At 70.8% G+C, this 112,930-nt stretch carries 103 protein-coding genes, 5 pseudogenes and 1 riboswitch (2 of these 109 running past the window's edge); of the genes and pseudogenes, 57 read left to right on the top strand and 51 right to left on the bottom strand.

Annotated features, from left to right (window positions below; genetic code table 11):
• The 3 genes in view from ACYUED_RS10660 to ACYUED_RS10650 are tightly spaced (at most 6 nt apart) and all read left to right on the top strand, a layout consistent with a single transcriptional unit that may run on beyond the window.
• Positions 1-693: the 3' portion of an ABC transporter substrate-binding protein gene (locus tag ACYUED_RS10660; protein WP_491292032.1), read on the top strand. The gene continues 630 nt to the left of window position 1, outside the view; only the last 693 of its 1,323 coding nucleotides appear in the window; its start codon lies beyond the left edge, outside the window; it ends in the stop codon at positions 691-693.
• A 6-nt stretch (positions 694-699) separates the two neighbouring features.
• On the top strand, positions 700-2,061 hold the full coding sequence (locus tag ACYUED_RS10655) for an ABC transporter permease (protein ID WP_491292031.1): 1,362 nt from the start codon (positions 700-702) through the stop codon (positions 2,059-2,061).
• The gene (locus ACYUED_RS10650) at positions 2,058-2,897 is read left to right on the top strand and encodes a carbohydrate ABC transporter permease (RefSeq protein WP_266512208.1); all 840 of its coding nucleotides are present in this window, start codon (positions 2,058-2,060) and stop codon (positions 2,895-2,897) included. The genes ACYUED_RS10655 and ACYUED_RS10650 overlap by 4 nt, the downstream gene beginning before the upstream one ends.
• A gap of 139 nt (positions 2,898-3,036) precedes the next feature.
• Here the strand turns inward: ACYUED_RS10650 and pgl are convergent, their stop codons facing one another.
• Genes pgl through tkt form a run of 5 tightly spaced genes read right to left on the bottom strand, consistent with a single transcriptional unit; the run spans position 3,037 to position 9,779 of the window.
• Positions 3,037-3,819 carry a 6-phosphogluconolactonase gene (gene pgl, locus ACYUED_RS10645; protein ID WP_491292030.1) on the bottom strand — a complete coding sequence of 261 codons (783 nt, stop codon included), beginning with the start codon at positions 3,817-3,819 and terminating at the stop codon, positions 3,037-3,039.
• Positions 3,816-4,943: a glucose-6-phosphate dehydrogenase assembly protein OpcA gene (gene opcA, locus ACYUED_RS10640; RefSeq protein WP_491292029.1), complete on the bottom strand. Its 1,128-nt coding sequence runs from the start codon at positions 4,941-4,943 to the stop codon at positions 3,816-3,818. Before opcA ends, pgl begins: the two co-directional genes overlap by 4 nt.
• A complete protein-coding gene (gene zwf, locus ACYUED_RS10635) occupies positions 4,940-6,478 on the bottom strand; it encodes a glucose-6-phosphate dehydrogenase (protein WP_491292028.1) in 1,539 nt (512 codons plus the stop codon). The genes opcA and zwf overlap by 4 nt, the downstream gene beginning before the upstream one ends.
• A 4-nt stretch (positions 6,479-6,482) precedes the next feature.
• Positions 6,483-7,625, bottom strand: coding sequence for a transaldolase (tal, locus tag ACYUED_RS10630; RefSeq protein WP_491292027.1), 1,143 nt, complete (start codon positions 7,623-7,625; stop codon positions 6,483-6,485).
• Between the two features lie 33 nt (positions 7,626-7,658).
• A complete protein-coding gene (tkt, locus tag ACYUED_RS10625) occupies positions 7,659-9,779 on the bottom strand; it encodes a transketolase (RefSeq protein ID WP_491292026.1) in 2,121 nt (706 codons plus the stop codon).
• 357 nt (positions 9,780-10,136) lie between these two features.
• Here tkt and ACYUED_RS10620 point away from each other — a divergent pair, with 357 nt between their 5' ends.
• The 3 genes from ACYUED_RS10620 to ACYUED_RS10610 all read left to right on the top strand — a co-directional run bounded on the left by ACYUED_RS10620 (position 10,137) and on the right by ACYUED_RS10610 (position 12,752).
• Positions 10,137-11,090: a heme o synthase gene (locus ACYUED_RS10620; RefSeq protein ID WP_491292025.1), complete on the top strand. Its 954-nt coding sequence runs from the start codon at positions 10,137-10,139 to the stop codon at positions 11,088-11,090.
• A gap of 116 nt (positions 11,091-11,206) precedes the next feature.
• A complete protein-coding gene (locus tag ACYUED_RS10615; RefSeq protein WP_491292024.1) occupies positions 11,207-11,539 on the top strand; it encodes a hypothetical protein in 333 nt (110 codons plus the stop codon).
• Positions 11,540-11,645: 106 nt separating this feature from the next.
• Entirely contained in the window at positions 11,646-12,752 is a 1,107-nt protein-coding gene (locus ACYUED_RS10610; protein ID WP_491292023.1) for an amidohydrolase family protein, read from the top strand.
• A gap of 38 nt (positions 12,753-12,790) precedes the next feature.
• On the opposite strand, the gene ACYUED_RS10605 is transcribed toward ACYUED_RS10610, so the two are convergent.
• The 4 genes from ACYUED_RS10605 to ACYUED_RS10590 are packed head-to-tail and all read right to left on the bottom strand — an operon-like array spanning position 12,791 to position 16,425.
• Positions 12,791-13,801: a COX15/CtaA family protein gene (locus tag ACYUED_RS10605; RefSeq protein WP_491292022.1), complete on the bottom strand. Its 1,011-nt coding sequence runs from the start codon at positions 13,799-13,801 to the stop codon at positions 12,791-12,793.
• A gap of 46 nt (positions 13,802-13,847) precedes the next feature.
• Positions 13,848-14,564, bottom strand: a complete 717-nt coding sequence (locus tag ACYUED_RS10600) for an ABC transporter permease (protein ID WP_491294201.1) — start codon at positions 14,562-14,564, stop codon at positions 13,848-13,850.
• A 53-nt stretch (positions 14,565-14,617) separates the two neighbouring features.
• Positions 14,618-15,541, bottom strand: coding sequence for an ABC transporter ATP-binding protein (locus tag ACYUED_RS10595; protein WP_491292021.1), 924 nt, complete (start codon positions 15,539-15,541; stop codon positions 14,618-14,620).
• 11 nt (positions 15,542-15,552) lie between these two features.
• Positions 15,553-16,425, bottom strand: coding sequence for an AAC(3) family N-acetyltransferase (locus ACYUED_RS10590; RefSeq protein WP_491292020.1), 873 nt, complete (start codon positions 16,423-16,425; stop codon positions 15,553-15,555).
• A gap of 172 nt (positions 16,426-16,597) precedes the next feature.
• On the opposite strand from ACYUED_RS10590, the gene ACYUED_RS10585 reads away from it, so the two are divergent.
• From ACYUED_RS10585 to ACYUED_RS10545, 9 genes are read left to right on the top strand one after another with little or no spacing between them, the layout of a single operon-like run.
• A complete protein-coding gene (locus ACYUED_RS10585) occupies positions 16,598-17,350 on the top strand; it encodes a helix-turn-helix transcriptional regulator (protein ID WP_491292019.1) in 753 nt (250 codons plus the stop codon).
• Positions 17,347-18,771 (top strand): Fe-S cluster assembly protein SufB, encoded by a 1,425-nt coding sequence (sufB, locus tag ACYUED_RS10580; RefSeq protein WP_266512169.1) that lies wholly within the window; start codon positions 17,347-17,349, stop codon positions 18,769-18,771. Before ACYUED_RS10585 ends, sufB begins: the two co-directional genes overlap by 4 nt.
• A 54-nt stretch (positions 18,772-18,825) precedes the next feature.
• The gene (gene sufD, locus ACYUED_RS10575) at positions 18,826-20,007 is read left to right on the top strand and encodes a Fe-S cluster assembly protein SufD (RefSeq protein ID WP_491292018.1); all 1,182 of its coding nucleotides are present in this window, start codon (positions 18,826-18,828) and stop codon (positions 20,005-20,007) included.
• Positions 20,007-20,324, top strand: coding sequence for a non-heme iron oxygenase ferredoxin subunit (locus ACYUED_RS10570; protein ID WP_491292017.1), 318 nt, complete (start codon positions 20,007-20,009; stop codon positions 20,322-20,324). Before sufD ends, ACYUED_RS10570 begins: the two co-directional genes overlap by 1 nt.
• 7 nt (positions 20,325-20,331) lie before the next feature.
• Positions 20,332-21,096, top strand: a complete 765-nt coding sequence (gene sufC, locus ACYUED_RS10565; protein ID WP_491292016.1) for a Fe-S cluster assembly ATPase SufC — start codon at positions 20,332-20,334, stop codon at positions 21,094-21,096.
• Complete coding sequence (locus ACYUED_RS10560; RefSeq protein ID WP_491292014.1) at positions 21,093-22,349, top strand: cysteine desulfurase; 1,257 nt, start codon at positions 21,093-21,095, stop codon at positions 22,347-22,349. The genes sufC and ACYUED_RS10560 overlap by 4 nt, the downstream gene beginning before the upstream one ends.
• 34 nt (positions 22,350-22,383) lie before the next feature.
• On the top strand, positions 22,384-22,854 hold the full coding sequence (gene sufU, locus ACYUED_RS10555; protein WP_491292013.1) for a Fe-S cluster assembly sulfur transfer protein SufU: 471 nt from the start codon (positions 22,384-22,386) through the stop codon (positions 22,852-22,854).
• A complete protein-coding gene (locus tag ACYUED_RS10550; RefSeq protein ID WP_102911749.1) occupies positions 22,851-23,183 on the top strand; it encodes a metal-sulfur cluster assembly factor in 333 nt (110 codons plus the stop codon). The genes sufU and ACYUED_RS10550 overlap by 4 nt, the downstream gene beginning before the upstream one ends.
• 52 nt (positions 23,184-23,235) lie before the next feature.
• Positions 23,236-23,613, top strand: coding sequence for a VOC family protein (locus ACYUED_RS10545; RefSeq protein WP_491292012.1), 378 nt, complete (start codon positions 23,236-23,238; stop codon positions 23,611-23,613).
• 11 nt (positions 23,614-23,624) lie between these two features.
• Here ACYUED_RS10545 and ACYUED_RS10540 read toward each other — a convergent pair whose 3' ends face one another.
• A complete protein-coding gene (locus ACYUED_RS10540) occupies positions 23,625-24,449 on the bottom strand; it encodes an AbfB domain-containing protein (protein ID WP_491292011.1) in 825 nt (274 codons plus the stop codon).
• 123 nt (positions 24,450-24,572) lie between these two features.
• On the opposite strand from ACYUED_RS10540, the pseudogene ACYUED_RS10535 reads away from it, so the two are divergent.
• The 5 genes and pseudogenes from ACYUED_RS10535 (at position 24,573) to dapD (ending at position 29,680) form a co-directional block, all read left to right on the top strand.
• Positions 24,573-25,158, top strand: a pseudogene (locus ACYUED_RS10535) (IS607 family transposase).
• Positions 25,151-26,797 (top strand): nuclease/transposase family protein, encoded by a 1,647-nt coding sequence (locus tag ACYUED_RS10530; RefSeq protein ID WP_491292010.1) that lies wholly within the window; start codon positions 25,151-25,153, stop codon positions 26,795-26,797. The pseudogene ACYUED_RS10535 and the gene ACYUED_RS10530 overlap by 8 nt, the downstream one beginning before the upstream one ends.
• Before the next feature lie 903 nt (positions 26,798-27,700).
• Entirely contained in the window at positions 27,701-28,021 is a 321-nt protein-coding gene (locus tag ACYUED_RS10525; protein WP_491292009.1) for a DMT family transporter, read from the top strand.
• A complete protein-coding gene (locus ACYUED_RS10520; RefSeq protein WP_491292008.1) occupies positions 28,021-28,584 on the top strand; it encodes a TetR/AcrR family transcriptional regulator in 564 nt (187 codons plus the stop codon). Before ACYUED_RS10525 ends, ACYUED_RS10520 begins: the two co-directional genes overlap by 1 nt.
• Before the next feature lie 106 nt (positions 28,585-28,690).
• Entirely contained in the window at positions 28,691-29,680 is a 990-nt protein-coding gene (gene dapD, locus ACYUED_RS10515) for a 2,3,4,5-tetrahydropyridine-2,6-dicarboxylate N-succinyltransferase (protein WP_491292007.1), read from the top strand.
• Positions 29,681-29,732: 52 nt separating this feature from the next.
• Here dapD and ACYUED_RS10510 read toward each other — a convergent pair whose 3' ends face one another.
• Positions 29,733-30,236 (bottom strand): hypothetical protein, encoded by a 504-nt coding sequence (locus ACYUED_RS10510; protein ID WP_491292006.1) that lies wholly within the window; start codon positions 30,234-30,236, stop codon positions 29,733-29,735.
• 140 nt (positions 30,237-30,376) lie between these two features.
• Between ACYUED_RS10510 and ACYUED_RS10505 the strand changes: the two genes are divergently transcribed.
• Both ACYUED_RS10505 and ACYUED_RS10500 read left to right on the top strand, forming a co-directional pair.
• On the top strand, positions 30,377-30,934 hold the full coding sequence (locus ACYUED_RS10505; protein WP_491292005.1) for a SigE family RNA polymerase sigma factor: 558 nt from the start codon (positions 30,377-30,379) through the stop codon (positions 30,932-30,934).
• Complete coding sequence (locus ACYUED_RS10500) at positions 30,931-32,148, top strand: WD40 repeat domain-containing protein (RefSeq protein ID WP_491292004.1); 1,218 nt, start codon at positions 30,931-30,933, stop codon at positions 32,146-32,148. The genes ACYUED_RS10505 and ACYUED_RS10500 overlap by 4 nt, the downstream gene beginning before the upstream one ends.
• 4 nt (positions 32,149-32,152) lie before the next feature.
• Here the strand turns inward: ACYUED_RS10500 and dapA are convergent, their stop codons facing one another.
• Positions 32,153-33,055 (bottom strand): 4-hydroxy-tetrahydrodipicolinate synthase, encoded by a 903-nt coding sequence (gene dapA, locus ACYUED_RS10495; protein WP_491292003.1) that lies wholly within the window; start codon positions 33,053-33,055, stop codon positions 32,153-32,155.
• Positions 33,056-33,218: 163 nt separating this feature from the next.
• Between dapA and ACYUED_RS10490 the strand changes: the two genes are divergently transcribed.
• The 6 genes from ACYUED_RS10490 to ACYUED_RS10465 all read left to right on the top strand — a co-directional run bounded on the left by ACYUED_RS10490 (position 33,219) and on the right by ACYUED_RS10465 (position 37,175).
• Entirely contained in the window at positions 33,219-33,371 is a 153-nt protein-coding gene (locus tag ACYUED_RS10490) for a hypothetical protein (protein WP_491292002.1), read from the top strand.
• Complete coding sequence (locus ACYUED_RS10485) at positions 33,368-34,081, top strand: hypothetical protein (protein WP_491292001.1); 714 nt, start codon at positions 33,368-33,370, stop codon at positions 34,079-34,081. Before ACYUED_RS10490 ends, ACYUED_RS10485 begins: the two co-directional genes overlap by 4 nt.
• Positions 34,082-34,476: 395 nt before the next feature.
• Positions 34,477-34,896: a phage holin family protein gene (locus ACYUED_RS10480; RefSeq protein ID WP_491292000.1), complete on the top strand. Its 420-nt coding sequence runs from the start codon at positions 34,477-34,479 to the stop codon at positions 34,894-34,896.
• Positions 34,893-35,516 carry a DUF3618 domain-containing protein gene (locus tag ACYUED_RS10475; protein ID WP_491291999.1) on the top strand — a complete coding sequence of 208 codons (624 nt, stop codon included), beginning with the start codon at positions 34,893-34,895 and terminating at the stop codon, positions 35,514-35,516. Before ACYUED_RS10480 ends, ACYUED_RS10475 begins: the two co-directional genes overlap by 4 nt.
• A gap of 324 nt (positions 35,517-35,840) precedes the next feature.
• Positions 35,841-36,437, top strand: coding sequence for an ArsR/SmtB family transcription factor (locus ACYUED_RS10470; RefSeq protein ID WP_491291998.1), 597 nt, complete (start codon positions 35,841-35,843; stop codon positions 36,435-36,437).
• A 3-nt stretch (positions 36,438-36,440) separates the two neighbouring features.
• Positions 36,441-37,175, top strand: coding sequence for an SRPBCC family protein (locus ACYUED_RS10465; protein ID WP_491291997.1), 735 nt, complete (start codon positions 36,441-36,443; stop codon positions 37,173-37,175).
• 76 nt (positions 37,176-37,251) lie between these two features.
• On the opposite strand, the gene ACYUED_RS10460 is transcribed toward ACYUED_RS10465, so the two are convergent.
• Positions 37,252-39,078, bottom strand: coding sequence for a DUF8508 domain-containing protein (locus tag ACYUED_RS10460; protein ID WP_491291996.1), 1,827 nt, complete (start codon positions 39,076-39,078; stop codon positions 37,252-37,254).
• Between the two features lie 279 nt (positions 39,079-39,357).
• Between ACYUED_RS10460 and ACYUED_RS10455 the strand changes: the two genes are divergently transcribed.
• The 4 genes from ACYUED_RS10455 to ACYUED_RS10440 all read left to right on the top strand — a co-directional run bounded on the left by ACYUED_RS10455 (position 39,358) and on the right by ACYUED_RS10440 (position 44,405).
• Positions 39,358-40,785: a hypothetical protein gene (locus tag ACYUED_RS10455; protein WP_491291995.1), complete on the top strand. Its 1,428-nt coding sequence runs from the start codon at positions 39,358-39,360 to the stop codon at positions 40,783-40,785.
• A gap of 386 nt (positions 40,786-41,171) precedes the next feature.
• Positions 41,172-42,632, top strand: coding sequence for an alkaline phosphatase PhoX (locus ACYUED_RS10450; protein ID WP_491291994.1), 1,461 nt, complete (start codon positions 41,172-41,174; stop codon positions 42,630-42,632).
• 82 nt (positions 42,633-42,714) lie between these two features.
• Positions 42,715-43,368, top strand: coding sequence for a GntR family transcriptional regulator (locus ACYUED_RS10445; protein ID WP_491291993.1), 654 nt, complete (start codon positions 42,715-42,717; stop codon positions 43,366-43,368).
• Between the two features lie 20 nt (positions 43,369-43,388).
• Positions 43,389-44,405 carry a 1-aminocyclopropane-1-carboxylate deaminase gene (locus ACYUED_RS10440; RefSeq protein ID WP_491291992.1) on the top strand — a complete coding sequence of 339 codons (1,017 nt, stop codon included), beginning with the start codon at positions 43,389-43,391 and terminating at the stop codon, positions 44,403-44,405.
• A 118-nt stretch (positions 44,406-44,523) separates the two neighbouring features.
• Here ACYUED_RS10440 and ACYUED_RS10435 read toward each other — a convergent pair whose 3' ends face one another.
• From ACYUED_RS10435 to ACYUED_RS10405, 7 genes are all read right to left on the bottom strand, one after another.
• Positions 44,524-45,696, bottom strand: coding sequence for a TerD family protein (locus ACYUED_RS10435; RefSeq protein WP_491291991.1), 1,173 nt, complete (start codon positions 45,694-45,696; stop codon positions 44,524-44,526).
• Between the two features lie 282 nt (positions 45,697-45,978).
• Positions 45,979-46,968, bottom strand: coding sequence for a zinc-dependent alcohol dehydrogenase family protein (locus tag ACYUED_RS10430; RefSeq protein WP_491291990.1), 990 nt, complete (start codon positions 46,966-46,968; stop codon positions 45,979-45,981).
• Positions 46,965-47,822, bottom strand: coding sequence for a carbohydrate ABC transporter permease (locus ACYUED_RS10425; protein WP_491291989.1), 858 nt, complete (start codon positions 47,820-47,822; stop codon positions 46,965-46,967). Before ACYUED_RS10425 ends, ACYUED_RS10430 begins: the two co-directional genes overlap by 4 nt.
• Positions 47,819-48,757: a carbohydrate ABC transporter permease gene (locus ACYUED_RS10420; RefSeq protein WP_491291988.1), complete on the bottom strand. Its 939-nt coding sequence runs from the start codon at positions 48,755-48,757 to the stop codon at positions 47,819-47,821. The genes ACYUED_RS10425 and ACYUED_RS10420 overlap by 4 nt, the downstream gene beginning before the upstream one ends.
• Positions 48,754-50,127 carry an ABC transporter substrate-binding protein gene (locus ACYUED_RS10415; protein WP_491291987.1) on the bottom strand — a complete coding sequence of 458 codons (1,374 nt, stop codon included), beginning with the start codon at positions 50,125-50,127 and terminating at the stop codon, positions 48,754-48,756. The genes ACYUED_RS10420 and ACYUED_RS10415 overlap by 4 nt, the downstream gene beginning before the upstream one ends.
• 79 nt (positions 50,128-50,206) lie before the next feature.
• Positions 50,207-50,986 carry a DeoR/GlpR family DNA-binding transcription regulator gene (locus tag ACYUED_RS10410; RefSeq protein ID WP_491291986.1) on the bottom strand — a complete coding sequence of 260 codons (780 nt, stop codon included), beginning with the start codon at positions 50,984-50,986 and terminating at the stop codon, positions 50,207-50,209.
• 286 nt (positions 50,987-51,272) lie between these two features.
• On the bottom strand, positions 51,273-52,097 hold the full coding sequence (locus ACYUED_RS10405; RefSeq protein ID WP_491291985.1) for an NAD-dependent epimerase/dehydratase family protein: 825 nt from the start codon (positions 52,095-52,097) through the stop codon (positions 51,273-51,275).
• Between the two features lie 231 nt (positions 52,098-52,328).
• Between ACYUED_RS10405 and ACYUED_RS10400 the strand changes: the two genes are divergently transcribed.
• A complete protein-coding gene (locus tag ACYUED_RS10400) occupies positions 52,329-53,270 on the top strand; it encodes a 5-dehydro-4-deoxyglucarate dehydratase (protein WP_491291984.1) in 942 nt (313 codons plus the stop codon).
• Positions 53,267-54,430, top strand: a complete 1,164-nt coding sequence (locus ACYUED_RS10395; protein ID WP_491291983.1) for a hypothetical protein — start codon at positions 53,267-53,269, stop codon at positions 54,428-54,430. The genes ACYUED_RS10400 and ACYUED_RS10395 overlap by 4 nt, the downstream gene beginning before the upstream one ends.
• On the opposite strand, the gene ACYUED_RS10390 is transcribed toward ACYUED_RS10395, so the two are convergent.
• A complete protein-coding gene (locus ACYUED_RS10390) occupies positions 54,367-55,602 on the bottom strand; it encodes an MFS transporter (protein ID WP_491291982.1) in 1,236 nt (411 codons plus the stop codon). The genes ACYUED_RS10395 and ACYUED_RS10390 overlap by 64 nt on opposite strands.
• A 152-nt stretch (positions 55,603-55,754) precedes the next feature.
• On the opposite strand from ACYUED_RS10390, the gene ACYUED_RS10385 reads away from it, so the two are divergent.
• The 5 genes and pseudogenes from ACYUED_RS10385 to ACYUED_RS10365 form a co-directional block, all read left to right on the top strand.
• Positions 55,755-56,357, top strand: a complete 603-nt coding sequence (locus ACYUED_RS10385; RefSeq protein WP_491291981.1) for a TIGR03086 family metal-binding protein — start codon at positions 55,755-55,757, stop codon at positions 56,355-56,357.
• Between the two features lie 124 nt (positions 56,358-56,481).
• Positions 56,482-56,736: pseudogene (locus ACYUED_RS10380) on the top strand (FCD domain-containing protein); the annotation flags it as partial.
• Positions 56,733-57,644 (top strand): dihydrodipicolinate synthase family protein, encoded by a 912-nt coding sequence (locus tag ACYUED_RS10375; RefSeq protein ID WP_491291980.1) that lies wholly within the window; start codon positions 56,733-56,735, stop codon positions 57,642-57,644. The pseudogene ACYUED_RS10380 and the gene ACYUED_RS10375, both read left to right, overlap by 4 nt.
• The gene (gene araD / locus ACYUED_RS10370) at positions 57,641-59,377 is read left to right on the top strand and encodes an L-arabinonate dehydratase (protein ID WP_491291979.1); all 1,737 of its coding nucleotides are present in this window, start codon (positions 57,641-57,643) and stop codon (positions 59,375-59,377) included. Before ACYUED_RS10375 ends, araD begins: the two co-directional genes overlap by 4 nt.
• Before the next feature lie 158 nt (positions 59,378-59,535).
• A pseudogene (locus ACYUED_RS10365) lies at positions 59,536-60,096 on the top strand (Gfo/Idh/MocA family protein); the annotation flags it as partial.
• Between the two features lie 5 nt (positions 60,097-60,101).
• Here the strand turns inward: ACYUED_RS10365 and ACYUED_RS10360 are convergent.
• Both ACYUED_RS10360 and ACYUED_RS10355 read right to left on the bottom strand, forming a co-directional pair.
• Complete coding sequence (locus ACYUED_RS10360) at positions 60,102-61,745, bottom strand: nuclease/transposase family protein (protein WP_491284496.1); 1,644 nt, start codon at positions 61,743-61,745, stop codon at positions 60,102-60,104.
• Positions 61,738-62,316, bottom strand: coding sequence for an IS607 family transposase (locus tag ACYUED_RS10355; protein ID WP_491291978.1), 579 nt, complete (start codon positions 62,314-62,316; stop codon positions 61,738-61,740). Before ACYUED_RS10355 ends, ACYUED_RS10360 begins: the two co-directional genes overlap by 8 nt.
• Positions 62,317-62,386: 70 nt before the next feature.
• On the opposite strand from ACYUED_RS10355, the pseudogene ACYUED_RS10350 reads away from it, so the two are divergent.
• A pseudogene (locus tag ACYUED_RS10350) lies at positions 62,387-62,968 on the top strand (Gfo/Idh/MocA family oxidoreductase); the annotation flags it as partial.
• 98 nt (positions 62,969-63,066) lie between these two features.
• A complete protein-coding gene (locus tag ACYUED_RS10345) occupies positions 63,067-63,864 on the top strand; it encodes an HAD family acid phosphatase (RefSeq protein ID WP_491291977.1) in 798 nt (265 codons plus the stop codon).
• Here ACYUED_RS10345 and ACYUED_RS10340 read toward each other — a convergent pair.
• The 3 genes from ACYUED_RS10340 to ACYUED_RS10330 all read right to left on the bottom strand — a co-directional run bounded on the left by ACYUED_RS10340 (position 63,857) and on the right by ACYUED_RS10330 (position 67,948).
• Positions 63,857-66,031 carry a glycoside hydrolase family 43 protein gene (locus ACYUED_RS10340; protein WP_491291976.1) on the bottom strand — a complete coding sequence of 725 codons (2,175 nt, stop codon included), beginning with the start codon at positions 66,029-66,031 and terminating at the stop codon, positions 63,857-63,859. The two genes, ACYUED_RS10345 and ACYUED_RS10340, sit on opposite strands and share 8 nt — an antisense overlap.
• A 502-nt stretch (positions 66,032-66,533) precedes the next feature.
• Positions 66,534-67,385: a hypothetical protein gene (locus tag ACYUED_RS10335; RefSeq protein ID WP_491291975.1), complete on the bottom strand. Its 852-nt coding sequence runs from the start codon at positions 67,383-67,385 to the stop codon at positions 66,534-66,536.
• Positions 67,382-67,948, bottom strand: a complete 567-nt coding sequence (locus ACYUED_RS10330; protein ID WP_491291974.1) for a SigE family RNA polymerase sigma factor — start codon at positions 67,946-67,948, stop codon at positions 67,382-67,384. The genes ACYUED_RS10335 and ACYUED_RS10330 overlap by 4 nt, the downstream gene beginning before the upstream one ends.
• 233 nt (positions 67,949-68,181) lie before the next feature.
• Here ACYUED_RS10330 and ACYUED_RS10325 point away from each other — a divergent pair, with 233 nt between their 5' ends.
• Entirely contained in the window at positions 68,182-69,633 is a 1,452-nt protein-coding gene (locus ACYUED_RS10325) for an NCS2 family permease (protein ID WP_491291973.1), read from the top strand.
• A gap of 10 nt (positions 69,634-69,643) precedes the next feature.
• On the opposite strand, the gene ACYUED_RS10320 is transcribed toward ACYUED_RS10325, so the two are convergent.
• The 4 genes and pseudogenes from ACYUED_RS10320 to ACYUED_RS10305 all read right to left on the bottom strand — a co-directional run bounded on the left by ACYUED_RS10320 (position 69,644) and on the right by ACYUED_RS10305 (position 72,849).
• Positions 69,644-71,095 carry a peptidoglycan D,D-transpeptidase FtsI family protein gene (locus ACYUED_RS10320; protein ID WP_491291972.1) on the bottom strand — a complete coding sequence of 484 codons (1,452 nt, stop codon included), beginning with the start codon at positions 71,093-71,095 and terminating at the stop codon, positions 69,644-69,646.
• Between the two features lie 55 nt (positions 71,096-71,150).
• A pseudogene (locus ACYUED_RS10315) lies at positions 71,151-71,528 on the bottom strand (response regulator transcription factor); the annotation flags it as partial.
• Between the two features lie 44 nt (positions 71,529-71,572).
• The gene (locus ACYUED_RS10310) at positions 71,573-72,043 is read right to left on the bottom strand and encodes a GNAT family N-acetyltransferase (RefSeq protein WP_491291971.1); all 471 of its coding nucleotides are present in this window, start codon (positions 72,041-72,043) and stop codon (positions 71,573-71,575) included.
• A gap of 32 nt (positions 72,044-72,075) precedes the next feature.
• Positions 72,076-72,849: an IclR family transcriptional regulator gene (locus tag ACYUED_RS10305; protein WP_266512039.1), complete on the bottom strand. Its 774-nt coding sequence runs from the start codon at positions 72,847-72,849 to the stop codon at positions 72,076-72,078.
• Between the two features lie 121 nt (positions 72,850-72,970).
• On the opposite strand from ACYUED_RS10305, the gene ACYUED_RS10300 reads away from it, so the two are divergent.
• Complete coding sequence (locus tag ACYUED_RS10300; protein WP_491291970.1) at positions 72,971-74,500, top strand: aldehyde dehydrogenase (NADP(+)); 1,530 nt, start codon at positions 72,971-72,973, stop codon at positions 74,498-74,500.
• A gap of 68 nt (positions 74,501-74,568) precedes the next feature.
• Complete coding sequence (locus tag ACYUED_RS10295; RefSeq protein ID WP_491291969.1) at positions 74,569-75,177, top strand: DUF1349 domain-containing protein; 609 nt, start codon at positions 74,569-74,571, stop codon at positions 75,175-75,177.
• A 146-nt stretch (positions 75,178-75,323) separates the two neighbouring features.
• Here the strand turns inward: ACYUED_RS10295 and ACYUED_RS10290 are convergent, their stop codons facing one another.
• Complete coding sequence (locus ACYUED_RS10290; RefSeq protein WP_491291968.1) at positions 75,324-76,691, bottom strand: MFS transporter; 1,368 nt, start codon at positions 76,689-76,691, stop codon at positions 75,324-75,326.
• A gap of 70 nt (positions 76,692-76,761) precedes the next feature.
• On the opposite strand from ACYUED_RS10290, the gene ACYUED_RS10285 reads away from it, so the two are divergent.
• From ACYUED_RS10285 to ACYUED_RS10270, 4 genes are all read left to right on the top strand, one after another.
• Entirely contained in the window at positions 76,762-77,757 is a 996-nt protein-coding gene (locus ACYUED_RS10285; RefSeq protein WP_491291967.1) for a GlxA family transcriptional regulator, read from the top strand.
• Complete coding sequence (locus ACYUED_RS10280) at positions 77,754-78,260, top strand: GNAT family N-acetyltransferase (RefSeq protein ID WP_491291966.1); 507 nt, start codon at positions 77,754-77,756, stop codon at positions 78,258-78,260. Before ACYUED_RS10285 ends, ACYUED_RS10280 begins: the two co-directional genes overlap by 4 nt.
• 68 nt (positions 78,261-78,328) lie before the next feature.
• Positions 78,329-79,054: a DsbA family oxidoreductase gene (locus ACYUED_RS10275; RefSeq protein ID WP_491291965.1), complete on the top strand. Its 726-nt coding sequence runs from the start codon at positions 78,329-78,331 to the stop codon at positions 79,052-79,054.
• Between the two features lie 60 nt (positions 79,055-79,114).
• A complete protein-coding gene (locus ACYUED_RS10270) occupies positions 79,115-80,203 on the top strand; it encodes an aminotransferase class V-fold PLP-dependent enzyme (RefSeq protein WP_491291964.1) in 1,089 nt (362 codons plus the stop codon).
• Positions 80,204-80,516: 313 nt separating this feature from the next.
• Here ACYUED_RS10270 and thpD read toward each other — a convergent pair whose 3' ends face one another.
• The 5 genes from thpD to ACYUED_RS10245 all read right to left on the bottom strand — a co-directional run bounded on the left by thpD (position 80,517) and on the right by ACYUED_RS10245 (position 85,201).
• Positions 80,517-81,407, bottom strand: coding sequence for an ectoine hydroxylase (thpD, locus tag ACYUED_RS10265; RefSeq protein WP_491291963.1), 891 nt, complete (start codon positions 81,405-81,407; stop codon positions 80,517-80,519).
• A gap of 7 nt (positions 81,408-81,414) precedes the next feature.
• The gene (locus ACYUED_RS10260; RefSeq protein WP_266512001.1) at positions 81,415-81,825 is read right to left on the bottom strand and encodes an ectoine synthase; all 411 of its coding nucleotides are present in this window, start codon (positions 81,823-81,825) and stop codon (positions 81,415-81,417) included.
• Positions 81,826-81,847: 22 nt separating this feature from the next.
• The gene (ectB, locus tag ACYUED_RS10255; RefSeq protein ID WP_491291962.1) at positions 81,848-83,119 is read right to left on the bottom strand and encodes a diaminobutyrate--2-oxoglutarate transaminase; all 1,272 of its coding nucleotides are present in this window, start codon (positions 83,117-83,119) and stop codon (positions 81,848-81,850) included.
• A 130-nt stretch (positions 83,120-83,249) separates the two neighbouring features.
• Complete coding sequence (gene ectA / locus ACYUED_RS10250) at positions 83,250-83,756, bottom strand: diaminobutyrate acetyltransferase (protein WP_266678732.1); 507 nt, start codon at positions 83,754-83,756, stop codon at positions 83,250-83,252.
• Positions 83,757-84,127: 371 nt separating this feature from the next.
• Positions 84,128-85,201, bottom strand: coding sequence for a pyridoxal-phosphate-dependent aminotransferase family protein (locus ACYUED_RS10245; RefSeq protein WP_491291961.1), 1,074 nt, complete (start codon positions 85,199-85,201; stop codon positions 84,128-84,130).
• Positions 85,202-85,368: 167 nt separating this feature from the next.
• Between ACYUED_RS10245 and ACYUED_RS10240 the strand changes: the two genes are divergently transcribed.
• The 6 genes from ACYUED_RS10240 (at position 85,369) to ACYUED_RS10215 (ending at position 90,455) form a co-directional block, all read left to right on the top strand.
• The gene (locus ACYUED_RS10240; protein ID WP_491291960.1) at positions 85,369-86,238 is read left to right on the top strand and encodes a transporter substrate-binding domain-containing protein; all 870 of its coding nucleotides are present in this window, start codon (positions 85,369-85,371) and stop codon (positions 86,236-86,238) included.
• A 3-nt stretch (positions 86,239-86,241) separates the two neighbouring features.
• Positions 86,242-87,075, top strand: coding sequence for an amino acid ABC transporter permease (locus tag ACYUED_RS10235; RefSeq protein WP_491291959.1), 834 nt, complete (start codon positions 86,242-86,244; stop codon positions 87,073-87,075).
• Complete coding sequence (locus ACYUED_RS10230) at positions 87,072-87,863, top strand: amino acid ABC transporter ATP-binding protein (RefSeq protein ID WP_491291958.1); 792 nt, start codon at positions 87,072-87,074, stop codon at positions 87,861-87,863. Before ACYUED_RS10235 ends, ACYUED_RS10230 begins: the two co-directional genes overlap by 4 nt.
• 181 nt (positions 87,864-88,044) lie before the next feature.
• Entirely contained in the window at positions 88,045-89,145 is a 1,101-nt protein-coding gene (locus tag ACYUED_RS10225) for an amidohydrolase family protein (RefSeq protein WP_491291956.1), read from the top strand.
• Between the two features lie 211 nt (positions 89,146-89,356).
• Positions 89,357-90,262, top strand: a complete 906-nt coding sequence (locus ACYUED_RS10220; protein WP_491291955.1) for an SCO1860 family LAETG-anchored protein — start codon at positions 89,357-89,359, stop codon at positions 90,260-90,262.
• A complete protein-coding gene (locus tag ACYUED_RS10215; RefSeq protein ID WP_491291954.1) occupies positions 90,186-90,455 on the top strand; it encodes an LAETG motif-containing sortase-dependent surface protein in 270 nt (89 codons plus the stop codon). Before ACYUED_RS10220 ends, ACYUED_RS10215 begins: the two co-directional genes overlap by 77 nt.
• A 15-nt stretch (positions 90,456-90,470) precedes the next feature.
• Here the strand turns inward: ACYUED_RS10215 and cobC are convergent, their stop codons facing one another.
• The 5 genes from cobC to cobM all read right to left on the bottom strand — a co-directional run bounded on the left by cobC (position 90,471) and on the right by cobM (position 96,362).
• On the bottom strand, positions 90,471-91,544 hold the full coding sequence (cobC, locus tag ACYUED_RS10210) for an Rv2231c family histidinol phosphate aminotransferase CobC (RefSeq protein WP_491291953.1): 1,074 nt from the start codon (positions 91,542-91,544) through the stop codon (positions 90,471-90,473).
• Positions 91,534-92,460, bottom strand: coding sequence for a sirohydrochlorin chelatase (locus ACYUED_RS10205; protein WP_491291952.1), 927 nt, complete (start codon positions 92,458-92,460; stop codon positions 91,534-91,536). The genes cobC and ACYUED_RS10205 overlap by 11 nt, the downstream gene beginning before the upstream one ends.
• Before the next feature lie 115 nt (positions 92,461-92,575).
• Complete coding sequence (cobJ, locus tag ACYUED_RS10200; RefSeq protein WP_491291951.1) at positions 92,576-94,309, bottom strand: precorrin-3B C(17)-methyltransferase; 1,734 nt, start codon at positions 94,307-94,309, stop codon at positions 92,576-92,578.
• Positions 94,306-95,547 carry a precorrin-6y C5,15-methyltransferase (decarboxylating) subunit CbiE gene (cbiE, locus tag ACYUED_RS10195; protein ID WP_491291950.1) on the bottom strand — a complete coding sequence of 414 codons (1,242 nt, stop codon included), beginning with the start codon at positions 95,545-95,547 and terminating at the stop codon, positions 94,306-94,308. Before cbiE ends, cobJ begins: the two co-directional genes overlap by 4 nt.
• Positions 95,544-96,362 carry a precorrin-4 C(11)-methyltransferase gene (cobM, locus tag ACYUED_RS10190; RefSeq protein ID WP_491291949.1) on the bottom strand — a complete coding sequence of 273 codons (819 nt, stop codon included), beginning with the start codon at positions 96,360-96,362 and terminating at the stop codon, positions 95,544-95,546. The genes cbiE and cobM overlap by 4 nt, the downstream gene beginning before the upstream one ends.
• A 96-nt stretch (positions 96,363-96,458) precedes the next feature.
• Between cobM and ACYUED_RS10185 the strand changes: the two genes are divergently transcribed.
• The gene (locus ACYUED_RS10185) at positions 96,459-97,187 is read left to right on the top strand and encodes a ZIP family metal transporter (RefSeq protein ID WP_491291948.1); all 729 of its coding nucleotides are present in this window, start codon (positions 96,459-96,461) and stop codon (positions 97,185-97,187) included.
• A 20-nt stretch (positions 97,188-97,207) separates the two neighbouring features.
• On the opposite strand, the gene cobI is transcribed toward ACYUED_RS10185, so the two are convergent.
• The 10 genes from cobI to ACYUED_RS10135 form a co-directional block, all read right to left on the bottom strand.
• Entirely contained in the window at positions 97,208-97,972 is a 765-nt protein-coding gene (gene cobI, locus ACYUED_RS10180; protein ID WP_491291947.1) for a precorrin-2 C(20)-methyltransferase, read from the bottom strand.
• Positions 97,957-99,402, bottom strand: coding sequence for a cobyrinic acid a,c-diamide synthase CobB (locus ACYUED_RS10175; RefSeq protein ID WP_491291946.1), 1,446 nt, complete (start codon positions 99,400-99,402; stop codon positions 97,957-97,959). Before ACYUED_RS10175 ends, cobI begins: the two co-directional genes overlap by 16 nt.
• Positions 99,396-99,995: a cob(I)yrinic acid a,c-diamide adenosyltransferase gene (cobO, locus tag ACYUED_RS10170; RefSeq protein WP_491291945.1), complete on the bottom strand. Its 600-nt coding sequence runs from the start codon at positions 99,993-99,995 to the stop codon at positions 99,396-99,398. Before cobO ends, ACYUED_RS10175 begins: the two co-directional genes overlap by 7 nt.
• On the bottom strand, positions 99,995-102,001 hold the full coding sequence (locus tag ACYUED_RS10165) for a putative cobaltochelatase (protein ID WP_491291944.1): 2,007 nt from the start codon (positions 101,999-102,001) through the stop codon (positions 99,995-99,997). Before ACYUED_RS10165 ends, cobO begins: the two co-directional genes overlap by 1 nt.
• Positions 101,998-105,651, bottom strand: a complete 3,654-nt coding sequence (gene cobN / locus ACYUED_RS10160; protein WP_491291943.1) for a cobaltochelatase subunit CobN — start codon at positions 105,649-105,651, stop codon at positions 101,998-102,000. The genes ACYUED_RS10165 and cobN overlap by 4 nt, the downstream gene beginning before the upstream one ends.
• A complete protein-coding gene (locus ACYUED_RS10155; protein WP_491291942.1) occupies positions 105,648-107,198 on the bottom strand; it encodes a cobyric acid synthase in 1,551 nt (516 codons plus the stop codon). Before ACYUED_RS10155 ends, cobN begins: the two co-directional genes overlap by 4 nt.
• Positions 107,195-108,136 carry a cobalamin biosynthesis protein gene (locus ACYUED_RS10150; RefSeq protein ID WP_491291941.1) on the bottom strand — a complete coding sequence of 314 codons (942 nt, stop codon included), beginning with the start codon at positions 108,134-108,136 and terminating at the stop codon, positions 107,195-107,197. The genes ACYUED_RS10155 and ACYUED_RS10150 overlap by 4 nt, the downstream gene beginning before the upstream one ends.
• Positions 108,137-108,442: 306 nt before the next feature.
• A riboswitch (cobalamin riboswitch) is annotated at positions 108,443-108,582 on the bottom strand.
• Between the two features lie 127 nt (positions 108,583-108,709).
• Complete coding sequence (locus tag ACYUED_RS10145; protein ID WP_491291940.1) at positions 108,710-108,937, bottom strand: hypothetical protein; 228 nt, start codon at positions 108,935-108,937, stop codon at positions 108,710-108,712.
• Between the two features lie 34 nt (positions 108,938-108,971).
• Complete coding sequence (locus ACYUED_RS10140; RefSeq protein WP_491291939.1) at positions 108,972-110,225, bottom strand: inorganic phosphate transporter; 1,254 nt, start codon at positions 110,223-110,225, stop codon at positions 108,972-108,974.
• A 153-nt stretch (positions 110,226-110,378) separates the two neighbouring features.
• Entirely contained in the window at positions 110,379-111,128 is a 750-nt protein-coding gene (locus tag ACYUED_RS10135) for a lysozyme (RefSeq protein ID WP_491291938.1), read from the bottom strand.
• Positions 111,129-111,324: 196 nt separating this feature from the next.
• Between ACYUED_RS10135 and ACYUED_RS10130 the strand changes: the two genes are divergently transcribed.
• Entirely contained in the window at positions 111,325-112,056 is a 732-nt protein-coding gene (locus tag ACYUED_RS10130; RefSeq protein WP_491291937.1) for a class II aldolase/adducin family protein, read from the top strand.
• Positions 112,057-112,177: 121 nt separating this feature from the next.
• On the top strand, positions 112,178-112,930 hold the 5' portion of the coding sequence (locus tag ACYUED_RS10125) for an alpha/beta hydrolase family protein (RefSeq protein ID WP_491291936.1). The gene runs 366 nt beyond the window's last position; the window shows 753 of its 1,119 coding nt (coding positions 1-753); its start codon is at positions 112,178-112,180; the stop codon falls past the right edge of the window.

Here is a 112,930-nt window from a genome sequence, read left to right as displayed (position 1 = left end):
CTCTCGCAGGCCGGTCCCGAGAAGTACGACGCCCTGGCCGCCCACACGTTGAAGTGGACCGACGCCTCGGTGGTCAGGGCACTCGGCACGCTGGGCAAGCTCTTCAAGGACAAGCAGCTGATAGCCGGCGGCCAGAAGGGGGCCCTCAACACCGACTTCCCGGGCTCCGTGGAGAAGGTGTTCGGCCCCAAGCCCGAGGCGGGCATGGTGTACGAGGGCGACTTCGTCGCCGGAGTGGCCCACGACCAGTTCGGCAAGAGCATCGGCGCGGACGCGAACTTCTTCCCCTTCCCGGCGGTCGACGGGGGCAAGGCGCCCGTGGTCAGCGGCGGCGACGCGGCCGTGGTCCTGAAGGACGGCAAGAACACCAAGGCCGGCATGAAGCTCCTGGAGTACCTCGCGACCCCCGAAGCCGCGGCCGTGTGGGCGAAGGCCGGCGGCTTCCTGTCCCCGAACAGGAAGCTGACGCTCGACTCGTACGGCGACGATGTCACCCGCGCTACCGCCAAGTCCCTTGTCGGAGCCGGGGATTCGGTCCGTTTCGACATGTCCGACCAGGCGCCGGCGGCCTTCGGCGGGACGAAGGGGGCGGGGGAGTGGAAGCTGCTCCAGGACTTCCTGCGCGACCCGTCCGACCCGAAGGGCACCGCGGCGCAGCTGGAGACCGCGGCGGCCAAGGCCTACAAGGGCTGACGGGCCATGACCGCGACTCTGCTGAAAGAGACGAGTCCGCCTGGACTCGGGGCGGTTGAACGTGCTCGCCGCTCACGGCGGCGGGCGCGGTTCATCGCCGTGCTGTTCGCGTTGCCGGCACTGCTCCTGCTGGGCGCGCTCGTCGTCTACCCGGTGCTGTTCTCCGTCGGCCGCAGCTTCTTCGACGCGTCCGGCACGCGCTTCGTGGGCGGCGAGAACTACACCGAGATGTTCCGGGACCCGGCGACCCTCAAGGCCGTTCGCAACACGGCGATCTGGGTCGTCGTCGCCCCGGCGCTGCTGACCGGCCTCGGCCTGATCCTCGCCGTCCTGGTGGAGAAGGTCCGCTGGGCGACGGCCTTCAAACTGCTGCTGTTCATGCCCATGGCGGTGTCCTTCCTGGCCGCGGGCATCATCTTCCGGCTCGCCTACGACGAGGACCCGGACAAGGGCGTGCTGAACGCGGCCGTGGTCGGCGTGCACGACGCCTTCAAGAGCACCTCGGAGTATCCGGCCGCACGGGCTCGCGAGGGCCAGGGTCTGGCGGCGCGGCCGGACGGTTCGTACCGGACGAACGGCCGCGTGTCGCCGGGGGACTCGGTGGCGCTGGGGCTGGTCGGCGTCGCGCCGAAGGACCTGCCGGGCGATGCCGGGCCCGCGTACACGGCCGCGCACCGGGGGGCGGCGGCCGACGAACTGCGCGGGGTCGTCTACCTGGACTTCACGCCCGGCGGGGGAGGGAAGCAGGGGCAGGTCGACCGGCGGGAGAGCGGGCTGCCGCAGATGAGGGTCGAGGCGGTGCGGGACGACGGCACGACAGTCGCGCGCACGACCACCGGGTCCGACGGTTCCTTCCGCTTCACGGGTCTCAAGTCCGGCTCGTACGCGGTGCAGTTGCCGGCCTCGAACTTCGCTCAGCCGTACGACGGCATCTCCTGGCTCGGGCCGATGCTCGTCACGCCGGCCGTCATCGGCGCGTATCTGTGGATCTGGACGGGCTTCGCGATGGTGCTGATCGGCGCGGGGCTGGCCGCGCTGCCGCGGGACGCGCTGGAGGCGGCGCGGATGGACGGCGCGAACGAGTGGCAGATCTTCCGCCGGATCACGGTCCCGCTGCTCGCGCCCGTACTGACCGTGGTCTTCGTGACCCTCGTGATCAACGTGATGAAGGTCTTCGACCTCGTCTACATCATCGCGCCCGGCCCGGTGCAGGAGGACGCGACCGTGCTCGCCACGCAGATGTGGCTGGTGTCGTTCGGCGGCGGCAACAACCAGGGACTCGGCAGCGCGCTCGGGGTGCTGCTCCTGCTGCTGGTCGTGCCCGCCATGGTCCTCAACGTCCGTCGTTTCCGAAGGAGTCAGCGATGAACGCGGTGCGGCGCACTCTGAGCAGCGGAGTGGTGCAGGCCTTTCTCGTGCTGATCGGCCTGGTGTGGCTCACTCCGCTGGCGGGGCTGTTCCTGTCCTCGCTGCGGTCCACGCAGGACTCGGCGAGCAGTGGCTGGTGGACGGTGTTCACCAGTCCGGGCCAGCTGTCCTTCGACAACTACTCGGCGTTGCTGAAGAACGCCGGGATGACGCAGGCGTTCTGGAACACGGTGCTGATCTCGGTGCCGGCGACCGTGCTGGTCGTCGTCCTCGCGGCGCTGGCCGGATACGCCTTCGCCTGGCTGGACTTTCCCGGGCGGGAGGCCGTCTTCCTGGTCGTGGTGGCCCTGTTGGTGGTGCCGGTGCAGATCGGACTGCTGCCGGTGGCCAAACTCTTCGGAGAACTGGGGCTGTTCGGGACGATTCCGGGGGTCGTGCTCTTCCATGTGGCCTACGGCCTGCCGTTCGCCGTGTTCCTCCTGCGCAACTACTTCGCCGAGATGCCGAAGGAGATGCTGGAGGCGGCTCGCATGGACGGTGGCAGTGAGTGGCGGATCTTCACGCGGCTGGTCCTGCCCGTGGGGCGCCCGGCGATCGCCTCGCTGGCCATCTTCCAGTTCCTGTGGGTGTGGAACGACATGCTGGTGGCGCTGCTGTTCGCGGACAGTTCCTCGCAGCCGTTGACTGTTCAACTCCAGTCGCAGATACGGCAGTTCGGGAGCAACATCGATGTGCTGGCGCCGGGGGCGTTTCTGTCGCTGGTCGTACCGGTGGTCGTGTTCTTCGCGTTCCAGCGGCACTTTGTGCAGGGGGTCATGGCGGGGTCGGTGAAGTGAGGGGGCGAGAGCTCTCGCCCCCGCCGCCCCTACCCGCCCCAAGGGGCTCCGCCCCCGGACCTCCGCTCCTCAAGCGCCGGAGGGGCTGAATTTCCAGCCCCTCCGAAGCGGGGGTGCGGGGGCCGGAGCCCCAGGGGGCTTAGGCCGAAGCCGGCGGATACAGCGACCTCGGCAGCTGCGAAGCCGCAGCCGCGTCCAGCAGCCACAGTGTGCGGGAGCGGCCGCGCGCGCCCGCCGCCGGGGCCTGGACCTCGCCCGCCCCGGAGAGGGCGATCGCCGCGGCCTGCGCCTTGTCCTCACCGGCCGCCAGCAGCCAGACCTCGCGCGCCGCACGGATCGCCGGCAGGGTCAGGGTGACACGCGTCGGCGGCGGCTTGGGGGCGCCGTGCACGCCCACCACTGTCCGCTCCGTCTCCCGGACGGCGGGAAGCTCCGGGAACAGGGACGCCACGTGCGTGTCCGGACCGACGCCCAGCATCAGGACGTCGAACGAGGGCACGGCACCGTGGTTCTCGGGGCCGGCCGCACGGGCCAGCTCCTGGGCGTACCCCTCCGCCGCCGCCTCGACGTCCGGGCCGTACGGGCCGTCCGACGCCGGCATGGCGTGCACGCGCTCAGGGTCCAGCGCAACGGCGTCGAGCAGGGCCTCACGGGCCTGCGTGACATTGCGCTCGGGGTCGCCCTCGGGCAGGAAGCGCTCGTCCCCCCACCACAGGTCCAGCCGGCCCCAGTCGACCGCGTCCCGGGCCGGGGCGGCGGCCAGGGCGGCCAGCAGGCCGTTGCCGTTGCGGCCACCGGTGAGGACCACGGACGCGTAGCCCCGGGAGGCCTGCGCGTCCACGATCTTCGTGATGAGGCGGGCCGCGGCGGCCTGCGCCATCAGTTCCTTGTCGCGGTGCACGACCAGCTGCGGAGTGCTCACTTCGCCGCCGCCTTCTTCGCCTCGCCGGTCACCGCTGCCTCCGCCGCCGCTTCCTTCGCGGGAGCTTTCGCAGCGCCTTCGACGGGGGCTTCGGCAGGGGTTTCGACGCGGCCCGGTACTCCTTTGGCCGGATCCTCGGCCACGGGTTGTGCCGACGGCGCGGGCGCCGATGGCGCGGGCGCCGACGACGCGGGTGCCGACGGGTTCAGCCGCTCCACCCCGAACCGCAGCGCCGACGCATAGGTGTCGTCCGGATCCAGCCGCCGCAGCTCCTCCGCGATCAGCTCGGCCGTCTCGCGTCGCTTCAGCGCCACCGCACGGTCCGGCTGGCCCTGGATGGAGAGGGTGGCGAGCGAACCGTCCGCACGGTCCAGGACGACCTGGCCCGTGTCGGTGGCCATACGGACCGCCGTCAGACCCGGGCCGTTCGACAGCGACCGCTTCACCGGCACGTCCAGCCGGTCCGCCAGCCACATCGCGAGCAGCTCGCAGCTCGGGTTGAACTCCTCGCCCTCCACCTCGACGGCCTCCACCTTGCAGGTGACCTGGTCGAGGGCAGCGGCCAGCATCGAGCGCCAGGGCGTGATGCGGGTCCAGGAGAGGTCGGTGTCGCCGGGGGTGTAGGTGTCGGCGCGGGCCGTCAGCTCCCGTACCGGCTGTTCCGAGGCGTACGTGTCCGTGACGCGGCGCTGGGCGAGGGCGCCCAGGGGGTCGTTCGCCGGGTCGAGGGGCGCGTTCACCGGCCACCAGACGACGACGGGCGCGTCCGGCAGCAGCAAGGGGAGGACCACCGACTGCGCGTGGTGCACCACTTCGCCGTACAGACGCAGGACGACCGTCTCGCCCGACCCGGCGTCCGCGCCCACCCGGACCTCGGCGTCCAGGCGGGACTGCGTACGGTCGCGGGGCGTGCGGGAGACGCGCTTGATGACCACCAGGGTGCGCGAAGGGTGCTCGTGCGAGGCGTCGTTCGCCGCCCTCAGGGCGTCGTACGCGTTCTCCTCGTCCGTGACGATGACCAGCGTGAGCACCATGCCCACGGCAGGCGTGCCGATGGCCCGCCTGCCCTGCACCAGCGCCTTGTTTATCTTGCTGGCCGTGGTGTCCGTGAGGTCTATCTTCATGGCCGGCGCCAGCTCCGTCCGTCTCGCTCGAGCATTTCGTCCGCCTCGACGGGCCCCCAGGTGCCGGACTGGTACTGGGCGGGCTTGCCGTTCTGGTCCCAGTACTCCTCGATCGGGTCGAGGATCTTCCAGGACAGCTCGACCTCCTCGGTGCGCGGGAAGAGGTTCGAGTCGCCCAGCAGCACGTCCAGGATCAGACGCTCGTACGCCTCCGGAGAGGACTCGGTGAAGGACTCGCCGTAGGCGAAGTCCATCGACACGTCCCGGATCTCCATCGAGGTGCCCGGCACCTTCGAGCCGAAGCGGACCGTGACGCCCTCGTCCGGCTGGACGCGGATCACGATCGCGTTCTTGCCGAGCTCCTCCGTCGCCGTGTGGTCGAAGGGGGAGTGCGGCGCCCGCTGGAAGACGACGGCGATCTCGGTGACCCTGCGGCCCAGGCGCTTGCCCGTCCGCAGATAGAAGGGGACGCCCGCCCAACGGCGGTTGTCCACCTCCACCTTGATGGCCGCGTACGTGTCGGTCTTCGACTTGGGGTCGATGCCCTCCTCCTGGAGGTAGCCGACCGCCTTCTCGCCGCCCTGCCAGCCCGCCGCGTACTGGCCGCGCACGGTGTCGCGGCCCAGGTCCTTCGGCAGCCGTACGGCCCCGAGCACCTTGGTCTTCTCGGCGGCCAGCGCGTCCGCGTCGAAGGAGGCGGGCTCCTCCATGGCGGTGAGCGCCATCAGCTGGAGGAGGTGGTTCTGGATGACGTCGCGGGCGGCGCCGATGCCGTCGTAGTAGCCGGCCCGGCCGCCGATGCCGATGTCCTCGGCCATGGTGATCTGCACGTGGTCCACGAAGGACCGGTTCCAGATCGGCTCGAACATCGTGTTGGCGAAGCGCAGCGCCAGGATGTTCTGGACGGTCTCCTTGCCCAGGTAGTGGTCGATGCGGAAGACCTGGTCCGGGGCGAAGACCTCGTGGACGACCTTGTTGAGCTCCTCGGCCGACCTCAGGTCGTGGCCGAAGGGCTTCTCGATGACCGCGCGGCGCCAGGAGCCGCCGGTCTGCTCGGCCAGGTGGTGCTTCTTCAGCTGCTGGATGACCACGGGGAAGGAGCGCGGCGGCACCGACAGGTAGAAGGCGAAGTTGCCGCCCGTGCCCTGTGCCTTGTCGAGTTCCTCGATCGTGGCGCGCAGCCGCTCGAACGCGTCGTCGTCGTCGAAGGTGCCCTGCACGAAGCGCATCCCCTGGATGAGCTGCTGCCAGACCTCCTCACGGAACGGCGTACGGGCGTGCTCCTTGACGGCGTCGTGGACCTCGGCCGCGAAGTCCTCGTGCTTCCACTCGCGGCGCGCGAAGCCGACGAGGGAGAAGCCCGGCGGCAACAGACCCCGGTTGGCGAGGTCGTACACGGCGGGCATGAGCTTCTTTCGGGACAAATCGCCCGTGACGCCGAAGATGACCAGGCCCGACGGCCCCGCGATACGCGGGAGCCGTCGGTCCGCGGGGTCACGAAGCGGATTCGCTCCGGAACCGGAGAAAGGAGCCAAGAGATCAGCCCTCCGAGGGGGCGAGGCGTTCCAGCTCCGCCTCGGTCGACTTGAGCAGGTCGTTCCAGGACGCCGCGAACTTCTCGACGCCCTCGTCCTCCAGGACCTTGACCACGTCGTCGTACGAGATCCCGAGCTTCTCGACGGCGTCGAGGTCCGCGCGGGCCTGGCCGTACGTACCGGCGACCGCGTTGCCGGTGATCGAGCCGTGCTCCTCGGTGGCCTGCAGGGTGGCCTCCGGCATGGTGTTCACCGTGTTCGGCGCCACCAGGTCGTCGACGTACAGGGTCGGCTTGTACGCCGGGTCCTTGACGCCGGTGGAGGCCCACAGGGGACGCTGCGTGCGGGCGCCCGCGTTCTCCAGCTTGCTCCAGCGGTCCGAGGACTGTGTCGCATTGTCGGCAGAGCCGAACACCTCCTCGTACGCCTGGTACGCGAGACGGGCGTTGGCGACGGCGGACTTGCCGCGCAGAGCCTTGGCCTCGTCGGTGCCCAGGTCGTCCAGCCGCTTGTCGATCTCGGTGTCCACACGGGACACGAAGAAGGACGCCACCGAACGGATCAGCGACAGGTCGAGGCCGCGCTCCCTGGCCTTCTCCAGGCCGGAAAGGTAGGCGTCCATGACCTCGCGGTAGCGCTCCAGCGAGAAGATCAGCGTGACGTTGACGCTGATGCCGAGGCCGATGACCTCGGTGATCGCAGGCAGACCCGCCCTGGTGGCCGGGATCTTGATGAGCGTGTTGGGGCGGTCGACCAGCCAGGCGAGCTGCTTGGCCTCGGCGACCGTCGCCTTGGTGTTGTGGGCCAGGCGCGGGTCGACCTCGATCGACACGCGGCCGTCCTGGCCGTCGGTGGCGTCGAACACCGGGCGCAGGATGTCGGCGGCGTCGCGGACGTCCGCCGTGGTGATCATGCGTACGGCCTCTTCGACGGTGACCTTGCGGGCGGCGAGGTCCGTGAGCTGCTGCTCGTAACCGTCGCCGCTGCTGATCGCCTTCTGGAAGATCGTCGGGTTGGTGGTGACGCCCACGACGTGCTGCTGGTCGATCAGCTCGGCGAGGTTGCCGGACGTGATCCGCTTGCGCGACAGGTCGTCCAGCCAGATCGCGACGCCTTCTTCGGAGAGGCGCTGGAGTGCGTCTGTCATGGAATTACATCTCCTACGTGTCGTATGTGAGCGTCAGCGCTGGCCGGCGGCGATGTCGGTGGTTGCGTCCAGCGCGGCCCGCGCCTGGGCGGCCACGTTCTCCGCAGTGAAGCCGAACTCGCGGAAGAGCACCTTGCCGTCGGCCGAAGCACCGAAGTGCTCCAGGGAAACGATGCGACCGGCGTCCCCCACGTACTTGTGCCACGTGAGACCGATACCGGCCTCCACCGCGACCCGCGCCTGCACGTTCGGCGGCAGGACGCTGTCCCGGTACCCCTGGTCCTGCTCCTCGAACCACTCCACGCACGGCATGGACACGACCCGTGTCGGCACCCCGTCGGCCTGGAGCTGCTCGCGCGCCTCGACGGCGACGTGCACCTCGGAACCGGTGGCGATCAGGACGACCTGCGCGGCTGCGCTCTGCCCTTCGGGCCCTTCGGCCTCGAACAGGACGTAGCCGCCCTTGACCGCGTCCTCGTTGGGCTCGTACGTCGGCACGCCCTGACGGGTCAGCGCCAGGCCGTGCGGGGCGCCCTTGCCGTAGACCTTGGTGTAGCGCTTGAGGATCTCGCGCCAGGCGATCGCGGTCTCGTTGGCGTCGGCCGGGCGGACCACGTTCAGGCCCGGGATGGCGCGCAGCGAGGCCAGGTGCTCGATGGGCTGGTGGGTGGGGCCGTCCTCGCCCAGACCGATGGAGTCGTGCGTCCACACGTACGTCACCGGCAGGTGCATCAGCGCCGACAGGCGCACGGCGTTGCGCATGTAGTCGGAGAAGACCAGGAACGTACCGCCGTAGACACGCGTGTTGCCGTGCAGGGTGATGCCGTTCATCTCCGCGGCCATGGAGTGCTCGCGGATGCCGAAGTGGATCGTGCGGCCGTACGGGTCCGCCTCCGGCAGAGGGTTGTCCGCCGGCAGGAACGAGGAGTTCTTGTCGATCGTCGTGTTGTTGGAGCCGGCCAGGTCGGCCGAACCGCCCCACAGCTCGGGGATGACCGCGCCCAGCGCCTGCAGCACCTTGCCGGACGCGGCGCGGGTCGCGATGCCCTTGCCGGGCTCGAAGACCGGGACCTTCTCCTCCCAGCCGGTGGGCAGCTCGCCCGCGTGGATGCGGTCGAAGTCGGCCGCGCGCTCCGGGTTGTTCTGGCGCCACAGCTGGAACGACTTGTCCCACGCCGCCTGCGCCTCGCGGCCGCGCTCCAGCGCCTGCCGGGTGTGCTTGAGGACCTCGCCCGCGACGTCGAAGCTCTTGTCCGGGTCGAAGCCGAGGACGCGCTTGGTGGCCGCGACCTCGTCGTCGCCGAGCGCCGAGCCGTGCGCGGCCTCGGTGTTCTGCGCGTTCGGGGCGGGCCAGGCGATGATCGAGCGCATCGCGATGAAGGACGGCCTGTCGGTGACCTTCTTCGCGGCCTCGATCGCGTTGTACACGGCGTGCGGGTCGATGTCGCCGTCCGGCTTCGGGGCGACACGCTGGACATGCCAGCCGTAGGCCTCGTAGCGCTTGACGGTGTCCTCGGAGACGGCCGTCTCCGTGTCGCCCTCGATCGAGATGTGGTTGTCGTCCCACAACAGCACCAGGTTGCCCAGCTGCTGGTGGCCCGCCAGCGAGGACGCCTCCGCGGAGATGCCCTCCTGCAGGCAGCCGTCACCGGCGATCGCGTAGATGAAGTGGTCGAAGGGAGACTCGCCCTGCGGTGCGTCCGGGTCGAACAGCCCGCGCTCGTAGCGGGCGGCCATGGCCATGCCCACCGCGTTGGCCACACCCTGCCCCAGCGGACCGGTCGTTGTCTCCACACCCTTGGTGTGGCCGTACTCCGGGTGGCCGGGGGTCTTCGAACCCCAGGTCCTGAAGGCCTTCAGATCGTCCAGCTCCAGGCCGAATCCGGCCAGGTAGAGCTGCGTGTACAGGGTCAGTGACGAGTGGCCGGCGGACAGCACGAAGCGGTCGCGCCCGACCCAGTCCGGGTCGGCCGGGTCGTGGCGCATCACCTTCTGGAAGAGGGTGTACGCGGCAGGCGCCAGGCTCATGGCCGTACCAGGATGGCCGTTACCGACCTTCTGTACGGCGTCGGCGGCCAGGACGCGGGCGGTGTCCACGGCCCGCTGGTCCAACTCGGTCCACTCGAGGTCTGTGGTGGTCGGCTTGGTGCTCACCCTGAGTCAGGGCTCCTCTCCACATGTCACGCATGTCGAATGCCGGCGCACTGGACGCCCACCGGCCGTTGTCGAGCCTACCCCCGTAAGTACGTGCATCTTTTCGAGTCATTCCAGACTGCCGGGAGTCGCGGGGATCTGCCTCCCGACCGGGCTGGACAGCCATGTGGCAACTGGATACGCAGGCGCTCGTCCGAGTGCTCAACCGAGTGGCGGCGGGCTCGTGTGGCGGCCCCCTCCAACACGACCCGACCCCCGCGAAGGCCGGGGTATGGGCAACGTCTAAAGTGGCGTGGTACGCGCGAGCCTTTACCGGGACTTCACACGGGTCGGGCTTGCTGGGATGTCTCTGTAGGGGTGTGCGTGACGGCCGTCGAATCCCGTCCAGCGGGGGTACTCGGTGCGAGCGAGAGCCCGCGTCACCGGCCGTTCGGGGCCCGTGTCAAGGCGTTCGTGGCGCTGACCAAGCCGCGGATCATCGAGCTCCTGCTCATCACCACCGTTCCGGTGATGTTCCTCGCCCAGCAGGGTGTGCCGGACCTGACGCTGGTGCTGCTCACCTGCGTCGGCGGCTACCTCTCGGCGGGCGGCGCCAACGCGCTGAACATGTACATCGACCGCGACATCGACGCGCTGATGGACCGCACCTCGCAGCGCCCCCTGGTCACCGGCATGGTCAGCCCGCGCGAGTGCCTCGCCTTCGGCATCACCCTCGCGGTGGTCTCCACGCTCCTGTTCGGCCTCACCGTCAACTGGCTGTCGGCGTGGCTGTCACTCGGCGCGCTGCTCTTCTACGTCGTCGTCTACACGATGATCCTCAAGCGCCGTACCTCGCAGAACATCGTGTGGGGCGGCATCGCCGGCTGCCTTCCGGTGCTCATCGGCTGGTCGGCCGTCACGAACTCCGTGTCGTGGGCGCCGGTCATCCTCTTCCTCGTCATGTTCTTCTGGACACCGCCGCACTACTGGCCGCTGTCGATGAAGGTCAAGGACGACTACGCGCGCGTGGGCGTGCCGATGCTGCCGGTCGTCGCCTCCAACAAGGTCGTCGCCAAGCAGATCGTGATCTACAGCTGGGTGATGGTGGCGGTCTCGCTCCTTCTGACCCCCCTCGGCTACACGGGCTGGTTCTACACGCTCGTGGCGCTGCTCGCCGGCGGCTTCTGGCTGTGGGAGGCGCACGGGCTGCAGAACAGGGCCAAGGCGGAGGTGACGGGCGGGAAGCTGAAGGAGATGCGGCTGTTCCACTGGTCCATCACCTACGTGTCGATCCTGTTCGTCGCGGTCGCGGTGGACCCCTTCCTGCGCTGACGCGCCGACGCTCCGACACACCGACGCTCTGATGACGTCCGACGGGCGGGGTGCGTGGCCAAGGCCACGCACCCCGCCCGTCGCCGTTCGATCTACCCGTCGGTAGCATCCTGGCCATGGCAGAGACTGAGCAGGTTGACCCGAAGGCCGAGCGCAAGGTGGCGCGCCTCGCCAAGCAGATCAACGCCTTCTCCAAGGCGCACGGTGGGGCCGAGGGCCAGGTGGCCCACATCGGTGAGCGCGGCGCGCGCATCGTCCTCGTGGGTGAGGACGGCGGCTGGGGTGACCTGGTGGCGCCCTCGTACGAGCTGGCCGAGAAGGCGGTGGAGAAGTCCGGCATCACCGTCCACGAGGACTTCGACGGCGAGTTCGCGGCCAAGGTGAAGACGGGCCCGTACGAGTGGACGCGCATGGCGGGGATCCAGGTGGGCGGCCCGTCCAACACCTGACGGCCGCCGGCTTTTCGCACGGGGCGCGCGAGAGCAACACCTAGGACCCCGTTCACCCGTTAGGACCTGTAAGGCACCGCACGGTCCAGGTACACGGGGAGTCCGGATGATCGAAACGCCGTCCCTCGTGGACCAGTACTGCCACGGCGTACTGAGGACGGAGCTGGGCCTCGGCACCTTCGAGGCCCAGCTGGCGCGCACCGAGGGCCCGCCCGCGCCCGGCACCACGCTCTTCGACACACAGACCGGTTTCGCCGTACGCCGCTGGTGCCCCCCGCTGCTCGGTCTGGAACCGCACTGTCCCCCCGCCCGCTATCTCGCCCGGCGTCGTGAACTGGGCGTACCGGAGACGGGCCGCAGACTCCTGCGCGGCAGCGGCATCACGACGTATCTGGTCGACACGGGGTTGCCCGGCGACCTCACCGGACCCACCGAGCTGGCGTCCGCCGGGGACGCCGAGGCCCGCGAGATCGTCCGCCTCGAGTTACTGGCCGAGCAGGTCGCGGACACCTCCGGCACCGTCGAGTCCTTCCTCGCCAACCTCGCCGAGTCGGTGCACGGCGCCGCCGCAGGCGCCGTGGCCTTCACCTCCGTCGCGGGCGTACGGCACGGTCTGGCGCTCGCGCCCGAGCCGCCCGGGCCCGGGGAGGTGCGGGGTGCCGCCGGGCGATGGCTGGCCGGCCGCCGGGTGGGCGGCCAGCTGACGGACCCGGTTCTGCTACGGCACCTGCTGTGGATCGCCGTCGCCTCCGGGCTGCCGCTCCAGCTCCACGCGGGACTCGGCGAACCGGGCCGGCGCATCGACCGCACGGACCCGGTGCTGCTCACCGACTTCGTCCGTGCCACGGCCGGACTGGGCACGGACCTGGTCCTGCTGCACGGCTACCCCTACCACCGCCACGCCGCCCATCTCGCGGGCGTCTTCCCGCACGTGTACGCCGACTCGGGGGCCGCCCTGGTCCGCACCGGCGCCCGCGCCGCCACCGTCCTCGCCGAGATCCTGGAGCTGGCCCCCTTCGGGAAGATCCTCTTCTCCAGCGGGGCTCATGGGCTGCCCGAGCTGCATGTCGTGGGAGCGCGGTTGTTCCGGGAGGCCCTGGAGCGAGTGCTGGGCGGCTGGGTCGCCGAGGGGGCGTGGTCGCCGGCGGACGCGCAGCGGGTGGCGGGGATGGTGGCGGCGGGGAACGCGCGCAGGGTGTACGGACTGGAGTGAGCGCCTACGCGCGCGTGGTCGGCGTCCGGAGTGAGCGCCTACGCGCGCGTGCCCACCGTCACCTCGGCCGAAGGCCCCGGCAGGTCCGCCACCAGCTCGGACCGCTCCCGGATCGCCAGCAGGACCCGCAGCACCCCGATCCACACCAGGGCCGAGCCGAGCATGTGCAGGCCGACCAGGGCCTCGGGGAGGTTGGTGAAGTACTGGACGTAGCCGATGACGCCCTGGGACAGCAGGATCAGGAAGAGTTCGCGGGTGCGGTGCAGGGGGTCCTTGGGGGCGTCGACCGCCTTGAGGATGAACCACAGGGCGAAGGTCAGCGTGACCACGATCCAGGCCAGGACGGCGTGCAGCTTGCTGACCGTCTCCCAGTCCAGCGGCATCCGCTCGACCTCGCGGGAGTCGCCCGCGTGCGGACCGGCGCCGGTCACCACGGTGCCCACCGCGATCAGCAGCACGGAGGCGGCGACCAGGAACCACACCAACTGCTGCACGGGCCTGCCGACCAGCGGGCGGGGCGCCCCGTCGCCCTCGCGGGTGCGCTGCCACATCACGGTGGCGACCGCGATCAGCGCCGAGGCGAGCAGGAAGTGGGCCGCGACGGTGTACGGGTTGAGGCCGACCAGGACCACGATGCCGCCGAGCACCGCGTTGCTCATGACCAGCCAGAACTGCACCCAGCCGAGCCGGGTCAGGCTCCGCCGGTACGGCTTCTCCGAGCGCGCCGCGATGATCGCCCAGCCGATGGCGGCGCACAGCACGTACGTCAGCATGCGGTTGCCGAACTCGATGGCACTGTGGAAGTTCATCGCACCGGTGGGAGCGAGCGAGTCCGCGGTGCACTTGGGCCAGGTCGGGCAGCCGAGCCCGGAACCGGTCAGTCGCACCGCACCGCCGGTGACCACGATGACCACCGACATGACGAGCGCGGAAAGAGCCGCCCGCCGGACCGTCCCGGGTTTCGGGGTCCAGCGTGCGGCGATGAAGGAGAGCGGGTTGCGCAGAGCCGCCACGGCGTCGGCGTGGGTCACGTTTGGCACGCGCACCATCGTAGGCGTCCACTTGTGCACGCTTTCACGAGGGTCCGCCACGCCCCTACTCCCAGCGGAAGAACCTCCCGGCGGCCGCGAGCCCCACCACGGCCCACACCGCCAGAATCCCCAGGTCGCCCCAGGGCATGCCGGCCCCGTGCTGCAGCACGTCCCGCAGACCGTCGGAGAGGGCGGAGATCGGCAGGAGGCCCAGCACGTCCTGAGCGCCCTGCGGGAACTTGTCCATCGGCACGATCACGCCGCCGCCCACGAGCAGCAGCAGGAAGACCAGGTTCGCGGCAGCCAGGGTCGCCTCCGCCTTCAGCGTGCCGGCCATCAGCAGGCCCAGGCCCGAGAAGGCCGCCGTGCCCAGGATCAGCAGGAGCAGCACGGCCGCCGGGTTGCCCTCGGGCGACCAGCCCAGGGCGAAGGCGATCACCGTCAGGAGGATCACCTGGAGGACCTCCGTGACCAGGACCGACGCCGTCTTCGCGGTCATCAGGCCCCAGCGGGGGAGCGGCGAGGAGGCGAGGCGCTTCAGCACGCCGTAGCGCCGCTCGAAGCCCGTCGCGATGGCCTGGCCCGTGAAGGCGGTGGACATGACGGCGAGGGCCAGGATGCCGGGCGCGAGGAAGTCCACCGCCTTGCCCGCGCCGGTGTCGACGATGTCCACCGAGCTGAACAGCACCAGCAGCAGTGTCGGGATCACGACCGTCAGCAGAAGCTGCTCGCCGTTGCGCAGCAGCATCTTCGTCTCGAGCGCTGCCTGGGCCGCGATCATGCGCGGGAGGGGCGCCGCGCCGGGCTTCGGCGCGTACGTACCGGTTGCCGTCGTCACGAACGCAGCTCCTTGCCCGTCAATTCCAAGAACACGTCCTCAAGGGTGTGCCGTTCGACCGAGATCCGGTCCGGCATCACCCCGTGCTGCGCGCACCAGGACGCCACCGTCGCCAGCAGCTGTGGGTCGACCTTGCCGACGACCCGGTACGAGCCCGGCGTGAGCTCCGCCGCCGAGCAGTCCGCGGGCAGCGCCTTCAGCAGGGAGCCCACGTCCAGGCCGGGACGGCCCGTGAAGCGCAGTGTGTTCTCGGCGCCGCCGCGGCACAGCTCGTCCAGGGAACCCTGGGCGATGACCCGGCCGGCGTCGATGATCGCGACATCGTCCGCGAGCTGCTCGGCCTCGTCCATGTAGTGCGTGGTGAGGATGACCGAGACGCCGTCGGCGCGCAGGTCGCGGACGAGGTCCCAGGTCGCGTGCCGGGCCTGCGGGTCGAGGCCGGCGGTCGGCTCGTCGAGGAACACCAGCTCCGGACGCCCCACGACGGCCATCGCGAGCGCGAGGCGCTGCTGCTGGCCGCCGGAGAGACGGCGGTAGGTCGTACGGCCGCACGAGCCGAGGCCGAGTCGCTCGATGAGCGCGTCCACGTCCAGCGGGTTCGCGTGCAGTTTCGCCACGTGCCGCAGCATCTCGTCGGCCCGCGCGCCCGAGTAGACACCGCCGGACTGCAGCATCACGCCGATGCGCGGATGCAGCTGACGGGCCTGTCGCACCGGGTCGAGACCCAGGACGCGCACCGTGCCGGAGTCCGGCCTGCGGTACCCCTCACAGGTCTCGACGGTGCTGGTCTTGCCCGCGCCGTTCGGGCCGAGTACGGCGGTCACGCCCGCCTTGGCCACCAGGTCGAGGCCGTCCACAGCGGTTTTTGTGCCGTACCGCTTCACCAGGGCCTGAACCTGGACCACGGGCTCACTTCGCATGGGTCCAGAGTCTAGGTACGCCGTCGTCGGCCCGGACCGGGGGGTGCAGGATCTCCACTCGCCGAAGCCGTGCCGGTCGCCGTGGGGATCTCGTCCTCCCGCGACCGGTGCAGCGCCAGCCACCGCTCCGCGTACGCCACCGCGTCCGCGACGGGAAACAGCCGGGCGTCGGCGGCGCCCACTTTTCCGCGCACGACGGCACGGTCCCGCTCGAAGTCATGGCCCAGCTCGGCGAAGTTCTCCGAGGTGATCGACACCTCGGTCACCACCTCCCAGCCGCCGCCCGGAGCCGGCCGCCCGACCCGGACGAGCGGCGACGGTATCCGGTACTCGGCGAGATGGAAGCTCGTGCACGCCGCGTAGCCGACGCCGAGCAGCAGGACCCGGGCGCCCAGCCGCTCCAGCCGCGCCAGCGGGCTCCGCTCCCCGAGCCGGCAGTCGGGCGCGTGGCCGTCGACGATCTCCGCCGCGCGCGGGCCGAGTGCCGCGAAGGACGTCTGCGGGTGCGCGCTGCGCCGGGCGCCCGGCCAGCCGCGCACGGTCTCCGGGATCACGCCCACCCCGAGCGAGGGCGTGACCACGGGGTCGTACGCGGGCATCGTGGCCCGGATCCGGTCCCACCACTCCTCGGGGACCGGCGGGTTGCCCCACAGGGCCGGGTCCGAAAGGTCGGCGGTCTGGGTGGGGACGACCAGAGTGCCCTTTTGGCCGAGCGCGTCGAGCAGTCCCTGGACGACTGCGACGGCGCCTCCGCAGACCCAGCCGAGGCTGCTGAGGGAGGAGTGCACCAGAAGAATCTCGCCGGTCTCCACACCCAGCAGGCGCACCTGTGCGGCGACCGTGTCGCGGGTGACAAGAGGGCCGGTCGGAGGGGGTGTCGACATGGTTGAGGAGTGTCCAGGAAGGCGCCCGGCGACGCCACCGAATTGGCCGCCCCCTGATCGATCAAAGATCGTTTCCGCAGGTCAGGTTAGGTGTGCCTAAGTGACACAGGGCACCGTCCGGTGGCCGGGACGCGGGTTGCCCGCCCCTGAGGAATTACGCAACAATGGCGTTGTGAAAAACGTCGGCGAGGCTCTGGAGACCCCCATGGGGGCGCACCAGGAAGAGCACGCGAGCGGGGAGCGCTCCACGCGCAACCGGGTCGCGCGATCGATCCTGGACCACGGGCCGTCGACCGTCACCGAGCTGGCCGGGCGGCTGGGGCTCACCCCCGCGGCCGTAAGGCGTCATCTGGACGCGCTGGTCGCCGACGACGTCGTGGAGGCGCGCGAGCAGCGGGTGTACGGCGCGCGCACGCGCGGACGTCCCGCCAAGGTGTTCGCGCTGACCGACTGCGGCCGCGACGCCTTCGACCAGTCCTACGACAAGCTCGCCGCGGACGCCCTGCGCTGGATCCAGGAGCGGTTCGGCGGGGACGAGGCGGTCGTCGCCTTCGCGCGCGCGAGGATCGCCGAGCAGGCCGCCGCCTACCGCCGGGCGATCGAGGCCGCCGCGCCCGAACAGCGCACCGAAGCCCTGGCCAAGGCCCTGAGCGTGGACGGGTACGCTGCTACGGCTCGTAGCGCCCCCCTCCCGCAAAAAGGTGAGCAGCTCTGCCAGCACCACTGCCCGGTGGCCCACGTGGCGGAGAAGTTCCCGCAGCTGTGCGAGGCGGAGACCGAGATCTTCTCCCAGCTGCTGGGTACTCACGTCCAGCGGCTGGCGACCATCGCGCACGGCGACGGCGTCTGCACGACGTTCATCCCCAAGATTTCCCAGACCACTGACAACGCATCTGCAAGCACCGCCGGGAGGAACCCCGCATGACGCTCCCCATCGAGGAGACTGCCCACCCTGAGCTCGAGGGTCTGGGCAACTACGAATACGGCTGGGCCGACTCCGACGTGGCCGGTGCCTCTGCGAAGCGCGGCATCAACGAGGACGTCGTCCGGGACATCTCCGCGAAGAAGAACGAGCCGGAGTGGATGACCAAGCTCCGTCTCAAGGGCCTGCGCCTGTTCGACAAGAAGCCCATGCCCAACTGGGGCTCGGACCTGTCGGGCATCGACTTCGACAACATCAAGTACTTCGTGCGCTCCACGGAGAAGCAGGCGGAGTCCTGGGAGGACCTGCCAGAGGACATCAAGAACACGTACGACAAGCTCGGCATCCCCGAGGCGGAGAAGCAGCGCCTCGTCGCCGGTGTCGCCGCCCAGTACGAGTCCGAGGTCGTCTACCACCAGATCCGCGAGGACCTGGAGGAGCAGGGCGTCATCTTCCTGGACACCGACACCGCCCTGAAGGAGCACCCGGAGCTCTTCAAGGAGTACTTCGGCACGGTCATCCCGGTCGGCGACAACAAGTTCGCGTCGCTGAACACCGCCGTGTGGTCCGGCGGCTCCTTCATCTACGTGCCGAAGGGCGTGCACGTGGAGATCCCGCTCCAGGCCTACTTCCGTATCAACACGGAGAACATGGGCCAGTTCGAGCGGACGCTGATCATCGTCGACGAGGACGCCTACGTCCACTACGTCGAGGGTTGTACGGCCCCGATCTACAAGTCGGACTCCCTGCACTCCGCGGTCGTCGAGATCATCGTGAAGAAGGGCGCCCGCTGCCGCTACACGACCATCCAGAACTGGTCGAACAACGTCTACAACCTGGTCACCAAGCGCGCCGTGGCGTACGAGGGCGCGACCATGGAGTGGATCGACGGCAACATCGGCTCCAAGGTCACGATGAAGTACCCGGCCGTGTACCTGATGGGCGAGCACGCCAAGGGCGAGACCCTCTCCATCGCCTTCGCGGGCGAGGGGCAGCACCAGGACGCCGGCTCCAAGATGGTCCACATGGCGCCGAACACCTCCTCCAACATCGTCTCCAAGTCGGTGGCGCGCGGTGGTGGTCGTACCTCCTACCGCGGTCTGGTCGAGATCGGCGAGGGCGCCCACGGCTCCAAGTCGAACGTGCTGTGCGACGCGCTGCTCGTCGACACCATCTCCCGCTCCGACACATACCCCTATGTGGACGTCCGTGAGGACGACGTGTCCATGGGCCACGAGGCCACCGTCTCCAAGGTCTCCGAGGACCAGCTCTTCTACCTGATGAGCCGTGGTCTGAGCGAGTTCGAGGCGATGGCGATGATCGTGCGCGGCTTCGTCGAGCCCATCGCGAAGGAGCTGCCCATGGAGTACGCGCTGGAACTCAACCGGCTGATCGAGCTCCAGATGGAAGGCGCGGTCGGCTGACCGACGGCCGCCTCCATCAAGTCACTTACGTAGGAAGAGAGCAGACCGACAGCCATGGCTGAGGCTCAGAACATCCCCGTGGGGTCCACCACCGCGGGCCAGATCGCGGTCGCCGCCGAGTCGACCGTCGCGACGCGCATGAGCGCGCCCCCCTCCTTCGACGTGGCGGACTTCCCGGTCCCGCACGGCCGCGAGGAGGAGTGGCGGTTCACCCCGCTGGAGCGCCTGCGCGGGCTGCACGACGGCACCGCCGTCGCGACCGGCGAGGCCGTGAAGGTCGCCGTCGATGCCCCCGAGGGCGTCACCGTCGAACTCGTGGACCGCGACGACCCGCGCCTCGGCAGGGCCGGCACCCCGGTGGACCGCGTCGCCGCCCAGGCCTACTCGGCCTTCGAGAAGGCCGGCGTGGTCACCGTCCCCAAGGAGACGGTCCTGACCGAGCCGATCCGCATCGCCGTGCACGGCGAGGGCGGGGTCGCCTACGGCCACCAGGTCATCGAGCTGAAAGCCTTCGCCGAGGCCGTCGTCGTCATCGACCACACCGGTGACGCGGTGATCGCCGCCAACGTCGACTACATCCTGGGCGACGGCGCCAAGCTGACCGTCGTCTCCATTCAGGACTGGGACGACAAGGCCGTGCACGTCGCCCAGCACAACGCCCTCATCGGGCGCGACGCGAGCTTCAAGTCGGTCGTGGTGACCTTCGGCGGCGACGTCGTACGCCTTCACCCGCGCGTCACCTACGCCGGCACCGGCGGCGAGGCCGAGCTGTTCGGGCTGTACTTCACGGACGCCGGCCAGCACCAGGAGCACCGCCTCCTGGTCGACCACAACGTCCCGCACTGCAAGTCCAACGTCGTCTACAAGGGCGCGCTGCAGGGCGAGGCCGCCCACGCGGTGTGGATCGGCGACGTCCTCATCGAGGCCAAGGCCGAGGGCACGGACACCTACGAGATGAACCGGAACCTCGTCCTGACGGACGGCGCCCGGGTCGACTCGGTGCCGAACCTCGAGATCGAGACCGGTGAGATCGTCGGCGCCGGCCACGCCTCCGCGACCGGCCGCTTCGACGACGAGCAGCTCTTCTACCTGATGGCCCGCGGCATCCCGGCCGACGAGGCCCGTCGCCTGGTGGTCCGCGGCTTCTTCGCCGAGCTGGTCCAGCAGATCGGCGTCGACGACCTCGAGGCGCGGCTCCTCGAGAGGATCGAGACCGAGCTGGAGGCCACCGCCTGATGGCCTACGTACGCGCCTGCGGGCTGAGCGAGCTGGAGGAGGACACCCCGAAGCGGGTGGAACTCGACGGCACTCCGCTCTCGGTCGTCCGTACCGAGGGCGAGGTCTTCGCGATCCACGACATCTGCTCGCACGCGAACGTCTCGCTCTCCGAGGGCGAGGTGGAGGACTGCCAGATCGAGTGCTGGTTGCACGGGTCCAGCTTCGACCTCCGCACCGGCAAGCCGTCCGGCCTTCCCGCGACGCGCCCCGTCCCCGTATACCCCGTAAAGATCGAAGGGGACGACGTGCTCGTCTCCCTCAACCAGGAGTCCTGAGGCACCCATGGCAACGCTTGAAATCCACGACCTGCACGTCACCGTCGAGGCCGACAACGCCACGAAGGAGATCCTCAAGGGCGTCGACCTCACCGTGAAGCAGGGCGAGACGCACGCCATCATGGGCCCCAACGGCTCCGGCAAGTCGACCCTCGCCTACTCCCTCGCGGGCCACCCGAAGTACACGATCACCGGCGGCACCGTCACCCTCGACGGCGAGGACGTCCTGGAGATGTCCGTCGACGAGCGCGCCCGCGCGGGCCTGTTCCTGGCGATGCAGTACCCGGTCGAGGTCCCCGGCGTCTCGGTCTCCAACTTCCTCCGCACGTCCGCCACGGCCATCCGTGGCGAGGCCCCCAAGCTGCGCCTGTGGGTGAAGGAGGTCAAGGAGACCATGGAGCGCCTCTCCATGGACCCCTCCTTCGCCGAGCGCAACGTCAACGAGGGCTTCTCCGGCGGCGAGAAGAAGCGCCACGAGATCCTTCAGCTCGAACTGCTCAAGCCGAAGATCGCGATCCTCGACGAGACCGACTCCGGCCTCGATGTCGACGCCCTTCGCGTCGTCTCCGAGGGCGTCAACCGCGTCCGTGAGACCGGCGAGGTCGGCACGCTGCTGATCACGCACTACACGCGCATCCTGCGCTACATCAAGCCCGACCACGTGCACGTGTTCGCGAACGGCCGCATCGCCGAGTCCGGCGGCGCGGAGCTCGCCGACCAGCTCGAGGCCGAGGGCTACGACAAGTACGTGAAGGGTGGCGCATCTTCGTGACTCAGCTGCCGGGCCTCCTCGACGCTGAGGCGATCCGCAAGGACTTCCCCATCCTGGACCGTCAGGTCCACGACGGCCGGAAGCTCGTGTACCTGGACAACGCGGCGACCTCGCAGAAGCCGCGCCAGGTGCTCGACGCCCTGAACGAGTACTACGAGCGCTACAACGCCAACGTCCACCGCGGTGTGCATGTGCTCGCCGAGGAGGCCACGGCGCTGTACGAGGGCGCGCGTGACAAGGTCGCGTCGTTCATCAACGCGCCGAGCCGCGACGAGGTGATCTTCACCAAGAACGCCTCCGAGTCGCTCAACCTCGTGGCGAACATGCTCGGCTGGGCCGACGAGCCCTACCGCGTGGACCACGAGACCGAGATCGTCATCACGGAGATGGAGCACCACTCCAACATCGTCCCGTGGCAGCTGCTCGCGCAGCGCACGGGCGCGAAGCTGAAGTGGTTCGGCCTGACCGACGACGGCCGCCTCGACCTCTCCAACATCAACGAGATCATCACGGAGAAGACGAAGATCGTCTCCTTCGTGCTGGTGTCGAACATCCTCGGCACGCTCAACCCGGTCGAGGCGATAGTCCGCCGCGCCCAGGAGGTCGGTGCGCTGGTCTGCATCGACGCCTCGCAGGCCGCCCCGCACATGCCGCTGGACGTCCAGGCCCTGCAGGCCGACTTCGTGGCCTTCACCGGCCACAAGATGTGCGCCCCGACGGGTATCGGCGTGCTCTGGGGACGGCAGGAGCTCCTGGAGGACCTGCCTCCGTTCCTCGGTGGCGGCGAGATGATCGAGACGGTGTCGATGCACTCGTCGACATACGCTCCCGCCCCGCACAAGTTCGAGGCGGGCACCCCGCCGATCGCGCAGGCGGTCGGTCTGGGCGCGGCGATCGACTACCTGTCCTCGATCGGCATGGACAAGATCCTCGCCCATGAGCACGCGCTCACGGAGTACGCGGTCAAGCGCCTCGGGGACGTCCCCGACCTGCGGATCATCGGCCCGACCACGGCCGAGGACCGGGGCGCCGCGATCTCCTTCACGCTCGGCGACATCCACCCGCACGACGTGGGCCAGGTCCTCGACGAGCAGGGCATCGCGGTCCGGGTCGGCCACCACTGCGCGCGGCCGGTCTGCCTGCGCTACGGAATTCCTGCGACCACGCGAGCGTCGTTCTATCTGTACTCCACGCCGGCCGAGATCGACGCGTTGGTCGACGGCTTGGAGCACGTACGGAACTTCTTCGGCTGAAGGACGTGAGCTGAGAGATGCGAGGTTTGTCGGCGTGAAGCTGGACTCGATGTACCAGGAAGTCATCCTGGATCACTACAAGAACCCGCACGGGCGTGGTCTGAGGGATGGCGACGCCGAGGTGCACCACGTGAACCCGACGTGCGGCGACGAGATCACCCTGCGTGTGAAGTACGACGGCACGAAGATCGAGGACGTCTCGTACGAGGGTCAGGGCTGCTCGATCAGCCAGGCCAGCGCATCCGTCCTCAACGAACTGCTCGTCGGGAAGGATCTGGCGGACGCCCAGAAGGTCCAGGAGACCTTCCTGGAGCTGATGCAGTCCAAGGGCAGGATCGAGCCGGACGACGCGATGGAGGAAGTGCTGGAGGACGCGGTCGCGTTCGCCGGTGTCTCCAAGTACCCGGCCCGGGTGAAGTGCGCCCTCCTCAGCTGGATGGCATGGAAGGACGCGACGGCCCAGGCGCTGGGTGCCGACGCCGACGTCGAAAGGAAGACGGCATGAGCGAGACCGTTGAGATGAAGCCGGCCTCGGAGGAAGAGGTCCGCGAGGCGCTGTACGACGTCGTCGACCCCGAGCTGGGCATCGATGTCGTCAACCTCGGCCTGATCTACGGCATCCACATCGACGACGCGAACATCGCGACCCTCGACATGACCCTGACCTCGGCGGCCTGCCCGCTGACGGACGTCATCGAGGACCAGGCCAAGTCCGCGACGGACGGCCTCGTCAACGAGCTGCGCATCAACTGGGTCTGGATGCCCCCGTGGGGCCCCGACAAGATCACGGACGACGGGCGGGAGCAGCTGCGGGCGCTGGGCTTCAACGTCTGAGGCACCCGGAAAACATCTGCGGCACCTGTGAAACGGCCATACCTTCTCCGGTATGGCCGTTTCGCTGCATCACCTGGTCGTCGACGCGCACGACCTTCCCGGACTCGCCCGCTTCTGGTGCCGGGTCCTCGACTGGAAGGTGCTGTCCGAGAGAGAACGCGAAGTCGTCATCGGACCGGACGAGTTCGCGCCGACGGGGATCTGCTTCATGCCCGTCGAGGACCCGAAGCACGTCAAGAACCGGCTGCACTTCGACCTCGCCCCGGACGACCAGGGGGCCGAGGTCGAGCGCATCCTCGCGCTGGGCGCACGCAGGGTCGACATCGGGCAGGGCGACGAGGCCGGCTGGGTGGTGCTGGCCGACCCCGAGGGCAACGAGTTCTGCGTACTGCGGCCGAAGGCCTCGCTGATCGCCTTCCGTGACGCGTAGAGCGCTCCGGCTCAGGCCAGTGGGCCCACCAACCGGAACGCCGAGTCGGCCCGGTACGGATCGCTCTGCTGATACGGATCCAGTTCGAGCTGGAAGTTCTGGTGGCGCAGGAAGCGGCCCGGGTAGTTCACGGACTCCAGCATGACCGCGCCCGAGTACGACGAGGTCTGCGGGCAGAAGGTCGCGTCCTGTTCGAACAGGGATGATCCGTCGCTGCGTTCGGGGCGCAGGACGAAGTCGCGGTGGCGGAGGTAGGTGCCGTCCGACGTCGCGAAGGAGTAACAGGAGGTGTCCCACAGGCCCTTGACGAGCTTGAACGTGGCGTCGTGGCGGGCCGGGGCGGAGGCGATCGGGTCGAGCCTCACGAAGTCGCCGCTCACGTGCCAGTAGCGGTCGGGGAAGTTCACCGAGCGGACGGACCTGTAGGTGGCCGACGGTTTGGGGTGCCTGGTTGAACTCGCATGGGACGTGGGCGACTTGGACGTCTTGGAGCCGCCGTTGGCGGACTCGTGCGGGCCGGCTGCGGGGGACGCCTTCGTCCGGGTGGACGACAGGCCGTTCTCGCCGGAGGGCGTCGTGGCGTCGTCGGTGGACGGCGTGGCGTAGGAGATCAGACCGGGGACGGTTGCGGAGCCCGAGGGGGACAGGGAGGCCCGTACCGGATCGTCGGTTTCGTTGTCCATCACGGTGATCGCCGTCACGCACGCGACGATCGTGGCCAGGGCCAGCACGCCGGCCAGCCAGAGTCTTCGGGTTCCGGGGGCACGGGATGTGTCGGGGGCCCAGCCGTTCTCCCAGGGATTGTTCTGGGACGGCTCGGGGGTGGTGTCTGGCATGCGCTGTTCCTCCAGCGGCGCCCGAGGCGGCGGCCGGGGATGTGAGAGTGGGGTTGCCAACTGCTGGCAGCGGAGGGTTGTTGAGTGTGCGTAACCATGAGGGAGTGGTGGCGTTATCAGCATATGAACCTGACGGAGTGGGCGCGGGCGCAGGGGGTGAACCCGCATACGGCATATCGCTGGTTTCATGAGGGCGCCTTGCCGGTGCCCGCGCGCCGGGTGGGGCCGCGCACGATCCTGGTGAACATCGAAGCGAACACCTCACTCGGTGACCGGTGGTGTAGGTCTGTATGCCCGCGTTTCCTCGCACGATCGGAAGCCGGACCTGGAGCGGCAGACCGCTCGCCTGTCGGCATGGGCGGCGGAGGCGGGACAGAAGGTTGTGCGGATCGAGTCCGAGATCGCCTCGGGTATGAACGGCTGCCGCGCGAAGGTGAAGCGGCTGCTGGCCGATCCGGCGGTGACCACGGTCGTGGTCGAGCACAAGGACCGCCTCGGGCGGATGAACGTGGAGCTGATCGAGGCCGCCCTGTCCGCGACTGGCCGCCGACTGGTCGTCCTCGATGACGGCGAAGTCGAAGACAACGAAGACGACCTGGTCCGGGACATGGTGGAGGTACTGACGTCGTTCTGCGCCCGCCTGTACGGCCGTCGGTCGGCGAAGAACCGGGCGAGGAAGGCTCTCGAAGCGGCGGCCGGCGATGAGTGAGCCGAAGAAGAAGAAGCTCCGCACCATCGACGCACCGTTCGTCGCGCCCGGGCCGTCCGGGGTGGCGATACGCGACCGCCTCAAGCACCTCACCGACGTGGACGACAAGGTGTTGCGGCTGGTCGGTGAACACCTCGGACGCCTCGCCTCGCTGGACCTCAAGAACCGCTGCGCCGACGGCCTGGACCACGACAGCGACACGTGGGCCGCCCGCAAGCAGGGCCTGACGGCCGACTCCTCGTCCCGGTGGGCCGGTTCGATCACGAAGGCCACTCACGATCAGTGGGCGCTGTCCCGCCGCTGTCAGCTCGCCCACATCCAGGGGCTTGAGGCCGGTGTGCGGACGCTGATGCACCGACTGGCGCAGCCGATCGGGGAGAAAGGCACCAAGCGGGCACCCGGCGGATACCGCAGTCGGGGCGAGTGGTTCCACAAGTCCCGCCGTCTGGCGACCCTGGAACACCGCCTCGATGTCGCCCGCGTGGAGCGTGAGGCCGGTGTCGTGCACGTCGTGCGCGGCGGCCGGCGCCTGCTGGGCAACCGCAACAACCTCCAGGATGCGCAGCTCAGCGAGGCCCAGTGGCGCCGGCGCTGGGAAGCCGAACGCTGGTTCCTCGCTGCTGACGGCGAGTCCGGCAAGCGGTACGGGAACGAGACGATCCGCGTCACCCCCGATGGCGAGGTCTCCATCAAGCTGCCCGCACCACTGGCCCATCTGGCCAACGGCAAGTTCGGCCGGTACGTCCTCTCCTGCAGGGTCCAGTTCCAGCACCGGGGCGCGCAGTGGCGCGACCGCGTCGAAGCCAACCGTGCTGTCGCCTACCGTATCCACCTCGATGTGGAGCGCGGGCGCTGGTACATCACCGCCTCGTGGACGAAGCCCGTGGTGAAGACGGTCCCGTTGGAGACAGCCCGCGCCCAGGGCATGGTCGGCGTCGATACGAACGCTGACCACTTCGCCGCCTACCGGCTCGACCGCAACGGCAACCCGGTCGGCGACCCGAAGCGGTTCTTCTACGACCTGTCCGGCACCGCCGACCACCGCGACGCGCAGATCCGGCACGCCATCAGCCGGCTGCTGCACTGGGCCAACCGGTGCGGCGTCAAGGCGATCGGTATCGAGAACCTGGACTTCACCGCCGAGAAGACCCGCGAGAAGCACGGCCGCAAGAAGCGGTTCCGGCAGCTCATCTCCGGCATCCCCACCGGCAAGCTCAAGGCCCGGCTCGTGTCCATGGCGTCCGAACACGGCCTGTCGATCGTCGCGGTCGACCCGGCGTACACGTCGATGTGGGGCGACCAGCATTGGCGTAAGCCCCTGGCCGGCAAGACTCGCAAGATGTCCCGGCACGACGCCGCGAGCGTCGCGATCGGGCGACGCGCCCTCGGGCACCCGATCCGGCGACGGACGGCACCGCCCCCGCAGCACCAGAGCGATGCTGTGGGGCATCGGACCGCCCAGGCCGGACCAGGCGCACGAGGGCATGAGGGAACCCGCCCACCCGTCACGGAGCGTGCACACGATGCACGCAGCCGGACGGGGACACAGCGAACGCGGGAGACCAGCGCATCCAACACCGTTCGGGATGCGCGCAGTTCCAGGAGCTGGCAGCAAATGTCACTCCTGGACACTGTTTAGGAACGGTGAGTGAGCGGTGAAACCCTAGTGGAGCAGGGCGGACACGGAGAGTGGTTTCAGGGAGCGATTTCTATGAAGATGGGACTTCCTCAAGTGGAACCTCACCCCTCACATCTGCCCCTCAACGCCGCCCAGGCCCCGGCTCGTTGTCCGGCGACGGCCTGGCGCGGCGAGGGCGGCCGGGGAGGGCTCGACGCGCGGGCCGCGGAGGAAAGGGGCAGCGCTTGTGCGTGCTGGGCGTGGACGCGGAGCCGGGCGACCGCGCCGGCCCCGGCTCGTTGGCGGGCGACGGCCTGGCGCGGCGAGGGCGGCCGGGGAGGGCTCGACGCGCGGATCGCGGAGGAAAGGGGCAGCGCTTGTGCGTGCTGGGCGTGGACGCGGAGCCGGGCGACCGCGCCGGTCGAGCGCCGGCAGCCGACCTGACGCTGCTCCTTCGCCCATTCGTGCACCGCATCCGCGAGGCTGCGACCGCTTTCTTCGCTGCCGGGGGCGCGTGACGGTCCGGCTTCCATGAGGCCGTCGCCACCGAAGTGCAGGTGATGGGGTGATGGGCGCGATATGCAGACACGCGCGCGGGCTCGTTCCGGGAGGCTGCGGCCAACTGTGCCGCGAAGGCCTGTCGACCGACGCCGAGCCGCACCCGTGACCCCTGCGGCGGAACCCGCCCGCAAGAGCCGGCACTGGCGTATGTACGGCGCACCGGGCGTCCTGCGTGCGCGGGCGGCGTGGGGCTGTGGTCGCGGCGGCGACTGGCGCAGGGGCATGTCCGGTTGCGGGAGGCGGAGTCGGGTCGCCACCGACCGCTCGGCCGCAGCCGTGACACCGGTGGCGTGGCGGCCCGTGCCGGGCCGGGTCGGTGGTCGCCGGGCTGTCGTGTGAGCGCTGTTATGTACACTCGTACGCATGGCATTCCTCATGCTCCTCGCGGCCATTGCCGCCGAGGTGGGCGGTACCACCGCCATGAAGTTCAGCGACGGCTTCAGCCGGCTGTGGCCGTCGGTGCTGACGCTCGCCGGTTACGGCGTCTCCTTCGCGCTGCTCGCGCAGACGCTGAAGACCATGTCGGTCGGCGAGGCCTACGCGGTCTGGGCCGGCCTCGGCACCGCCGCCATCGTGGCCATCGGGATGCTGTTCCTCGGGGAGCAGCTGACCGTTCAGAAGGCCGCCGGAATCGCGCTGATCATCGTCGGGGTCGTGGTGCTCAACCTGGGAGGCGCGCACTGATGCCCCGCCGTTACGACCCCGACCGCCGCCAGCGGATCACCGACGCGGCGATCCGGGTCGTGGGGGAGAAGGGCCTGGCCGGCCTGAGCCACCGCTCGGTCGCCGCCGAGGCGGACGTACCGCTCGGCTCGACGACCTACCACTTCAAGACCCTCGACGAACTGATGGTCGCCGCGCTGCGGCAGGTGAACGAGGGCTTCGCCAAGGTCGTCGCCGCGCACGGCGCCCTGGAGGACACCGGGGGCGATCTGGCCACGGACCTCGCGCGGATCCTCGGCGAGTGGCTGTCCGGGGACCGCACGGGCGTCGAGCTGGAGTACGAGCTCTATCTCGCCGCCCTGCGCCGCCCCGCCCTGCGCCCCGTCGCCGCCGAGTGGGCCGAGGACCTGGCCTGCCGACTCGCCCGGCGCACCGACCCGGTCACCGTGCGGGCGCTGGTCGCCCTGATGGACGGCATCTGTCTGCAGGTCCTGCTGACGGGGGCGCCGTACGACGAGGGCTTCGCGCGCGAGATGCTGGCGCGGGTCATGTCGGGCGCCGCCGGTTGCGCGCCGACGCCGTGAACGCTGCGGACGTCGAGGCGACCCCCGCCCGGCGCGGTCGCCCGGTACCTGAGACATCGCCCCCGGCGGTTGGCCTCCGTGCCCTCCTGCCGGTTAGGTTGCCCTCATGACCGACACGACTGCTCCTCGCACCACCGGCGCCGTGGCCACCGGACTTGCCACGATCGCCGCCGACGGCACTGTTCTCGACACCTGGTTCCCCGCGCCCGAGCTGAGCGAACAGCCCGGACCGTCCGGCACCGAGCGGCTGTCCGCCGAGAAGGCTGTGGAGCTGCTCGGTGAGGGAGCGGCCAAGGCGATCGGACCGGACGCCCGCCGCGGCGTCGAGGTGGTCGCGGTCCGCACGGTCATCTCCACCCTCGACGAGAAGCCGATCGACGCGCACGACGTCTATCTGCGCCTCCACCTCCTCTCGCACCGGCTGGTCAAGCCGCACGGCCAGAGCCTGGACGGCATGTTCGGCTTCCTCGCCAACGTCGCCTGGACCTCGCTCGGCCCGGTCGCCGTCGACGACATCGAGACGGTGCGGCTCAATGCCCGCGCCGAGGGGCTGCACCTCCAGGTGACGTCGGTCGACAAGTTCCCGCGCATGACGGACTACGTCGCCCCCAAGGGCGTCCGTATCGCCGACGCCGACCGTGTGCGGCTCGGCGCGCACCTGGCCGAGGGCACCACCGTCATGCACGAGGGCTTCGTCAACTTCAACGCGGGCACGCTCGGCACCTCCATGGTCGAGGGCCGTATCTCCGCGGGTGTCGTGGTGGGCGACGGTTCGGACATCGGCGGCGGCGCCTCCACCATGGGCACGCTCTCCGGCGGCGGCAACGTCCGCATCACGATCGGCGAGCGCTGCCTGGTCGGCGCCGAGGCGGGTGTCGGCATCGCGCTCGGCGACGAGTGCGTGGTCGAGGCCGGGCTGTACGTCACCGCGGGCACGCGCGTGACCATGCCCGACGGGCAGATCGTCAAGGCCCGTGAACTCTCCGGCGCCTCCCACATCCTCTTCCGCCGCAACTCGGTATCCGGCACGGTCGAGGCCCGCCCGAACAACGCGGTCTGGGGCGGTCTGAACGAGATCCTGCACAGCCACAACTGAGCGGTACGACGACTCAGGGCGCCCTTCCGCCGGTCGGCGGAAGGGCGCTCCGTCATGTACGCCGCGCCGCCGCGAACCGGGCCAGCGCCGTGAAGTCGCCCTCGCGCAGGCCCAGGCGCGGGTTCACATGGTGGAGCAGGGCGGCCCCGGAGTGATGGGCGGCCACGTACTCCTCGTCCGCCGGGCCCTGCTCGTCGTCGACCCAGGCGAACGGACGCCCCTCGGCGTACCGCACGATGGCCTCCGTCTTCCAGCGCACCCCGTCGGGGCGGAAGGCGAACAGGCCCTCACCGAAGTCGACGTACGGCAGCTCGGGCAGGCCGACGACGGGGCCGATCCAGCGGTTGGCGGCGTCCATCCACGTCGTGGCCCAGCACAGGTCGTAGTCGAGGGCGAGCAGTGCCGGTCCGTGGGAGGGGCTCAGCCAGACCCGCAGCGCGCGGCCCGGGTGCAGGGCCACCCTGATCGTCGTATAGCCCTCGGGGCGTCGCTCGGGCTGCGCGGCGTACGGGTTGAGGGGGCCGTCGACGTCGAGGAAGAGCAGGGGGCGGCTCACGGCACCAACGTACGGCACGAGGTGTGCGTGGCCGCTGGAAAATTCTTCGCCGGCACAGGCATAGCCGCGGGCGGCCGCACGCGTCACAAGAGGCACAGGGGCGGGACACAGAGGGAACCGCCGGGGAAGAGAAGGTGACGATGAATGCCGAAGGGCTGGAGAGCTTCCGCGAGTTCGTGGACAGCAGGTCGTCGGCTCTGCTGAAGACGGCCGTGCTGCTCTGCGGGGGAGATCAGCACGCCGGCGAGGACCTGTTGCAGAACGCGCTCGTCAAGGCCGCCGGGAAATGGCAGCGGATCGACGAGCCCGAGGCGTACGTACGCCGGATCCTGTACCGCCAGCAGATCAGCCGCTGGCGGCTGAAGGGGCGCAGACGGGAGGTCAGCGTCGCCGAACCGCCCGAAGCGGGGCCGCAGTCCGGTGACACGGCCGCCGCGGCCGAGCTGCGCGTCGTGATGCGCGAGGCGCTCGGCCGCCTCACCGCCCGTCAGCGTTCGGTCCTCGTGCTGCGCTACTTCGAGGACCTGCCCGAGGCCGACGTGGCCCGCCTGCTGGGCTGCTCGATCGGCACCGTACGGTCCACCACCCACCGCTCCCTCGCCCGGCTGCGCACCCTGGCGCCGGAGCTGGCCGCACTCGGCCCGGCGGACGCCGAACTGGTGTCCCGTGACTACTCGCCCGTGGAGGTGCGTCCGTGAACGTCGACGAACTCGTGCGCGACGCCCTGCGCGAGCAGGCCGCCGAACAGACCGCGGCGCGGCCGGGGTTGGCGGACCGCGTGCTGGTCCTGCGCAGCCGCCGCCGCACCCGCCGGATCGCGACCGCCGCCGCCACGGTCGCCGTGGTCGCCGTCGCCGTGGCGGTGCCGCTGCTGGACTCGGGCAAGCAGGACGTACGGCCCTCAAGGGTCGTCGACCAGAACGCCGTCAAGGCGCACGCCGACCAGTCGCCGCCGCGCGAGACGATCTCGGCCAAGGGGACGACCCTGGCCGCGTACTACATCCCGGAGCGGGTCAGGAAGTCCAAGGACACCGCCGTCAACGGGCGGGCGTACCACCTGCTGAACCCGAAGACCGGCAGGTACGAGAAGACCACGAAGTGGTCATGGATCGCCGTCGCGCCCGGCATGAAGACCGCCGCCGTCCTGGAGCAGGACCTGCCCGCCTCACGGATCGGCCTGCTCGACCTGTCCTCCGGCGAGGTCGAGCGGTGGATCCAGGTCGACCACGGGGTGGCCGGGCTCGCGTTCTCGCGCGACGGCCGCAAGCTGCTCGCGACGACGTACAGCGAGAATCCCGACATGCTGTACAAGCCCCAGGGCGGCGGCGAGTGGGGGCCGAAGATGGGGTCCAGCCGCACCGGTTTCTACGTCTTCGACGTGGCCTCCGGGAAGGGCTCCTGGGCCGAGGTGAAGATCAAGAGCGACCCGAACGACCCCATGGGGGCCGGGTTCCTCAACTCCCGCCAGGACTTCGCCCTCACCGACGACGGCCGGCACGTCTGGGCCGGGAACCCCCAGGGTGACATCGGCAAGGAGTTCTGGGACCTCACCGGCAGGAAGGTCCCCGTACCGGCGGGCGACAAGTACCTGTCGTGGTACGTCGACGCCGGGAAGTCACCGAACGGCAAGCTCGTCGCCGGGGACTTCGCCGGCGAGGGGTGGAAGACCGCGTCCTGGCTCTTCGACGCCGCCACCGGTGAGAAGACCAAGGTGCGCGGGCAGCAGCTGCTCGCCTGGGTCGGCAACAACCAGCTCATCGCCTGGGACATCGACAAGAACGTCAAGAACGAGTTCCACAACCGGCTCGTGCTGGTCACCATCGGCAGCAACAAGGAGGTGCCGCTCAGCGGCTTCCGCCAGGGCAACGACGGAGCCGCCGGACGCTGGGAGCCGGTCTTCGCCCAGCCCTGACCGGTCAGCCCGCCGTGAGTTCCTCGTAGACCCCAAGCAGCCCGTCGACCGCCTCGCGGCCGGCCGGCCGCAGCGGGGCGCGGACCGGGCCGGCGGGCAGACCGAGTGCGCCCAGGAGGGCCTTGGCGGTGACCGAGCCGGGCAGGCCCGCCGACATCATCGACTCGATGAGGGGCGTAGCGCGTTGCTGGAGGCGGGCGGACACGGGGGTGTCGCCCGCCTCGAACGCGTCGAGGACCGCGCGGAGTTGCTCCGGTACGACGTTCGCGACCGTGCTGATGTAGCCCGTGCCGCCCACCGCGTACAGGGCGAGGTTGTGTTCGTCGCAGCCCGCGTAGTACGCAAGGTCCGTGCGGGCGAGCACCTTCTGGGCGGCGAGGAAGTCGTAGGAACAGTCCTTCACCGCCACGATCCGGGGATGATCGGCGAGCCGGATGATCGTGTCGGGCTCGATGCGGGTGCCGGTGCGGCCCGGGATGTCATACAGCGTGACCGGCAGCCCGACCGCGTCGGCGACGGCCAGGAAGTGCGCCTCCAGCGCGTCCTGCGGAGGCTTGCTGTAGTACGGGCTGACCACCAACAGGCCGTCCGCACCCGCCTTTTCGGCTTCACGGGCGAGTTCCACGGTGTGCCGGGTGTCGAACGTCCCGACGCCCGCCACGACCGACGCCCGGTCGCCCACCGCATCCCGCACCGCCTCGACCAGCGCCGCCTTCTCGGCGTCCGTGGTGGTCGGGGACTCGCCCGTCGTACCGGACAGCACCAGCCCGTCACAGCCCCGGGAGACCAGGTGGTCGGCGAGGCGCTGCGCCCCGTCCAGATCGAGCGCGCCGCCGTCGGAGAAGGGCGTGATCATCGCGCACAGGGCGCGGCCGAAGGGTGGCACCGAGGGCGCGGTCGTCGTCATTCCCTCAGTTTCGGCCGCCCGACAGTGAAGCGCCACTTAATTCTTCTACGAGATATCGATAAGTATCGCTTCGACATAGTGGGCTGACCGGGCCCTATGTCCATTTCGCCCGTCATGAGTCACCATGGCAGGACGGTGACCGGCATCAGTCCATGGAGGCGTCATGAAGCTCGGCAAGGCACTGGCCACCGGAGTCGCGGAGGAGCAGCCGCGTATCCACGAGGAAGAGCTCGAACTGCCCGAGAAGATCGAGACCGTCGAGGACGTCGTGGACATCGAGGCGTCCGCTCCCGAAGAGGTTCCGGCGGGCCGATGAGGCTGCGGCTTCCGGAGGAACGCCCGACGGAGCCGCCGACCGGATACAAGATCGCCCACCCGGTGCTGTCCCAGGACGGCACCCGGGCCGGGTTCACCGGTGTGTCGCTCGGCGGCGCGCTCCCGTACGGGGCGCTGGCCGACGCGTCCTGCGTCTACGGCCTGCGCCACAGGGCACCCCACCGCCGCTGCGACTGCGGCTTCCACTGCGTACACGACCGGGCGGCGGCCGAGGCGCTGCTGTGCACGGCCGAGCACCGGGCGGCGGTCCTGCTCGAGGTCTCCGTGCTCGGCGCCTACATCCGCTTCGAGCGCGGCTTCCGCTACGCCCGCCAGCGGGTACGGACCGCCACGGTCGGCCCCTGCACGTGCGGCACCGTCGCCGCGGCACTGGCCGACGCCGGCTGGGGCCGCCCCGGCTGGCTCGCCCTGGTCCCCTCCTGCGCGGGCTGCGTCCACGGCCGCCTGTCCCTCTCGCTCGCCGCCTTCGCGCGGCTGGCCGGGGAGGGGCTGCGGGTGGTGGCCGGGGAGGGGCTACGGATGGTGGCCGACAGCGGCGACGCGCGGACGCCGGCCGGCCTCGGGGCGGCCGAGGGGCTCGGCGTGCCGGAACTTGTCGCGGAGGCGGCCCTGCTGCAGGCCCGCCTCGACTGGTTCCAGACCCAGCTCGGCCGCCTCGGCCGGGGAGGGGGTGGCGGCCGGCACCCGTGAGCCGCTGTCCGTCGTCGACGGTCGGCCTTTTGCCGATCGAAGGGCTCGGTGTACTCGACCTCGTCGTGGAGGCGCCCTTGCGGCGGGCCCGTCCCGTTCGATTCCGGGCCTGGCTCGGCTGCCCCGGCAAGGGTGGGTCGGGGTGCGGGTGGTGGCCGACAGCGGCGACGCGCGTACGCCGGTCGGCCTCGGAGCGGCCGAAGGGCTCGGTGTGCCCGAACTCGTCGTGGGAGCAGGGCCGTTGCCGGCCCGCCGTGGCCGGTCGCGGAACGGGTTCGCCCGCCTCGGCGAGCCCGGGGCCGCGCGGTGGCGGCAGGGGTAGCGGGGGCGGGGGCGGGTACCCGAGATGTTCCGAACGAGAGGAACACGACAGGAACACGAGAGGAGGCGACACCGTGACCGGGACCATGCACCCCGGGCCGGTGCGCGACGAGCACCACTCGGTGGGCGAGCTTGTCGGGCAGGCCACCGAACAGCTTTCCCGTCTCGTACGACAGGAAGTGGCCCTCGCCAAGGAAGAGCTGGCCGCCAAGGGCCGGCGCGCGGGACGCGGCGGCGGACTTCTCGGTGCCGCGGGCGCGTTCGCGTACGCCGGTCTGCTCGCTCTGGCCGGCACGGCCGTCGCCGCGCTGTCGCTGACGCTGTCGGTCTGGGCCTCGGCGCTCATCGTGACGGGCGTGCTGTTCGTGATCGCGGCCGTGCTCGCCGCGACCGGCCGCGCTCAGCTGCGCCGCGCCGCACCCCCCACGCCCGAGGAGACCCTGGACAGCGTCAGGGCCGACGTCGAGGAGATCAAGGAAAGGGCGCACCGATGACGGACAGGGCAGGGGCGTCAGGCGCCAAGGGGCCCGATGAGCTGCGACGGCAGATCGAGCGGACGCGCAGTCAACTCGGCGAAACAGTGGAGGAGTTGGCGGGAAAAATGGATGTGAAAGGACGCGCCCGGACTCGGGCGGCCGACCTCAGGGACAAGGCGGGTGCGATGACCGTCCAGCTGCGCAGCTCCGCCGCGCAGGCCGGGCACATGGCGCAGGAGAGGGCCACCAAGGCCGGACACAGGGTTCACGACGGGGCGACCAAGGCCGGACACCGGTTCCAGGACGGGGCGACGAAGGCCGGTCACCAGGCGCATGACCGGGCGCTGCAGGCCGGTCACAAGGCGCATGACCGGGCGCTGCAGGCCGGTCACAAGGCGCATGACCGGGCGCTGCAGGCCGGTCACAACGCCCATGACCGGGCGCTGCAGGCCGGTCACAACGCCCAGGACGCGGCCACGGAGACGGGGCACGGACTGGAGCACAAGGCGGAGCACAGCGTGCCGCGGCCCGCCCGGTCCGTCGTGAGGGCGGCGGTACGGCATCCGCGGCCGGTGCTCGTCGTCGGCGCGGCGTTCGCCGTGGCCGTGGTGGTGGCGTGGAGGTACCCGAAGAACTAGGCGAGCTGCGGCCGAGAGGTAGCTGAGAGGCAGCCGAGCCGCAGCTGAGAAGTACCAGGCGCAGGCGCGTCACGCCGGGCGTGGGCGCACACCCCGAAGCAGGGTGTGCGCCCACGCCCACGCCCACGCCCACGCCCACGCCCACGCCCACGCCCACGCCCACGCCCACGCCCACGCCCACGCCCACGCCCACGCCCACGCCCACGCCCACGCCCACGCCCACGCCCACGCCCGCCTCAGGGACCGCCTCACGCTGGGCCGACGCCCCACACCGAAAACCAGAGCCGTCTGGACAAAAAAAGTTTTCGGTGGGACCGTGGACGCATGTTGGACGTCACCGTGATCGAGGACCCCGAGGCCGCCGCCGTCTCCCTGGACCCCATAAGGGCGAGGCTGCTCGCCGAGCTGGCGGCCGGCCCGGCGTCGGCGGCGATGCTGGCCGGCCGGGTCGGCCTGCCGCGGCAGAAAGTGAACTACCACCTCAAGGCGCTGGAGCGGCATGGCCTGGTCGAGCTGGCCGGGGAGCGCCGCAAGGGCAACGTCACCGAGCGGCTGATGCGCGCGACCGCGGCGTCGTACGTCATCTCGCCGCTCGCGCTCGCGGCCGTGCAGCCGGACCCGGACCGCTTCCGCGACCAGCTGTCCGCGCGCTGGTTGCTCGCGCTCGGCGCCCGTCTGGTGCGGGACGTGGGCTCACTGATCACCGGCGCGGCGAAGGCCCGCAAGCGGCTGGCCACGTACGCGCTGGACGGCGAGGTGCGCTTCGCCTCGGCCGCCGAACGGGCCGCGTTCATCGAGGAGTTGACGGCCGGAATCACCGGCCTGATCCGCAAGTACGACGCCCCGGACACCGAGGGGGGCCGCGATCACCGGATCGTCGTGGCCGTCCATCCCACGCTCAAGCAGACCGAGTTGGAGTAGATCATGTCCAAAGAGTTCGAGATCGCCCGGGAGTTCGAGGTCGACGCCACCCCCGAGGAGGTGTGGGAGGCGGTCACCACAGGTACCGGAGGATATCTGTGGCCGATGGAGCCGCCGGAGCCCCGGGTCGGCGGCAAGGGGCCCTTCGGGTCCAGGGTCACCGCCTGGGACCCGCCGCACCGCTACACCAACCGCGTCGAGGACGTCGAAAGCATCTCCGAGCAGACCCTCAACCAGCTCGACTACACGGTGGAACCCCGCGACGACGGACGCCGGGCCTGGGTGCGGTACGTGCACAGCGGCATCTTCGTCGACGACTGGGACAACCAGTACGACGGTGCCGCCAAGCACACCGACTTCTATCTGCACACCCTGCGCGAGTACCTGGTCCACTTCGCGCCCCGGCCGGCCGCCTTCGCCACGTTCGACGGGCCCGAGGCGTCGAAGGCCGCGGACGCGCTCGCCGTCGTCGGGCGTGCGCTCGGAGTCGGCGAGGACGTGGCCGCCGGCACGCGAGTGACGGTCCACGGACCCGACGAGTTCGACGCCGTGGTCGACTTCCGCAACCCGTACTTCATCGGACTGCGGACGGACCGGGGCCTCACCCGCGTCTTCGGGCGCAACCACTGGGGCCACCCGGTCGGCATCTCCCTGCACGACTTCACGCCGGGCGGCGACATCAAGGAGTGCGAGGCCGCCTGGCAGGGCTGGCTGAACGGGGTGTTCAACCAGCCCTGACCAAGCGGGAGTTACGAGCAGCAGCTACCAACAGGAGTTACGAGCAGGAGTCGTCGGCCTGCGCTGCGAGCGGGCGTCACGGCTTGAAGCGCAGCACCTGCGGGTCGTGGTCGCTGATCTGGTCGTTGAACTCCGAGTTGACGTGCACGCTGTCGTACGCGAAGTCACAGCCGCGCCGGATCGCCGGGCTGATCAGGATCTGGTCCAGGACCTGCTGGTTGCCCTGGTAGTCGTAGGTGTAACGCTCGCTCTTCGGCAGCGACTTGATCGCCGACCAGAGCGCGCCGTCACCCTCCAGGATCTTGGCGGTGCCGGAGAACTCGAAGTCGTTCATGTCGCCGAGCGCGATGACGTCCGCGTTCTTCTGGACGTCCAGGATGTTCTTGACGAACGCGTTGACCAGCGTCGCCTGCGCGTGCCGCTGGATCTCCGAACTGCGCACCACCGGCTGGTACTGCGAGGTCAGTCCCTGGTCGCCACCCTTGGAGTTGAGGTGGTTGGAGATCACGAAGACGGTCCTGCCGCGGAAGACGAACTCTGCGGCCAGCGGCTTGCGGCTGGACTTCCAGGCGTCGTCCGCCGGGGCGACGCGCCCGGGGGAGGCCGTCAGCTGCGCCTTGCCGTGCACCGTGGTGACGCCGACCGCGGTGGTGGAGTCGCCGCCCGCGCGGTCCGTGAAGGACACCCGCTCCGGGTTGAACAGGAAGACCTGGCGGATGTTGCCCCCGGGCTGGCCGCCGTCCTGGTCGTTGACCGGGTCGATCGAGCGCCAGTCGTACTTCGGGCCGCCCGCCGCCACGATCGCGTCGATCAGCTTGTTCACCGTCACGTCGGCGGCCACCGTGCCGTCGTCCGTGGCGCCGTTGTTGTCCTGGATCTCCTCCAGGGACACGATGTCGGGCGACTGCAGGTTGTTCACGATCGCGGCGGCGTGCGCGGCGAAGGTCTTGTCGGACGGGTCGAGGTTCTCGACGTTGTACGTCGCGACCGCCAGCTCGCCCCGCGACTGCTTCTCCGTGGTCTCGCGCGTCAGGCCGCCGCTCTTGAGCGTGCCGATCTCGTTCGCGACGAGGGTGTAGCCGCCGAACTGGTTGTAGTCCATCGGGCCGGTCGTGGTGCCGGTCAGTGTGTCGCCGACGTTCGCCACCGGGAAGGCGGCCGTGGCACCCAGCGACTGGATCTGCAGCCGGCCGGTGTTCTGCGAGTCGTACGAGCCGTACAGCGTGCCGCCGCGGCGGGTGGGGTTCTCGTGCCGCTTCACCGTGACCCACAGCTCGGTGTACGGGTCGGTCGCGGTGACCACACGGGTGTTCCTGACCTGGACGTTCATGCCCTCCAGGGACTCGTAGAAGTCCAGGGCGTACTTCTTCGGCTGGAGCGTCAGGCCGTTGACCGAGTTGCTCGCGGCCGCGTCACCGGCCGGGGTGTACCGGCTCGGCACCGACTTCGCGTCGATCACCGTGGCGGCCGGGACCGCGTTGCCGCCGGAGACGACGGTGATCGTCGGCTTGGTGATCTCGGTCAGCGACTGGTTGCCGGTCGAGGTGCCGCCGGGGACGAACTCCGAGACCGTGCCGGTGACCGTGACGGAGTCACCGACGACGACCTTCGGCGAGGAGCCGGTGAAGACGAAGACGCCCTCACTGGTCGCCGGATCGCCGTCCGGGTTCGGGTCCTGGATCCAGAAGCCTCTGGAGGAACCGTAGGTGCGCACGCCGGTGACGATTCCGGCCACGTCCGTGACCTTCTGGCCGGCGTACGGAGAAGTGCGCGTGCTGCCCTGGATGTCATGGATGCGCACGGAGTCCGCGTGCGCGGGAGAGGTCAGGGCGACGGCGGAGGCCGCGGAACATACGGCGGCGACGGTGAGCGCGGCGAGACGCGCGGAAGACTTGCTCGGCAACGGAAATCCCTCCGGGGACGTGCGTGGGCGCCGGGACGAGGGTGGTGCGTGGGACGGTCGGAGGCCGCGACCTGTGGGGCGGAGGCGACGCGCGTAGAAAACACAGTGAACAGCTGTCCGCTCGATTTCTACGCGCGTCAATCTCCTGCCTGGTCACGCCAGTTGTCAAGGTTTCGGCCATGTACGGCGACCGTCGGAGAGATGAACCGGGCGGCATGGGTGGAAATCCGTCTAGGCTGAGCGGCTGAGTGGTACGACACGTCCGAGGAGAATCAGCCGATGTCAGACAGCTCCCCCCTGCCGCCGGTGCGGCTGCACCCCGAAGCGGAGCTGGCGCGGGACGCGCTGTCCACGCCCCTGCTTTCCCGGGCCGCGCTGCTGGCCCGCTGGGCCGGCCCGGACATCCGGGTCGACGCCGGGGGCGGGCTCGCCGACGAACAGCTGCCGGCTGCCGCCGAGGTGCTCGGGCTGAGCGGCAACGACGCCGCGGCCTTCGCGAGCGAGGCCTGGCGGGTCGCCGTGGACACCGGACTGGTCGAGATCGTCGACGAGGACGAAGGCACCGTCACCGCCGGGGAGGACCTGGCACGGCTCGTCTCCGGTTCGCCGCACGACGTACTGGCCGTGTGGCGGGGGGCCTTGGAGACCGTGCTCGCCGACGCGAGCGTGCCCGACCTGGACGACCTGGAAGGCGCGCTGGACGAGGGCGGCGAGATCGACTTCTCCCGGCTGGAGTGGGACCCGGAGGCGGAGGCCGAGTTCCTCGACGGCGTCCTCGGCAACCTGTACCTGCTCACGGTCGGCGAGGACGGCCCCGCCGACTCGCCCGTGCCGTTGCCCGCCCTCGCCGCGTCGATGATCGTGCCCAGCGACATGGGGGAGCCCACCAACGACGTCCTGGAGCAGGTCTCCGACGCGATGATGCGGCTCGACGACCAGTTCCGGCTGCTGGAGCCGACGGGAATCGTGGAGTACCAGCCGGTGGACGAGGCGCTGATGGCGGACGCCGACGAGGAACCCGCGGCACTGCCGGACGACACCGACGTCTCGCGCTACGGCATGGTGCGGCTGACGCCGCTCGGCCTGTACGGGCTGCGGGGGCGGCTGCTGGAGGCCGGGCTCACGGCGCCCGCGGTCGGAGACCTCGCGGACAAGGGGGCCGACGCGCTGCTCGACGGGACGGCGGCTTTTCCCCGGGCGGCGGCGCACGCCGAGACCGAGCAGTGGCTCGCCCGGCGTGAAGTCCTTGCCGCGGCACGGGAGTTGCTGGCGGCGGCACGTGGCGCGGACGCCGGGGCGCCGCTGCGCCGGCTGCGCTGCCAGCAGGCGCTGTCGCTCGTCGGCGCGGAGGCCGAGCCCGCACTGCGGGAGGTCCTCGACGACGCGGAGCTCGGCGGACTCGCCCGGGTCTGGCTGACCGAGCACGGGGCGTCCGACGTGCCGGCGCCGTCCCAGGCGATGGTCTTCTGGCTGACCATCGACACGATCGCCGCCCAGCTGGCCGCCGAGGGCAACTCCGAGGAACTCCGGGGGCTGGTCCAGGGGCTGGCCGCCCAGCACGGCCGGTTCTTCGAGGCCGCCTGGCGCGTCGACCACCCCGCCACCGCGGATGTGCTGGAGGCCATGGGGCGGCTGCACCCGGACAAGCGGATCGCGAAGGAAGCACGGAAGGCCGCCTTCAAGGCGCGTTCACAGCACGGTAGTTGACCGCCTCCGTTCGGCCCGCGACCCGTGTTCGGTCCGTGTCGCGTGTTCGGTCCGCGCCCCGGGCTCGGCGTGGGGCGCGGGCCGGTGTCCTCGCGGGCGAGGTGCGGGGGCGGTTCACTTGCGCGCCTCCTCGGGCCCGGCTCCTCCGGGGTCCTGGGGCCGATCAGCGCCATTTGGCGTACTTCGATCTCCTTCGTGAAGTTCCGCCCGACCAATTACCGGGGCACAAGGAATTTTTGGATCCCGTGGTCTGGTGCGTACGGATTCTTGGAAGCGTGTCTGTGTGCGTCGCCCGGTGTTCAACTCCCGTTCAGACGTGGGCGGGACGGTGGCGCCGACCCGAGGTCGCCACCCTCCACGGCATAACCACCGTCACAGGAGACACCATGTCGCTCACTCGCAGGGACTTCGCCAGAAAATCCGCGGTCACCGGTGCCGGTGTCGCGCTGGCGGGCAGCGTCGGCGCCCTGGCCACCGCCCCGAACGCCCTTGCGTCCACGGAGACCGAAGACGTCGAGGGCGCAGCCGGGACGTCGGGGCACAGACACGGACACGGCGGCGTCGGGTACGGACCGCTCGTCCCCGACCCCGACGGCATCCTCGCCCTCCCCGCCGGCTTCGAGTACCGCATCATCACCTACAGCGGCAGGACCAAGCTGGAGTCGGGCGAGTTCACCCCCTCCAAGCACGACGGCACCGCCACCTTCGACGGCCCGCGCGGCGCGACCCTCCTGGTCAACAACCACGAGCTGAAGGGCCCGCGCGCCAACTGGCCGCACCCCGTCCCGCTCACCGAGGGCCTTGTCTACGACCCCGCCGCCTCCGGCGGCTGCACGGTCGTCGAGGTGCGCTGTGACCACGTCGCCGAGTGGGTCGGCATCGCCGGCACCGCCACCAACTGCGCGGGCGGCAGCACCCCTTGGGACACCTGGCTCACCTGCGAGGAGACCGAGGACAAGGCCGGCCAGAACGGCATGACCAAGGACCACGGCTACGTCTTCGAGGTCGACCCCGCCGACCGCCGGGCCAACCGCGACCCCAAGCCCATCAAGGCGCTCGGCCGTTACGCCCACGAGGCCGTCGTCATCGACCCCAAGCGCGGCCACGCCTACCTCACCGAGGACGCCGCCGGCCCCAACGGCCTGCTGTACCGCTGGACCCCGCCGGAGGACTTCCACCACGGCCGCGGCAAGCTCCGCACCCTCGCCGACAACGCCGGTGTCCTCCAGGCCTCCAAGTGCTTCGACTCCGGCGGCAAGTTCGTCGACGACCTCTCCCGCGCGACGAAGATCGGCACGGTCTACGGCGTCGACTGGGTCGACGTCCCCGACCGTGACGCCAGGACCACCTCCGTCCGCAAGCAGTTCACCGACGGCCAGGTCACCCGCGCCCGCAAGCTCGAAGGCATGTGGTGGGGCGACGGCGGCGCCTACATCGTCTCCTCCTTCGCCCGCGCCGAGAGCCCTGTCCAGCACGACGGCCAGGTCTGGTTCTACGACCCCAAGCGCCGCACCCTGACGCTGAAGGTCCTGCTCGGTGTGAACCCCGACCCGTCCCAGGACGGGGCCTTCGACGGCCCCGACAACATCACCGTCTCCCCGTACGGCGGCCTGGTCATCGCCGAGGACGGCGAGGGCGTCCAGCACCTGTTCGGCGCCACCGACAGCGGGCGTACGTACCCCATCGCCCGCAACGAACTGAACATCGGCACGGAAGAGGCTCCCGAGTACAGCGAGTTCACCGGCGTCACGTTCTCCCCCGACGGCAGGACGCTGTTCGCCAACATCCAGACGCCGGGCATCATGCTGGCGATCACCGGCCCCTGGAAGCGCCAGAAGCGCGGCTGAGGCTCCGCCGTGGCCCGCACTTCTCCGGGGGTGCGGGCCACACCCTTGTCCGTCGGCATGATTGACATCTAACATTTCAGTCATGGAGTCGATACGACCCGTCCAGCGCACCCTCCTGAGGGACCGTGCCTACGAAGTGATCCGGGACGCCATCGTGGCCGGCGAGCTGGAACCCGGCGCGGTCGTGCGCGACGGTGATCTCGCCGAGCGGCTCGGGCTGTCCCGGGCGCCGGTGCGGGAGGCCTTCTCGCGGCTGGTGGACGAGGGCCTGCTGGAGAGCAAGCCACAGAGCTACACGCGGGTCACCCCGGTCGTCGCCGCCGACGTACGGGACGCCGCCGCCGTGGTCGGCGCCATGCACGAGCTGGTCACGCGGATCGCCGTGCCCCGGATGTTCGCCGCGGACGTCCAGGCGATGCGCGCGGCCAACGAGCGGTTCGCCGCCGCCGTCGGCGCGGGTGACGTCGACGGGGCCCTGCGCGCCGACGACACCCTGCACGACGTCCTCGTCCGCGTCGCCGGAAATCACGCGGCCGCCGCCACCATCGCCCGCTACACCCCTCTCATCCGCCGCCTGGAGCGCCGCCGCTTCGGGGAGAGCACCTGCCGTTCGGCGGGACTCCACGAGCAGTTGATCGACGCCTGCGCGGCGGGATGCGCGGACGACGCGGTCCGTATCACCGCGGAGATCTGGCGCACCCTCGCCGACCTCGCCGATCTCGACGACGGCGACTGATCCCGACTCCGGGAGTACCCATGTCCCTTTCCTCGTACGACCGTTACCCCCTTCTCTTCGGACCCTCGCCGGTGCATCCGCTGGAGCGGCTCACCGCCCACCTCGGCGGCGCCTCGCTCTGGGCCAAGCGCGAGGACTGCAACTCCGGTGTCGCCTACGGCGGGAACAAGACCCGCAAGCTGGAGTACCTGGTCGCCGACGCGCTCGCCCAGGGCTGCGACACGCTCGTGTCGATCGGCGGGGTCCAGTCCAACCACACCCGCCAGGTCGCCGCGGTCGCCGCCCGTGCCGGGCTCAAGTGCGTGCTGATCCAGGAGAGTTGGGTCGAGTGGCCCGACTCCGTGTACGACAAGGTCGGCAACATCCTGATCAGCAGGCTGGCCGGAGCGGACGTACGGCTGGTGAAGGCGGGGTTCGGGATCGGGTTCAAGGAGAGCTGGGAGCAGGCGCTCAGGGAGGTCGAGGAGTCGGGCGGCAAGCCGTACGCGATCCCGGCCGGCGCCTCGGACCATCCGCTCGGCGGTCTCGGGTTCGCCGGATGGGCGTACGAAGTCGCGGAGCAGGAGCGGGAGTTGGGGGTCTTCTTCGACACCGTGGTGGTGTGCTCGGTGACCGGGTCGACCCAGGCGGGCATGGTCGCCGGGTTCGCCGCACTGGAGGAGGCGGGCGCCCGGCCGCGCCGCGTGCTCGGCATCGACGCCTCGGCGGCGCCCGTCCGGACCCGGGAGCAGATCGCCCGGATCGCGCAGAACACCGGCCAACTCATCGGCGTCAAACGGGAGTTGACCGAGGCGGATGTCGAGCTGGACGAGCGGTACCACGCGGGCACGTACGGCATCCCCGACGAGTCCACCCTTGAGGCGATGCGACTCGCGGCCCGCACCGAGGGGATGGTCACCGACCCCGTGTACGAGGGGAAGTCGATGGCCGGAATGGTGGACCTGGTCACGCGGGGAGAGATCGCCCGTGAGTCCACCGTGCTCTACGCCCATCTGGGCGGACAGCCGGCGCTGAACGCGTACAGCGCGCTCTTCTAGCCGTCCTGACCCCTGCCCCTGCCCTCTTCTGCCCCCTGAGCCGGAGCCGCGGTCGGGTCTGCGGGCCGCCGGGCGCCCCCTCTCGCCGGGGGCGCCCATCACCGTCGTACGGTCGGCACTACAGCGCCTGGGCGGCCGGCTTCACCATGTTGCGGACCGTGCGGGCCTTGACGAAGTCGCCCATGGCCGTCATGTCCCACTCGCCGGAGAACTGGCGGATCAGCTTGGCCATCAGGACGCCGGTCTGGGCCTCGGCGCCGGTGAGGTCGAAGCGGACCAGTTCCTCGCCGGTCGCCGCGTCGATCAGGCGGCAGTAGGCCTTGGCGACCTCGGTGAACTTCTGGCCGGAGAAGGAGTTCACCGTGAAGACGAGGGCCGTGACTTCCTGGGGGAGCCGGCCGAGGTCGACCACGATCACCTCGTCGTCCCCGCCGCCCTCGCCCGTGAGGTTGTCGCCGGAGTGCTTGACCGCCCCGTTCAGGATGGTCAGCTTGCCGAAGTAGCAGCTGTCGATGTGGTTGCGCTGCGGGCCGTAGGCGATGACCGAGGCGTCGAGGTCGATGTCCTTGCCGCGGAAGGCCGGCTCCCAGCCGAGGCCCATCTTGACCTGGGCGAGCAATGGGCGGCCGCCCTTGACCAGGGACACCGTCTGGTTCTTCTGGAGGCTGACCCGGCCCTTGTCGAGGTTGATCTTCCCCGCGCCGGGAGCGGGGGCCGCGGGGGCGGGCGGGGCCACCGGGGTCTGGACGGTGGGCGTCGGCGGGGCGACCGGCTGGGGCGGGGCGGCGGCCGGGGCCGGCTCCTCGACCGTCACGCCGAAGTCGGTGGCGATGCCCGCGAGGCCGTTGGCGTAGCCCTGGCCGACCGCACGGGCCTTCCAGGCGCCGTTGCGCTGGTAGATCTCGACGACCACGAGTGCCGTCTCCGTGCCGAGCTGCGGGGGCGTGAACGTGGCCAGGACGCTGTTGTCGTCCGCGCCGCGGATGGTGGCCGTCGGTTCGATGCCCTGGAAGGTCTGGCCGGTGGCGTCCGGGCTGGCGGTGACGACGATCTTCTCGATGCCCGGGGGGAGCGCCGCGGTGTCGACGACGATCGCGTCCGGAGCCGTACCGCCCCCGGACCGGTAGGTCACGCCCGGTCCGGCCGGCTGGTTGTAGAAGATGAAGTCCTCGTCGGAGCGCACCTTGCCGTCGGCGGTGAGCAGCAGGCCCGACACGTCGAGCCGCACCGGGGCGGCGACGTCCACCGTCACGCGCGCGACGGGGAGAGGGATGTTCGAGCCAGGGGTCATAGCTGTCATGCCGGGTGAACGAGCGACACCGCTTTACCGTTCCCTTACCAAGCGGCCAATTCGCCGGGGCTTGCCGTCTGCGGGGCTTGCCGTCCCCGGGGGGCTGCCGCCCCCAGACCCCCGCTTCGGCCTGAACGGCCTCGTCCTCAAACGCCGGACGGGCTGAAAAGATCAAGCCCCGGCCGGTGAGAATCAGCCCCTCCGGCGTTTGAGGAGCGGGGGCCGGGGGCCGGGGGCCCGGCCCCCGGGTCGGGACGGGTAGGGGGCGGCGGGGCGGAAACCCTACGGCACCACCACGATCTTGCGGCCCACCCCCGAGGCGAACTGGTTCAGGGCCTGTGGGTACTGGTTCAGTGGGATGCGGTCGCTGATGAAGACCTCCGGGTCCAGGACGCCGTTGGCGAAGAGTTCGGCCGCGCGTTCGAAGCTGTGCAGGACCGCCATCGAACCGGTGATCGTGATCTCCTGGTTGTAGATCCGGTACGGGTCGATCGTCACGCGGGTGGCGTAGTCCGCCACCCCGAACTGGAGGAACGTGCCGGCCTTCGCCACCCGCTCCAGGCCGTCCTGGATCGCCGCCGCGTTGCCGGTGGCGTCGATGACGACGTCCCAGCCCTGCGGCCGGTCCAGCTCGTCGGCGCCGGCTGCCGACGCCGAGACGCCCAGCCGTCCCGCCGTCTCCAGGCGGGCCGGATTCAGGTCCACCACGTCCACGCTCGCCGCGCCCGTGCGCTTGGCCAGCTCCAGCATCATCAGGCCCATCGTCCCCGAGCCGTAGATCAGCACATGGGCGCCCAGACGGGAGCGCAGCACGTCGTAGCCGCGGACGGCGCACGACAGGGGTTCCACCAGCGCCGCGTCCTGGGTGCGCACGTGCTCGGGCAAATTCACGCAGTTGGCCACCGGCGCCACCGCGAACTGCGCCGCGCCTCCGGCCGTCGTGACACCGATCGCGGCCCACCGCTCGCACAGGTTGTTGTGGCCCGTACGGCAGTAGCGGCACTCGTAGCAGTAGAGGGACGGGTCCACCGCCACCCGGTCGCCGACCGCGATCTCCGTCACCTGGGTGCCGACCCCGACCACCTGGCCCGCGAACTCGTGCCCCGGCACGATCGGCAGCTTGGGTGCGAACTCGCCCTGGAGGATGTGCAGGTCGGTGCCACACAGGCCGCAGGCGGCGACCTCGACGACGACCTCGCGGGGACCGGGCGTCGGGTCGGGGACCTCGGTGACGACGGCGCGGCCCACGGACTCGATGACGGCGGCCTTCATTTCACGGCTCCAAGCGACAGGCCCTGGACCAGCTTGTCCTGGGCGGCGAACCCCGCGGCGAGCACCGGCAGGGAGACGACGAGCGACGCGGCGCACACCTTCGCCAGGAACAGGCCCTGGCTGGTGATGAAGCCGGTCAGGAAGACGGGGGCGGTCTCCGCGACCACGCCCGTCAGGACCCGGGCGAAGAGCAGTTCGTTCCAGCTGAAGATGAAGCAGATCAGGGCGGTTGCGGCGATGCCGGGCAGGGCGATCGGGGCGACCACGCGCGCCAGGATCGTCGGCAGGCGCGCCCCGTCCACCCGCGCCGCCTCGATGATCGCCACCGGGACCTCGGCGAGGAACGACTGCATCATCCACACCGCGATCGGCAGGTTCATGGACGTGTAGAGGATGACCAGCAGCCAGATGTTGTCCAGCATGTCCGTGTTCTTGGCGAACAGATAGATCGGCAGCAGGCCGGCCACCACGGGGAGCATCTTCGTCGACAGGAAGAAGAACAGGACGTCCGTCCACTTCTTCACCGGGCGGATCGAGAGGGCGTACGCCGCCGGGAGGGCCAGCAGCAGGACCAGGACCGTCGAACCCACCGACGCCACCACGGAGTTGACCAGAGCGGCCCAGGGGCTCGCGCCGCCGCCCGTGCCGAAGAACTCGCGGTAGCCGTCCAGGGTCAGGGCGGCCCCGAAGGACGGCGGGTTGGTCGCCGCGTCGGACTCCGAGTGGAAGGACGTCAGCGCCATCCACGCGATGGGCAGGAAGAAGACGATCCCGAGCAGCCAGGCCACCAGGCCCAGGCCGACTCCCTTGCGGCGGGGGGAGGTTGAGCGGGGTGATGCGGCGACCGTGCTCATGCGCGGGACACCTCCTCGCGGAAGAGGGACGACACGACGCGCAGGGCGAACGTCGCGATGATGATCGAGCCGATAACGACCAGGACGCCCGCGGCCGAGGCGAGGCCGTTCTCGTGGGCCTGGTAGAAGCTCTGGTAGACGGTGTAGGGCAGGTTGGCGGTGCCCAGGCCGCCGGACGTGATCGTGAAGACCGCGTCGAAGTTCTGGACGATATAGATCGAGCCGAGCAGCGCGCCCAGTTCGAGGTAGCGGCGCAGGTGCGGCAGCGTCAGATGGCGGAAGATCTGCCAGTCGTTCGCGCCGTCGACCCGCGCGGCCTCCACCTGCTCGTTGTCGCGGCTCTGCAGGCCGGCCAGCAGGATCAGCATCATGAACGGCGTCCACTGCCAGATCAGGGATGCCTCCACCGCGAGCAGCGGGGTGGTGGAGATCCAGTCCGGCTGGGGGCCGCCCACATAGTGCAACAACCCATTGAGGAGGCCGTATTCGGGGTTGTAGAGCACATGCTTCCAGAGGAGGGCCGCCGCTACGGGGACCACCAGGAAGGGCGCGATCAGGAGCGTACGGACCACGCCGCGGCCCTTGAACCTGCGGTCCAGAAGCAGCGCGAGTGCCAGGCCCAGTACCAGGCTGGCCAGGACCACTGTCACCGTCAGCAGGACCGTCGTCCACACCGAGTGGCGCAGGTCCGCGTCGGTGAGAACCTGCTGGTAGTTGTCGAGGCCGGTGAAGTGGCGTGCCTTTGGGTACAGGGCGTTCCAGTCGAAGAACGAGATCACCAGGGTGGCCACGAACGGCAGCTGGGTCACCGCGACCATGAAGACCAGGGCGGGCAGCAGCGGGGCCCGGGTGGACCAGGCGCGCAGCCGGGCGGAGGGCCGGCGGGTCGTGCGTACGGGAGTTGCCGCTATCGGGGCGGTCGTCGTCGCGCTCATCGTCCCTCGTACTCCTTCGAGATCTTCTCGGCGAGCTGCTGGGACTTCTTCAGGGCCGAGTCGACGGACTGGCGTCCGGCGATGGCCGCGCTGATCTCCTGGGAGACCTTGGTGCCGAGATCGGTGAACTCGGGGATGCCGACGAACTGGATGCCGGGCGCGGGGCGCGGCTGCACCCCCGGGTCGTTGGGCCTGGCGCCCTCGATGGCCTCCTTGGTCATCTCCTGGAAGGCGCCGGCCTCCTTGCGGTAGTCCGCGTTCGTGTACGTCGACGCGCGCTTGCCGGCGGGCACGTCGGACCAGCCGCTGGTGTCGCCGACCAGTTGCTCGTACTGCTTGCCGGACGCCCAGGACACGAACTTCCAGGCCTTGTCGGAGTTGCGGGACGCCTTCTGCATGCCCCAGGCCCAGGTGTAGAGCCAGCCGGAGGAGTCCGTCCTCTCGACCGGGGCGGGGGCGTAGCCGAGCCTGCCCTTGACGGGGGAGCCCTTGGCCTCCAGGGATCCGGCCGCGGACGTGGCGTCGTACCACATGGCGACCTTGCCCTGGGTCATGTTGTTCAGGCACTCGGCGAAGCCGGACTGGGCGGCACCCGACTCACCGTGCTTTCGCACCAGGTCCACGTAGAACCTCGTCGCCTTCTCGAACTCGGGGGAGTCGAGGTGCGCCGTCCAGTTCCTGTCGAACCAGGTGCCGCCGAAGGTGTTCACCACGGTGGTCAGCGGGGCCATCAGCTCGCCCCAGCCGGGCAGGCCGCGCAGACAGATGCCGCGCATCCCGGACTTCGCCCCGTCGACCCCGGCGGCGATCTTCGCCACCTGGTCCCAGGTGGGGTGGGCGGGCATGGTCAGGCCCTTCTCGGCGAGGATGTCCTTGCGGTACATCAGGAAGGACGACTCGCCGTAGAAGGGCTGGCCGTAGAGCTTGCCGTCGTCGGCGGTCAGGGACTGCCGCATCGGCCCCAGGACGTCCTGCTCGTCGTAGGCCGGGTCCTTGGCCACGTACGAGTTCATCTCGTGCAGCCAGCCGTTCTTGGCGTAGATCGGTATCTCGTAGTTGCTGAGCGTCGCCACGTCGTACTGGCCCGCCTGGTTGGCGAAGTCCTGGCTGATCTTGTCGCGGACGTCGTTCTCCGGCAGCACGGTGAAGTTCACCCTGATGCCGGTCTCCTTGGTGAAGTGCGCCTTGGTGAGTTTCTGCAGCTCCACCATCTGCGGGTTGTTGACCATCAGGACGTTGATGGAGTCGCCGCCGGAACCGGACCCGCCCGCCCCGACCCAACAGCCGGAGAGCAGCGGGGCGAGCAGCGTCCCTGCGGCGGCCATGGCGAGCGTGGCTCGCGGTGGCCGTCGTCGGCTCTGGGTGCGCATGAATCGCTCCTGGACATAGGGGGATATAAGGGGCGTTCTTGGGTGTGGGGATGCCCTGGGTGACAGCTCGGTGGACAGGTCAGACCCTGATGACCTGTGGTCCCAGCAGGGAGTAGCGGTGGGCCTCGGCCGAGGGGAGCAGCGTGCTCGTGACAATCGTCTCCAGCGCGCCGATCTCCGCGAAGCGGCAGAAGCTGACCGCCCCGAACTTGGTGTGCACGCCCGCGAACACCGTGCGGCGCGCCGCACGGATGGCCTGCGCCTTGACCTCGCTGACCGCGGGGTCGGGGGTGGTCAGGCCGTGCTCGCGGGAGATGCCGTTGGCGCCGATGTAGGCGAGGTCGATGACGAAGCCGGCCAGCATCTTCGTCGTCCAGTGGTCGACGGTGGCGAGGGTGCCGGGGCGTACCCGGCCGCCGAGCAGCAGTACGGAGACGCCGTCGGCGTCGGCGAGCGAGCCCGCGACCGGCAAGGACGCGGTGACCACGGTCAGCGGCCGGTCCCCGGGCAGTGCCTCGGCGATGAGCTGCGGGGTGAAGCCCTCGTCGACGAAGACCGTCTCGGCGTCCCCGATCAGCTCGGCCGCGGCGGCCGCGATCCGGCGCTTCTCGGGTACGTGGCTGGTGGCGCGGAATTCGAGCGTCGTCTCGAAGCCGGCGCTCTCCACGGGGTAGGCGCCGCCGTGGGTGCGGCGGACCAGGCCGTGGTCCTCCAGGGCGCGCAGATCCCGCCGTACGGTCTCCTTGGCCACGCCCAGTTCGGTGGCGAGCGCGGTGACGTCGACGGAGCCGGCGGTGCGCGCGGCACGCACGATCTCCCGCTGGCGTTCCTCTGCCGACTTCGCAGTGTTCGCCGTCATCGCCGCACCTGCTTCCTCGCCCACTGCCCGTTCGGGCCCGGTGAGGCCCACGGGGGAAGTTCTACCCCCGGCGTGCGTCACTGACCAGGCCTGTTGCAGGTCCGATGCTGCCCGTATGGGTCCGTTTGCGGAGCGGAGTGCCCGCCTCGGACCTGCGTGACTGTGAGCGGGGGCGTGAGATCGGGCAGGCGTGGTGCCCGAATGCGACGGCGGGCGGGCCCGTTCGGTGCCCGCCCGCTGCCGCGAACGATCGTTTCGGGCCGCTCGGCGGCCTCGGTGCGGGATGTCAGTACGGCCAGATCGGCGGGTCGTTCACGAAGGCGCCGCCCAGGTAGGCGTGCCCGATGTTCTCCGGGTCCAGCTCGCCCTGCTCGGCGATCAGCTTCTGCGCGTACGGCTCGGAGTCGTCCTGCGGCTCGTAGCCCAGCGCCCGTGCCGTCGACAGGTCCCACCACAGGCGGGTGTTGGCGGAGGAGCCGTAGACGACGGTGTGGCCGACGCTCTGTGCGGTCAGGGCCGCGTGGAAGAGGCGGGCGCCGTCGGGCGGGCTCATCCAGATCGACAGCATGCGCACGCTGGTGGGCTCGGGGAAGCAGGAGCCGATGCGTACCGACACCGTCTCCAGGCCGTACTTGTCCCAGTAGAGCTGCGCGAGGTCCTCGCCGAAGGACTTGGACAGGCCGTAGAAGGTGTCCGGGCGGCGCGGGGTGTCGATGGGGATCAACACGCCTGGATCAAGAGGTGTGTCGCCACTGGGGCGCGGGGTGAAGCCGACAGCGTGGTTGGAGGAGGCGAAGACGATACGGCCGACGCCCTCCTCGCGCGCGGCCTCGTACAGGTTGTACGTGCCCTCGATGTTCGCCGCGAGGATCTTGTCGAAGGGGGCTTCCAGGGAGATGCCGGCGAGGTGGATGATCGCGTCGACGCCCCGTACGGCCTCGCGCAGGGCCTTCTTGTCGGCGAGATCCGCGGTGACGGCGTCCGGGTCGCCCTCGATCGGGCGCACGTCGAGGAGGCGCAGCTCGTAGCCGAAGGCCGGGAGCAGGTTCCGCATCAGGGTGCCGAGCCCGCCGGCGGCGCCGGTGAGCAGAACGGTGCGTGGGGCTGGCATCCGCGCTTCTCCTTCGGTTGAGCGGCTGTATGCGTGCACGCTATTCACATCCGTGGACACGCTAGGGAGCCGGAGCCGGGCCCGTCAAGTATCCCGCAGACGGCGCGCAGGCGGCGGAAATCCGCTGGCGTGATGCGGGTTGGTGCGCTTGACCGGCCCGGAAGGGGCGGCTTAGCGTGTAGATGTTCAGAAATATAGACGCCGATCATAAACATGGAACCGGGAGCGCCCGTGACGCCAGCCCCCCTCGCCGCGCGACTCAGCATCCCCAGCGGGCCGCTGTTCTTCCCGGTCACCGCCTACGGTCCCGACGGCTCCGTCGACCTCGATGCGTACCGCGCGCATGTGCGCCGCGGGGTCGAGGCCGGGGCGGCCGCGGTCTTCGCGTGCTGTGGCACCGGTGAGTTCCACGCGCTCACGCCGGAGGAGTTCGAGTCCTGTGTGCGGGCGGCCGTCGAGGAGACGGCCGGACGCGTGCCGGTCGTCGCCGGCGCCGGATACGGCACCGCGCTCGCCGTGCGCTACGCCCGCCTCGCCGAGGCCGCCGGTGCGGACGGCCTGCTCGCCATGCCGCCGTACCTCGTGGCCGCCGGACAGCAGGGGCTGGTGCGGCACTACCGGGAAGTGGCCGCGGCGAGTGGCCTGCCCGTCATCGTCTACCAGCGCGACAACGCCGTGTTCACTCCGGAGAGCGTCGTCGAGCTGGCCCGTACCGACGGGATCATCGGCTTCAAGGACGGCCTCGGCGACCTCGACCTCATGCAGCGCATCGTCAGCGCCGTACGCACCGAGGCCCCCGGCGACTTCCTCTACTTCAACGGCCTGCCGACCGCCGAACAGACCCAGCTCGCCTACCGCGGCATCGGCATCACGCTCTACTCCTCGGCGGTCTTCTGCTTCGTCCCCGAGATCGCCCTCGCCTTCCACCGGGCCCTCCGGACCGGCGACGACGCCGTCGCGCACCGCCTCCTCGACGGCTTCTACCGCCCGTTCGTCGAGCTGCGCGCGCAGGGGCGCGGCTACGCCGTCGCCCTGGTCAAGGCCGGTGTGCGGCTGCGCGGACTGGACGTGGGAGAGGTCCGGCCGCCCCTGCACGAACCGACGGAGGACCATGTGAAACAGCTCGCCTTGCTGATCGACCGCGGATACGAGCTGCTGGAGGGAGGCAAGTGAAGGCGTCGACGTTCGTCTACCCCTGGGACGTCAACGGGGACCCCGAGGCCGCGGCACGCATCGCCGGGCTCGGCGTGCGGCAGGTGACCCTCGCCGCCGCCTACCACTCCACGCGCGCGCTGACGCCCCGCCACCCGCGCCGCCGCATCGTCACGGCCGAGCACGCGGCGGTGCTGTATCCGACCGACGGCCGCTGGGACGGGCGTGCGCTGCGGCCGTACGCGGCCGGGGACTGGGCGCCGGGGGACGCCTTCGGCGAGGCCGCGGAGGCGCTCGTGGACGCCGGTCTGGAGGTGCACACCTGGGTCGTCCTCGCGCACAACTCCCGCCTGGGCGCCGAGCATCCGGACACCTCCGTCGTCAACGCCTACGGCGACCGCTACCCCTGGGCCCCGTGCATCGCCCAGCCCGCCACGCGCGCGTACCTCGTCGACCTGGCCGCCGAGGCAGCCGTACGACCGGGGGCGCGCGGCACCGAACTGGAGTCGCTCGGCTGGTACGGGCTCCAGCATCTGCACGCCCACGACAAGACCGGCGGGGTCCCGCTCGGTGACGCCGGGATGTACCTGATGGCGCTCTGCTTCTGCCCCGCCTGCCGGGAGGGCTACGGCGAACAGGGCCTGGACGCCGACGAGTTGGCGGCCGCCGTGCGCGAGGCGCTTGAACCGCTGTGGCAGGGCGCACCCGACGACGGGGACTGGGCCGGGGTCGAGAAGCTGCTCGGCGAGGAGAAGGCAGCCGCCACGCGCGCGTGGCGCGACCCGGTCGCCCGCACCCTCCAGGAGACGGCGGTCCGCGCCGTGCGCGACGCGGCGCCCGAGGGCTTTCAGGTGCTGCTGCACGCCGACCCGGTGACGTACCACGTCGGCGCCAACCCGGGCGTCGACCCCGAGCACATCCTGTCCGTCGCGGACGGCGTCGTCGTGCCGTGCGCCGACGGTACGGGCTCGTTGAGCCCCTTCGCCGAACAGGGCCGGGAAGAGGCCGTCATCGCCGCCAACTTCCCCGTGGTCTCGGGGATGGGCGGCAGCCCGGACACGCTGGCCGCGGACGCGGCCGAGGCCCGGGGCCGGGGGGCCACGGAACTGCGGCTGTATCACGCCGGGTTGGCGTCGGACGGGGACCTGGAGGCGGTGCGGTCGGCGCTCGCCGGGCTGTGAAACAGCGGGAGCGCCGTAGCCAGCATTCCCGCTCCCAGGATCAGCAACAGCAGCCGGTAGTCGACGAGTTCGACCAGTAGGGAACCCACGGCCAGCCCGATCACGTTCGGCGTGAACATCAGCGTGTTGGCCGTGGCGGCCGTACGGCCGAGCAGCGCGTCCGGCGTCTCGCGCTGCACGGCCGTCAGCGCCGCGATCAGAACGCACGGCAGTCCCGCTCCGCTCGCTGCGCTGCACGCCAGGGTCACCGGATCGGAGGGAACGGCCCGCAGCGCCACGGCGACGGCGGCGAGGGCGATGCCGCACGCGGCGAACCGCCGCTCGCCGAGAAGGCGCAGGGCGGGCCCGGACAGCAGCCCGACCGTCACCGAGCCGGCGCCCTGGACGGCGTACAGCACACCGGCGTAGGCGGGCGAGTGCCCGAGGCCTGCGACGACCGCATAGAGCAACGCGCCGCCGACGCCCGCGAAGAGCATCATGGCGCCGCCCGCCAGGACCAGCGGGCGCAGACGCGGGTGGTGCCGGAGATGGCGGACGCCTTCCGCCGTCCGTTCGCGCCAGGTGCCGACGGGCGGCTCAGGTCTGCGCTCGGGGACACGGAGGCGGCAGAGCACACCCGTGGCGAGCACGAACGTCACGGCATCCAGGAGGGCGACGCTGCCGCCGCCGTACGCCGAGTACAGGCCCGCCCCGGCCAGGGGTGCCAGCAGCTTCATGCCCTCGGTCCCCGTCATGCGCAGCCCGTTGAAATCGCCGAGCAGGGGCGCGGGGACCACCGCGGCGACGAGAGCGGACTCGGCCGCGTCCTGGACGACGCCCGCGGCGCCGTAGACGAACAGGACCGCGTACAGGAGCCACAGCCTCCTTGGGGAGTCGACGGTGAGGAGGGTGAGCAGGAGGGCGGCCAGAAGCAGGTTCGAGCAGATCAGGAGGGGTTTGCGGCGGGTACCGTCGGCGAGGGTGCCGAGCGCCGGCCCGGCGAGGGCCGGCGCCCACATGGCGAGCAGGCACAGCGCGGCCAGGCCGTCGGAGCCGGTGAGGTCCTTGACCCACACGCCGGAGGCCAGCCACAGCGCCGAGGTGCCGAAGCCGGAGACCACCACGCAGGTGAGATACAGCCGCGCATTGCGCTCCCGCAGGACGCGGGGCGCCGCCCAGGTCGATGTCGTCATGCCTGGCCATCGTGGAGCTAAGGCCCTGACCGGGGGATGGGGCAGGTGCCCTATGTCCCCACCGCGATGAGTTTTCGGTCGTCGGCCGGTCTACTCCTCCAGAACCAGAACCAGAACCAGAACCAGAACCAGAACCGTGAGGAGTGCTGCGGATGACTGATACGACCCTCGACCTCGGACCACAGACGCGTGTGATCGCTCGGCTCGTGGAGGGCGTGCGCGAGGAGCAGCTGACGGCGCCGACGCCCTGTCCCGGCTGCGCGGTGCACAACATGCTGGGCCATCTGCTCGGCCTGTCCGTCGCCTTCCGCGACGCCGCACGCAAGGACCTGGGCGCCACCACCGATACCGCGCCGGGCGCCACCGCACCCGACATCGGCCCCGACTGGCGCACGGAGTTCCCGAAGGCTCTCGACGAACTGGCCGACGCCTGGCGTACCTCCGACGCCTGGACCGGGATGACCCGCGCGGGCGGAGTCGACCTGCCCGGCGCGGTCGCCGGTGCCGTCGCGCTCGACGAGCTGGTGATCCACGGCTGGGACCTGGCCAGAGCCACCGGCCGGCCCTACGACCCCGACCCGCCCGCCCTCCAGGTCTCCCACGACTTCCTCCTGGCCGCGGCGAATGACCCGAGCCGGGGCGGCGGCATCTTCGGCCCCGTGGTCCCGGTCCCCGCGGACGCGCCCCTGCTGGACCGCGCGGTGGGCCTGAGCCGACGGGACCCCGGCTGGCCGAGGCGGGCCCAGGAGGCTTAGCCCTGGCCGACCTGGAGCGAAGCATTGACGAACTCTGCGCCCCCTCCTACCTTCAACACGTCGGACTTCATACGTCATATATGAGACGCGATACACGAGATCAGGTACGCGAGGTCGGACACCCGCCCTCTACGTGCTGTGCGGGAACCCCCTGCTCGGTCGGATGCTCGACGAGGTCCGCGACCAGGCCGCCCTTGTCGCCGCCGTGGCCTGGGCCGCCCAGCCGTCCTGGGAGCGGGAGGCCGCCGAGCACCGCGAGATCCTGCGGCTCGCCGTGGAGGGTGACGCGGACGCGGCCGCGGGTGCGCTCGACGCCCACATCGCCTCCTTCGTCCAGCGGTCGTTCCCCGAGTCGCCGCAACAGGAAGGCCAGGAATGAGCAGCGTGACGTTCGGGACCCAGCGGGCGGCTCTGGCCGACGTGGTGGCGATCCCGGTGACGCCGTTCGCCGAGGACGGCACCGTCGACCAGGACGCCCACCGGGCCCTGCTGCGCCGGCTGCTCGACGGCGGCGTCAGAATCCTCACCCCGAACGGCAACACCGGCGAGTTCTACGCCCTCACCCCCGAAGAGCGCCGCCTGGTCACGGAGTTGACCGTCGACGAGGCCGGTGACCGCGCCGCGATCCTCGTCGGGGTGGGTCACGACGTGTCCACCGCCGTCGCCTCCGCACGCCACGCCCGCGATCTCGGCGCCCGGATGGTGATGGTCCATCAGCCCGTCCACCCGTACGTCTCCGAGGGCGGCTGGGTCGACTACCACCGCGCCATCGCCGAGGCCGTTCCCGAGCTGGGCGTCGTCCCGTACATCCGCAACGCCCAGCTGCCCGGCGCCCGCCTGGCCGAACTCGGCGACGCCTGCCCGAACGTCATCGGCGTCAAGTACGCCGTACCGGACGCCGTCAGGTTCGCCGCCTTCGCGCGGGACGCGGGGCTCGACCGCTTCGTGTGGATCGCCGGGCTCGCCGAGCCGTACGCCCCCTCGTACTTCTCCGCGGGCGCCACCGGTTTCACCTCCGGACTCGTGAACGTCGCCCCGTCCGTCTCGCTGAGCATGTTGGAGGCGCTGCGATCCGGTGACCACGCGGCCGCCATGAAGGTCTGGGAGCAGATCCGCCGCTTCGAGGAACTGCGTGCGGCCGGCGGCTCCGCCAACAACGTCACCGTCGTCAAGGAGGCCCTCGCCTCGCTCGGCCTGTGCCGCCGCGACGTCCGCCCGCCGAGCAGCGCCCTGCCGGAGGACGAACGCGCGGAGGTCGCCGCCATCGCCGCGGAGTGGTCCCTTTGAACGCCCCGGGCAGAAAGCGCCCTGAAGAACTCAGAAGCCATCAGTGGTACGGCGCCGAGGGCCCGCTGCGCACCTGGTCGCACAACGCCCGTATGCGTCAGCTCGGCTACGAGGCGGAGGAGTACCGGGGCCGCCCGGTGATCGCGGTCCTGAACACCTGGTCCGACATCAACCCCTGCCACGTCCACCTTCGTGAGCGCGCGCAGGCCGTCAAGCGCGGGGTGTGGCAGGCCGGGGGCTTCCCGCTCGAGTTCCCGGTCGCCACGCTCTCCGAGACCTACCAGAAGCCGACCCCGATGCTCTACCGCAACCTGCTCGCGATGGAGACCGAGGAACTGCTGCGCTCCTATCCGATCGACGCGGCGGTGCTGCTCGGCGGCTGCGACAAGTCGACGCCGGCGCTGCTCATGGGCGCGGCCTCGGCCGACGTACCGTCGATCTTCGTCCCCGCGGGTCCGATGCTGCCGGGACACTGGCGCGGCGAGACCCTCGGGTCCGGCACCGACATGTGGAAGTACTGGGACGAGCACCGCGCGGGCAACCTGACGGACTGTGAACTACGCGAACTGCAGGGCGGGTTGGCACGCTCTCCCGGTCACTGCATGACCATGGGCACCGCCTCCACGATGACCGCGGCGGCGGAGGCCCTCGGCATGACACTGCCGGGCGCCTCATCGATTCCGGCCGTCGACTCCGGGCACGAGCGGATGGCCGCCGCCTCCGGGCGCCGCGCCGTGGAGCTCGCCTGGACCGGGCTCAGGCCGTCCGGGATCCTCACCCGCGAAGCCTTCGAGGACGCCGTCACCACGGTGCTCGCGCTCGGCGGTTCCACCAACGCGGTCATCCATCTGATCGCGATGGCGGGACGCTGCCAAGTGCCGCTCACCCTCGACGACTTCGACCGCATCGCGCGTACCGTGCCGGTGCTCGCGAACGTCCGGCCCGGCGGACGGACGTACCTCATGGAGGACTTCCACTTCGCCGGCGGCCTGCCCGCCTTCCTCTCGCGGATCACCGAACTGCTGCACCTGGAGAGGCCGACCGTGGGCGGCACCCTGGGGGAGCAGATCGAGGGTGCCGTCGTGCACGACGACGACGTCATCCGCACCCGCGAGAACCCGGTCGCCGACGAGGGCGGGGTCGCGGTCCTGCGCGGCAACCTCTGCCCCGACGGCGCCGTCATCAAGCACATCGCCGCCGAGCGGCACCTGCTCAGGCACACCGGTCCCGCGGTCGTCTTCGACGACTACCGGACCATGCAACGCACCATCAACGACCCGGAGTTGAACATCACCGCCACCTGTGTGCTGGTGCTGCGCAACGCCGGTCCCAAGGGCGGCCCCGGCATGCCCGAGTACGGGATGCTGCCGATCCCCGACCATCTGCTCAAGCAGGGTGTGCGGGACATGGTGCGGATCTCCGACGCCCGGATGAGCGGCACGAGTTACGGCGCGTGCGTGCTGCACGTCGCGCCCGAGTCGTACATCGGCGGACCACTCGCCCTCGTCCGCTCCGGGGACCTCATCACCCTCGACGTCGAGGCGCGTGCCCTGCATCTCCACGTGGACGACGAGGAGTTGGAGCGACGCAGGGCGGACTGGACGCCGCCGCCCACCCGTTACGAGCGCGGCTACGGCGCGCTCTACAACGAGCAGATCACCCAGGCCGACACCGGCTGCGACTTCAAGTTCCTGGCCCGCCCGGGCAGGGTCGCCGACCCGTACGCGGGCTGAACCACCGCACCACCCCGGCGGCGCCGTGCTCCGCCATGCCCCGCGGCCTCCCGTGCCTGCTGATCGGAGCCGGACGCCTACCCTGCATACAAAGATCGGCAGCGTCGCGGTGGCCGACCGTCAGGGGGCGTGCGGCGCGTGGCGCAGGGAGGACCCCCATGACCGTCCCCATCGTTCTCGCGGGCGCACGAGGCCACGGCCGCTGGCACCTCGACAACATCCGCCGCCTCCAGGACAAGGGGGTCGTCCGGCTGGCGGGCATCTGCGAGCTGACCCCGCTGACCGGGGACGAGATCCCGGACGGCCTCGGCACACCCGAGCAGTCCGCCGACTTCGGCGCGCTCCTCGACTCCACCGGCGCCCGGATCGCCGTCGTCTGCACGCCGATCCCGACCCACACCGACCTGGCGCTCACCGCCGCAGGGAAAGGTGTGCACCTGCTGCTGGAGAAGCCGCCCGCGCCGTCGTACGCCGAGTTCCGCCGGATGGCCGACGGGGTCGCCCGGGCGGGCGTGGCCTGCCAGATCGGCTTCCAGTCGCTGGGCTCGCACGCCGTGCCGGCGATCCTCGGGATGGTCGCCGAGGGCGCGATCGGCGAGGTCGTCGGGGTCGGCGGGGCCGGCGCCTGGGCGCGGGCCGAGGCCTACTACCGGCGGGCGCCCTGGGCGGGCAGGCGGCGTCTGAACGGCGTCGACGTGATCGACGGAGTGCTGACCAACCGTTCCTAAACAGTGTCCAGGAGTGACATTTGCTGCCAGCTCCTGGAACTGCGCGCATCCCGAACGGTGTTGGATGCGCTGGTCTCCCGCGTTCGCTGTGTCCCCGTCCGGCTGCGTGCATCGTGTGCACGCTCCGTGACGGGTGGGCGGGTTCCCTCATGCCCTCGTGCGCCTGGTCCGGCCTGGGCGGTCCGATGCCCCACAGCATCGCTCTGGTGCTGCGGGGGCGGTGCCGTCCGTCGCCGGATCGGGTGCCCGAGGGCGCGTCGCCCGATCGCGACGCTCGCGGCGTCGTGCCGGGACATCTTGCGAGTCTTGCCGGCCAGGGGCTTACGCCAATGCTGGTCGCCCCACATCGACGTGTACGCCGGGTCGACCGCGACGATCGACAGGCCGTGCTCGGCGGCCATGGACACCAGACGGGCCTTGAGCTTGCCTGTCGGGATGCCGGAGATGAGCTGCCGGAACCGCTTCTTGCGGCCGTGCTTCTCGCGGGTCTTCTCGGCGGTGAAGTCCAGGTTCTCGATACCGATCGCCTTGACGCCGCACCGGTTGGCCCAGTGCAGCAGCCGGCTGATGGCGTGCCGGATCTGCGCGTCGCGGTGGTCGGCGGTGCCGGACAGGTCGTAGAAGAACCGCTTCGGGTCGCCGACCGGGTTGCCGTTGCGGTCGAGCCGGTAGGCGGCGAAGTGGTCAGCGTTCGTATCGACGCCGACCATGCCCTGGGCGCGGGCTGTCTCCAACGGGACCGTCTTCACCACGGGCTTCGTCCACGAGGCGGTGATGTACCAGCGCCCGCGCTCCACATCGAGGTGGATGCGGTAGGCGACAGCACGGTTGGCTTCGACGCGGTCGCGCCACTGCGCGCCCCGGTGCTGGAACTGGACCCTGCAGGAGAGGACGTACCGGCCGAACTTGCCGTTGGCCAGATGGGCCAGTGGTGCGGGCAGCTTGATGGAGACCTCGCCATCGGGGGTGACGCGGATCGTCTCGTTCCCGTACCGCTTGCCGGACTCGCCGTCAGCAGCGAGGAACCAGCGTTCGGCTTCCCAGCGCCGGCGCCACTGGGCCTCGCTGAGCTGCGCATCCTGGAGGTTGTTGCGGTTGCCCAGCAGGCGCCGGCCGCCGCGCACGACGTGCACGACACCGGCCTCACGCTCCACGCGGGCGACATCGAGGCGGTGTTCCAGGGTCGCCAGACGGCGGGACTTGTGGCACCACTCGCCCCGACTGCGGTATCCGCCGGGTGCCCGCTTGGTGCCTTTCTCCCCGACCGGCTGCGCCAGTCGGTGCATCAGCGTCCGCACACCGGCCTCAAGCCCTTGGATGTGGGCGAGCTGACAGCGGCGGGACAGCGCCCACTGATCGTGAGTGGCCTTCGTGATCGAACCGGCCCACCGGGACGAGGAGTCGGCCGTCAGGCCCTGCTTGCGGGCGGCCCACGTGTCGCTGTCGTGGTCCAGGCCGTCGGCGCAGCGGTTCTTGAGGTCCAGCGAGGCGAGGCGTCCGAGGTGTTCACCGACCAGCCGCAACACCTTGTCGTCCACGTCGGTGAGGTGCTTGAGGCGGTCGCGTATCGCCACCCCGGACGGCCCGGGCGCGACGAACGGTGCGTCGATGGTGCGGAGCTGCTTCTTCGCCTCACTCATCGCCGGCCGCCGCTTCGAGAGCCTTCCTCGCCCGGTTCTTCGCCGACCGACGGCCGTACAGGCGGGCGCAGAACGACGTCAGTACCTCCACCATGTCCCGGACCAGGTCGTCTTCGACTTCGCCGTCATCGAGGACGACCAGTCGGCGGCCGGTCGCGGACAGGGCGGCCTCGATCAGCTCCACGTTCATCCGCCCGAGGCGGTCCTTGTGCTCGACCACGACCGTGGTCACCGCCGGATCGGCCAGCAGCCGCTTCACCTTCGCGCGGCAGCCGTTCATACCCGAGGCGATCTCGGACTCGATCCGCACAACCTTCTGTCCCGCCTCCGCCGCCCATGCCGACAGGCGAGCGGTCTGCCGCTCCAGGTCCGGCTTCCGATCGTGCGAGGAGACGCGGGCATACAGACCTACACCACCGGTCACGGAGGGTGAGGTGTTCGCTTCGATGTTCACCAGGATCGTGCGCGGCCCCACCCGGCGCGCGGGCACCGGCAAGGCGCCCTCATGAAACCAGCGATATGCCGTATGCGGGTTCACCCCCTGCGCCCGCGCCCACTCCGTCAGGTTCATATGCTGATAACGCCACCACTCCCTCATGGTTACGCACACTCAACAACCCTCCGCTGCCAGCAGTTGGCAACCCCTCACGCACGCCGTCGCCACCGCCCTGGCCCTCAACGGCACCACGCGCGCCGAGGACGTCACCGGGATCGAGACCGAGCTGCTGCGCGCCAACGACATCGAGTCCGACGACACCTCCTGCGTCCGTGTGACCACCGCCCACGGCGGCCGGGTCACCGTCGCCGCCACCCTGTGCGCCGAGGACCCCGGCGAGCCGTATGTCGTCGTGCACGGCACCGGCGGCCGGATCACCTTCTGGTACAAGCAGGACCGCGTCCTGCTCCAACGCGCCGGCCACGGTCCCGAGGAGTACGAGTACGGCAGCACCGACCTGCTGGAGAACCTGGCCGACCATCTCACCGACGGCACCGGACTGCTGGTCACTCCTGCTTCGACCGGCGCTTTCATGAAGGTCGTTGAGGCGATTCGGCTGGCCCCCGACCCGGCCCCGCTGCCGGCCGGGGCCTGGCACCTGATCCCCGACGAGGACCGCAGGGTCGTCCCCGGCATCGACGGCCTCGTCGCGGCCGCCGCCGACACCCTCGCGCTCTACTCCGAGCTCGGCGCTCCCTGGGCCCTGCCGAACGAGGTGAGCACCTGATGCGCCCAGGGCGCTTGACCCGTTTTTTGCCTGTGGAAGAGATATCGATCGGGCAACGAGTCTCGCGCCCACGGGGGTGACGCGCGTAGAAACCTGTCATGCATAAGCCACTGCGTATCGCGGCAATCACCGCGGCGTGTGCCCTCACCGGCGCCGCTCTCTACGGGGCCGGTGCGGCCACGGCCGGACAGTCCACGGCCAACTCCACCCACGAGCCCTACAACATCGGGCTTCTGGTGAAGGACATCGACACCTACTACGGCACCACGGCGGACGCGGACGGCGTGTACCAGGCGTCCGCGTACAGCCCGTACGCCAAGGATCTGGCGCGTATCGACTCCGCCGCCCGCAAGAACATCGACCAGGCGGCCCGCAAGGCCCACCACCGGGGTGACAAGCCCGCGGTCGTCTTCGACATCGACGACACCCTGCTGCTCAGCCTCGACTACGAGAAGCGCTACAACTACACGTTCAACCCGACCACCTGGGCCGACTACGTCAACAAGGCCGACCGCCCGGGCGTCTTCGGCAGCGCCGAGCTGGTCCGGTACGCCGAATCCAAGGGCGTCGAGGTCTTCTACAACTCGGGTCTGAGCGAGGCGCAGCGCACCGCCGCCGTCGAGAACCTGAAGAAGATCGGCGCCGATGTGAACCTCGACGCCGACCACATGTTCCTCAAGGACAAGGCGAACCCCCCGGCCTACCTGAGCTCCTGCGCCACCCCGGGCACCTGGACCTGCACGACCGTGCAGTACAAGTCCGGTACGCGCAAGCACATCGAGAAGGACCTCGGGTACGAGATCGTCGCCAACTTCGGGGACCAGTACTCGGACCTGGACGGCGGGTACGCCGACCGGACGTACAAGATCCCGAACCCGACGTACTTCGTCAGCTAGAACGCACCGGCCCCACCGATTCGAGGGTCGGCAGCACCGGCTCGATGGTGCCGTCCGCCGCGAACGTCAGGCGGTCGACGGTCGTCTCGCGGTGCATGCCGTCACCGCCGGGCTTCCCGGGGCCGTTCAGGGCGAACCGGTGATAGGCGATGTACCAGTCGTCGGTGCCGGGGGTGTTCACCACGGAGTGGTGGCCGGTCCCGAGGATCCCGTACTCGGGCCGCTTCGAGAGGATCGTTCCCCGCTCGGTCCACGGGCCGAGCGGGGACGGTCCCGTCGCGTAGGCGACGTGGTAGTTCTCGCTGCGGGTGTCGTCCTCGGACCACATGAAGTAGTACGTGCCCCTGCGCTTGATCACGAAGGATCCCTCGCGGAAGTTGTGCGGGGTGATGTCCTTCACCTTCGTCGCGTCGTACGACACCATGTCGTCGTTCAGCGGCACGACGTACCCGTGACCGTTGCCCCAGTAGAGATACGACGTCCCGTCGTCGTCCGTGAAGACGGCCGGGTCGATCATCTGGCCGCTCAACTTCCCCTTGGCCACAAGGGGTCCGCCCAGCGCGTCCTTGAACGGACCGGCCGGCGAGTCGGCGACCGCGACCCCGGTCTGCTGCTCGGCGCAGAAGTAGAAGTAGTACCTGCCGTCGCGCTCGGCGACCGCCGGGGCCCACGCGTACGTGTCCGCCCAGGACACGTCCCGGGCCAGGTCCAGGACGACCCCGTGGTCCTTCCAGTGGACCAGGTCCCTCGACGAGTACGCCGTGAACCGTGTCCCGCTCCAGCCCGGGAAGCCGTCCGTCGTCGGGTAGATCCAGTACTGGCCGTCCAGATGGTGCACGTCCGGGTCGGCGTTCAGGCCGGGCAGGACCGGACTGCGCGTGGGCACCGCCTCGACGGTCCAGGCGCGGCTCGTGCCGTCGGCCGCCGTCACCGTGTACGTCTGCGGCGTGCGGAAGTCGCGCCGCGTACCGGACCCGGGGCTCACGGTCGCGCCGGCAGCCACGTCGATCCGCGGGGCGAGGCGGGAGAGATCGGCGTCCGGCCGCATCGGCAGCACGACCTTCGAGGAGGCCTCCGTGACGACGGCGTACCCCCTCTGGTCCTCGGCCGTCGCGTCCACGACCGAGGTGGACGCGGCGGGATACGCGGCCAGCAGCCGGTCGTACTCGGCCTGGGTCACCGGCATCACCGTGCCGTGTCGCGGACTTGCCGGCAGCTGGTGGTTCCTGGACAGCGTCCACCTGCCCGAGTCGAGGTCGGTGGTCTCGAAGGGGACATAGCCGCGCTCGCCGAACTCGTCGATGAACAGGTACCACTTCTGCTCGGTGTTGGACCTGAAGACCGTGGGCCCCTCGCCGCGGTCGATCGAGCCCCTGCCGACGCAGTCGGAGACGAGGCCGTACGTGGTCGACGTCAGGCTCGTCGACTTCTCGCCCGTGATGAACTGCGAGCACGGCGAGCCGGAGGACGGGTCGCGCTCGTCCTTGGTGTAGCGGTAGTAGGTGTCCTCGTACTTCACGACAGTCGAGTCGATCACCGAGTGGCCGGGGTCGTTCCAGACCTTCGGCTCGCTGAACGTGCGGAAGTCCTTCGTCGTCGCGTACAGCATCCTGTTGTACGTCGATCCGGTGTGGCCGGGGTCGTCGTCGGCGTACAGCTTCGACGCCCAGAAGACGACGTACTCACCGAGGCTGTCGTCCCAACAGGCCTCCGGCGCCCAGGCGTTGCCCGCACGGTCCGGAGCCACCTTCACCAGACGCCCCTCGGCCCAGTGGACGAGGTCGGTGGACTCCCAGATCATGATCGACTTGCTGCCGTGGCGCTGCACGTCGTCCCAGCTGCCGCTGCTGTTGTCGTACATCCTGAGGTCGGTGGCGATCAGATGGAACGTGTCGCCCTTCGGGGAGCGGATCACGAACGGATCGCGCAGCCCCCTCTCGCCGGTCGTCGATGTCAGGACCGGCTTGCCCTGGTTGAGCTCGCGCCAGTGCAGGGGGTCGTTGCCGCGGCTGAGGGCGTAACGGATCTGCTCGCCGTCCGCGGTGCCCTCGCCGGTGAAGTAGGCGAAGAGATAGCCGGCGTAATCGGGGTGGTTCACGGGTGGGGCTCCTGGATGCGCGGTGCTGGGCGGGGCGGTGAACGGACTGCGGCGCCATCGGAGTGTCACCAGCGGGGAAACAGCACGTCAACCGGTGAACGCGGAGGGAGAGCCGCCGAAAGTTTCGCTTGCTTTCGAGGGCGGCAGCGGCAACCTCTTGTGGCCATGGCGGCGACTGGGGAGCAGAAACGGGCCGGGCGGCCCCCCTCCGGCCCGTTTCGTCCCTGTCTCAACGGCAACGGCTTCAAACCCGGCGGCGGGGGCGTCGCGGTCGCGCACGTCGTCAACGACCACGGAAGCCGAAGCGCCCCCGCCGGCCGTCGCCGGCGGGGGCGCTCTGTCGCCGACGAGGGGGGCTCAGTCGGCGGCTGCCGGCCGAGGGGGGCTCAGGCCGGCAGGTACAGGTGGTGTTCGTGTGCCCCGCACTGGTAGGGACGTCGAATGCGGACGTCCGGTTGGCCGCTGACGGCGATTACCGTCTCGAAGATCACGGTCAGGATCACGGTCCTGAAACCTCGCGCTTTCTGGTCGCCACCGGCGAGGAAAGGGTTGCCGCGGCGGCGGAACTTTCTTACGAGTGACCCTCGGCGTCCGCGTGAGCCGCGAAGCCGCCGCTCACCGCGTACTGCTTTCCGTCCGCCGTGGCCTTGACCGTGTAGCTGTCGTCCTTGGCGTTGCGGGCGCCGCCCGCGTGGTTGTACTGCCCGGCGAACTCCCACTCGCCCTTGGGGACCGTACGGCCCTCCTTGAGCACCCATGTGTAGACCAGGAAGCCGTCCTGCTCGCCGACCGTGAGGTCGAAGTCCCGCTCCGGCAGCGCGCGCCAGGCACCGGTCGAGCTGACCCCGCCGGATTGTGCCACCTTCACCTGCACGGTGAGGGACGAGAGTTGCTCGGCGTTCTTCAGGATGAGATCGCTCTGCGCCCAGAATTCGTTGCTGTGCGGGTCCACCGAGCCCTCCGACCCCAGCGGACCGTCCTGCTCGCCGGCCGCGGGCGGCAGCATGGAGGAAGAGGGCTTCGTGGAGGGAGTGTTGCCCGCCCCGGAGGACCCGGACGATCTGCTCGGCGCCGGTTCCACCGGCGGGACGGGCGCGCGGCTCAACGTCGCGTCCGGCGACGGCGTGGGCGTCGGGGAGACCGTGACCGTCTGCTGCTGAGGGTGAGTGTCGTCCTTCACCGCGGACGCCACCGCGTAACCGCCGACCGCGAGCATGCCCGCGACCGCGGCCGTCGCACCGACCACGCGCGCCCAGCCCCACACCGGCGGACGGGTCGCCCGGTGGCCGGCGCGGTCGCTCATGCCCCGCTCGCTCATGCCCCGCTCGACACGCGCCAGGATCTTGGCCCGGTTGGGCTCGTACGTCTCCGCCGCCTCGTGCAGCCGGGCGCGCAGCTCGTCGTGCACGTCCTGCTGCTTCATCGGTCCGTTCCTTCGCTCTTGCCGCCACGCGCCATCGCCGCGTGCACCCTTTGCGGCGCGCCCTGGGAGCCCAGCAGACTGCGCAGCTCGGCCATCCCCTTGGACGTCTGGGACTTAACCGTACCCACGGAAACACCCAGGGCGAGAGCGGTGTCCTTCTCCGACAGATCGAACGCGTGCCGCAGCACCACACACGCCCGCTTCCGGAACGGCAGTCTATGCAAGGCCTCCTGAACGTCGACGGTGCCCGCTATGTCGGGATTCTCGGTTTTCTCCTCGCGCTGCGACCAGAACAGCGAGATCCGCCGGCGCTCGCGCACCGCGCTGCGGATCCGGGTGCGGGCCAGGTTGGCGACGACTCCGCGGGCGTAGGCGACCGGGTGGTCCGCCGCGCGTACCCGGTCCCAGCGGTGCCACAGGGCGAGCAGCGCGTCGGCCGCGAGGTCGTCGGCGGCGTCCGCCTCGCCGGTCAAGAGGTGGGCGAGCCGGGAGAGTTCGGCGTAGTGCCGCTCGAAGAAGGCATGGAACTCCACGGAGGCTGCGTCGTCGACGACAGTGCCCACGGGCGAACCTCCCTGTGCGTGTCATGCGAATGACATGTGATCGTCCGGTGTGGCCCGGTCAGGATCCGGAAGCGTAGCAGTGATCAACCCCTTGCTTCGTACAGGACTTCGAACGCAGTCTGACGGGTCGACTCCGATTCCGTAACACGGAGAAAACCTGAAACCCGTTCAAGACGGGAACAATCCAGCCAGCATCCGCACACTGATCAATCAGGCAACGAGGAGTACCCGCCATGTCCGACACCCAGAAGACGGCCGACCGGCCAAGTGCCGCGCCACCAGCGGCGAACGGCGTCGACCGGTTCTTCAGGATCTCCGCGCGGGGGTCCACCTTCGGCCGGGAGATACGCGGCGGCTTCGCCACGTTCTTCACGATGGCCTACATCCTTGTCCTGAATCCCATCATCCTCGGCAGCGCGAAGGACAAGTTCGGCCACACCCTCGACACCGGCCAGCTCGTCACCGCCACCGCCCTGGTGGCCTGTGTGATGACGATCATCATGGGTGTCGGCGGCAACCTCCCGCTCGCCATCGCGGCGGGCCTCGGCCTCAACGCCGTGGTCGCCTTCCAGCTCGCCCCGCTGATGAGCTGGCCGGACGCGATGGGCCTGGTCGTCCTCGAAGGCATCCTGATCTGCGTCCTGGTGCTCACCGGGCTGCGCGAGGCGATCATGAACGCCATTCCGCAGCAGCTCAAGCAGGCCATCGGTGTCGGCATCGGCCTGTTCATCGCGTTCATCGGCTTCGTGGACGCCGGGTTCGTCAGCCGGATCCCGGACGTGGCCCATACCACCGTGCCGGTCCAGCTGGGCGCGGTCGGCCGGCTGACCGGCTGGCCCGTTCTGGTGTTCTGTCTCGGTGTGCTGCTCACCATCGCGCTGCTCGCGCGCAAGGTGAAGGGCGCCATCCTGATCAGCATCGTGACCATGACGATCGTCGCGATCATCATCGACGCGGTGGCGGACATCAAGAGCTGGGGCCTGACCACCCCGCACGTGCCCGACAAGATCGTCTCCACCCCGGACTTCGGACTCGTCGGTCACTTCAGCCTGTTCGGCGGCTTCGCGAAGGCCGGCATCCTCACCGCGGTCCTGCTGGTGTTCACGCTGATCCTGTCGGACTTCTTCGACGCCATGGGCACGATCGTCGGCATCAGCGCCGAGGCCGGGCTGCTCGACGAGGACGGGCAGGTGCCGGGCATCGGCCGGGTGCTGTTCATCGACGGCGCCGCGGCCGTGGCGGGTGGCCTCGGGTCGGCCTCGTCCAACACCGCCTACATCGAGTCGGCGGCGGGCGTCGGCGAGGGCGCGCGGACCGGATTCGCGAACCTGATCACGGGCGGGATGTTCGGCCTCGCGCTGTTCCTCACCCCGCTGCTGACGATCGTGCCGCTGCAGGCCGCCGCGCCCGCCCTGATCGCCGTTGGCTTCCTGATGATGACCCACGTCAAGCACATCGACTGGGACCGGTACGAGATCGCCATCCCGGCGTTCCTGACGATCGCCACGATGCCGTTCACGTACTCGATAACGGACGGCATCGGGGCGGGCTTCCTGGCCTACGTCCTCATCAAGGCGGTGCTCGGAAAGGCCAAGGAGGTGCACTGGCTGCTGTGGGCGGTGTCGGCACTGTTCCTGGTGTACTTCGCGATCGATCCGGTGGAGCAGATCCTGGGCGTGAAGTAGCCGACCGCGCTCAGTTCTTGAGGGCCGCCTCCATCATGGCCCTGGCCACGGGGGCGGCCAGGCCGTTCCCGCTGACCTCCGAGCGGGCCGCGTTCGACTGCTCGACGAGGACCGCCACGGCGACCTCCTTGCCGCCGGCCTTGCCGTAGGACGTGAACCAGGCGTACGGGGTCTGGCTGTTGTTCTCGCCGTGCTGCGCCGTGCCCGTCTTGCCGCCCACGGTCACGCCCGGGATCTGCGCGTTCGTACCGGTGCCCTTCTCCACGACCGTCTGCATCGCCGACTGCAGTTGCCGGGCCGTCCCCGAGCTGACGATCTCCTTCGTGCTCGCGTCGTCGTCGTAGTTCTTCAGCACGTCACCGCCGCTGTCGGTGATCTGCGAGACCATGTGCGGCGAGACCAGCTTGCCGCCGTTCGCTAGGGCGGCGGAGACCATGGCCATTTGGAGCGGGGTCGCGGTGACGCTGTACTGGCCGATGCCCGTCAGGGCGGTGGAGGACCTGTCCATGCCGGAGGGGTAGACGCTGGTGTAGGCCCGCACCGGCACATCCTGCTTCGTGTCGTTGAAGCCGAACTTCTCGGCCATCGCCCTCACCTTGTCCTGGCCCAGGCCGACGGCCATCCTGGCGAAGACGTTGTTGCAGGAGTACTCCAGCGCGGTGCGGATCGAGGCGTTCTCGCAGGGCGCGCTCGGGTTCTCGTTCGACAGCTCCCTGGTGGTGCCCGGCAGGGTGTACGGGTCGGGGCTCTTCGTGTTCTCGTCCACCGACGAGTACAGCCCGTCCTCCAACGCCGCCGCCGCGACGACCAGTTTGAACGTCGAGCCCGGCGGCAGCGGCTGGCGCAGCGCGCGGTTGGTGAGCGGCTTGTCCGCGTCGGCGTTCAGCTGCTTCCAGGCCTTGCCCGCCGTGTTGGCGTCGGTCAGCGACGACGGGTCGTACGAGGGCGTCGACACGACGCCGAGAATCCTGCCGGTCCTCGGGTCGATCGCGACGGCCGCGCCCTTCTTGTCGCCGAGCGCGTCGTACGCCGCCTTCTGCACGTCCGGGTCGATCGTCGTGACCACGTTGCCCGGATCGGCGCGCTTGCCGGTGACCGTGTCCATCACGGTGTTGAGGCGACTGTCCGTGCCGTCGAGGAGGTCCTGGTAGATGCCCTCCAGCTGGGTCGGCGCGTAGGCCTGCGAGGCGTAGCCCGTCACCGCCGCATACAGCTTGCCGTCCTTGTACGTGCGCTTGTACTTGAGGTCGCTGTCCTTCGTCGCCGCGGAACCGGTGATCGAGTCTCCGGCCACGATGATGTTCCCGAGCGGCTCCGCGTACGTCTTCATCGCGTTGCGCCGGTTGTCGGTGTCGTCCGCGAGGGCCTTGCCGTCGTAGAACTGCACCCATGTCGCCCTGAACAGAAGAGCGAACACGAGCAGCAGTGTGAAGACGGAGGCCCGCCTGATCGTCTTGTTCATCCCGCTCGGAAAGACGAGCGGAAGGGCGCGAACCGTTCCCGTCCGCCCCGATTTCTCATCGGGTGTTCATGAAGCCGGCCTCGTAGGCCGCGATCACCGCCTGGGTACGGTCCCGGGTGCCGGTCTTCGCCGGCACCGCCGCCACATGCGACGTCACGGTGGCGGGACCGACCTCCATCCGGCGCGCGATCTCCGCGTTCGTCAGCCCGGCCGCCATGTGGCGCAGCACCTCGCTCTCCCGGCCGATGAGCCTCGCCACCCGGGCCGGGGGCGTGGCGTACACACGCGCGTGCTCGGCGGCCGGCGTCCGCACCGCCGACGGCAACTGCAGGCTATCGCTGCGCACGACGAGCCGTACGGCCTGGACGAGCGCCTCGGCCTCGGCCCGCTTGAGCAGGGACCCGGCGGCTCCGGCGCACAGCGCGGCGTACAGACGACCCGTCTCCGCCGGACGGGGGAGAGGCGCTCGTCCGGGCCTCACCCCTCCAGCGTCAGCACGACCTCGTCGATCTCCTCGCCTCGTGCGTTCGCGAACCCCGACGCCCGGGCGGTGAGCCGGAAACCGCACTTCTCCAGGACCCGCCGCGAACCGGCGTTGTCCGCCGCGGCGCGCGCGTACAGCGGGCGCTCGCGCACCTCGTCCAGCAGCTCCCGCAGCGCGGCCGTGGCCACGCCCCGCCCCCAGTACGCGCGATCCACCCAGTACGTGACCTCGCGCTCGCCCGGATGTCCGTACACCGCCGTGCTGCCGACCACGTCACCGTCGGCCAGGATCGTCCGCGCGGTGGCGTCCGACGCCCGGATCCGTTTCCAGAGGGACGTGAAGGCGTCCCAGTCGGCCGGATCCTTCGGGGTGAAGGCGGCCATGCGCTGGGCCTCCGGATCGTTCATCTGCCGGTAGAAGACCGGCAGATCGCTGTCATGGGTCTCGCGGAGAACGACGTCCATGGAGCCAGAGCCTACTGCCGGGGCACCGGCCCTCAGAGCCTGCGGGTCGCCAGGGTCAGCCGGTCCCGCGCGTCGAACAGCGCGTCCTTCACCAACTGCTCGTGCGCGGGAGTCAGCCGCGCCACCGGAACCGAGCAGCTGATCGCGTCACGCGCCGGAGTGCGGTAGGGGATGGCGACCCCGAAGCAGCGCAGGCCCAGCGTGTTCTCCTCGCGGTCCACGGCGAAGCCCTGGTCCCGGATCTGGCGCAGCTCCTCGATGAGCTTCTCCCGGTCCGTGACGGTGTTCTCGGTGAGCGCCGGGAGCGTCTCCGGGAGCAGCTTGCGGACCTGCTCGTCCGTGTACGTGCTCAGCAGCGCCTTGCCGAGCGAGGTGGAGTGCGCGGGCAGGCGGCGGCCCACCCGCGTGAACGGGCGCAGATAGTGCTGCGACTGGCGGGTGGCCAGGTACACGACGTTCGTGCCGTCCAGGCGGGCCAGGTGGATCGTCTCCGTGGTGTCGTCCGACAGCCGGTCGAGCGTGGGCCGCGCAGCCGCCACCACCTCGTCGCCGTCGATGTACGAGGTGCCGACCAGCAGCGCCCGCACCCCGATGCCGTACCGCGTGCCCGTCGCGTCCGTCTCCACCCAGCCCAGCTCCACCAGGGTGCGCAGTAGCATGTACAGGCTGGATTTGGGATATCCGACGGCCTCCTGGACCGACGCCAGGGAGTGCATACCGGGGCGACCGGCGAAGTACTCGAGCAGTTCAACGGTCCGTACCGCGGACTTGACCTGCGCCCCGCCGCCTGTCTCGGCTACCGACATCGCCCTTGACCCCTTCGTTGGACGGGAAATAGTCTCCAACAGCATATTCATCATCAGAGACAGCGTTCAGTATATCGAACGGGCCTGGTGAATGACCCAGATATACCTGGAGGGACCCGCGGTGGCAGCAGCACCAGTCTGGAGTGTCGACCCCCGTACCGGGAAGCAGCGTGAACAGGTTGCGGTGGAGGCCACAGCGCAGGAGGTGGACGCCGCCGTCCGGGCCGCGCTCGCGGCGCGCGGCGCGCTCGCGGACCGTGCGGTTCGCTCGGCCTTCCTGCGCACTGCCGCCGAGCAGCTCGAAGCCGCGAAGGAGTGGCTGGTCGAGACTGCCGACGCGGAGACCGCGCTCGGCCCGGTCCGCCTCACCGGCGAACTCGCCCGCACCTGCTACCAGCTGCGGGCCTTCGCGGACATCGTCGACGAGGGCGCCTTCCTCGACGTGATCATCAACCACCCGGACGGCACGGCGACCCCGCCGATCCCGGACCTGCGCCGCTACAAGGTGCCGCTGGGCGTCGTCGCCGTCTACTCGGCATCCAACTTCCCCTTCGCGTTCTCGGTCGCCGGCGGCGACACCGCGAGCGCGCTCGGCGCGGGCTGCCCGGTCGTCGTCAAGGCCCACCCCGACCACCCGGCCCTGTCCGAGCTGGTCGCCAAGGTGCTGCGCCGGGCCGCCGCCGCGCACGGCATTCCCGAGGGCGTCATCGGCCTGGTCCACGGCTTCGAGGCGGGCGTCGAGCTGGTCAAGCACCCGCTGGTCTCGGCGGCCGGCTTCACCGGTTCCGTACGGGGTGGCCGTGCCCTCTTCGACGCGGCCGCCGCGCGGCCGGTGCCGATCCCCTTCCATGGCGAGCTGGGTTCCCTGAACCCCGTGGTCGTCACCGAGGCCGCTGCGGCGGAGCGTGCGGAGGAGATCGGCACGGGGCTCGCCGGGTCGATGACCCTGGGCGTCGGGCAGTTCTGCGTGAAGCCCGGCCTGGTGCTCGCTCCGTCCGGTGCGGCGGGCGACCGCCTGGTGAAGTCCCTGACGGACGCGGTGAGTGACACCGAGGCGGGGGTCCTGCTGGACCACCGCATGCGCGACAACTTCATCGCCGGAGTCGCCGAGCGCACCGAACTCCCCGACGTGGACTCCCCGGTGACGCCGGGCGCGGGCGGCGAGCACACGGTGAGCGCGGGCTTCCTCACGGTGTCGGCGGACAAGCTGGCGCAGGAAGGCCAGTACGACCTGCTCCTCGAGGAGTGCTTCGGGCCGGTGACGGTCGTGGCCCGCTACGAGGACGAGGCCGAGGTCCAGGGAGTGCTGTCGCGTCTGCCCGGCAACCTCACGGCGACGGTTCACCTGTCTTCGGAGGAGGCGGCCGGCGAGGGCCGCGGCGCGGAGCTCCTGGCCGAGCTGACCCCGCTCGCGGGCCGTGTCCTGGTGAACGGCTGGCCGACGGGTGTCGCGGTCGCGGCCGCCCAGCACCACGGCGGTCCGTACCCGGCGACCACCTCCACGTCGACGTCCGTCGGCGGTACGGCGATCGAGCGCTGGATGCGGCCGGTGACGTACCAGACGGCGCCCGAGGCGATCCTGCCGCCCGAGCTGCGGGACGACAACCCGCTGGGGCTGCCCCGCCGCTTCAACGGGCGTCTGGAACGCTGACGGGCGGGGGCGCGGTGGACGCAGCCCCGCGCCCCCTGGCGGGCACACTCGACTGAGAGAATCGGTGGATGGACGTCGAACTTCCCGAACTGCCCTTCTCCCTGCGCACCTACGGCCCCGACGGGCACTGGTCCTATGAGGACGGGATCCTCAGCGGATGGGCAGGGTCCCGGCAGGACCGCTTCGTTCCGCCCACCGACGAGGCCCTGGAGCCCGCCTCCGACGCGCCTCGCCTGCTCGGGGCGCCCGAAGGCGACTTCCAGTTGATCGCCCGCGTCACGGTCGGGTTCGCCAAGGCCTTCGACGCCGGGGTGTTGTACGTCCACGTCGGCGAGCGGGCCTGGGCCAAGCTCTGCCTGGAGTACTCCCCGGACGTCCCCACCGTCTGCACGGTGGTCACCCGGGGGCACTCCGACGACGCCAACTCCTTCAGCGTGGACGGCAGTTCGGTGTGGCTCCGAGTGAGCCGCACCGGACGTGCCTTCGCCTTCCACGCCTCCCGCGACGGCAAGCACTGGACCTTCGTCCGGCTCTTCACCCTGGGCCCGGAGAAGGAGTCGGGCGCCGCCCTGGTCGGCTTCATGACGCAGTCGCCGATGGGGGAGGGGTGCGTGGTGACGTACGACCACATCGAGTTCAGGGACAACTGGCCGGCAGACTTGAGAGACGGCAGCTGAGACCACTGCAACGTGGCCTGTAGGCCACTGCAACTCAACCCGTCGGTTCTTCGGACACGCCGGTCCCTGCAACTCAGCCCGTCCGGCGTTTGAGGACGAGGCCCTTCAGGGCCGAAGCGGGGGTCTGGGGGCGGCAGCCCCCAGCACTACCGCAACCGGGACGTAGCCGCACCCGTCAGCACGAGCGCCGCCGCACTGATCACCAACGCCAGCCGCATCCCCTCGGCGAACCCCCCGGACACCAGCGTCCCGAAGACGGCAATCCCAAGGCCCCCCGCCACCTGCCGCGCGGCGTTGAGCACACCGGCCGCCAGTCCCGCCCGCTCCACCGGCACCGCGTCCAGCATCACGGCGGTCAGCGGCGGCACCGCCAGCGCGCACCCCAGCGCCAGCGGCACGAGCAGCACGGCCACCAGCACGGAAGACGTGCCGGCATCGACGTACAGCAGGACGAGCAGTCCTACGACCGCCAGCGCCTGCCCCACCAGCATCGGCAGCCGCGCGCCGTAGCGTCCCGCCAGCTTGCCCGCCACCAGGTTCGTCACCGCGATCAGGCCCGTCATGGGCAGGAACGCCAGCCCGGCGCGGAGCGCGGACAAGCCCTGGACCTGCTGGAAGAAGAGCGAGAAGACGAACACCACGCTGTAGAAGGCCACGCTGACCGCCGCTCCCGCGGCGACCGCCACGGCCACCCTCCGATTGCGGAACAGGCCGAGCGGCACGACCGGATGAGGGCTGCGGGCCTCGACCCGCCAGAACACGACGGCCGCCACGACGGCCACGGCAAGCGCCGCCCGCCCGGCCGCGCCACCCTCGATCACCGCGAACGTGAGGGCCGTCAGCGCCACGACCGCCGTCACCTGCCCCGGCAGGTCCAGCGGTGCCGACCGGCGCTCCGAGCGCGGGGCCCGTACCAGCAGGGCCAGAATCAGCGCCCCCAGCGGCAGATTGACGAAGAAGATCCCGCGCCAGTCCCAGGCCGTGGTCAGCAGACCGCCCGCCACCGGGCCCAACGCCACCGCCGTCGAACCGCCCGCCGCCCACGTGGCCACCGCCCGCGCCCGCCGCGCCGGTTCAGGAAACGCCTGCCGCACCAGCGCCAGCGAGGCCGGGAGCACCACGGCCGCCGCCATGCCCTGCACCATCCGCGCGCCGATGAGGGCCGGCATGTTCGGCGTCAGTCCGCAGGCCGCCGAGGCGAGCGTGAAGACCGTGGTGCCGAGCGCGAACGCACGGCTCGCCCCCGCCCGGTCCGAGAAGGCGCCGGTGGACAGCATCAGCGCGGCGAACGGCAGGGTGTAGGCATCCACCACCCACTGCAGGCCGCCCATTCCGCCGCCGAGGGAGGAACCGATCGCGGGCAGGGCCACGTTCACCACGGACGCGTCGAGGCAGATCAGCGCGAAGCCGAGGAGGGCGGCGGTGAGGGTGAGCGCGGGAGAGGGCCGCTTGGGCTCCAACTCGCGCGCGGAGGAGGCGAGTTCATCACCCCTCTGGATCTGGTTCGTCGTCATGCGTCCATGCTGCGGATCCCCGCCGTCGTACAGTAGTGGCCCGAATGCCATGCACCCGGAGGTTCTGGCCATGTCCGAGGAGCTTGTCGCGCACCGCATCGCCGTGATCGCGCCGTCGCCCGTCTCGATGTTCAACCTGGCCATCCCCGAGCTGCTGTTCGGCAAGGTCCGGGTGGAGGGGCGGCCGGGCTACGAGGTGGTCATCTGCGCCGCCGAGCCGGGGCCGGTTCCCACCAGCGGAGGGCTCGACCTGTACGTGCGCCACGGCCTCGGGGCCGTGCTGGAGGCGGACACGGTGGTCGTCGCGGGCACCGGTGCGCCCTACGAGCCGGACCCGCGGATCGTGGCCGCCGTGAGCGAGGCGGACCACGCGGGAAAGCGGATCGCGTCCCTGTGCACCGGCGCCTTCCAGCTGGCCGAGGCCGGCCTGCTCCAGGGCCGCAGGGCCACGACGTACTGGGCGCACGCCGAGGAGCTGCGCAGGCGGTACCCGCAGGTCGACCTCCAGGGCGACGTGCTGTACGTCCAGGACGGCCCGTACGTCACGGCGTCCGGCTACGCCGCCGGCATCGACCTCTGCCTGCACGTCATCCGCACCGACTACGGCGCCGCCGTCGCCAACGAGGTCGCCCGGCTCACCCTGGTGGCCCCCGTACGGCCCGGCGGCCAGACCCAGTTCGCCCACACCCCCCTGCCGCCCGAGCGCGGCCATGCCTGCGCCGACACCCGCGGCTGGGCCATGCGCAACCTCGACAAGCCCCTCACCCTGACCGACCTGGCCCGCCACGCGGGAGTCTCGGTGCGCACCCTCACCCGCCGCTTCCACGCCGAGAGCGGTGTCAGCCCCCTGCAGTGGCTGCTGCACCAGCGCATCGAGCGCGCCAGGGAACTCCTGGAGAGCACCACCCTGCCCATGGACCAGGTGGCGCGGGCCTGCGGTCTGGGCACGGCCGACTCGCTGCGTGCCCACGTGGTCCGCCGGACGGGTCTGACGCCGAGCGCGTACCGGGTGCAGTTCACCCGGCTGGGAACCGCGACCGCCGAGGGCACGTCCTCCGCTGCATGATCAGAGCGAACCGGACCGTCGACTCCCTGATGATCAGAACCGCCCTGGCGGCGGAATCCGCGGCCGTCGCCGCGCTGCACCTGCGCGCCCGCTCCACCTACTACCCGGACGGCCCCCCGGACGACGGCCACGACTGGCCGGCCGCCTGGAGCCGGGCCATCGAGCGGCCCGACGGCCAGGTGCTGTGCGCGGTGCGCGACGCCCGCCTGGTCGGCCTCGCCTCCTTCCGCACCGCGGAGGGCGCCCCCGCGGAAACGGTCAAGCTGTTCCAGTTCCACGTCGACCCCGACCAGTGGCGCTCCGGCGTCGGCACGGCCCTGCACGCCGCCTGCGTCGAGCAGTGGCAGGCCGACGGCAGACGCACGGCCGTCCTCGACGTCCACGCGGACAACGAGCGCGCCCAGGCCTTCTACGCCCGCCAGGGCTGGACCCCGGACCCGGAGAACCCGCCGATGCCCGGGGACCATCACCGGTATCTTCGGTATGCGGTGCCCGGGGAATGATCCTCGCTGCTTGAACGTTCATCCACTCGGCGGAGGGAACCTCCGTACCCGTACGAGCTGGAGAGAACATGAAGGTCGAGATCTGGTCGGACATCGCCTGTCCCTGGTGCTACGTGGGCAAGGCCCGCTTCGAGAAGGCACTCGACGCCTTCCCGCACCGCGACCAGGTCGAGGTGGTGCACCGCTCCTTCGAGCTGGACCCGGGCCGCGCCAAGGGCGACGTCCAGCCGGTGATCACCATGCTCACCAAGAAGTACGGCATGAGCGCGGCGCAGGCGCAGGCGGGCGAGGAGAACCTGGGCACGCAGGCCGCCGCCGAGGGCCTGGAGTACCGCACCCGGGACCGCGACCACGGCAACACCTTCGACATGCACCGCCTGCTGCACCTCGCCAAGGACCGGGGCCGGCAGGACGAACTCATCCAGGCTCTGTACAAGGCGAACTTCGCCGAGGAGCGGTCGCTGTTCACCGAGGGCGACGAGCGGCTGGTGGAACTGGCCGTGTCCGCCGGCCTCGCGGCCGAGGATGCCCGCAAGGTGCTCGCCGACCCGGCCGCGTACGCCGACGAGGTCCGCGCCGACGAGCGCGAGGCCGCCGAGCTCGGTGCGAACGGTGTGCCCTTCTTCGTCCTCGACCGCAAGTTCGGCGTCTCCGGCGCCCAGCCCGCAGAGGTCTTCACCCAGGCCCTGGCCCAGGCGTGGGGCGAGCGCTCGCCGCTGAAGCTGCTCGACGACGGCGCGGCGGGCGGCGCGCAGGCATGCGGCCCGGACGGGTGCGCGGTGCCGCAGCACTGATACGTGCAGGTGGGGGCGGATCCATAAGCACCGCTTAGCGGTACCACGCATAAATCGGCAATGGACTATGACTTCTCCTGGGCTCACAGTGGAGCCATGGAGACGACCTTCGAGAGCCGCGTCCGTGCCGAGTTCGCCCCGAAGAAGACCTATCTGAACACCGCGAGCACCGGGCTGGTACCGGCGCGCACCGTGGCCGCCATGCGCACCGCCGTGGCGGCGGCCGCGGTCGGCGACCCGACCGACATGTTCGCGGACGTCGAGGCGAGCCGCGCCTCCTACGCCCGGCTCGTCGGCGTGTCCGAGAGCCGGGTGGCGGCCGGCGCCTCCGTCGCCGTCTACAGCGGACTGATCGCCGCCTCCCTCCCGGAGGGGGCCGAAGTCCTCACCGCCGAGGGCGACTTCAGCTCCGTGGTGAACCCCTTCCACGTCCGGTCCGATCTCAAGGTGCGGATCGTGCCGCTGGAGCGGATCGCCGAGTCGGTGCGGCCCGGCACCGCCCTGGTCGCGGTCAGCGCCGCGCAGTCCGCCGACGGGCGGGTGGCCGACCTGTCCGCGATCCGGGAGGCGGCGCGCGAGCACGGGGCGCGTACGTACGTGGACGCGTCCCAGGCCACCGGCTGGCTCGACTTCGACGCGGACGCCTACGACTACTCCGCCTGCGTCGGCTTCAAGTGGCTCGTCTGCCCGCGGGGCGTGGCCTTCCTGGTCGTCCCGGAGGACCTCGGGGGCCTCACCCCGCTGTTCGCCGGCTGGGTGGCGGGCGAGCACCCCTGGGACGCGTGCTACGGCCCCATCGACGAACTCGCCGACTCCGCCCGGCGGTTCGACGAGAGCCCCGCCCTCTTCTCCTACGCGGGCGCCCGCCACTCCCTCGAACTGCTGGAGGAACTCGGCACGGACGCCGTACGCGCCCACGACCTCGCCCTCGCCGACCGCTTCCGCGCGGGCCTGGCCTCCCTCGGCCACCAGAGCGTCCCGTCCCCCGGCTCGCCGATCGTCGCGGTACCCGGACTCGGCTACCGCCAGGGCGAGTTGAGCGGCGCCGGGGTGGAGGTCTCCGACCGCGCGGGCAACCTGCGCGCGGCCTTCCATCTGTACAACACACCCGCCGATGTCGACCGCCTGCTGGACGTCCTGTCGCCCTGAACCACTGGCGCGGTCCCGGCCGGGACGCCAGGAAGGTCACGTGGAGTCCACGGGCAGTGGCCCCGTGCAGCCGCCGGTGCTGTTCACCGTCGACGGCGGCGGGCTATGGGTGCCGGGCTCGGCGGACGGGCCGGTGCGGGCCGAACCCGCCCTGGATCCGGTCGACTTCTGCTTCCTGGCCGGCGGCCGCCACGCCCCCGGGGAGGTGCCGCGCCGCGCCACGGGGGGACGAGGGCGCCGTCCGCAACGTACTGGAGCGGGCGGCGTCACTGGCATGGTGTGAAGCCAGTGACGCCGCCCGCAGCGCAGAAGGTCACCGGACGGGCGTGAAGTCCCTCGCCCCGATGAACTCCGGCCGACGGATGGGTGCCGCGAACGGCTCCACGGCCTCGTTCTCCACGCTGTTGAACACGATGAACACGTTGCTGCGCGGGAACGGGGTGATGTTGTCGCCGGAGCCGTGCATGCAGTTGCAGTCGAACCACGTCGCCGAACCGGCCTTGCCCGTGAAGAGCTTGATGCCGTACTCGCCGGCCATCTTGGTCAGCGCCTCGTCCGACGGCGTGCCCGCGTCCTGCATCTGCAGCGACTGCTTGTAGTTGTCCTTCGGCGTGGAGCCGGCGCAGCCGAGGAACGTGCGGTGCGACCCCGGCATGATCATGAGGCCGCCGTTGGTGTCGTGGTTCTCGGTCAGCGCGATCGAGACGGAGACCGTGCGCATGTTGGGCAGGCCGTCCTCGGCGTGCCAGGTCTCGAAGTCCGAGTGCCAGTAGAAGCCGCTGGCCCCGAAGCCCGGCTTGACGTTGATCCGCGACTGGTGGACGTACACGTCCGAGCCGAGGATCTGCCGGGCCCGGCCGACGACCCGCTCGTCGCGCACGAGCCTGGCGAACACCTCGCTGATCCTGTGCACCTCGAAGACCGAGCGGATCTCCTTGGACTTCGGCTCGATGATCGACCGCTCGTCCGCCCGGATCGCCGGGTCGGCGATGAGCCGCTCCAACTCCTGGTGGTAGACGGCGACTTCGTCGTCCGTGATGAGCTCCTCGATGGCGAGGAAGCCGTCACGCTCGAACGACTGGAGGCCGGTGGCCGGGATCGGGCCGGGGTCGCCCGGGGCGCCCCAGACGACGGGGTCCTGGCGCGGAACGGACACCTCGGTGGTGCCGCGGCTGGGGTAGAGATCGGTGACGGTGGTGGTCACGGTGATGTCACACCTCCTCGGGCTCGGGTTCGGTGAGCAGCGGGTAGATCCCGTTCTCGTCGTGGTCCTCCCGGCCGGTCACGGGCGGGTTGAAGACACAGATGCAGCGGAAGTCCTCCTTGATCCGCATCGTGTGCCGCTCGTGCCCGTCGAGGAGGTACATGGTGCCGGGCGTGATGGTGTACTTCTGCCCGGTCTCGTCGTCGGTGAGCTCGGCCTCGCCCTCGACGCACACGACGGCCTCGATGTGGTTCGCGTACCACATCGACGTCTCCGTACCCGCGTACAGGATCGTCTCGTGCACGGAGAAGCCGACCCTCTCCTTGGCGAGGACGATGCGTTTGCTCTCCCAGGTGCCGGACGCGGCCTTCACATGGCGGTCGGTGCCTTCGATGTCCTTGAACGAACGGACGATCACGGTGCTGCACTACTCCTTTTTGCTAGACGGTTTCGCGTACGGCGCGGGCGAGGATGCTCAGACCCTCGTCCAGCTCCTCGGCGGTGATGGTGAGTGCCGGGAGCAGCTTGACGACCTCGCTCTCCGGGCCCGAGGTCTCGATGAGCAGCCCGAGTTCGAAGGCGCGCTTGGCGACCCGCCCCGCGCGCTCCTTGTCGTGGAACTCCAGGCCCCACACGAGTCCGCGGCCGCGGTACTCCCTGACGTCGGCGAGGTTCTCCTCGGTGATCGCGATGAAGGCCTGCTCGACCTGCTCACCGCGCGCCCGGGTCTGCTTCTCCATCGCGGACCCGTCCGCCCAGTACGCCTCCAGGGTGGCGGTGGCCGTGACGAAGGCGGGGTTGTTGCCGCGGAAGGTGCCGTTGTGCTCGCCCGGCTCCCAGATGTCCAGCTCGGGCTTGAACAGGCACAGCGACATGGGCAGTCCGTAGCCGCTGATCGACTTGGACACGGTGACGATGTCCGGCGTGATGCCCGCCTCCTCGAAGGAGAAGAAGGCACCGGTACGACCGCATCCCATCTGGATGTCGTCGACGATGAGCAGCATGTCCTGGCGCTCGCACAGCGCGGCGAGCGCCTGCAGCCACTCCCGGCGTGCGACGTTGATGCCGCCCTCGCCCTGCACGGTCTCGACGATCACGGCGGCGGGCTTGTTGAGCCCGGAGCCCTGGTCCTCCAGCAGCCGCTCGAACCACAGGAAGTCCTCGACCGTGCCGTCGAAGTAGTTGTCGAACGGCATGGGCGTGCCGTGCACCAGCGGAATCCCGGCGCCGGCCCGCTTGAAGGCGTTGCCGGTCACGGCGAGCGAGCCGAGCGACATGCCGTGGAAGGCGTTGGTGAACGACACGATGGACTCGCGCCCCTTCACCTTACGGGCGAGCTTGAGAGCCGACTCCACGGCGTTGGTCCCCGTCGGGCCCGGGAACATGACCTTGTACGGCAGGTCGCGCGGCCGCAGCACCAGGTCCTGGAAGGTCTGCAGGAAGGACCGCTTGGCGGTGGTCGACATGTCGAGCCCGTGCGTGACGCCGTCCCGCTCCAGGTAGTCGATCAACGCCCGTTTCAGGACGGGGTTGTTGTGGCCGTAGTTCAGCGAACCGGCCCCGGCGAAGAAGTCCAGGTACTCGTGGCCGTCCTCGTCGTACATCCGGCTGCCCTGCGCGCGGTCGAAGACGGTGGGCCAGCCGCGGCAGTAGCTGCGTACCTCGGACTCGAGGGTCTCGAAGACGCTGAGGTCGGGCTGGGTGATGGTCACGACGAATCGCTCCTCGTTGCGTGGGGGAGTGCGTGGGGGTCGTCAGGGGGACTCGGGGGAGGTCGGTGGAAACCGACGGGCGGCGGTGGGGGCTCGCCGGAAGTCGGGGGTTCGGCGGAGGGCAAGGGCCTCACAGGGAGAGGGGGCCGATGCGGTACAGGACCTCGGGGTCGTGCGGCCCGTCGGGGAACAGGCCCTCGTCGAACAACACCTCGCGCTCCACGAGAGCACCGTGCCGCTCGGCGAACGAGGTGAACAGGCGCTCGGAGCCGGTGTTGCCCGGCGTGATGGTGGTCTCGACGGCGGTGATCCGGTGTGCGGCACCGGCCCGGGCGACCAGCCCGTCGAGCAACGTGCCGGCCAGCCCGCGCCCGCGGTACGCCTCGTCCACCGCCACCTGCCACACCAGCAGGGTGCGCGGACGGTCCGGCCGTACGTACCCGGTGACGAAGCCGACCGGCCGGCCGTTGTCGTCACGGGCCACGGCCGAGGTGGCGGCGAAGTCGCGACACCACAGCAGATAGCTGTACGACGAGTTCAGGTCGAGGGCCTTGGAGTCCTTGGCAATCCGCCACAACGCGGCTCCGTCCGCGACCTGCGGACGGTCGATGTGGAGATCTGCTTGCGCGGCAGTCATGCGAATTGAATTTACCGAGGGAAATTTAAAATTGCATCGCCGGTGCGGGTTACGAACGGCTGGTCCCTGTGTTATCACGCGGGCGCGGGCGGCCGCACAAGACAGGGTTGAAATGGGGGAATCTGTCCAGAAAATAGGGGGCAAATCGACCGGCATGTGTAACGCGTCACAAGCAGGTAACCCCCACGAGATCTGCCCGAATTCCCCCGATTGACGTTCGCAGAATCTTTGCGTTTAGGTCGAGGAGAAGCGGGCAGAAGAATACGGGAAGCTATGCTGAATTGAATTCCAGAATTATGCCCGGAATTATGCCGGAGTTGGCCTCGGAATGAGCATGGGGTGCCGGTTGCCCCGTGGAGGAGAACCGGTGACTACCGCCTGGTGTCCTCCAGTGCGGCGCCCAGCGCTGCCAGGCACGCCTGCACCACCCCGACCGTCGCGTCGGCCCCGTAGTGGTTGACCCGGATCATCTCCTTGGCCGGCGCGCCCCCGCCCGCCGCCAGCGGCAGAGTGGGATCCGACTCAAGGGCCCGCGCCACCAGCTCCGACGCGACGACCCCCGAAGGCGTCCTCAGCGTCGTGGCGACGGGCGCCGCCTCCCGGGCCTCGTGCACATACGGCTCCAGGCCGGCGCCCAGAGCCACCGCGCCGGTCCGGGCCGCGGCCGCGGCAGACGCGTGCCGTGCCATGACCGTCTCCGGCCCCGCCGTCTCGATCCGCTCCAGACACGCCTGAAGTGCCAGCATCTCCAGCTGGGCAGGCGCGTGCGGCAGCGCCTTCCGTCCGCCGTCGATCCACCGCTCCTTCCAGTCCAGCAGCGAGAGGTACGACCGTCGCGGCGCCGCGGGGTTCGCCTCCATCCGTGCCCACGCCCGCTCGCTCACCGACACCGCGGAGACCCCGGCCGGCCCGCCCATCGCCTTCTGCGCCCCGATGACGCACAGGTCGACGCCCCACGCGTCCGGCAGCACCGGCTCCGCCCCGATGGAGGCCACGGCGTCCAGATAGAACAGCGCCCCCTGCTCCCGTACGGCCTCCCCGATCTCCGCGACGGGGTTGGTGTTTCCGGTCGCCGCCTCCGCGTGCACCAGGGAGACGAAGTCGATCTCCGGGTGCTCGGCGAAGGCCTCCCGGATCTGCCCGGCGCTCACCGCCGTGTGGAAGGGCACCGCGAGGTCGATCACCGTCGCCCCGCAGTCCCGCAGCCAGTTCCCGAAGGTCTGCCCGTACGGCCCGGTGATGATGTTCAGCGCCGTCGTCCCGGGACCGGCCGTCCCCCGGATCGCGCCCTCCAGCGGCAGCAGCGCCTCGCCCTGCATGATCACGACGTCCTGCTCGGTGCCGAGCAACCGCGCCACGCGGTCCTCGATCGCGGCGAAGTGCGCGGCGCTCAGCGGGGGCAGATCGAGGAAGGGGTGGGTCACGGCGGTGCTCTCTTCGCTCATGAGTGGTCGACTCGGTTGAGGGTATCCGCCACTCGTGACCCTCCCTTCACATGCCTTCACTTGCGACTTCTTAGGCCGGACAGCCTCGTAGCCATCGGTTTGATTTGAGAGACCCAAACTTCTCCTTATAATCGGAACCCATCAGTTCCCACACAGGAGGCCCACCCGTGAAGAAGTTCTCCGGGCGCCGGACCCGAATTCTGGCCGCCACCACCGCGACGGCCGGGCTGGTGCTCGTGGCTGCCACCGCCTCCGGCTGCACCTCCAGCGGCAACGGCGGCAGCGGGAGCAGGACGGCCGCCGGCGGGGTCGAGCTCGTCAAGGCCGGACAGCTCACCACCTGCACACACCTGCCGTACCCGCCCTTCCAGTCGGAGATCGACGGCAAGGTGCAGGGCTTCGACGTCTCGCTGATCGACCTCGTCGCGAAGAACCTCGGCGTGAAGCAGCAGATCCTCGACACGCCCTTCGAGAACTTCAAGACCGGCGCGTTCCTCAACTCCGGCGAGTGCGACCTGGCCGCGGCCGGCATGACCATCACCGCCGAGCGCAAGAAGAACGTCGACTTCTCCGACCCGTACTTCGACGCCACCCAGGCCCTCCTGGTCGCCAAGAACAGCGGCATCACCTCGCTCGCCGACGCGAAGGCCAAGAAGGCCAAGCTCGGCGCACAGGCGCAGACGACCGGCGAGGACTACGCGAAGAAGCAGGGCTTCGACCCGGTCTCCTTCGAGACCTCGGACGCGGTCCTCAACGGCCTGCGCACCGGCCAGGTCAAGGCCGTCATCATCGACTACCCGGTCGTCCAGGGCTGGCTGAAGAACAAGGCCAATTCGGATGCCTTCAGGCTGGCCGGCAACATCAACACCGGTGAGCAGTACGGCTTCACGGTGAAGAAGGGCAACACCAAGCTCCGCGACGCCATCAACAAGGCGATCAAGGACGCCAAGGCCGACGGCACCTACAAGAAGCTGTACGAGAAGTGGATCGGCCCCTACACCGCCTCCGCCGCCTCCCCGTCCACCTCCGCGTCCTGACCCATGGCCGATACGGACGTACCACTCCAGCCGAAGAAAAAAGGCCTGACCCGGCGTCAGAAGCGAAGCCTGTCACGCGCCGCCCAGTACGCCGTCTTCGTCGCCGCCGTGATCGCCTTCGCGGTCGGCGCCGACTGGGGCCGGCTGAAGAACCAGTTCGCCCAATGGGACATCGCCCGGCAGATGTTCCCGGACGTCATCACCCTGGCGCTGAAGAACACCGTGCTGTACACCGTGTCCGGGTTCGTCTTCGCCCTGGTGCTCGGCCTCGTGGTGGCGCTGATGCGGCTGTCGTCCGTCGCCCCGTACCGCTGGGTCGCCGGCGTCTACATCGAGATCTTCCGCGGTCTGCCCGCCCTGCTGATCTTCATCTTCATCGGCGTCGCGATCCCGCTGGCCTTCCCGGGCACGGAGATCGTCGGCGGCACCTACGGCAAGGCCGCCATCGCGCTCGGCCTCGTCGGCGCCGCCTATCTGGCGGAGACGTTCCGCGCCGGCATCCAGGCGGTTCCCAAGGGGCAGACGGAGGCGGCGCGTTCGCTCGGCTTCTCGCCCGCCCGGACCATGGTCTCGATCATCATCCCGCAGGCGTTCCGCATCATCCTGCCGCCCCTGACCAACGAGTTCGTGATCCTCTTCAAGGACTCCTCCCTGGTCCTGCTCCTCGGCGTCACCCTGGAGGAGCGCGAACTGTCCAAGTACGGCCGCGACCTGGCCAGTACGACCGCCAACTCCACGCCGATCCTGGTCGCCGGACTGTGCTACCTGCTGGTGACCGTCCCGCTCGGCTTCGTCGTGCGCCGCATGGAGAAGAAGGCCCAGGAGGCCGTGAGATGAGCCGACCGGAGATCCGGGTCAAGGGCCTGCACAAGTCCTTCGGCGACAACGAGGTGCTGCGCGGCATCGACCTGGAGATCGGCCAGGGCGAGGTCGTGTGCGTCATCGGCCCGTCCGGCTCGGGCAAGTCCACGCTGCTGCGGTGCGTGAACCTCCTGGAGGAGCCCACCAAGGGTCAGGTGTTCGTGGGCGGCACCGAACTCACCGATCCCGACGTCGACATCGACGCCGTACGCCGCCGTATCGGCATGGTCTTCCAGCAGTTCAACCTCTTCCCGCACCTCACCGTCACCGAGAACCTCACGCTGCCGCAGCGCCGGGTGCTCAGGCGGGACAAGGCGAAGGCGGCACGGGTGGCCGCCGAGAACCTGGAGCGGGTGGGCCTGTCGGAGAAGGCGGACGCCTACCCCGCCGCCCTCTCCGGCGGCCAGCAGCAGCGCGTGGCGATCGCCCGCTCGCTGTCGATGGGACCCGAGGTGATGCTCTTCGACGAGCCGACCTCGGCCCTCGACCCGGAACTGGTCGGGGACGTCCTCGCGGTCATGCGAAGACTGGCCAGGGAGGGCATGACCATGATGGTCGTCACCCACGAGATGACCTTCGCCCGCGAAGTCGCCGACCGGGTGGTCTTCATGGACGGCGGGGTGATCGTCGAGGACGGAAGTCCCGACCGGGTCATCACGAACCCGGCCCACGGCCGCACCCGCCACTTCCTGTCCCGGCTCCTCGACCCGGCGATGGCCGAGGTGGAGGAGGAGACGTCCGAGCAGGCGGGCGGGGACGACTGAAACGCCAAGGGGCTCGGGGCGTAGGCCTCGAACCCCGCCGTTCCTGACCTGGGCGGCCCACCCGGGCGCAGCCGCGCTCGGCGTCGAGGCCGCGGTCCTCCACGCCGTGTTCATGCTGGGCTTCGAAGGGCCCCCGCCCTGGGAACAGTGACGCCCGGGCCCGCTGGTTAGGGTGCAGTCCATGAGCGATCACGCGGTGCTGCACGTGAAGGGCCGGGTCCTGGCCGGGCCCGACGACGTCCGTGACGAACTGTGGGTCGTCGGCGGCCGGATCTCCTACGACCGTCCCGTCGGCGCCCGCGACATCCGTACCGTCGAGGGCTGGGCCCTGCCCGGCCTGGTCGACGCGCACTGCCACGTGGGCCTCGGCCCGCACGGCCCGGTCGAGCAGGACGTGGCCGAGAAACAGGCGCTGACCGACCGCGAGGCGGGCACCCTGCTCATCCGGGACGCGGGGTCGCCCTCGGACACCCGGTGGGTCGACGACCGCGAGGACCTCCCGAAGATCATCAGGGCGGGCCGCCACATCGCCCGTACCCGCCGCTACATGCGGGGCTACGCCTGGGAGATCGAGCCGGAGGACCTGGTCGCGTACGTCGCACGGGAGGCCCGCCGCGGCGACGGCTGGGTGAAGCTGGTCGGCGACTGGATCGACCGCGACCTCGGCGATCTGGCCCCCAGCTGGCCGCGGGACGCGGTGGAGGCGGCCATCGCCGAGGCCCACCGCCTGGGCGCCCGCGTCACCGCGCACTGCTTCGCCGAGAACTCCCTGCGAGATCTGGTCGAGGCCGGCATCGACTGCATCGAGCACGCGACCGGCCTGACGGACGACCTCATCCCGCTCTTCGCCGAACGCGGCGTCGCGATCGTCCCCACCCTCGTCAACATCGCGACCTTCCCGCGGCTCGCGGACGGCGGCGAGGCCAGGTTCCCGCAGTGGTCGGCCCATATGCGACGGCTGCACGAGCGCCGCTACGACACCGTGCGGGGCGCCTACGACGCGGGGATCCCGGTGTACGTCGGCACCGACGCCGGCGGTCACCTCGCCCACGGCCTGGTGGCCGGCGAGGTGGCGGAGCTGGTCGCCGCCGGCATCCCGCCCGTCGAGGCGCTGTCGGCGACGACTTGGGGCGCGCGGAAGTGGCTCGGGCGGCCGGGGCTGGAGGAGGGCGCACCGGCCGACCTCGTCGTCTACGAGGACGATCCACGGGCCGACGTACGGGTGTTGGCGGCGCCGCGGCGGGTCGTGCTGAACGGGCGGGTCGTCGGCGGGTTGACGTGACACGCGCCGGCGTGCGCGCCGATAGGTCAACCGTCGTATTCGGACAGAAGGCGGTGCGGCGGTGAATGCGTGGAACGCTTGTGCCGTGGGATTCGAAAATGTTCACGGGGAACGCACGATGGGGTGAAGTGGCGCCGGAATGCCGTCTGTTCACTCGTCGTGCGTAATTCTTGGCGGGTCCCGAGCACATCTCCTCCGAGGGGTCCCCGCCTTGAACGGCAAGAACTTCCCGCTGCCCGCACGCCGTCTCGTCACCGTCGCGGCGGCCACGGCCCTCGCCGCCGGTCCCGCGGCCCTGGCCGGCGCGGCTTCCGCGCAGGCGACCGGCGACCAGGGGCGCGCCAGTGCCGTGGTCCTGCGCACCGGGCTCGATGTGTCCCTGCTCAACAAAGCCGTGAACGTCCCGCTCGCGGTCTCCCTCAACCAGGTCGAGGCGCCGCGGAGCGCCGAAAAGACGGCGCTGACCGCCACGCTGGACGGCGTGGACGGCGGAAAGCCCTTCAACGTGCTGGCCGCGAAGGTGGCGACGGCGAAGGCGTCCGTCACCTCCGCCGCGGCCGAGGGCTCGACCGACCTCGCCCACGCCAGCCTCCATGTCCCCGGCCTGCCGCTGCTGTCCCTCATCGACATCGAGAAGGTCACCTCCAAGGCGACCTGCGTGCCCGGGAAGAGGCCGGTGGCCTCCTCGAACCTGCTCGGCTCGGTGACCGTCCTGGGCAAGAAGGTCACTTTGACGACCGGCGGCACCACGGACGTCAAGGTGCCCGGCGTCGGCGAGGTACGCCTCGACCTGTCGAAGACGGAGACCACGTCGCGCACGGCGGCCGCCACCGCACTCGAACTCAAGGTCTCCGTCAACCCGTTGAAGCTCAACGTGGCCGACGTCGAGGGCACGCTGACCCTGGCGAAGGCGACCTGCGAGGCACCGGCCGCGGCGGCGGGGAAGCCGGGCGCGGATCCCTCCGGTGGTGTCGGGGTGCAGGGTGCGCCGGGTGAGGAGGCGGGTCTTGCCGAGACCGGGGGTGGTTCCATGGCGCCGTATGTCGTGGGCGGTGCGGTCGCTCTGCTCGTCGCGGGTGGGGGAGCGGTGGCGCTGGCGCGTCGCGGCCGGAGCTGAACCGGGCCTCGGTGGGTCAGTGATGTGCTGCGATCCCTCCGGTGGTGTCGGGGTGCGGGGTGCGCCGGGTGAGGAGGCGGGTCTTGCCGAGACCGGGGGTGGTTCCATGGCGCCGTATGTCGTGGGCGGTGCGGTCGCTCTGCTCGTCGCGGGTGGGGGAGCGGTGGTGCCGGCGCGTCGCGGCCGGAGCTGAACCGGCCCCGGTGGGTCAGTGATGCGACGCCAGCGTCAGCGCCCGGTCGAGTGCCTGCAGAAAGGAGTTGACCGTCGCCCGGTCCCGCACCGCCAGCCGCAGCCACTCCTCGCCCAGCCCCGGGAACGTGTCACCTCGCCGCACGGCGAAGCCCAGGTCCCGCAGATGCCGGCGTACGGCCGTTGCCCTGGGCAGCCGTACGAGGACGAAGGGGCCCTCGGCCGGTTCGGCGACCCGCAGCCCGTCCGATCCGAACTCCCGCAGTCCGGCGACCAGATGGGCCCGGTCCCTGGCGATGCGGTGCGCCGCGTGGGCCGCCTCCGCCAGTGCCTGCGGGCCCACGCAGGCCTCGGCGGCCGCCAGCGCGGGCGTGGACACCGGCCACAGGGGCTGGGCGCGCTCCAGGTCGGCGATCGTGTCGGGGGCGGCGAGGACGTAGCCGATCCGAAGTCCCGCCAGCCCCCACGTCTTGGTCAGGCTGCGCAGGACCACCAGACCCGGCACATCCGTCCGGCCGGCCAGCGCCTCCCGCTCACCAGGCACCGCGTCCATGAACGCCTCGTCGACCACCAACGTGCGCCCAGGGCGGGCGAGTCGGGTGATGACCGAGGCGGAGTGGAGGACGGAGGTGGGGTTCGTCGGGTTGCCGATCAGCACCAGGTCCGCGTCGTCGGGGACGGCCGCAGGGTCCAGCCGGAAGCCGTCCTCCGCCCGCAGCAGGACCCGGTGCACGGAGTGGCCCGCGTCCCGCAGCGCCGCCTCCGGCTCCGTGAACTGGGGGTGGACCACCACGGGCCGGCGCACCTTCAACGCCCGGGCCAGCAGCACGAAGGCCTCGGCCGCACCTGCCGTCAGCAGCACCCGCTCCACGACGAGCCCGTGCCGTGCCGCCACCGCGGCCCGCGCGGCTCGCCCGTCCGGATAGGCAGCGAGCGAGCCGAGTGAACGGGCGATGCGCTCGCGCAGCCAGGCCGGCGGTGTGTCCGCGCGGACGTTCACCGCCAGGTCGACCAGCGCGGAACCGTCGTCACGGACCTCGGCGTCCCCGTGGTGGCGCAGGTCGGGCCCGGCGCCGTCCTCAGTGCGCATGGGCGTGTCCGCCGTGGTGGTGCCCGTGGTGGTGATGGTGACCGTCGTCGTCCGGGTGGAAGTGCGGCTGCTGCGGCAGACCGACCTTGTCCTCGAAGCCCGGCAGCGCGATGCGGTACACGCACGAGTCGCAGTTCATCCGCAGATCACCCTTCACGGCCTCCTCGTACCGCTCCATCACCAGATCGAGCAGCTCCGGCTCCGGGCCGATGACGTCCGCCGAGCCCACCTCGACCTCCGGGTGCGCGGCCGCCCAGCCCTCGGTCTGCTGCTTCACCCGGTCCGGCAGGATGCCGGTGAAGAGGAAGTACGGGAGGACCACGATCCGCCGGGCGCCCAGCTTGACGCACCGGTCCAGGCCGCTGGGCACGTCGGGTGCCGCCAGTGACACGAACGCCGTCTCCACACCCGCGTACCCGCGCCCCTCCCACAGCAGCCGCGCCGCCTTGTGCACCTCGGCGTTGGCATCGGGGTCGGTGGATCCGCGCCCGACCAGCAGCACGGTCACGTCGGCGCGGTCCTCGGGCGAGCGCACGGTGGAGCCGAGCGCCTCGTCCAGCCGCCGCTCCAGGACCGCGAGCAGTGAGGGGTGCGGGCCCAGCGGACGCCCGTAGGTGTACGAGATCCCCGCGTGCCGCTCCTTCTCGCGGGACAGCGCCGCCGGGATGTCCCCCTTGGCGTGCCCGGCGGACACCAGCATCAGCGGCACGGCGGCGAAACGCCGTACCCCCCGCTCCACCAGCTCGGTGACCGCCTCGCCCAGCGGCGGCGGAGACAGCTCGATGAAGCCGCCCGCGACGGGCAGTTCGGGGTGGCGGGCTCCCAGCTGCCGTACGAAGTCGCGGAACGCCTCGGCTCCGGCCTCGTCCCGGGTGCCATGACCGGCGATGAGCAGGGCGGGCGGCGGGGTGGTCACGATGTCTCCTCGGGATGTACGGTGGCGGACTGCTCTGCGGGCACTGACTCGGGTGGGGAAACGGGGTGGCGCCGGACGACCCGGGAGGGCCGCCGGACCGGCGGGAGCACACGGTTCACCGAACGTCTCCCTGCCCCTGCCCCGCGGCGGGGCCGCTCGTCGACGAGGTGTCCTGCCAGCGGTAGCCGCGCGGGGTCACCATGCGGCCCGCGATCTCACGGGTCGCCGTGTTGCCCACGGTCACCACCGTCATCATGTCGACCGTCGCCGGGTCGAGGGAGACCAGGGACGTGACCCGGCTGGACTCGTCCGGCCGGGACGCGTTGCGTACGACACCGACCGGAGTCGTCGGCTCCCGGTGCTCGGCGAGGATCGCCAGCGCCTTCGGCAACTGCCAGTCCCGGCCCCGGGAACGGGGGTTGTAGAAGGTGACCACGAGGTCCGCCTCGGCCGCCGCGCGGACCCGCCGCTCGATGACCTCCCACGGTGTGTGCAGGTCGGAAAGGCTGATCGAGACGTGGTCGTGGCCGAGCGGTGCGCCGAGGATCGCGCCGGCCGCGAGCGCGGCGGTGACGCCCGGCACGCCGATCACGTCGATGTCGTCGGAGGCCTCGGCGAGCGCGGGCGAGGCCATCGCGTACACGCCGGCGTCGCCGCTGCCGATCAGCGCGACGGCCTGCCCGGTCCGGGCCTCGGCCACCGCGGTCCGCGCCCGTTCCTCCTCGGCGCCCAGCCCGGACTCCAGGATCCGGGTGCCGGGCCGCAGCAGGTCGCGGATCTGGTCGACGTACTGGTCGAGGCCCACGAGCACGGAGGCGCGCCGCAGTTCGGCCGTGGCGCGCGGGGTGAGCAGATCGCGGGCGCCGGGGCCGAGTCCGACGACGGCGAGCCGGCCGCGCGCGGGACGTCGTACGACGGCGCAGGTCGCCATCGAGGCGTGCCCGTCCGCGCGTGCCGACTTCCGCTTGGGGACGAGGAGTTCGCCGCCCCGTACGAGCGCGGCGGCCTCGGCGACGGAGGGGGTGCCGACGGCCGAGAGGGGCGCGTCGGAGGGGTTGGGGACCTCGACCCCCGTCAACTCCTGGGCGGAGTACGTCATCACGGGCACCCCGAGCCGTGCGGCCGCCTCGACGATGCCGGGCTCCTCGCGCTTGGCGTCCACGGTGGCGAGCCAGGCGACGCTGCGAGGCGACAGTCCCGCGTCCCGCAACGCGTCCTCGACCAGAGCGAGCACCTCGTCGGCCGGGGCGCCCCTGGACGCGCCGACGCCGACGACGAGGGACGGCGGACGCAGCAGCACCTCACCGTCGGCCGGTTCGACCGCGCGATCCGTGAGCCGGACGGTGTGCGTGCCCCGCGCCGCGAACGGCAACGGCGGCAGCGGCCACGCCACCTCGGCGTCCAGCGCGACCGGCTCACCGTCCAGCAGGGCCCGCGTCACACCGGCGACGTCGCCCTCCAGGGGAAGACCGAGCGTGTCCAGGCCGGGGATGCCGACGGCGTCCGTCGCCGTGGTCACCACCGGCTCGGCACCCAGCAACCCGCCCACCTCCAGGGCGAGTTCATTGGCGCCGCCCCCGTGCCCACCCAGCAGCGACACGGCGAACCGCCCGCCCTCGTCGACGCACACCACACCCGGGTCGGACGCCTTGTCGCCCAGCAGGGGCGCCACGAGCCGTACGACGGCCCCGGTCGCCAGGAAACACACGAGCTGCTCGCACTGCTCGAACGCGGTCCGTACGGCGTCCTTGACGGGACCCTCGTACACACGCGTGCGGTCCGGCCATGCCGCGGCCAGCCGGTCGCGTGCCGCCGCCCCCGCCACGGTGGCGGAAATGAGGCCGATCACAGAGCAACTCCTTCATGAGAGACGGGGGTTCGTGCACCCCACAACAGGAAAACGGGATTGGTCGCCGCCAGCCGGGACACGTCCCCCGGCAGTGGTGCGAGCCGGGACGACTGCAACAGCACCCCGTCGCAGTCGAAACCGGCGCCGGTGAGCGCGGCGCGCACCGCGGGCACCCGGTCCAGTGCGGCCAGGGCGACCACGACCGTCCGCCGGGCCCGCCGCGCGCACGCGCCGACGATCCCGGGCAGCTCGCGCCCGCCGCCCCCGACGAACACCGCGTCGGGATCGTCGAGTCGGGACAACGCCGCGGGCGCCTCCCCGTGCACCACGTGCACGTCGACACCGTGCGCATCCGCGTTGGCGCGGATCCGCTCCACCCCGTCCGGGGCCTTCTCGACCGCGCTGACCGCGGCGCCCAGCCGCGCGCACTCCACGGCCACGGATCCCGAGCCGGAGCCGACGTCCCAGACCAGGTCGCCGGGGCGCGGCCCGAGCCGCGCCAGGGCCAGCGCCCGCACCTCGAACTTGGTGATCATCGAGTCGCGGTGCGCGAAGTCGCCCTCGTCCAGCGCCCACCCGGCAGGCGGCAGGGCGGCCGCGCCCGCGAGCGTCCGTACGGGGCCGAGCACCCGCGTCTCGTCCAGGCACAGGACGACACTCACCGCCGTACCCCAGTCGCGGCCCGCGGCCTCGGCGGGGGAGACCCGCTCCAGGCTCTCCTCCTGAGAGCCGAGCGCGGAGGCGACGACGAGGACCCGCCCTGGCGCCGTGCGGGCGAGCGCGGCGCCGAGTTCCGCCGGACCGGCACCGGGACCGGTCAGCACGGCGACCTTCGGGTGCGCCCGGCACACGTTGACGGCCGTGCGCGGATCCCGCCCGTGCGCGCTGACGACGACCGCGTCGTCCCAGGTCAGCCCCAGCCGGGCGAAGGCGGTGGCGACGGAGGAGACACCGGGCCGCACGTCGAGGCGCCGCGCACCGAAGCGTTCGGCCAGCGCCCGCACGATCCCGAAGAACCCGGGGTCCCCGGAGGCCAGCACGACCACGCGCCGGCCTTTGCCGAGGTACTCCTCCATGGCGTCCAGGGCGGGCGCGAGCGGCCCGAGCACGATGCGCTCGGCGGTCTCGGGCAGCCGTACGGCGTCCAGGTGCCGTCGCCCGCCCACGACGAGCTCGGCCCCCGCCACCGCATCGAGCGGAACCGGCGCGCCCGTCCCCGTACCGACCACCGTGATCACGTACTGGCACCCCGCGAGCGCAGGGCCTTGCGGGCCTCCGGGTCGGCCTTGCGATAGCCGTGGAAGTGACCGGGGTGGTACAGGTGCGAGCGCGTGCCCTCGGCGCCCAGCGCCGGCCCGACCAGGAAGAGGGTGTGCTTCCAGAGCTTGTGCTCCTTGACCGTCTCCTCCAGCGTCGCGATCGTGCAGCGCACCACCAGCTCCTCCGGCCAGGTCGCCTGGTAGGCGACGACGACCGGCGTGGTCGTCGGATAGCCGCCCTCCAGCAGCTCCCGCACCAGCTGCCCGCTGCGGGCGGCGGACAGGAAGATCGCCATGGTCGTGCCGTGCTTGGCGAACTCCCGCACCTCCTCCCCGGGCGGCATGGGCGTCTTGCCGCCGCCGAGCCGGGTGAGGACCACGGACTGCGCGACCTCGGGAATGGTCAGCTCGCGCTGCGCGAGGGCGGCGACGGCCGAGAACGCGGACACCCCCGGCACGACCTCCGTCCCGATGCCGATCCGCGCACACCGGTCGAGCTGCTCCTGCGTACCGCCCCACAGGGCCGGATCACCGGAGTGAATGCGAGCGACGCGCAGGCCCTCGTCCCGGGCCCGCTCGTAGACGGCGACGACGTCCTCCAGCGACATCGTCGCCGAGTCGAGGATCTCCGCGCCCTCGCGCGCGTGCTCGAGGACCTCCGCCTGGACCAGGCTCGCGGCCCAGATCACCACGTCGGCCTCGGCGATGGCGCGCGCGGCACGGAACGTCAGCAGGTCGGCGGCGCCGGGGCCGGCACCGACGAAGGTCACCTTGCCGGTGGGGGCATCGGCCATGGAAATCGGTCCTCTCTCGTACAAAAGGTCTTAACGGTGGCGCCGGAGCGGCTGCCGGATGTGCGCGAACGGGGGTTGATCGGATAGCAAGGGCACATGGCGGTCTTCGTCGCGCTCGGCGCGTTCCTGATGACGCTGGCCGGCGGGTGGACGGCACAGCGGGTGACCGACCGTCGCCATCTGGTCCTCGGCCTGGCCGGTGGTCTGATGCTCGGTGTGGTCGGCCTGGACCTGTTGCCGGAGGCGCTCAAGACGGCGGGCGGCCAGGTCTTCGGCGTCCCGGCGGCCCTGCTCCTGTTCGTGGCCGGATTCCTGCTGGCCCATCTGGTGGAACGGCTGCTGGCCGCCCGCCAGGCCTCCCACGGCGGCGAGGAGACCAACGGCCGGGCGCCCGAGGTGGGCCTGACCGCGGCCGCGGCGATGGTCGGGCACAGCGCCATGGACGGCGTGGCGATCGGCGCGGCCTTCCAGGTCGGCGAAGGCATGGGCACGGCGGTCGCGCTGGCAGTGGTCGCCCACGACTTCGCGGACGGCTTCAACACGTACACGATCACGAGCCTGTACGGCAACGCCCGCCGCAAGGCGCTCACGATGCTGTTCGCGGACGCGGCGGCACCGGTCGTCGGCGCGGCCTCGACCGCGTTCGTCACCATCCCGGCGGGCCTGCTCGGCGGCTATCTGGGTCTCTTCGGCGGCGTACTCCTCTATCTCGCCGCGGCCGAGATCCTGCCCGAGGCGCACCACGAGCACCCCGCCCGCTCGACCCTGCTGTGCACGGTGGCGGGCGTGCTGTTCATCTGGCTGGTGGTGGGCATCGCGAGCTGAGACGGGCCCTTCGCCGAGTCTCACAACTTGCCGCCCCGCCCGCCGTCACGCCGCGCGGGCGCGATGAGCGTGGACAGGTACGGCAGCGGGGCGCCGTCGAGCTCGGCGGCCGGCCGGATCGACTCGGAGTCCAGCCCCAGCGCCGACCCCCACACCGCGTCGGCGAGCCGCCCGGTCTCGCGCAGCGCCTCGACGACCTCGCCGGCCTGCCGCCCGAACTTGTAGGCGACGACGGTGCCGGGCCCGCTGAGCGCGTCCTTGAGCACGGCCGCCCCGGCGGTGACGGGCACCAGGGTGAGCGGCTCGGTGCCCTCGGTGAGCACAGCGCCCGACCGCGCCGCCAGGTCCTGCATCGCGGTGATCCCGGGAACGGTCTCCACCACGGTCCCCGGCACCAGTTCGGCGATGGTCAGCGCGAGATAGGTGAAGGTCGAGTACACGTTGGGATCGCCGATGGTGGCGAAGGCGACGGTGCCGCGCTCCCGCAGCAGTCCGGCGACCCGCTCCCCGGCCGCGTCCCAGGCGGCCTCCCGCCGCGCCCGGTCGCTGCGCTCGTTGAGGGCGAACACGACCCGGACGACCTTCTCCTCCGGCACGTAGTGCAGCACGGTGGCCTCGGCCCGCCCGCGCTCCCCGCCGTCCTTCCCGTCCGGCGCGGCCATCACGGGTACGACGACGACATCGGCCGCCCGGAGGGCGCCGACACCCTTGACGGTCACCAGCTCCGGATCCCCGGGACCCACTCCGACCCCGATCAGCCTGCTGCTGCTCATGACGTCCGGCACCTCTCCACGAACCGACGGGCGACACCGGGCTCGGACGCCCAGTGCGTGTGCACATAACTCGCGTGCACACCTTGTTGTACGAAACCTTCGACGCGCGGCGCCGGGGAGCGCACGCCCCATGCGGGGGCCGCCCCCGCCCCGGGCTCGACGACCGTCCGATGAAACTCGTGCCCCCGCATCCGGGTCCCGGCGGCGGCCAGCACACTGTCGCTCACGGCGACGGCATCCCGGTACCCGAGGGTGAGCCGCTCGGACATCCGCGCGCCGGCATCGAGCACCCCGCACATGGGCAGCCCGTCGATCTCCCGGCACAGATACAGCAGCCCGGCACACTCGGCGGCGACGGGAGCGCCGCTCGCCGCGAGGTCCGCGACGGCCTTGCGCAGGGGTTCGTTGGCGGACAGCTCAGCGGCGTACACCTCGGGGAATCCACCCCCGATGACCAACCCGCTCGTGCCGTCGGGCAGTTGCTCGTCCCGCAGCGGATCGAAGACGACGACCTCGGCACCGGCGGCAGCCAGCAGCTCAGCATGCTCGGCATAGGAAAACGTGAACGCTGCCCCACCGGCAACGGCAATCCTGAGCCCGTGCGGCGTTTGAGGACGAGGCACTTCGGGCCGAAGCGGGGGGCTGGGGGCGGCGGCCCCCGGGGACGGGACGGGAAGGGGCGGCGGGGGCGAGGAAACCCCTGCCACTGCCTCCGCCGCATCCCAGCCGGCACACGACAACGCACCCGCACTCCGCGCCAGCCCCACCAGCGCCTCCAGATCGCACCCGTCGGACACCTGCCCCGCCATGGCAGCCACAGCCTCCACAGCGGCAGCACCCCGCTCGGCGACCGGCACCAACCCCAGATGCCGAGAAGGCGTATCCACCTGCGCGACCCGTCGCAGCACCCCCAGCACGGGCACTCCGGCCGACTCCAACGCCTCCCGCAGCAACTCCTCGTGCCGGTCGGACGCGACCTTGTTGAGGATCACACCCCCGACCCGCACCTCGGGGTCCCAGGACGCGAACCCGTGCACCAGCGCCGCCACGGACCGGGACTGCGACGAGGCGTCGACGACCAGCACCACCGGCGCCCCGAGCAGCTTCGCCACATGAGCGGTGGACGCCAGTTCACCTTCCCCCGCGGCCCCGTCGAACATCCCCATCACACCCTCGACGACGGCGATGTCACACCCGCGGGCCCCGTGCAGGAACAACGGCCCGACCAGCTCCGGCCCGCACAGGTACGCGTCGAGGTTCCGCCCCACCCGCCCGGTGGCGAGCGCGTGATACCCGGGATCGATGTAGTCGGGGCCCACCTTGTGCGCGGACACGGCGAGCCCCCGCGCGGCGAGCGCGGCCATCAGACCCGTGGCGACGGTGGTCTTGCCGCTGCCGGACGTCGGCGCGGCAATGACCAGCCGGGGCACAGCAGTTACCACTCGATGCCCCTCTGACCCTTCTGGCCCTCGTCCATCGGGTGCTTGACCTTGGACATGTCGGTCACGAGGTCGGCGAACCCGACGAGCTTCTCGGGCGCGTTCCGCCCGGTGATGACCACGTGCTGGGTCCCCGGCCGCTCCCGCAGCACCTCCACGACCTCGTCGGTGTCCACCCACCCCCAGTGCATCGGGTACGCGAACTCGTCGAGCACATACAGCTTGTAGGTCTCGGCGGCGAGGTCCCGCTTGACCTGCTCCCAGCCCTCCCGGGCCTTCTCCTCGTTGTCCATCTGGGAGTCCCGCTGAACCCAGGACCACCCCTCGCCCATCTTGTGCCAGTCGACGCTCCCGCCCTCGCCGGAGGCGCCGAGCACGCGCAGCGCGTTCTCCTCGCCGACCTTCCACTTGGCCGACTTGACGAACTGGAACACCCCGATCGGCCACCCCTGGTTCCAGGCCCGCAGCGCCAGCCCGAAGGCGGCCGTGGACTTGCCCTTCCCGATGCCCGTGTGCACGACGACCAGCGGCCGGTTACGTCGCTGACGAGTAGTCAGTCCGTCGTCCGGCACCACACTCGGCTGCCCCTGCGGCATTACGCGGCCCTCCTCGAAGTCCCCTGCGTGCCCTGTACATCCCTCACCAGACCGGCGATCGAGTCCGCCCGCAACGCGTCGAGCGTCACCGCCGTACCGCCGAGATCCCCGGCGAGCCGACCGGCCAGCCCCAGCCGCACGGGACCCGACTCGCAGTCGACGACCACGGAGGCGACCCCCTCGGCCGCGAACAGCCGGGCCGCCCGCCCGGCGAGCGCGACCGGCTCAGGGCCGCCCGTGGCCCGCCCGTCGGTGACCACCACGACCAGCGGCCGCCTCGCCGGATCCCGCAACCGCTCCACCCGAAGCACGTCGTGCGCCTTCAGCAGCCCGGCCGCGAGAGGCGTACGACCACCGGTCGGCAACGTCTCCAGCCGGACGGCCGCCGCATCCACGGACGACGTAGGCGGCAGCGCGACATCGGCGGCCGCCCCCCGAAACGTCACCAGCCCCACCTTGTCCCGCCGCTGATACGCATCCAGCAGCAGCGAGAGCACGGCGCCCTTCACGGCACTCATCCGCTGCCGGGCCGCCATCGACCCGGAGGCGTCGACCACGAACAGCACGAGGTTCCCCTCGCGCCCCTCCCGGGTCGCCTGCCGCAGATCGTCCCGCCGCACGACCAGCCCTCGCCCCGAGCGCCCGCGCGCCCGCTGATGCGGCGCGGCGGCCTGCACGGTCGCCGCCAGGTGCAGTTTGGTGAGCGCGCCCCGGGGCCGTCGGGCCCCCGTCGTCCGGCCGTGCTCCGTCCGCGCCCGCGAACGCCGCCCGGACGCGCCCTCACCGATCCCGGGCACACTCAGCACCTTGGTGCGGAACGGCTCGGCGGCGCGTACGGCGGACTGCTCGGCCGCTCCCGAGGCCTGCGGCTCGCCGCCCTCCCCGGGCTCGGGCCGGGCGCCGGTGTCACCACCCTGCGGACCGTCCGACTCGGAGGGCGGCTGCCCGCCACCCCCGCCACCGGGCCCGTCCGGCCCCGGATCGTCGTCCTCGGGCTCCCCGAACTCCTCCAGCGTCTCGTCGAGCTTGTCCTCGTCAAGTCCCGGAGCGTCAAAGGGATTACGCCGCCGCCGGTGCGGCAGCGCGAGCAGCGCCGCCTGCCGCACGTCCTCGGCGAGCACCTCGGTCCGCCCGGCCCACGCCGCCAGCGCGGTCGCGGTACGGGCCATCACGATGTCGGCCCGCATGCCGTCCACCTCGAAGGCGGCACACGTCGCCGCGATCTGCCGCAGCGCCCCGTCGCCCAGCCGCACCGACGGCAGCAACTCCCGTGCGGCGACGATCCGTTGACGTACAGAGGTCTCCTCGTCCGCCCAACGGGCCACGAACGCGGCCGGCTCGTCGTCGTAGGCCAGCCTGCGCCGTACGACCTCCACCCGCTGGTCCGGCTCCCGGGACGCCGCGACCTCGACGGTCAGCCCGAACCGGTCGAGCAGCTGCGGCCGCAGCTCGCCCTCCTCGGGGTTCATGGTGCCGACGAGAAGGAAACGGGCGGCGTGCCGGACGGAGACACCCTCGCGTTCGACATAGGAGGCGCCCATCGCGGCCGCGTCCAGCAGCAGGTCGACGAGGTGGTCATGAAGGAGATTGACCTCGTCGACGTAGAGGATCCCGCGGTGTGCGTCCGCGAGCAGGCCGGGCTCGAAGGCCTTGACACCCTCGGCCAGCGCCCGCTCGATGTCGAGGGCGCCGACGAGCCGGTCCTCGGAGGCGCCGACGGGCAACTCGACCATCCGCGCGGGCCGTTGAGTGCCGGACCCGGCCTCGTGCGGCCCGTCCGGGCATTCCGGGTCCGGCTGCGCGGGGTCGCAGGAGAAACGGCACCCGGGGACGACCGCGACCTTGGGCAGCAGCGCCGAAAGCGCGCGTACGGCCGTCGACTTGGCGGTGCCCTTCTCGCCGCGCACCAGCACACCGCCCACGGCCGGCGACACGGCGTTCAGCAGCAGCGCGAGCCGCAGGTCGTCCTGGCCGACCACGGCCGTAAAGGGAAAGGGGGTGGTCACTGGTCGCCCTCCAAGTCGCCTTCCAGCTCCAGGTACGTGGCGCGCAGCTGCTCCAGCGTCTGCGCGTCCGGCTCGGCCCACAGTCCGCGGTCCGCGGCCTCCAGCAGGCGCTCGGTGATCCCGCGCAGCGCCCACGGGTTGGACTTCTTCATGAACTCCCGGTTCTCCGGGGCGAAGACGTACTCGGCGCTGAGTTTCTCGTACATCCAGTCGTCCACGACGCCGGCCGTGGCGTCGTAGCCGAAGAGGTAGTCGACGGTCGCCGCCATCTCGAAGGCGCCCTTGTAGCCGTGCCGCCGCATCGCCGCCATCCAGCGCGGGTTGACCACGCGGGCGCGGAAGACGCGATGGGTCTCCTCGCCCAGGGTCCGGGTCTTCACCTGGTCCGGGGTGGCGGAGTCACCGACGTACGCCTCGGGACTCTCGCCCGTCAGATGCCGCACCATGGCGACCATGCCGCCGTGGTACTGGAAGTAGTCGTCGGCGTCGACGAGATCGTGCTCGCGGGTGTCGACGTTCTTGGCGGCGACGGCGATCCGCCTGAACGCGGTCTCCATGTCCCCGCGCGCCGCCCGCCCGTCGAGCCCGCGCCCGTAGGCGTAACCGCCCCACACCGCGTACACCTCGGCGAGGTCGGCGTCGCTGCGCCAGTTGCGGGCGTCGATCAGCGGCAGCAGCCCCGCCCCGTAGGCCCCCGGCTTGGAGCCGAAGACCCGGGCGGTCGCGCGCCGCCGGTCGCCGTGCTCGGCCGTGTCCTCGTCGGCGTGGGCCCGCACGAAGTTGCGGTCGGCGGGCTCGTCCAGGTCGGCGACCGCGCGGACGGCGTCGTCGATCAGCCCGACGACGTGCGGGAACGCGTCCCGGAAGAAGCCGGAGATACGGACGGTGACGTCGATGCGCGGGCGACCGAGCTCCGCCAGGCCGACGACCTCGAACCCGGTCACCCTGCGCGAGGCGTCGTCCCACACCGGCCGGCAGCCCAGCAGCGCCAGGATCTCGGCGATGTCGTCGCCCTGCGTGCGCATCGCGGACGTGCCCCAGACCGTCAGGCCGACGGACTTCGGATAGTCGCCCGTGTCCTGCAGATACCGCTGGACGAGGGAGTCGGCGAGGGACTGGCCGACCTCCCAACTCAGCCTGGAGGGGATGGCCTTGGGGTCGACGGAGTAGAAGTTCCGGCCGGTCGGCAGGACGTTGACCAGCCCGCGGGTGGGGGAGCCGGAGGGGCCGGCGGGAACGTATCCGCCGTCGAGGGCCTTGAGGATGTGGCCGATCTCGTCGGTCGTCCGCGCCAGTCGGGGCACGACCTCGGTGCAGGCGAACTCCAACACCGCGACGGCGTCCGGGAGTTCGGTGCCCAGGACGTCACGTGCGAGGGCGCGGCTCTCGGTGACGGCCCACTCCCTCTCCTCCATCCCCTCCGCGATCCGCCGGCACAGCTGCTCCAGCAGGTCGATGGCGTCGGCGGCCGTACGGGACGGCCCCTCGACGAGGTCACTCAGCTCCACCGGAACCTTCACCGGCGCACCCGGCTCGGCGAGCAACTCCTTCTCGACCAGCCCGAAATGAGCCGCGAGCGAAGCCCTGAGCCCCGGCAGCGCGTTCGCCTGCCCGCCCCACACCTGCGAGGCACGCAGCACGGCGAGTACCAGATTGACGCGCGGCTCACCGACCGGTCCGCCGCCGAGAATGTGCAGACCGTCCCTGATCTGCACGTCCTTGATCTCGCACAGATAGCCGTCGATGTGCATGACGAACTCGTCGAAGTCGCCGTCCTCCGGCTGCTCGTCCACGTGCAGGTCGTGGTGCAGCTCGGCCGCCTTGACCAGCGTCCAGATCTGGGCCCGCACGGCAGGCGCCTTCGTCGGGTCCAGGTCGGAGACCAGCGCGTACTCGTCGAGCAGCTGCTCCAGCTTGGCCAGGTCGCCATAGGTGTCCGCACGGGCCATCGGCGGTACGAGGTGGTCGACGACCGTGGCGTGCCCGCGCCGCTTGGCCTGGGTGCCCTCGCCGGGGTCGTTGACGATGAAGGGGTAGATCAGCGGCAGTTCGCCGAGCACGGCGTCCGGCCCGCACCCGCGTGAGAGCCCGAGCCCCTTGCCCGGCAGCCACTCCATCGTGCCGTGCTTGCCCATGTGGACGATCGCGTCGGCGCCGAAGCTGTTCTCCAGCCAGCGGTAGGCCGCCATGTAGTGGTGCGAGGGCGGCATGTCGGGGTCGTGGTAGATCGCGATCGGGTTCTCACCGAAGCCGCGCGGCGGCTGGATCATCACGACGACGTTCCCGAACCGGAGGGACGCCAGCACGATGTCGTCCCCGTCGACGTAGAGGGAACCCGGCGGCTCGCCCCACGCCTCCAGCATCCCGTTTCGCAGCTCGGGGTCGAGCTTGTCGAACCACGCCTGGTAGTCCGCGAGCGGCACGCGGGCGGGCGCGGAGGCCAGCTGCTCCTCGGTCAGCCACTCCACGTCGTGACCGCCGGCCGCGATGAGCCGGTGGATCAACTCGTCGCCGCCCGCCGGGTATGCGGTGACCCCGTACCCGGCGTCCTTCAGGGCGTCCAGCACCCGGACCGCCGACGCGGGCGTGTCCAGGCCGACCGCGTTGCCGACGCGCGAGTGCTTGGTCGGGTAGGCGGTGAAGACGAGCGCCAGCTTCTTGTCCGCGTTCGGCTTGTGCCTCAACTCTGCGTGCCGTACGGCGATTCCGGCGACCCGCGCGGCCCGCTCCGGGTCGGCGACGTACACGGGCACGTCGTCGGGTCCCTGCTCCTTGAAGGAGAACGGAACGGTGACGAGGCGCCCGTCGAACTCCGGGATCGCGACCTGCATCGCCGCGTCCATCGGGGACAGCGCGGCGTCCGACTCGTCCCAGGCGTCCCGCGAGGAGGTGAGGCACAGGCCCTGCAGGACAGGGACGTCGAGGTCGGCGAGCGCGCCGATGTCCCATGCCTCCTCGTCGCCGCCGGCCGAGGCGTGGGAGGCGTGCGTGCCACCCGCGGCCAGGACGGTGGCCACCAGGGTGTCGGCCTTCGCGAGGGTCTCGTACAGCGCCGGGTCCGCGCCGCGCAGCGAACCGCAGTACACGGGAAGGGCGTTGGCGCCACGCGCCTCGATCGCGTCGCACAGGGTGTCCACGAAGGAGGTGTTGCCGCTCAGTTCATGGGCCCGGTAGAAGAGCACGCCGACGGTCGGCCGGCCCTCGGTGAACTCCCGCTCGCCGTGGACGCCGTGTTCGGGCATCTTCTGCGGTTCGAGGAAACCCTCACCGGTCAGCAGCACGGTGTCGGACAGGAACCGGGCCAGCTCGACGAGGTTGGCGGGCCCGCCCTCCACGAGGTACTTGAGCGCCTCGGCGACCACACCGGCGGGCACCGACGACTCGGCCATCAACTCCGCGTCCGGCACGGTCTCTCCGCCGAGCAGCACGGTCGGTACGCCGGACGCCCTGAGCGCGGCGAGCCCGTCCTCCCAGGCCCGCTTCCCGCCGAGCAGCCGTACGACGGCGATGTCCGCGCCGTCGAGCAGCCCGGGCAGTTCCTCCGCCACGTCCACGCGGGTCGGGTTGCCGATCCGGTAGTCGGCACCGGAGGCGGCCCGGGCCGCCAGCAGGTCCGTGTCGGCGGTCGACAACAACAACACTGTGCTCATGCGGGTGCTCCCGGTGGAATGAAAGGCAGTCCTTGCGGCGCGCCCGACTCGATGAGCCGCCACAGTGCGTCCGTGTCCGCGTGCTGTTCGATCAGGTCGCCGAGCCGGTCGAGCTGCTCCTCGCGCAGCGCGGCGAACGAGGTGTCGGGCGCCGGCACGAAGCGGCGGCCCGCGGCGGCCGCCACCTCACGCAGGAAGGCCCGCCGGAACCCGTCCGACTCCAGCGAACCGTGCCAGTGCGTGCCCCAGGTCCGGCCGACCCGGCAGCCGTCCAGGCTGCGTCCGCCGCCATCGGAGATGAACGCTTCTCCGCCGGTGACCTCGGCGACCCCGTGATGGATCTCGTACCCCTCGACCGGCTCGCCGAGGGCCTGGCCCACCGGCCGGGTGAGTGTCTTCTCGCGGGCGAACCGCACCCGCACGGGCAGGACTCCGAGGCCCTCGACGTGTCCGCGCCGGCTCTCGACCTCGTCCTCGATGTGCTCGCCGAGGATCTGGTAGCCACCGCAGATGCCGAGGACGGGCCGTTGCTCGATCGCCCTTCGTACCAGGACGTCCGCAAGGCCGCGTTCCCGCAGCCACTCCAGGGCCTTCACCGTGCCCCGGGTTCCCGGAACGATGACGAGGTCGGCGTCGGCCAGCTCCTCGGGCCGGTCCACGAACCGCACGACGACACCCGGTTCGGCGGCCAGCGCGTCCACGTCGGTGAAGTTGGACATGAGGGGGACCGCGCAGACGGCGACGCGCAGCACGTCCTCGCCGACGGGCGGCGCGACGTCCGACTCGCGCACGGTCCCCCGCAGGGCTGTGTTCGGTCTGAAAGCGGGCCGCAGCCCGTCCTCCTCGTCGATGCCGAGACCGTGCCGGAAGGGCAGGACGCCGTAGGTTTGCCGCCCGGTGAGGCCGTGCAGCATGTGGAGCCCGGGCTCCAGGAGGCTGACGTCTCCCCGGAACTTGTTGACGAGGAACCCGGCGACGAGTTCCTGGTCCTCGGGCGACAGGAGTGCGACGGTCCCGAAGAAGGAGGCGAAGACGCCGCCGCGGTCGATGTCCCCGACCACGAGCACGGGAAGCCGTGCGTTCCGGGCGATCCCCATGTTCACGATGTCGGTACGCCGCAGGTTGATCTCGGCGGGAGAACCCGCCCCCTCACAGATCACGGCGTCATACGTGCCCCGCAACTCGGCGAGGCAGTCGAGAACGGTCCCGAGCAGTTTCTGCTGCCGCCCCCCGTGGTACCCCCGCGCGCTGAGCTCGCCGACCGGCTTGCCCATCAGCACGACCTGACTGCTCTGCTCTCCACCGGGCTTGAGCAGCACGGGATTCATGAGCGCGGTGGGCTCGATCCGGCAGGCCTGCGCCTGCATGGCCTGAGCCCGCCCGATCTCGGCGCCCTCCCGGGTGACGAACGAGTTGAGCGACATGTTCTGCGCCTTGAAGGGCGCGACCTTGACGCCCTGCCGCACCAGCCAACGACAGATCCCGGCGGTGACGACGCTCTTGCCGGCGTCGGAGGTGGTACCGGCGACGAGTAGACCACCGCTCATTTCCCGAGTCCCTTCACCATGAGGCGCGCGGCGACACTGACGCCGAGCGCGAGCATTCCGACGCGCCGCGAGAGCCGTACGGCCCGCTCGATGTCGGGCACGGCGACGGCGCGGCCTTCCCGGTTCAGGACCGGCCGGTGCTCCACCCGCCCCCCGTACGACAGGGTCCCGCCGAGTCGTACCCCGAGCGCCCCGGCGAACGAGGCCTCCACGGGACCGGCGTTGGGGCTCGGATGGGCGCCGGCGTCGGCACGCCAGGCCCGTACCGCACCACGCGGGTCACCGCCGGCGACCGTCGCCAGTACGGCGGTCAGTCTGGCCCCCGGCCAGCCCGCCACGTCGTCCAGCCGCGCGGAAGCCCACCCGTAGCGCCGGTACGTGGGCGACCTGTGCCCGACCATGGCGTCCAGGGTGTTGACGGCCCGGAACCCGAGCAGCCCCGGCACCCCGCCGACGGCCCCCCACACCAGGGCGCCCACCACCGCGTCGGAGGTGTTCTCCGCGACGGACTCGACGACGGCCCGCGCGATCCCGTCGGCGTCCAGAGCCTGCGGATCCCGCCCGCACAGGTGCGGCAGCCGGGCCCTGGCGGCCTCGACGTCACCCGACTCCAGCGCGCGCCCGATGCTCCGGGCCTCACGAGCGAGTGAAGTCCCCCCGACGACGGCCCATGTGGCGGTGGCGGTCACCGCGACGGAGGCGGCGGGGGAGCGTCGTACGGCGGAGACGGCGACCGCCCCGATCCCGACGGCTCCACCGGCGCACACGAGGGCATGCAACGCGCCCCACCCGCGGTGGTCACGCCACAACACCCGTTCCACGGCACCGGCGGCCCGCCCGAACGCGGCGACCGGATGCCCACGGCGCGGATCGCCGAGCAGAAGGTCACCGAGAAGGCCGGCGGCGGCGCCGTACGCGAAGACGCGGTCGGCACGCACGGGGCTCAGCCGATCGCCGGGTCGGGTAGGGCTCGGGCCAGTGCCGCGGCAGGCAACGTCTGCCCGTCGACGAGCGGCGTCCGGTGCGTGCTCTCGGCATGTCGGCCGGAAGTCCTCGTACGGGACGTACTCGGGCTTTCGGCCGGTGCGGTGAGTGGGGGCACCTCCCACGCCCTTGAGGCGGTGGGGGAGTGTGCCGGGCGTCGCGACGGGGCGAACGTCGCCTGTCGCGGCACTGGGTCGGTGCCTCTCAAACGGCAGCCGCGCATGGCGATTTGTCCTCACTCAGGGTGTCCACGCCCTGGTTCGACGAGACCGACGGTGAGAGTTCCTGGCTTCCGGGACTACCTACCCCGGTGACAGTGGCGGGACCGCGCCGGACTTCCACCGGCTTCCTCTCGCGCCGTCGTACATGGCTCCGGCAGTCCACCACGGGCCCGGAAGGGCAGTCAACTTGCTGTTGACCTGGGACGGAGGAGTGTGCGCAGGCCCACATCCAAGAGGTCGCCGGGGTCATGCAAACGCGGGGTGCCGGGACGGATCGCCGTCCCGGCACCCAAGGGGTCCAAGGCCTCAGGCCTTGGCCACCACCAGATAGATCCCGTACGCCACCGCCGCCGCGCACGCCGCGAAGCACACGTAGGCGGCCGTGACCGCGACCGCGGCCGAGTCGCCCTGCACAGCGGCGCGTTCGCGGCGTGACAGGCCCACGATGCCGAGGGTGAACACGGCCACGAGGCCCACGGTGACCGCGAGGCTGACGCCGAAGACGGAGCCCAGAGCTGCCCAGTCGATCTTCATGCTGCTTCTCTTCCTTCGTGCCGGGTGCGCGGGCTCAGACGGCCGCGGCCGGCGGGATCGCGGGGTCGGGGGCGGTCGTGGCGGTCGTGGCCGGGGCGGGGATCGTGGCCGTCAGGCCCTCGGTCACCGTGCCCGCCGGGGGCGGGGCCACCGCGGCGATCGCCGTGGTCACCACACCGGCCGGCTCCTCGGCCTCGTTGACGTTCGTCGCGTCGACGACCTCGCGCCGGGAGAGCTTCCAGATGGCCGCGCTGGAGGCGATCAGGAAGACGGCGACGGCGGCCGTGCCCCAGGCGCCGAGATCCGTGACCGACTCGGCCAGCGCGCCCACCAGGGCCGCGGCCGGCAGCGTCAGGCACCAGGCCACGAGCATCCGGGTCGCCGTCGACCAGCGGACCACGCCGCCCTTGCGGCCGAGGCCCGCACCCATCACCGAACCGGAGACGACGTGCGTGGTGGACAGGGAGAAGCCGAGGTGCGAGGAGGCCAGGATCGCCGTGGCCGCGCTGGTCTGGGCGGCGAAGCCCTGCTGCGGCTGGAGTTCGGTCAGGCCCTTGCCCATGGTGCGGATGATCCGCCAGCCGCCGAGGTAGGTGCCGAGCGCGATGGCGAGCCCCGTGGAGAGGATGACCCAGGTGGGCGGGTCGGAGTCGGGGGCGACGGCGCCGCCGGCGACCAGGGCGAGGGTGATGATGCCCATCGTCTTCTGTGCGTCGTTGGTGCCGTGGGCCAGCGAGACCAGGCCCGCGGAGGCGATCTGCCCGGCCCGGTAGCCCTTCGCGGCGGCCTTGCCGTCGGCCTTCTTGCCCAGGGTGTACGACAGCCGGGTCGCGAGCATCGCCGCGAGGCCCGCCACGATCGGGGCGGCGAGCGCGGGGATGAGCACCTTGGTGACGAGCACGTCGCCGTGCACGGCGCCCGTGCCCGCCGAGGCGACGGTGGCGCCGATCAGGCCGCCCATCAGGGCGTGCGAGGAGCTGGAGGGGAGCCCGACCAGCCAGGTCAGCAGGTTCCAGAGGATCGCGCCGACCAGCGCAGCGAATATGACCTCGGGACGTATGCCGGTCTCGTCGACGAGACCTTTGGAGATCGTGTTGGCGACCTCCACCGAGAGAAAGGCGCCAACAAGGTTCAGCACGGCGGACATGGCCACCGCGACCTTGGGCTTGAGCGCGCCGGTCGAGATGGTGGTGGCCATCGCGTTGGCGGTGTCGTGGAAACCGTTCGTGAAATCAAACGCGAGTGCGGTTACCACCACAATCGCGAGGATCAGCGAGAAGCTTTCCATTTACCCAGGCAATCGTTCGAAGTCGTCGGTCGGTTGACCGTAGGAAACCTGAGTGAACGGAAGATGAACTGGGGCGGTCTCTGGAGTGTCCGGATGAGGGGGTCGCCGTACCGTTCGATCCCGGCGACCCTCTCGTCCCTTTCTGTCCCTTGGTCAGTGGCCCCGGGCGAACTTCCTCAGCTGCGTCTGGGAGCCGTTGAAGAGATTCTGGTCACCCGGCAGGCCGCCGCTGTTGTCGTACTGCCAGAAGGTCCAGAACGACCATCCGGCCGGCAGTGATCCCGCGTCCGCCGAGTCGTGGCGGGCGATCCACAGCGCGTGGTCGGAGGCGAAGGCGCGGCTGCCGCCGGTGCACGTGTTCCACCAGCGGGCGGTCGTGTAGATCACCGGGCGACGGCCGGTGAGCTGCTTCAGCTCCTTGCTGAACGACTTGACCCAGTTGACCATGCCCGCCTTGCTCAGGCCGTAGCACTTGTGCCGGGAGTCGTACGGGTTGTACTCGATGTCGAGCGCGGGCGGCAGAGTCCAGCCGTCCGCGCTCCACCTCCCGCCGTTGCGCACGAAGTAGGCCGCCTGCGTCGCGCCCGACGACTTGTTCGGCAGCGCGAAGTGGTACGCCCCGCGGATGATGCCGGCGGTGCGGGCGCCGTCGTACTGCCGGCTGAAGTACGGGTTGCGGTAGTTGGTGGACTCGGTCGCCTTGACGTATACGAACCTGGCGCCCCTGGCCTTCGCGCCGGACCAGTCGACGTTCTTCTGGTGGGAAGAGACGTCGTGCCCCTTCGGCGGGCTCGCCGCCGAGGCAGGAAGCTCGGCGAGGGCGGACGTCCCGATGGCGAGTGCGGCCGCGCAGACCGCTGTGACGCGGGTGCGACGGCGGAACGGTTTGCGATCACGAGCCATGTTTCCCCCCGGAATGGCGACGTGCACGACAAAACAACCGGAGATTACTGGAAGGTCATTGAATGTTCGTCGATCTCCAGCCAAGCACGGAGAGGGGAGGATATATCCGTGTACGGGGACTTTCGGAGGTTCGGCTTCCGCCCTAAAGTGCCCCTGCCCGGCGGCGGGTTGGGGGTGCGCCTGACAGGATCGCCGCATGGGTGAGCGGCGGCGGGACCAGCGGGGCGAACGGGATGCGAGAGAGGGTGCGCGGGATGTGCCGCGGAGGCGGGGGAGGGGTGTGGGTGACGAGGAGGCGCGCGCCTGGGACGCGCTCGTCGCGGCCGCCCGCCGCACGGTCCTCGACGGTCTCGTCGTCGGCACCTCCGGCAACGTCTCGGTGCGCGTCGGGGGCACCGTGCTGGTCACGCCGTCGGGCGTGCCCTACGACCGGCTCGGGCCCGCGGACGTGACCGGCGTCGACCTCGACGGCCGGCAGGTGCTCGGCACCCTGACCCCGACCAGTGAGCTGCCCATGCATCTCGCCGTCTACCGCACCACCGACGCCCGCGCCGTCGTCCACACGCACGCCGTACACGCGACGGCCGTCTCGACGCTCGTCCCCGAACTCCCGACGATCCACTACATGGCCGGCGCCCTCGGTGGACCTGTCCGAGTTGCGCCCTATGCGACATACGGCACCGATGAGTTGGCCGAGAACATGCTCCACGCCCTCGCCGACCGCACCGGCTGCCTCCTCCAGAACCACGGCATGATCACCTACGGCACCACCCTGGACCAGGCCTACGACCGCACGGCCCAACTGGAGTGGATGTGCCGCCTGTGGCTGACGGCGTCGTCGGTACCGGGCATGTCGCCGAGACTGCTGTCCCGCGAACAGATGGCGGAGGCGGGCGAGAAGCTGCGGGGATACGGGCAGCGGGGCTGAGCCCACCGCGCCCAGTGGCGGTGCCGGGCACCCCGCCCCGGGAGTGCCGGTCCCGCAACCGGCTTCACCCCGTTCCGCCCTCCCGCTGGCCCGTGACCGGGTTGGCCAGGACACTGGACGGGTGCGCACCGTCAAAACAACGGCCGCTGCCGTCACCGTGGCCCTGGCAGCCGGCGCAGCCTCCGTGGCCGCCGGCCGGTTCGCGAGCGACGCGGCACTCAAGGCGTCCCCGGGCAGGCCGCTGCCCACCGAACCGCGGCTCACCGTGCACGCGACGGCCGCCGGCCAGATCGCGCTCACCCGCGACCTGGCGGCCCTGCGCCCCGGCACCTACGGCCTCTCCGGCGATGGCAGCCATGCCGTCGTCGGCCCCGTCCTCGACACCGCCACGCACTCCGCCGACACCGTCGTCCGCCGCCTGGAACGGGTCACGCACGGCGCCCTGGAGCCCGGCGACAAGGTGTGGCTGACCCCGAACGTGCACATCGGCGACCCGAGCACCGCCCTCGGCCTCGACCACACCGACGTGGACATCCCCGGCGAACTCGGCTCCCTGCCCGCCTGGTTCGTGCCCGGCGTCCGGGACACCTGGGTGATCACGGTGCACGGCCTGGGAGCCACCAGGGAACACCCCATGAACGTGATGGAGTTCCTGCACCGGCAGCGCTTCCCGGTGCTCGACCTCGCCTACCGCGGCGACCGCGGCGCCCCCCGTTCCCCGGACGGTCTGAACCACCTCGGCGAGACGGAGTGGCGCGACATGGACGCGGCGATCCGGTATGCCGTGAACCACGGTGCCAGGCACGTCGTGCTGCACGGCTGGTCCACCGGTGCCACCATGGCGCTGCGCGCCGCCGCGCACTCCGCGCTGCGG

Source organism: Streptomyces sp. DF42 (assembly GCF_058267695.1).
Note: the sequence above shows the minus strand (reverse complement) of the source record. Positions and strands in the feature narration are given on the sequence as shown.

Excerpts from the sequence above, each read along its gene's own strand:
- ACYUED_RS10615 (WP_491292024.1), top strand. The coding sequence starts at position 11,207 with ATGGCAGAGACTGAGCAGGTTGACCCGAAGGCCGAGCGCAAGGTGGCG.
- ACYUED_RS10470 (WP_491291998.1), top strand. The coding sequence starts at position 35,841 with ATGTTGGACGTCACCGTGATCGAGGACCCCGAGGCCGCCGCCGTCTCC.
- ACYUED_RS10360 (WP_491284496.1), bottom strand. The coding sequence starts at position 61,745 with ATGAGTGAGGCGAAGAAGCAGCTCCGCACCATCGACGCACCGTTCGTC.
- cobM (WP_491291949.1), bottom strand. The coding sequence starts at position 96,362 with ATGGCCGATGCCCCCACCGGCAAGGTGACCTTCGTCGGTGCCGGCCCC.
- ACYUED_RS10475 (WP_491291999.1), top strand. The coding sequence starts at position 34,893 with ATGACGGACAGGGCAGGGGCGTCAGGCGCCAAGGGGCCCGATGAGCTG.
- ACYUED_RS10605 (WP_491292022.1), bottom strand. The coding sequence starts at position 13,801 with ATGGTGCGCGTGCCAAACGTGACCCACGCCGACGCCGTGGCGGCTCTG.
- ACYUED_RS10145 (WP_491291940.1), bottom strand. The coding sequence starts at position 108,937 with ATGAAGATCGACTGGGCAGCTCTGGGCTCCGTCTTCGGCGTCAGCCTC.
- ACYUED_RS10505 (WP_491292005.1), top strand. The coding sequence starts at position 30,377 with ATGAATGCCGAAGGGCTGGAGAGCTTCCGCGAGTTCGTGGACAGCAGG.
- ACYUED_RS10425 (WP_491291989.1), bottom strand. The coding sequence starts at position 47,822 with ATGAGCACGGTCGCCGCATCACCCCGCTCAACCTCCCCCCGCCGCAAG.
- ACYUED_RS10410 (WP_491291986.1), bottom strand. The coding sequence starts at position 50,986 with ATGACGGCGAACACTGCGAAGTCGGCAGAGGAACGCCAGCGGGAGATC.
- ACYUED_RS10185 (WP_491291948.1), top strand. The coding sequence starts at position 96,459 with ATGGCGGTCTTCGTCGCGCTCGGCGCGTTCCTGATGACGCTGGCCGGC.
- tal (WP_491292027.1), bottom strand. The coding sequence starts at position 7,625 with ATGACAGACGCACTCCAGCGCCTCTCCGAAGAAGGCGTCGCGATCTGG.
- ACYUED_RS10450 (WP_491291994.1), top strand. The coding sequence starts at position 41,172 with ATGTCGCTCACTCGCAGGGACTTCGCCAGAAAATCCGCGGTCACCGGT.
- sufC (WP_491292016.1), top strand. The coding sequence starts at position 20,332 with ATGGCAACGCTTGAAATCCACGACCTGCACGTCACCGTCGAGGCCGAC.
- ACYUED_RS10485 (WP_491292001.1), top strand. The coding sequence starts at position 33,368 with ATGAGGCTGCGGCTTCCGGAGGAACGCCCGACGGAGCCGCCGACCGGA.
- ACYUED_RS10295 (WP_491291969.1), top strand. The coding sequence starts at position 74,569 with ATGGACGTCGAACTTCCCGAACTGCCCTTCTCCCTGCGCACCTACGGC.
- sufD (WP_491292018.1), top strand. The coding sequence starts at position 18,826 with ATGGCTGAGGCTCAGAACATCCCCGTGGGGTCCACCACCGCGGGCCAG.
- ACYUED_RS10405 (WP_491291985.1), bottom strand. The coding sequence starts at position 52,097 with ATGCCAGCCCCACGCACCGTTCTGCTCACCGGCGCCGCCGGCGGGCTC.
- ACYUED_RS10445 (WP_491291993.1), top strand. The coding sequence starts at position 42,715 with ATGGAGTCGATACGACCCGTCCAGCGCACCCTCCTGAGGGACCGTGCC.
- dapD (WP_491292007.1), top strand. The coding sequence starts at position 28,691 with ATGACCGACACGACTGCTCCTCGCACCACCGGCGCCGTGGCCACCGGA.
- ACYUED_RS10595 (WP_491292021.1), bottom strand. The coding sequence starts at position 15,541 with ATGCGAAGTGAGCCCGTGGTCCAGGTTCAGGCCCTGGTGAAGCGGTAC.
- ACYUED_RS10530 (WP_491292010.1), top strand. The coding sequence starts at position 25,151 with ATGAGTGAGCCGAAGAAGAAGAAGCTCCGCACCATCGACGCACCGTTC.
- ACYUED_RS10235 (WP_491291959.1), top strand. The coding sequence starts at position 86,242 with ATGGCCGATACGGACGTACCACTCCAGCCGAAGAAAAAAGGCCTGACC.
- ACYUED_RS10435 (WP_491291991.1), bottom strand. The coding sequence starts at position 45,696 with ATGACCCCTGGCTCGAACATCCCTCTCCCCGTCGCGCGCGTGACGGTG.
- ACYUED_RS10385 (WP_491291981.1), top strand. The coding sequence starts at position 55,755 with ATGACTGATACGACCCTCGACCTCGGACCACAGACGCGTGTGATCGCT.
- ACYUED_RS10215 (WP_491291954.1), top strand. The coding sequence starts at position 90,186 with ATGTCGTGGGCGGTGCGGTCGCTCTGCTCGTCGCGGGTGGGGGAGCGG.
- ACYUED_RS10545 (WP_491292012.1), top strand. The coding sequence starts at position 23,236 with ATGGCCGTTTCGCTGCATCACCTGGTCGTCGACGCGCACGACCTTCCC.
- ACYUED_RS10270 (WP_491291964.1), top strand. The coding sequence starts at position 79,115 with ATGGACTATGACTTCTCCTGGGCTCACAGTGGAGCCATGGAGACGACC.
- ACYUED_RS10430 (WP_491291990.1), bottom strand. The coding sequence starts at position 46,968 with ATGAAGGCCGCCGTCATCGAGTCCGTGGGCCGCGCCGTCGTCACCGAG.
- ACYUED_RS10320 (WP_491291972.1), bottom strand. The coding sequence starts at position 71,095 with ATGAACAAGACGATCAGGCGGGCCTCCGTCTTCACACTGCTGCTCGTG.
- ACYUED_RS10225 (WP_491291956.1), top strand. The coding sequence starts at position 88,045 with ATGAGCGATCACGCGGTGCTGCACGTGAAGGGCCGGGTCCTGGCCGGG.
- ACYUED_RS10550 (WP_102911749.1), top strand. The coding sequence starts at position 22,851 with ATGAGCGAGACCGTTGAGATGAAGCCGGCCTCGGAGGAAGAGGTCCGC.
- ACYUED_RS10465 (WP_491291997.1), top strand. The coding sequence starts at position 36,441 with ATGTCCAAAGAGTTCGAGATCGCCCGGGAGTTCGAGGTCGACGCCACC.
- ACYUED_RS10540 (WP_491292011.1), bottom strand. The coding sequence starts at position 24,449 with ATGCCAGACACCACCCCCGAGCCGTCCCAGAACAATCCCTGGGAGAAC.
- ACYUED_RS10440 (WP_491291992.1), top strand. The coding sequence starts at position 43,389 with ATGTCCCTTTCCTCGTACGACCGTTACCCCCTTCTCTTCGGACCCTCG.
- ACYUED_RS10490 (WP_491292002.1), top strand. The coding sequence starts at position 33,219 with ATGAAGCTCGGCAAGGCACTGGCCACCGGAGTCGCGGAGGAGCAGCCG.
- ACYUED_RS10135 (WP_491291938.1), bottom strand. The coding sequence starts at position 111,128 with ATGGCTCGTGATCGCAAACCGTTCCGCCGTCGCACCCGCGTCACAGCG.
- ACYUED_RS10655 (WP_491292031.1), top strand. The coding sequence starts at position 700 with ATGACCGCGACTCTGCTGAAAGAGACGAGTCCGCCTGGACTCGGGGCG.
- ACYUED_RS10415 (WP_491291987.1), bottom strand. The coding sequence starts at position 50,127 with ATGCGCACCCAGAGCCGACGACGGCCACCGCGAGCCACGCTCGCCATG.
- ACYUED_RS10140 (WP_491291939.1), bottom strand. The coding sequence starts at position 110,225 with ATGGAAAGCTTCTCGCTGATCCTCGCGATTGTGGTGGTAACCGCACTC.
- ACYUED_RS10280 (WP_491291966.1), top strand. The coding sequence starts at position 77,754 with ATGATCAGAGCGAACCGGACCGTCGACTCCCTGATGATCAGAACCGCC.
- ACYUED_RS10355 (WP_491291978.1), bottom strand. The coding sequence starts at position 62,316 with ATGAACCTGACGGAGTGGGCGCGGGCGCAGGGGGTGAACCCGCATACG.
- ACYUED_RS10275 (WP_491291965.1), top strand. The coding sequence starts at position 78,329 with ATGAAGGTCGAGATCTGGTCGGACATCGCCTGTCCCTGGTGCTACGTG.
- opcA (WP_491292029.1), bottom strand. The coding sequence starts at position 4,943 with ATGAAGATAGACCTCACGGACACCACGGCCAGCAAGATAAACAAGGCG.
- ACYUED_RS10390 (WP_491291982.1), bottom strand. The coding sequence starts at position 55,602 with ATGACGACATCGACCTGGGCGGCGCCCCGCGTCCTGCGGGAGCGCAAT.
- ACYUED_RS10310 (WP_491291971.1), bottom strand. The coding sequence starts at position 72,043 with ATGGACGTCGTTCTCCGCGAGACCCATGACAGCGATCTGCCGGTCTTC.
- ACYUED_RS10610 (WP_491292023.1), top strand. The coding sequence starts at position 11,646 with ATGATCGAAACGCCGTCCCTCGTGGACCAGTACTGCCACGGCGTACTG.
- ACYUED_RS10520 (WP_491292008.1), top strand. The coding sequence starts at position 28,021 with ATGCCCCGCCGTTACGACCCCGACCGCCGCCAGCGGATCACCGACGCG.
- sufB (WP_266512169.1), top strand. The coding sequence starts at position 17,347 with ATGACGCTCCCCATCGAGGAGACTGCCCACCCTGAGCTCGAGGGTCTG.
- ACYUED_RS10305 (WP_266512039.1), bottom strand. The coding sequence starts at position 72,849 with ATGTCGGTAGCCGAGACAGGCGGCGGGGCGCAGGTCAAGTCCGCGGTA.
- ACYUED_RS10570 (WP_491292017.1), top strand. The coding sequence starts at position 20,007 with ATGGCCTACGTACGCGCCTGCGGGCTGAGCGAGCTGGAGGAGGACACC.
- ACYUED_RS10335 (WP_491291975.1), bottom strand. The coding sequence starts at position 67,385 with ATGAAGCAGCAGGACGTGCACGACGAGCTGCGCGCCCGGCTGCACGAG.
- cobN (WP_491291943.1), bottom strand. The coding sequence starts at position 105,651 with ATGAGCACAGTGTTGTTGTTGTCGACCGCCGACACGGACCTGCTGGCG.
- ACYUED_RS10245 (WP_491291961.1), bottom strand. The coding sequence starts at position 85,201 with ATGAGCGAAGAGAGCACCGCCGTGACCCACCCCTTCCTCGATCTGCCC.
- cobC (WP_491291953.1), bottom strand. The coding sequence starts at position 91,544 with ATGCGCACTGAGGACGGCGCCGGGCCCGACCTGCGCCACCACGGGGAC.
- ACYUED_RS10420 (WP_491291988.1), bottom strand. The coding sequence starts at position 48,757 with ATGAGCGCGACGACGACCGCCCCGATAGCGGCAACTCCCGTACGCACG.
- ACYUED_RS10590 (WP_491292020.1), bottom strand. The coding sequence starts at position 16,425 with ATGTCGACACCCCCTCCGACCGGCCCTCTTGTCACCCGCGACACGGTC.
- ACYUED_RS10290 (WP_491291968.1), bottom strand. The coding sequence starts at position 76,691 with ATGACGACGAACCAGATCCAGAGGGGTGATGAACTCGCCTCCTCCGCG.
- ACYUED_RS10455 (WP_491291995.1), top strand. The coding sequence starts at position 39,358 with ATGTCAGACAGCTCCCCCCTGCCGCCGGTGCGGCTGCACCCCGAAGCG.
- cobO (WP_491291945.1), bottom strand. The coding sequence starts at position 99,995 with ATGCCGCAGGGGCAGCCGAGTGTGGTGCCGGACGACGGACTGACTACT.
- ACYUED_RS10650 (WP_266512208.1), top strand. The coding sequence starts at position 2,058 with ATGAACGCGGTGCGGCGCACTCTGAGCAGCGGAGTGGTGCAGGCCTTT.
- ACYUED_RS10285 (WP_491291967.1), top strand. The coding sequence starts at position 76,762 with ATGTCCGAGGAGCTTGTCGCGCACCGCATCGCCGTGATCGCGCCGTCG.
- ACYUED_RS10325 (WP_491291973.1), top strand. The coding sequence starts at position 68,182 with ATGTCCGACACCCAGAAGACGGCCGACCGGCCAAGTGCCGCGCCACCA.
- ACYUED_RS10525 (WP_491292009.1), top strand. The coding sequence starts at position 27,701 with ATGGCATTCCTCATGCTCCTCGCGGCCATTGCCGCCGAGGTGGGCGGT.
- ACYUED_RS10155 (WP_491291942.1), bottom strand. The coding sequence starts at position 107,198 with ATGAGCGGTGGTCTACTCGTCGCCGGTACCACCTCCGACGCCGGCAAG.
- ACYUED_RS10230 (WP_491291958.1), top strand. The coding sequence starts at position 87,072 with ATGAGCCGACCGGAGATCCGGGTCAAGGGCCTGCACAAGTCCTTCGGC.
- dapA (WP_491292003.1), bottom strand. The coding sequence starts at position 33,055 with ATGACGACGACCGCGCCCTCGGTGCCACCCTTCGGCCGCGCCCTGTGC.
- ACYUED_RS10600 (WP_491294201.1), bottom strand. The coding sequence starts at position 14,564 with ATGATCGCGGCCCAGGCAGCGCTCGAGACGAAGATGCTGCTGCGCAAC.
- ACYUED_RS10375 (WP_491291980.1), top strand. The coding sequence starts at position 56,733 with ATGAGCAGCGTGACGTTCGGGACCCAGCGGGCGGCTCTGGCCGACGTG.
- ACYUED_RS10130 (WP_491291937.1), top strand. The coding sequence starts at position 111,325 with ATGGGTGAGCGGCGGCGGGACCAGCGGGGCGAACGGGATGCGAGAGAG.
- ACYUED_RS10345 (WP_491291977.1), top strand. The coding sequence starts at position 63,067 with ATGCATAAGCCACTGCGTATCGCGGCAATCACCGCGGCGTGTGCCCTC.
- ectA (WP_266678732.1), bottom strand. The coding sequence starts at position 83,756 with ATGACTGCCGCGCAAGCAGATCTCCACATCGACCGTCCGCAGGTCGCG.